This is a genomic window from Brevibacillus panacihumi, assembly GCF_003710985.1.
Lineage (GTDB): Bacteria > Bacillota > Bacilli > Brevibacillales > Brevibacillaceae > Brevibacillus > Brevibacillus panacihumi.
Genome location: NZ_RHHT01000032.1, coordinates 1 through 114060 on the forward strand (window position 1 = coordinate 1; position 114060 = coordinate 114060).

111 protein-coding genes, 14 tRNA genes, 1 pseudogene and 2 riboswitches are annotated in these 114060 nt (G+C 51.8%); of the genes and pseudogenes, 23 read left to right on the top strand and 103 right to left on the bottom strand.

The features are described from left to right. The coding region (locus tag EDM58_RS26030) for a hypothetical protein (protein WP_221175418.1) at positions 1-303 on the top strand (303 nt) is incomplete at its 5' end. A gap of 90 nt (positions 304-393) precedes the next feature. Here the strand turns inward: EDM58_RS26030 and EDM58_RS15920 are convergent. The 8 genes from EDM58_RS15920 to EDM58_RS15955 form a co-directional block, all read right to left on the bottom strand. Further along, positions 394-1458 (bottom strand): CamS family sex pheromone protein, encoded by a 1065-nt coding sequence (locus tag EDM58_RS15920; RefSeq protein WP_122914220.1) that lies wholly within the window; start codon positions 1456-1458, stop codon positions 394-396. Between the two features lie 28 nt (positions 1459-1486). Then, the gene (locus EDM58_RS15925) at positions 1487-2365 is read right to left on the bottom strand and encodes a WD40/YVTN/BNR-like repeat-containing protein (protein WP_122914221.1); all 879 of its coding nucleotides are present in this window, start codon (positions 2363-2365) and stop codon (positions 1487-1489) included. 49 nt (positions 2366-2414) lie between these two features. Then, a complete protein-coding gene (gene ligA / locus EDM58_RS15930; RefSeq protein ID WP_122914222.1) occupies positions 2415-4430 on the bottom strand; it encodes an NAD-dependent DNA ligase LigA in 2016 nt (671 codons plus the stop codon). A gap of 35 nt (positions 4431-4465) precedes the next feature. Continuing rightward, positions 4466-6790, bottom strand: coding sequence for a DNA helicase PcrA (gene pcrA / locus EDM58_RS15935; RefSeq protein WP_122914223.1), 2325 nt, complete (start codon positions 6788-6790; stop codon positions 4466-4468). A 106-nt stretch (positions 6791-6896) separates the two neighbouring features. Then, complete coding sequence (locus EDM58_RS15940; protein ID WP_122914224.1) at positions 6897-7706, bottom strand: VanW family protein; 810 nt, start codon at positions 7704-7706, stop codon at positions 6897-6899. A 190-nt stretch (positions 7707-7896) separates the two neighbouring features. Further along, positions 7897-8586, bottom strand: coding sequence for a heptaprenylglyceryl phosphate synthase (pcrB, locus tag EDM58_RS15945; protein WP_122914225.1), 690 nt, complete (start codon positions 8584-8586; stop codon positions 7897-7899). A gap of 14 nt (positions 8587-8600) precedes the next feature. After that, on the bottom strand, positions 8601-8891 hold the full coding sequence (locus EDM58_RS15950) for a YerC/YecD family TrpR-related protein (protein WP_023556537.1): 291 nt from the start codon (positions 8889-8891) through the stop codon (positions 8601-8603). 106 nt (positions 8892-8997) lie between these two features. Further along, positions 8998-10047, bottom strand: a complete 1050-nt coding sequence (locus tag EDM58_RS15955; RefSeq protein ID WP_122914226.1) for a DUF3048 domain-containing protein — start codon at positions 10045-10047, stop codon at positions 8998-9000. 161 nt (positions 10048-10208) lie between these two features. On the opposite strand from EDM58_RS15955, the gene EDM58_RS15960 reads away from it, so the two are divergent. Beyond that, positions 10209-10910 (top strand): response regulator transcription factor, encoded by a 702-nt coding sequence (locus tag EDM58_RS15960; RefSeq protein ID WP_122914310.1) that lies wholly within the window; start codon positions 10209-10211, stop codon positions 10908-10910. Further along, the gene (locus tag EDM58_RS15965; protein WP_122914227.1) at positions 10907-12307 is read left to right on the top strand and encodes a HAMP domain-containing sensor histidine kinase; all 1401 of its coding nucleotides are present in this window, start codon (positions 10907-10909) and stop codon (positions 12305-12307) included. The genes EDM58_RS15960 and EDM58_RS15965 overlap by 4 nt, the downstream gene beginning before the upstream one ends. A gap of 106 nt (positions 12308-12413) precedes the next feature. Here EDM58_RS15965 and EDM58_RS15970 read toward each other — a convergent pair whose 3' ends face one another. Further along, positions 12414-13142, bottom strand: a complete 729-nt coding sequence (locus EDM58_RS15970; protein ID WP_122914228.1) for a MerR family transcriptional regulator — start codon at positions 13140-13142, stop codon at positions 12414-12416. Between the two features lie 152 nt (positions 13143-13294). Here EDM58_RS15970 and EDM58_RS15975 point away from each other — a divergent pair, with 152 nt between their 5' ends. Genes EDM58_RS15975 through EDM58_RS15985 form a run of 3 tightly spaced genes read left to right on the top strand, consistent with a single transcriptional unit; the run spans position 13295 to position 15230 of the window. Then, entirely contained in the window at positions 13295-13795 is a 501-nt protein-coding gene (locus tag EDM58_RS15975) for a DUF6022 family protein (RefSeq protein WP_122914229.1), read from the top strand. A gap of 59 nt (positions 13796-13854) precedes the next feature. Beyond that, positions 13855-14790 (top strand): Vgb family protein, encoded by a 936-nt coding sequence (locus EDM58_RS15980; RefSeq protein WP_122914230.1) that lies wholly within the window; start codon positions 13855-13857, stop codon positions 14788-14790. A 2-nt stretch (positions 14791-14792) separates the two neighbouring features. Then, positions 14793-15230: a DoxX family protein gene (locus EDM58_RS15985; RefSeq protein WP_122914231.1), complete on the top strand. Its 438-nt coding sequence runs from the start codon at positions 14793-14795 to the stop codon at positions 15228-15230. 391 nt (positions 15231-15621) lie between these two features. Here EDM58_RS15985 and EDM58_RS15995 read toward each other — a convergent pair whose 3' ends face one another. Next, complete coding sequence (locus EDM58_RS15995; RefSeq protein ID WP_183187533.1) at positions 15622-16413, bottom strand: GNAT family N-acetyltransferase; 792 nt, start codon at positions 16411-16413, stop codon at positions 15622-15624. A 155-nt stretch (positions 16414-16568) separates the two neighbouring features. Between EDM58_RS15995 and EDM58_RS16000 the strand changes: the two genes are divergently transcribed. Further along, the gene (locus EDM58_RS16000; protein ID WP_122914234.1) at positions 16569-18068 is read left to right on the top strand and encodes an IMP dehydrogenase; all 1500 of its coding nucleotides are present in this window, start codon (positions 16569-16571) and stop codon (positions 18066-18068) included. A gap of 90 nt (positions 18069-18158) precedes the next feature. Here EDM58_RS16000 and EDM58_RS16005 read toward each other — a convergent pair whose 3' ends face one another. Further along, positions 18159-19133 carry an aldo/keto reductase gene (locus EDM58_RS16005; RefSeq protein WP_122914235.1) on the bottom strand — a complete coding sequence of 325 codons (975 nt, stop codon included), beginning with the start codon at positions 19131-19133 and terminating at the stop codon, positions 18159-18161. Between the two features lie 75 nt (positions 19134-19208). Between EDM58_RS16005 and EDM58_RS16010 the strand changes: the two genes are divergently transcribed. After that, positions 19209-19499, top strand: a complete 291-nt coding sequence (locus EDM58_RS16010; protein WP_122914236.1) for a hypothetical protein — start codon at positions 19209-19211, stop codon at positions 19497-19499. Here the strand turns inward: EDM58_RS16010 and ant(6) are convergent. The 8 genes from ant(6) to EDM58_RS16050 form a co-directional block, all read right to left on the bottom strand. Then, positions 19484-20335, bottom strand: coding sequence for an aminoglycoside 6-adenylyltransferase (gene ant(6), locus EDM58_RS16015; RefSeq protein WP_122914237.1), 852 nt, complete (start codon positions 20333-20335; stop codon positions 19484-19486). The genes EDM58_RS16010 and ant(6) overlap by 16 nt on opposite strands. Before the next feature lie 45 nt (positions 20336-20380). Further along, complete coding sequence (locus EDM58_RS16020) at positions 20381-21145, bottom strand: HAAS domain-containing protein (protein ID WP_122914238.1); 765 nt, start codon at positions 21143-21145, stop codon at positions 20381-20383. After that, positions 21138-21551 (bottom strand): PadR family transcriptional regulator, encoded by a 414-nt coding sequence (locus EDM58_RS16025; RefSeq protein WP_122914239.1) that lies wholly within the window; start codon positions 21549-21551, stop codon positions 21138-21140. The genes EDM58_RS16020 and EDM58_RS16025 overlap by 8 nt, the downstream gene beginning before the upstream one ends. A gap of 175 nt (positions 21552-21726) precedes the next feature. Then, a complete protein-coding gene (locus EDM58_RS16030; protein WP_122914240.1) occupies positions 21727-22863 on the bottom strand; it encodes a M20 family metallopeptidase in 1137 nt (378 codons plus the stop codon). 12 nt (positions 22864-22875) lie between these two features. Continuing rightward, on the bottom strand, positions 22876-23676 hold the full coding sequence (locus tag EDM58_RS16035; protein WP_023556551.1) for an ABC transporter permease: 801 nt from the start codon (positions 23674-23676) through the stop codon (positions 22876-22878). Further along, positions 23673-24515 carry an ABC transporter permease gene (locus EDM58_RS16040; protein WP_023556552.1) on the bottom strand — a complete coding sequence of 281 codons (843 nt, stop codon included), beginning with the start codon at positions 24513-24515 and terminating at the stop codon, positions 23673-23675. The genes EDM58_RS16035 and EDM58_RS16040 overlap by 4 nt, the downstream gene beginning before the upstream one ends. Positions 24516-24518: 3 nt before the next feature. After that, positions 24519-25616 carry an ABC transporter ATP-binding protein gene (locus EDM58_RS16045; protein ID WP_031305678.1) on the bottom strand — a complete coding sequence of 366 codons (1098 nt, stop codon included), beginning with the start codon at positions 25614-25616 and terminating at the stop codon, positions 24519-24521. A 9-nt stretch (positions 25617-25625) separates the two neighbouring features. Continuing rightward, a complete protein-coding gene (locus tag EDM58_RS16050; protein WP_122914241.1) occupies positions 25626-26756 on the bottom strand; it encodes an ABC transporter substrate-binding protein in 1131 nt (376 codons plus the stop codon). A gap of 186 nt (positions 26757-26942) precedes the next feature. Between EDM58_RS16050 and EDM58_RS16055 the strand changes: the two genes are divergently transcribed. Next, a complete protein-coding gene (locus tag EDM58_RS16055; RefSeq protein WP_122914242.1) occupies positions 26943-27698 on the top strand; it encodes an IclR family transcriptional regulator in 756 nt (251 codons plus the stop codon). 66 nt (positions 27699-27764) lie between these two features. Here EDM58_RS16055 and EDM58_RS16060 read toward each other — a convergent pair whose 3' ends face one another. From EDM58_RS16060 to EDM58_RS16105, 10 genes are all read right to left on the bottom strand, one after another. Next, positions 27765-28307 carry a phosphotransferase-like protein gene (locus EDM58_RS16060; RefSeq protein ID WP_122914243.1) on the bottom strand — a complete coding sequence of 181 codons (543 nt, stop codon included), beginning with the start codon at positions 28305-28307 and terminating at the stop codon, positions 27765-27767. Positions 28308-28343: 36 nt separating this feature from the next. Beyond that, complete coding sequence (locus EDM58_RS16065) at positions 28344-28667, bottom strand: AzlD domain-containing protein (protein ID WP_122914244.1); 324 nt, start codon at positions 28665-28667, stop codon at positions 28344-28346. Continuing rightward, positions 28657-29349, bottom strand: coding sequence for an AzlC family ABC transporter permease (locus EDM58_RS16070; protein ID WP_122914245.1), 693 nt, complete (start codon positions 29347-29349; stop codon positions 28657-28659). The genes EDM58_RS16065 and EDM58_RS16070 overlap by 11 nt, the downstream gene beginning before the upstream one ends. Further along, the gene (gene pdxR, locus EDM58_RS16075) at positions 29346-30785 is read right to left on the bottom strand and encodes a MocR-like pyridoxine biosynthesis transcription factor PdxR (protein WP_122914246.1); all 1440 of its coding nucleotides are present in this window, start codon (positions 30783-30785) and stop codon (positions 29346-29348) included. Before pdxR ends, EDM58_RS16070 begins: the two co-directional genes overlap by 4 nt. Before the next feature lie 513 nt (positions 30786-31298). Beyond that, positions 31299-31919 carry a hypothetical protein gene (locus EDM58_RS16080; protein ID WP_023556561.1) on the bottom strand — a complete coding sequence of 207 codons (621 nt, stop codon included), beginning with the start codon at positions 31917-31919 and terminating at the stop codon, positions 31299-31301. A 232-nt stretch (positions 31920-32151) separates the two neighbouring features. After that, complete coding sequence (locus EDM58_RS16085) at positions 32152-32859, bottom strand: ABC transporter ATP-binding protein (RefSeq protein WP_122914247.1); 708 nt, start codon at positions 32857-32859, stop codon at positions 32152-32154. A gap of 14 nt (positions 32860-32873) precedes the next feature. Then, positions 32874-33650, bottom strand: coding sequence for an ABC transporter ATP-binding protein (locus EDM58_RS16090; protein WP_122914248.1), 777 nt, complete (start codon positions 33648-33650; stop codon positions 32874-32876). Positions 33651-33670: 20 nt separating this feature from the next. Further along, positions 33671-34954 (bottom strand): branched-chain amino acid ABC transporter permease, encoded by a 1284-nt coding sequence (locus EDM58_RS16095; protein ID WP_122914311.1) that lies wholly within the window; start codon positions 34952-34954, stop codon positions 33671-33673. 9 nt (positions 34955-34963) lie between these two features. Beyond that, positions 34964-35917: a branched-chain amino acid ABC transporter permease gene (locus tag EDM58_RS16100; protein WP_122914249.1), complete on the bottom strand. Its 954-nt coding sequence runs from the start codon at positions 35915-35917 to the stop codon at positions 34964-34966. Between the two features lie 513 nt (positions 35918-36430). Further along, positions 36431-38185, bottom strand: a complete 1755-nt coding sequence (locus tag EDM58_RS16105) for an adenine deaminase C-terminal domain-containing protein (protein WP_122914250.1) — start codon at positions 38183-38185, stop codon at positions 36431-36433. A 186-nt stretch (positions 38186-38371) separates the two neighbouring features. On the opposite strand from EDM58_RS16105, the gene EDM58_RS16110 reads away from it, so the two are divergent. From EDM58_RS16110 to EDM58_RS16120, 4 genes are all read left to right on the top strand, one after another. Further along, positions 38372-38869 carry a YgaP family membrane protein gene (locus EDM58_RS16110; protein ID WP_122914251.1) on the top strand — a complete coding sequence of 166 codons (498 nt, stop codon included), beginning with the start codon at positions 38372-38374 and terminating at the stop codon, positions 38867-38869. Positions 38870-38881: 12 nt separating this feature from the next. Continuing rightward, on the top strand, positions 38882-39016 hold the full coding sequence (locus EDM58_RS26410; RefSeq protein WP_281275092.1) for an EYxxD motif small membrane protein: 135 nt from the start codon (positions 38882-38884) through the stop codon (positions 39014-39016). An 89-nt stretch (positions 39017-39105) separates the two neighbouring features. Beyond that, positions 39106-39549: a MarR family winged helix-turn-helix transcriptional regulator gene (locus EDM58_RS16115; RefSeq protein WP_246000786.1), complete on the top strand. Its 444-nt coding sequence runs from the start codon at positions 39106-39108 to the stop codon at positions 39547-39549. A gap of 11 nt (positions 39550-39560) precedes the next feature. Continuing rightward, positions 39561-40757: an MFS transporter gene (locus EDM58_RS16120; RefSeq protein ID WP_246000788.1), complete on the top strand. Its 1197-nt coding sequence runs from the start codon at positions 39561-39563 to the stop codon at positions 40755-40757. 54 nt (positions 40758-40811) lie between these two features. On the opposite strand, the gene EDM58_RS16125 is transcribed toward EDM58_RS16120, so the two are convergent. The 6 genes from EDM58_RS16125 to EDM58_RS16150 form a co-directional block, all read right to left on the bottom strand. Further along, the gene (locus EDM58_RS16125; RefSeq protein ID WP_122914253.1) at positions 40812-41276 is read right to left on the bottom strand and encodes a hypothetical protein; all 465 of its coding nucleotides are present in this window, start codon (positions 41274-41276) and stop codon (positions 40812-40814) included. Positions 41277-41371: 95 nt separating this feature from the next. Next, a complete protein-coding gene (locus EDM58_RS16130; RefSeq protein WP_122914254.1) occupies positions 41372-41941 on the bottom strand; it encodes a TetR/AcrR family transcriptional regulator in 570 nt (189 codons plus the stop codon). Between the two features lie 132 nt (positions 41942-42073). Further along, entirely contained in the window at positions 42074-43345 is a 1272-nt protein-coding gene (purD, locus tag EDM58_RS16135) for a phosphoribosylamine--glycine ligase (RefSeq protein WP_122914255.1), read from the bottom strand. 37 nt (positions 43346-43382) lie between these two features. Beyond that, positions 43383-44933 carry a bifunctional phosphoribosylaminoimidazolecarboxamide formyltransferase/IMP cyclohydrolase gene (gene purH / locus EDM58_RS16140; RefSeq protein WP_122914256.1) on the bottom strand — a complete coding sequence of 517 codons (1551 nt, stop codon included), beginning with the start codon at positions 44931-44933 and terminating at the stop codon, positions 43383-43385. A 192-nt stretch (positions 44934-45125) separates the two neighbouring features. Beyond that, positions 45126-45494 carry a hypothetical protein gene (locus EDM58_RS16145; RefSeq protein WP_023556575.1) on the bottom strand — a complete coding sequence of 123 codons (369 nt, stop codon included), beginning with the start codon at positions 45492-45494 and terminating at the stop codon, positions 45126-45128. Between the two features lie 96 nt (positions 45495-45590). Continuing rightward, on the bottom strand, positions 45591-46541 hold the full coding sequence (locus tag EDM58_RS16150) for a helix-turn-helix transcriptional regulator (RefSeq protein ID WP_122914313.1): 951 nt from the start codon (positions 46539-46541) through the stop codon (positions 45591-45593). Positions 46542-46650: 109 nt separating this feature from the next. Here EDM58_RS16150 and EDM58_RS26230 point away from each other — a divergent pair, with 109 nt between their 5' ends. The 4 genes from EDM58_RS26230 (at position 46651) to EDM58_RS26550 (ending at position 49139) form a co-directional block, all read left to right on the top strand. Then, positions 46651-46944: a hypothetical protein gene (locus tag EDM58_RS26230; protein ID WP_246000790.1), complete on the top strand. Its 294-nt coding sequence runs from the start codon at positions 46651-46653 to the stop codon at positions 46942-46944. A gap of 8 nt (positions 46945-46952) precedes the next feature. Continuing rightward, entirely contained in the window at positions 46953-47138 is a 186-nt protein-coding gene (locus tag EDM58_RS26235; RefSeq protein ID WP_246000792.1) for a DinB family protein, read from the top strand. 20 nt (positions 47139-47158) lie between these two features. After that, positions 47159-47632, top strand: a complete 474-nt coding sequence (locus tag EDM58_RS16160) for a helix-hairpin-helix domain-containing protein (RefSeq protein ID WP_122914257.1) — start codon at positions 47159-47161, stop codon at positions 47630-47632. Positions 47633-48920: 1288 nt separating this feature from the next. Then, the gene (locus tag EDM58_RS26550; protein ID WP_425455625.1) at positions 48921-49139 is read left to right on the top strand and encodes a hypothetical protein; all 219 of its coding nucleotides are present in this window, start codon (positions 48921-48923) and stop codon (positions 49137-49139) included. A 192-nt stretch (positions 49140-49331) separates the two neighbouring features. Here EDM58_RS26550 and purN read toward each other — a convergent pair whose 3' ends face one another. From purN to purC, 7 genes are read right to left on the bottom strand one after another with little or no spacing between them, the layout of a single operon-like run. Next, positions 49332-49943 carry a phosphoribosylglycinamide formyltransferase gene (purN, locus tag EDM58_RS16175; RefSeq protein ID WP_122914260.1) on the bottom strand — a complete coding sequence of 204 codons (612 nt, stop codon included), beginning with the start codon at positions 49941-49943 and terminating at the stop codon, positions 49332-49334. Further along, positions 49937-50977, bottom strand: coding sequence for a phosphoribosylformylglycinamidine cyclo-ligase (gene purM, locus EDM58_RS16180; protein ID WP_122914261.1), 1041 nt, complete (start codon positions 50975-50977; stop codon positions 49937-49939). Before purM ends, purN begins: the two co-directional genes overlap by 7 nt. Before the next feature lie 45 nt (positions 50978-51022). Continuing rightward, positions 51023-52441 carry an amidophosphoribosyltransferase gene (gene purF, locus EDM58_RS16185; protein WP_023556585.1) on the bottom strand — a complete coding sequence of 473 codons (1419 nt, stop codon included), beginning with the start codon at positions 52439-52441 and terminating at the stop codon, positions 51023-51025. Next, positions 52426-54669 (bottom strand): phosphoribosylformylglycinamidine synthase subunit PurL, encoded by a 2244-nt coding sequence (gene purL, locus EDM58_RS16190; RefSeq protein ID WP_122914262.1) that lies wholly within the window; start codon positions 54667-54669, stop codon positions 52426-52428. The genes purF and purL overlap by 16 nt, the downstream gene beginning before the upstream one ends. Further along, the gene (gene purQ, locus EDM58_RS16195; protein WP_122914263.1) at positions 54650-55342 is read right to left on the bottom strand and encodes a phosphoribosylformylglycinamidine synthase subunit PurQ; all 693 of its coding nucleotides are present in this window, start codon (positions 55340-55342) and stop codon (positions 54650-54652) included. The genes purL and purQ overlap by 20 nt, the downstream gene beginning before the upstream one ends. A gap of 3 nt (positions 55343-55345) precedes the next feature. Beyond that, positions 55346-55594: a phosphoribosylformylglycinamidine synthase subunit PurS gene (gene purS / locus EDM58_RS16200; protein ID WP_122914264.1), complete on the bottom strand. Its 249-nt coding sequence runs from the start codon at positions 55592-55594 to the stop codon at positions 55346-55348. Continuing rightward, the gene (purC, locus tag EDM58_RS16205) at positions 55587-56306 is read right to left on the bottom strand and encodes a phosphoribosylaminoimidazolesuccinocarboxamide synthase (protein WP_122914265.1); all 720 of its coding nucleotides are present in this window, start codon (positions 56304-56306) and stop codon (positions 55587-55589) included. Before purC ends, purS begins: the two co-directional genes overlap by 8 nt. A 274-nt stretch (positions 56307-56580) precedes the next feature. On the opposite strand from purC, the gene EDM58_RS16210 reads away from it, so the two are divergent. After that, positions 56581-57786, top strand: a complete 1206-nt coding sequence (locus EDM58_RS16210; RefSeq protein ID WP_122914266.1) for an iron-containing alcohol dehydrogenase — start codon at positions 56581-56583, stop codon at positions 57784-57786. 91 nt (positions 57787-57877) lie between these two features. Continuing rightward, complete coding sequence (locus EDM58_RS16215; RefSeq protein WP_122914267.1) at positions 57878-58993, top strand: aminopeptidase; 1116 nt, start codon at positions 57878-57880, stop codon at positions 58991-58993. Between the two features lie 67 nt (positions 58994-59060). Here the strand turns inward: EDM58_RS16215 and EDM58_RS16220 are convergent, their stop codons facing one another. Next, a complete protein-coding gene (locus tag EDM58_RS16220; protein ID WP_122914268.1) occupies positions 59061-59540 on the bottom strand; it encodes a hypothetical protein in 480 nt (159 codons plus the stop codon). Positions 59541-60021: 481 nt separating this feature from the next. Here EDM58_RS16220 and EDM58_RS16225 point away from each other — a divergent pair, with 481 nt between their 5' ends. After that, positions 60022-60432, top strand: coding sequence for a DoxX family protein (locus tag EDM58_RS16225; protein ID WP_122914269.1), 411 nt, complete (start codon positions 60022-60024; stop codon positions 60430-60432). Positions 60433-60645: 213 nt separating this feature from the next. Here EDM58_RS16225 and EDM58_RS16230 read toward each other — a convergent pair whose 3' ends face one another. From EDM58_RS16230 to EDM58_RS16310, 17 genes are all read right to left on the bottom strand, one after another. Further along, positions 60646-61539, bottom strand: coding sequence for an NAD-dependent epimerase/dehydratase family protein (locus tag EDM58_RS16230; RefSeq protein ID WP_122914270.1), 894 nt, complete (start codon positions 61537-61539; stop codon positions 60646-60648). Between the two features lie 105 nt (positions 61540-61644). Next, entirely contained in the window at positions 61645-62430 is a 786-nt protein-coding gene (locus EDM58_RS16235) for a DUF169 domain-containing protein (RefSeq protein WP_122914271.1), read from the bottom strand. A gap of 78 nt (positions 62431-62508) precedes the next feature. Further along, positions 62509-63024, bottom strand: a complete 516-nt coding sequence (locus tag EDM58_RS16240; RefSeq protein WP_122914272.1) for a hypothetical protein — start codon at positions 63022-63024, stop codon at positions 62509-62511. A gap of 146 nt (positions 63025-63170) precedes the next feature. Beyond that, positions 63171-64478, bottom strand: coding sequence for a VWA domain-containing protein (locus EDM58_RS16245; RefSeq protein ID WP_122914273.1), 1308 nt, complete (start codon positions 64476-64478; stop codon positions 63171-63173). A 39-nt stretch (positions 64479-64517) separates the two neighbouring features. Beyond that, a complete protein-coding gene (locus tag EDM58_RS16250) occupies positions 64518-65177 on the bottom strand; it encodes a Tad domain-containing protein (protein WP_122914274.1) in 660 nt (219 codons plus the stop codon). Next, complete coding sequence (locus EDM58_RS16255) at positions 65178-65594, bottom strand: TadE/TadG family type IV pilus assembly protein (protein ID WP_122914275.1); 417 nt, start codon at positions 65592-65594, stop codon at positions 65178-65180. A 31-nt stretch (positions 65595-65625) separates the two neighbouring features. Beyond that, positions 65626-66369 carry a YciC family protein gene (locus tag EDM58_RS16260; RefSeq protein WP_246000794.1) on the bottom strand — a complete coding sequence of 248 codons (744 nt, stop codon included), beginning with the start codon at positions 66367-66369 and terminating at the stop codon, positions 65626-65628. Positions 66370-66402: 33 nt separating this feature from the next. Continuing rightward, positions 66403-67257, bottom strand: a complete 855-nt coding sequence (locus EDM58_RS16265) for a hypothetical protein (protein WP_122914276.1) — start codon at positions 67255-67257, stop codon at positions 66403-66405. A 76-nt stretch (positions 67258-67333) separates the two neighbouring features. Continuing rightward, entirely contained in the window at positions 67334-68545 is a 1212-nt protein-coding gene (locus tag EDM58_RS16270; protein ID WP_122914277.1) for a hypothetical protein, read from the bottom strand. A gap of 22 nt (positions 68546-68567) precedes the next feature. After that, positions 68568-70001 (bottom strand): vWA domain-containing protein, encoded by a 1434-nt coding sequence (locus EDM58_RS16275; RefSeq protein ID WP_122914278.1) that lies wholly within the window; start codon positions 69999-70001, stop codon positions 68568-68570. Positions 70002-70088: 87 nt separating this feature from the next. Further along, positions 70089-70304, bottom strand: a complete 216-nt coding sequence (locus EDM58_RS16280) for a hypothetical protein (RefSeq protein ID WP_122914279.1) — start codon at positions 70302-70304, stop codon at positions 70089-70091. 97 nt (positions 70305-70401) lie between these two features. After that, entirely contained in the window at positions 70402-71340 is a 939-nt protein-coding gene (locus EDM58_RS16285; RefSeq protein ID WP_122914280.1) for a type II secretion system F family protein, read from the bottom strand. Positions 71341-71344: 4 nt separating this feature from the next. Beyond that, positions 71345-72271, bottom strand: a complete 927-nt coding sequence (locus EDM58_RS16290) for a type II secretion system F family protein (protein ID WP_122914281.1) — start codon at positions 72269-72271, stop codon at positions 71345-71347. After that, a complete protein-coding gene (locus EDM58_RS16295; protein WP_122914282.1) occupies positions 72249-73625 on the bottom strand; it encodes a TadA family conjugal transfer-associated ATPase in 1377 nt (458 codons plus the stop codon). Before EDM58_RS16295 ends, EDM58_RS16290 begins: the two co-directional genes overlap by 23 nt. A gap of 12 nt (positions 73626-73637) precedes the next feature. Next, on the bottom strand, positions 73638-74792 hold the full coding sequence (locus EDM58_RS16300) for a CpaE/TadZ family protein (protein WP_122914283.1): 1155 nt from the start codon (positions 74790-74792) through the stop codon (positions 73638-73640). Positions 74793-74795: 3 nt separating this feature from the next. Beyond that, positions 74796-75647, bottom strand: coding sequence for a Flp pilus assembly protein CpaB (cpaB, locus tag EDM58_RS16305; protein WP_122914284.1), 852 nt, complete (start codon positions 75645-75647; stop codon positions 74796-74798). A 191-nt stretch (positions 75648-75838) separates the two neighbouring features. Next, positions 75839-76288 carry a prepilin peptidase gene (locus EDM58_RS16310; protein ID WP_246000796.1) on the bottom strand — a complete coding sequence of 150 codons (450 nt, stop codon included), beginning with the start codon at positions 76286-76288 and terminating at the stop codon, positions 75839-75841. A 267-nt stretch (positions 76289-76555) separates the two neighbouring features. Between EDM58_RS16310 and EDM58_RS16315 the strand changes: the two genes are divergently transcribed. Both EDM58_RS16315 and EDM58_RS16320 read left to right on the top strand, forming a co-directional pair. Then, a complete protein-coding gene (locus EDM58_RS16315) occupies positions 76556-77041 on the top strand; it encodes a hypothetical protein (protein WP_122914314.1) in 486 nt (161 codons plus the stop codon). A 55-nt stretch (positions 77042-77096) separates the two neighbouring features. After that, a complete protein-coding gene (locus EDM58_RS16320; RefSeq protein WP_122914286.1) occupies positions 77097-77423 on the top strand; it encodes a thioredoxin family protein in 327 nt (108 codons plus the stop codon). A gap of 50 nt (positions 77424-77473) precedes the next feature. On the opposite strand, the gene ggt is transcribed toward EDM58_RS16320, so the two are convergent. The 30 genes and pseudogenes from ggt to EDM58_RS16470 all read right to left on the bottom strand — a co-directional run bounded on the left by ggt (position 77474) and on the right by EDM58_RS16470 (position 112134). Beyond that, complete coding sequence (gene ggt, locus EDM58_RS16325) at positions 77474-79084, bottom strand: gamma-glutamyltransferase (protein ID WP_122914287.1); 1611 nt, start codon at positions 79082-79084, stop codon at positions 77474-77476. 33 nt (positions 79085-79117) lie between these two features. Then, a complete protein-coding gene (locus EDM58_RS16330) occupies positions 79118-79648 on the bottom strand; it encodes a chromate transporter (protein WP_122914288.1) in 531 nt (176 codons plus the stop codon). After that, entirely contained in the window at positions 79645-80226 is a 582-nt protein-coding gene (locus tag EDM58_RS16335; RefSeq protein ID WP_023556617.1) for a chromate transporter, read from the bottom strand. The genes EDM58_RS16330 and EDM58_RS16335 overlap by 4 nt, the downstream gene beginning before the upstream one ends. A 20-nt stretch (positions 80227-80246) precedes the next feature. Next, positions 80247-81236 carry an ABC transporter ATP-binding protein gene (locus EDM58_RS16340; protein ID WP_122914289.1) on the bottom strand — a complete coding sequence of 330 codons (990 nt, stop codon included), beginning with the start codon at positions 81234-81236 and terminating at the stop codon, positions 80247-80249. Next, on the bottom strand, positions 81233-82207 hold the full coding sequence (locus EDM58_RS16345) for an ABC transporter ATP-binding protein (protein ID WP_122914290.1): 975 nt from the start codon (positions 82205-82207) through the stop codon (positions 81233-81235). Before EDM58_RS16345 ends, EDM58_RS16340 begins: the two co-directional genes overlap by 4 nt. Positions 82208-82225: 18 nt before the next feature. Next, positions 82226-83056 (bottom strand): ABC transporter permease, encoded by an 831-nt coding sequence (locus tag EDM58_RS16350; RefSeq protein WP_023556620.1) that lies wholly within the window; start codon positions 83054-83056, stop codon positions 82226-82228. Then, positions 83056-84012, bottom strand: coding sequence for an ABC transporter permease (locus EDM58_RS16355; protein ID WP_122914291.1), 957 nt, complete (start codon positions 84010-84012; stop codon positions 83056-83058). Before EDM58_RS16355 ends, EDM58_RS16350 begins: the two co-directional genes overlap by 1 nt. Before the next feature lie 40 nt (positions 84013-84052). Then, positions 84053-85627, bottom strand: a complete 1575-nt coding sequence (locus EDM58_RS16360) for an ABC transporter substrate-binding protein (RefSeq protein ID WP_122914292.1) — start codon at positions 85625-85627, stop codon at positions 84053-84055. 110 nt (positions 85628-85737) lie between these two features. Then, a complete protein-coding gene (locus tag EDM58_RS16365) occupies positions 85738-86214 on the bottom strand; it encodes an Lrp/AsnC family transcriptional regulator (RefSeq protein WP_122914293.1) in 477 nt (158 codons plus the stop codon). A 245-nt stretch (positions 86215-86459) separates the two neighbouring features. Next, a complete protein-coding gene (locus tag EDM58_RS16370; RefSeq protein WP_122914294.1) occupies positions 86460-86930 on the bottom strand; it encodes a nucleoside deaminase in 471 nt (156 codons plus the stop codon). A 113-nt stretch (positions 86931-87043) separates the two neighbouring features. Beyond that, a complete protein-coding gene (locus EDM58_RS16375; RefSeq protein WP_122914295.1) occupies positions 87044-88936 on the bottom strand; it encodes an FtsX-like permease family protein in 1893 nt (630 codons plus the stop codon). Beyond that, entirely contained in the window at positions 88911-89681 is a 771-nt protein-coding gene (locus EDM58_RS16380; RefSeq protein WP_023556626.1) for an ABC transporter ATP-binding protein, read from the bottom strand. Before EDM58_RS16380 ends, EDM58_RS16375 begins: the two co-directional genes overlap by 26 nt. Positions 89682-89746: 65 nt before the next feature. After that, a pseudogene (locus EDM58_RS16385) lies at positions 89747-90764 on the bottom strand (sensor histidine kinase). Next, complete coding sequence (locus EDM58_RS16390; protein ID WP_122914296.1) at positions 90761-91459, bottom strand: response regulator transcription factor; 699 nt, start codon at positions 91457-91459, stop codon at positions 90761-90763. Before EDM58_RS16390 ends, EDM58_RS16385 begins: the two are co-directional and overlap by 4 nt. A 116-nt stretch (positions 91460-91575) precedes the next feature. Beyond that, complete coding sequence (locus tag EDM58_RS16395; RefSeq protein WP_122914315.1) at positions 91576-92097, bottom strand: RNA polymerase sigma factor; 522 nt, start codon at positions 92095-92097, stop codon at positions 91576-91578. A gap of 710 nt (positions 92098-92807) precedes the next feature. Then, positions 92808-93419 (bottom strand): exopolysaccharide biosynthesis protein, encoded by a 612-nt coding sequence (locus EDM58_RS16400; RefSeq protein ID WP_122914297.1) that lies wholly within the window; start codon positions 93417-93419, stop codon positions 92808-92810. A 101-nt stretch (positions 93420-93520) separates the two neighbouring features. Continuing rightward, entirely contained in the window at positions 93521-93958 is a 438-nt protein-coding gene (locus EDM58_RS16405) for a DUF6376 family protein (RefSeq protein ID WP_122914298.1), read from the bottom strand. Between the two features lie 689 nt (positions 93959-94647). After that, positions 94648-95949, bottom strand: coding sequence for an adenylosuccinate lyase (gene purB / locus EDM58_RS16410; RefSeq protein WP_122914299.1), 1302 nt, complete (start codon positions 95947-95949; stop codon positions 94648-94650). Next, the gene (gene purK / locus EDM58_RS16415; RefSeq protein ID WP_122914300.1) at positions 95946-97109 is read right to left on the bottom strand and encodes a 5-(carboxyamino)imidazole ribonucleotide synthase; all 1164 of its coding nucleotides are present in this window, start codon (positions 97107-97109) and stop codon (positions 95946-95948) included. The genes purB and purK overlap by 4 nt, the downstream gene beginning before the upstream one ends. Beyond that, on the bottom strand, positions 97106-97594 hold the full coding sequence (purE, locus tag EDM58_RS16420) for a 5-(carboxyamino)imidazole ribonucleotide mutase (protein WP_122914301.1): 489 nt from the start codon (positions 97592-97594) through the stop codon (positions 97106-97108). Before purE ends, purK begins: the two co-directional genes overlap by 4 nt. 173 nt (positions 97595-97767) lie before the next feature. Further along, complete coding sequence (locus tag EDM58_RS16425) at positions 97768-99315, bottom strand: M1 family metallopeptidase (RefSeq protein ID WP_122914302.1); 1548 nt, start codon at positions 99313-99315, stop codon at positions 97768-97770. Between the two features lie 124 nt (positions 99316-99439). Further along, positions 99440-100813 carry an NCS2 family permease gene (locus EDM58_RS16430; protein WP_122914303.1) on the bottom strand — a complete coding sequence of 458 codons (1374 nt, stop codon included), beginning with the start codon at positions 100811-100813 and terminating at the stop codon, positions 99440-99442. Positions 100814-100938: 125 nt separating this feature from the next. Further along, positions 100939-101040, bottom strand: a riboswitch (purine riboswitch). Between the two features lie 153 nt (positions 101041-101193). Next, complete coding sequence (gene guaA / locus EDM58_RS16435) at positions 101194-102732, bottom strand: glutamine-hydrolyzing GMP synthase (RefSeq protein ID WP_122914316.1); 1539 nt, start codon at positions 102730-102732, stop codon at positions 101194-101196. A 206-nt stretch (positions 102733-102938) separates the two neighbouring features. Beyond that, positions 102939-103041: riboswitch (purine riboswitch) on the bottom strand. Positions 103042-103061: 20 nt separating this feature from the next. Then, on the bottom strand, positions 103062-105299 hold the full coding sequence (locus EDM58_RS16440; protein WP_122914304.1) for a DUF4129 domain-containing transglutaminase family protein: 2238 nt from the start codon (positions 105297-105299) through the stop codon (positions 103062-103064). Between the two features lie 4 nt (positions 105300-105303). Continuing rightward, positions 105304-106506: a DUF58 domain-containing protein gene (locus tag EDM58_RS16445; protein ID WP_122914305.1), complete on the bottom strand. Its 1203-nt coding sequence runs from the start codon at positions 106504-106506 to the stop codon at positions 105304-105306. Positions 106507-106520: 14 nt separating this feature from the next. After that, the gene (locus EDM58_RS16450) at positions 106521-107474 is read right to left on the bottom strand and encodes an AAA family ATPase (RefSeq protein WP_122914306.1); all 954 of its coding nucleotides are present in this window, start codon (positions 107472-107474) and stop codon (positions 106521-106523) included. A gap of 246 nt (positions 107475-107720) precedes the next feature. After that, positions 107721-107796: transfer RNA gene (locus tag EDM58_RS16455), tRNA-Gly, on the bottom strand. Positions 107797-107936: 140 nt separating this feature from the next. After that, positions 107937-109352: a Na+/H+ antiporter NhaC family protein gene (locus EDM58_RS16460; protein WP_122914307.1), complete on the bottom strand. Its 1416-nt coding sequence runs from the start codon at positions 109350-109352 to the stop codon at positions 107937-107939. A gap of 31 nt (positions 109353-109383) precedes the next feature. Further along, positions 109384-110484, bottom strand: coding sequence for an alanine dehydrogenase (locus EDM58_RS16465; RefSeq protein ID WP_122914308.1), 1101 nt, complete (start codon positions 110482-110484; stop codon positions 109384-109386). A gap of 231 nt (positions 110485-110715) precedes the next feature. After that, positions 110716-112134 carry a sigma-54 interaction domain-containing protein gene (locus EDM58_RS16470; protein WP_122914309.1) on the bottom strand — a complete coding sequence of 473 codons (1419 nt, stop codon included), beginning with the start codon at positions 112132-112134 and terminating at the stop codon, positions 110716-110718. 146 nt (positions 112135-112280) lie between these two features. Here EDM58_RS16470 and EDM58_RS25765 point away from each other — a divergent pair, with 146 nt between their 5' ends. Beyond that, a complete protein-coding gene (locus EDM58_RS25765) occupies positions 112281-112445 on the top strand; it encodes a hypothetical protein (RefSeq protein WP_183187535.1) in 165 nt (54 codons plus the stop codon). Between the two features lie 144 nt (positions 112446-112589). On the opposite strand, the gene EDM58_RS16475 is transcribed toward EDM58_RS25765, so the two are convergent. The 13 genes from EDM58_RS16475 to EDM58_RS16535 all read right to left on the bottom strand — a co-directional run bounded on the left by EDM58_RS16475 (position 112590) and on the right by EDM58_RS16535 (position 113928). Further along, positions 112590-112671: transfer RNA gene (locus EDM58_RS16475), tRNA-Leu, on the bottom strand. A 17-nt stretch (positions 112672-112688) separates the two neighbouring features. After that, positions 112689-112764: transfer RNA gene (locus EDM58_RS16480), tRNA-Lys, on the bottom strand. 7 nt (positions 112765-112771) lie between these two features. Further along, positions 112772-112846 (bottom strand) — tRNA-Gln (locus EDM58_RS16485). A 7-nt stretch (positions 112847-112853) separates the two neighbouring features. Next, positions 112854-112929 (bottom strand) — tRNA-Thr (locus EDM58_RS16490). Positions 112930-112950: 21 nt separating this feature from the next. Then, positions 112951-113026, bottom strand: a tRNA-Phe gene (locus tag EDM58_RS16495). A gap of 29 nt (positions 113027-113055) precedes the next feature. Beyond that, positions 113056-113132 (bottom strand) — tRNA-Asp (locus EDM58_RS16500). A gap of 85 nt (positions 113133-113217) precedes the next feature. After that, positions 113218-113294: transfer RNA gene (locus tag EDM58_RS16505), tRNA-Met, on the bottom strand. 46 nt (positions 113295-113340) lie between these two features. After that, positions 113341-113416 (bottom strand) — tRNA-Val (locus EDM58_RS16510). A 51-nt stretch (positions 113417-113467) separates the two neighbouring features. Beyond that, positions 113468-113544: transfer RNA gene (locus tag EDM58_RS16515), tRNA-Glu, on the bottom strand. Between the two features lie 12 nt (positions 113545-113556). Next, positions 113557-113641, bottom strand: a tRNA-Leu gene (locus EDM58_RS16520). A 9-nt stretch (positions 113642-113650) separates the two neighbouring features. Continuing rightward, a tRNA-Met gene (locus EDM58_RS16525) sits at positions 113651-113727 on the bottom strand. A 27-nt stretch (positions 113728-113754) separates the two neighbouring features. Then, positions 113755-113845 (bottom strand) — tRNA-Ser (locus EDM58_RS16530). A gap of 7 nt (positions 113846-113852) precedes the next feature. After that, positions 113853-113928, bottom strand: a tRNA-Asn gene (locus tag EDM58_RS16535). Between the last annotated feature and the right edge of the window lie 132 nt (positions 113929-114060).

A 114060-nucleotide genomic window follows, 5' to 3' on the forward strand; every position in this document is an offset into this window, starting at 1 on the left:
CCATCCACTGATGGTCCCTTTAACGAAGCGGCAGGATTCACTTTATGTTACGGTCCGCTGATTTGCTCGCTCCCTTACGGGATACTTTGTCACAGGGCTTCAACCTTAGGATCTCTCCACCAGTTGCCTGTCAGCTACGAGGCGACTTGGCTCTTACCTCGGTTGGACTTTCACCAACTAGCAATTAACGGCTTGCTGGGCGCGCTGGCCGCTAAAAGCGGGTTCCGCCTTTTCCGTTCCGGCTTGGTCAAGATCCCAAATGCCTTCGCTTTTTCGCCTTTTTCCTCGACCAGCCTTGGTTGACCCCTAGCTTTATGTGGGCTGCTCTAAGATGAAAAAACAAAAATCCGTCCCCATCGCCACTCATGTGGACGAAGGAACGGATTTTGTATCCTACCGGTAGATATGCATGTACGGCTCGCCTTTTACTGGGCGGATGTAGATCGCAAGCGGCTTGTTCATGGCTTGGACATACAGGTTTACATGCACACTTTTATCAAAAAGCTGATTGATGTTATTCGCTGCAAACTGGGTGAACTGCAATACCTCCGTCCGGGAGTCATACTCCGCCGTCGCCGTGATGGTCAGCTCGGTCAGATTGCCGCCCATGAAGCGGCCGACGCCCGTCATGCCGATAAAGTCCCGGAAGAACGTCTGGGATTCGCGCATGAACTTGTCGTATTGCAGGGACTGCTGGGCGTATTTTTTCCCCACCTCTGTACTTGGAAAGAGGAAAAACTCCTCGTCGATCGGCTGCCATTTGGAGATTGCCGACTCATTGGCATTGACCGTTCCCGACATGATAAAGTTCCCTGGCACCAGAGAAGAGTTCATTTCCGGCACCTGATAGAGCATGATCAGGATGGGTACCTGCAGATCGTTGGACCGCACAGACTGGACCATTTTGGCCGCCAATTGTTTGCCGCGCTCCTGAAGCTCTGCAATGGTATAGCGTTTATCCTGTCCGGTAGCGTCCTTGTATACAGGTGAGAGCGAGAGGCCCAGAGCCATCCCAGCCAGCTGCTGCGTTTCCTTGTTGAGATAATCATGCTCCAGGACATGAACGAGCAGCCCGCTTTTTCGCTGTCCGGTCTGCTCTCCAGCCTTCTCTTCCGCGATCCATGCCCGCACCTGCTCCTTCTTGATATACTGCCCTTCCTGGAAGAAGAAGGAGGAAGTCGGAAACGTGTCTCTGGCAAATTCCATCATCCCAAGCTCCAGGTGACTAAAATCAATGCGGAATTTGTTTTCCAGGAGCATGCCCCGTGTCTGATTGGGCTTGTAAGGCATGATACTGCCGTAATAATCCTCCGAGACCTCAATGACCGGAGACAGGGATGGGGTACTTGGTTCGACGACCCGTTCCTGGCCTGTCGGGAGGAACGAACATCCTGTCGCTGCGACCGTTAGCAGCCCAGCCGCTACTAGCTTGCATCGTGCCCAAAACTTCGCTTTCATACGTTACTCCTTATCCGAAATGAGCGTGTCAATTCCATTTTTTCCACCTGTCATTGGTGAGCGAGTAGATCAAGGCGGATTCACCGATGCCGACCCACTTCGTCTTCCCTTCCCCAGGGGCGACCACGATCAGTTTCTCCGGCGCCTTGGCATTCAGCATGCGCCACTCGCCACTCTCTTTTTCAAAAACGCCCTGCTCCGTCGCTACGGCCAACACGCCTGTGCGCCGATCAACAGCGAGCGAATACGTCTGCTCCGCCTGCGGCAGCAGCTCAGACTTCCATTGACCGTCTTCATGGTAAAACAAGCTGAACTGCGCTGCGACATATAGACGGTTCTCTACGGGATTGAAGTCCATCGCATAGACCTCCTGATCCATCGGCAGCCACATCTGCCATGTCTCGCCCCCGTCCAGCGATTGGTAGATTCCTTCGCCGGAGACGAAAGCGCACAGCCGGATTTGATCGTCTTCCTCAATCCCGACGAAGCTGCGGATGTTGGCTGGCGTCGGCAATCCCGTACCGATTGTGCTCCAGTTCTCTCCGCCATCCAGTGAATGCATGACGCCTGCATCCCCTGCGATCAGGATGTGATTGGGATCACCCGGATACACATACCAACCGACGATGTCTCTATACTCCAATTGAGAGGAAACCAGTCCCCATTTGCCTTGGTCGACCGAATGGTAGAGGCCGGCATTGGTGCCGACCCATACCTGCTTCTCGTCGCGCATCGACAGGTTGTGGACGGCTCCCCCTTTTTCCAATACTTCCTGATAGGTGAACTCCCCTGGCAGTGCTGCTGCTGTTACGGGTGAAGAAGGTGGCTTTTTCTGTCCGCTATCGCTGCAGCCCGACATGCTTGCCAGCACGATCATGACTACTCCCCATCGCCAGAATTTTCTCAAGCTCCATCACCGTTCCTTCCGTTTGCTGTAGCGCAGCCCCCTGCGAGGATTACTTGCTACTTTCCAATATTTGCAGAAAACCAGCCTCGTCCATCACTGCTACACCCAATTTCTCCGCCTTTTCCAGCTTGGAGCCCGCCTTTTCACCTGCGATCACCAGATCCGTCTTTTTGCTCACGCTGCCGGTCACCTTGCCTCCGAGGCGCGCAATCGTCTCCTCCGCTTCCTGGCGAGACATAGCCGACAAGGTCCCTGTCACCACGATGGTTTTGCCGCTGAACGGGAGGTTTTCTCCAGCTTCTACACGGACACCCTTGTAGGCCATGTTCACCCCTGCCGCCTTCAGCCGCTCGATCACGGCCTCTGCCTGTGGCAGGCGGAAGTATTGATACAGGCTGGCAGCCATTTTCGGACCGATCTCATCGATGAGGGTGAACTCCTCTTCCTGCGCCTGCGAGATGGCATCCATATGTCCAAAATGCTCGGCCAGCACCTTGGCTGCCTTGGCTCCGACCAGGCGGATTCCGAGACCAAACAGGAGGCGCTCCAGGGAGTTTTCCTTGCTCGCCTCGATCGCAGCCAGCAGATTGTCTACCGATTTTTCGCCCATACGCTCCATCCCGAGCAGAACATCGCGCTGCTGATGCAGGTAGTAGAGGTCAGCGACACTGTGAATGATCCCGTCGTTGTACAGTTGCGCCACTACTTTTTCCCCTAGGCCATCGATATTCATCGCCGTGCGCGAGACGAAATGGATGATCCCTTCGCGAATCAATGCCGGACACATCGGATTGATGCAGCGCAGAGCCACCTCATCCTCCAAGCGCACCAGCTCGCTGCCGCATTCCGGGCAGTGCGTCGGCATGGAAAAGGGCGTCTCGTCTCCCGTCCGCCGCTCCGGCAGAACCGCGACGATCTCCGGTATGATGTCGCCTGCCTTTTTGACCACGACATGGTCGCCGATCAACAGGCCTTTTTCACGGATGATGTCTTCATTATGCAGGGAGGCGCGCTTCACGGTCGTTCCCGCCAGGCTGACAGGCTTGAGCAGCGCAGTCGGCGTTACCGTTCCTGTGCGCCCGACAGACACCTCGATTCCCTCCAGGATCGTCACAGCTTCCTCGGCGGGGAATTTGTATGCAATCGCCCATCGCGGGCTCTTGGCAGTGAAGCCCAGCTCCTCTTGCTGCGCATAACTGTCTACCTTGATCACCATGCCGTCGATTTCATACGGCAGGGTGGGACGTTTTTGCGTCCAGCTGTGAATGAACGAAATCACTTCGTCGATGTCCGAGTACGTGCGCCGCTCCGGATTGACCTTGAAGCCCAGCGACTCCAGCAAATCAAGTCCTTCGCTGTGCGACTCGACACTCTCCCCCTGCAAATCACCGATTGCATAGATGAACGTATCCAACTGCCTGGATGCAGCGATTTTGGGGTCGAGCTGGCGCAGTGAGCCTGCAGCCGAATTCCGTGGATTCGCAAACAGCGGCTCGCCGCGCTCTTCCCTTTCTTTATTCAGCTTTTCAAAAGCTGGCTTGGGCATGTAGGCTTCCCCGCGAACCTCCAGCGTCAACGGCCGGCTAAGCCGCAGCGGGATCGAACGAATGGTCCTCAGGTTTTGGGTGATATCCTCCCCTGTGGTCCCGTCTCCACGCGTCGCTCCCTTGACGAACAAACCGTTCTCGTAATGCAGCGATACGGCAAGCCCGTCAATTTTCAGCTCGCAAACATAGCGCACTGCCTGATTGCCCACCGCCTGGCGAACTCGTCTGTCAAAATCCCGCAGATCTTCCTCGCTAAATGCATTGCCCAGGCTGAGCATCGGGGTCTTGTGCACCACCTTTTCAAAGAAAGGCAGCGGCGCCCCGCCCACTCGTTTCGTCGGAGAATCAGGCTGGGCCAGGTCCGGGAAATTCTCTTCGAGCGCAAGGAGCTCCCGAACCAATTGGTCGTACTCCTGATCGCTGATTTCCGGTCGATCCTCTTCATGATACAGACGGTTATGCCGCTCGATTAGTTTCGTTAATTCTTCTATACGCTTTTCCGCTGTCAATCGATCCATATCATCCGTTCATCCTTTACTCGACAGTATCCTGCTTATCCGCGTTCAATCGGAGCAAACTTGGCCAACAGCTTTTTAATCCCGACCGGGCTGGCAAACGCGATGTCCAACTCCATATTGTCGCCTTCTCCCTTTACCTTCACTACGGTTCCCACGCCCCACTTGCCATGCTTCACCTTTTCGCCGACCTTCCAGTTAATCCCTGCTCCGCCGCCATGTCCAGGCAATTTATCCCCCGCCTGAAAGGCTGCAGACCGCGAAAAGGGAGATTGCGCCGTTCCCGCAGGCCTTGTCGGGGCTGTGTTCCTCGATAGTCCGCCTGCCGGTGTGGCAAAGCTGGAGGAGCGGAAGGCAGACTCGCGCTGGCTGGAGAAGCCTCCTTGCCCGTATCCGCGCTCTGACACCAGATTGCTTTCCATCAGCTCTGACGGGATCTCCTGGAGGAATCGGGACGGAGCGCTCGCATTCGTGCGCCCGAACAACGTCCGCATGCGGGCACAGCTCAGATATAACTGCTCCTCTGCACGGGTAATCCCGACGTAGGCCAGACGCCGCTCTTCCTCCATCTCTGTCTCGTCGAACAGGGAACGGCTGTGCGGGAAGACTCCCTCCTCCATTCCGATGAGAAAGACGACCGGAAACTCCAGCCCTTTGGCGCTGTGCAAGGTCATCAGCACCACCTGTCCCTCAGCAGAGACTTCTTCTGGAGCATCCTCTTCGCCGAGGGAATCGATATCCGCCACCAGAGCCAGATCCGTCAGGAAAGCCAAGAGGCTCTTGTCTTCGTTTTTGCGCTCAAACTCCTGGGTGACGGAGAGAAACTCGTCGATGTTCTCCAGGCGGGCCTGCGCTTCCAGCGTCTTTTCCACCTGTAGGGATTCGCGGTAGCCGGTACGCTTCAACACTTCCTCCACCAGCTCTGTCACGCTCAAATAGTCCGTCATCTGCATCAGATTCGTGATCAGGTCGTTAAAGGCGAGAATCGCATTGGTCGTGCGCGCAGGCAGCCCCATGAAGCCAGCCTCCTGAATCGCCTGGTAGAGCGACTGTCCGTGCGCGTTGGCATACGCCTGCAGCTTCTCTACCGTCGTATCGCCGATATTGCGCTTCGGCACATTGATGATCCGCGTCAGGCTGATATCGTCATCCGGATTGGAGATCAGGCGCAGATAAGCGAGGATGTCCTTGATCTCTTTGCGATCGTAGAACTTCGTGCCGCCGACGATGGTGTACGGAATGTTCGACTTCATGAACACATCCTCCACCACGCGGGACTGCGCATTCGTCCGGTACAAGACCGCAAACTTGTCATAGCGCTTGTAATCCGCCATCAGCTTGCGGATCGTATCGACGATAAAATAGGCTTCCTCATGCTCAGAATCGCCCTGATAGCAGGTGATTTTATTCCCTTCCTGCTTCTGTGTCCAGAGTTTTTTCTCTTTGCGCAGCTTGTTGTTGGCAATGACCTGGTTGGCTGCTTGCAGGATCGTTTTGGTGGAGCGGTAATTTTGCTCCAGTTTGATCATTTTTGCTTCCGGATAGTCCTTTTCAAAGTTCAGGATGATGGAAATATCCGCACCGCGCCATTTGTAAATGCTCTGGTCGGCATCCCCCACGCAGCAGAGATTGCGGTATTTGTCCGCCAGCATGGAGATCAGTAGGTACTGCGCGCGGTTCGTATCCTGGTACTCATCCACGTGGATGTAGCGGAATTTTTTCTGATAAAACTCCAGCACTTCCGGCACTTCTTTAAAAAGACGCACCGTCGTCATGATCAGATCGTCGAAATCAAGCGACTGGTTGTTTTTCAGCTTCTTTTGATACAGTTCGTACACCTTGGCGGCCACCTGTGAAAACGGGTCTCCGGCCAGGCGTGCAAAAGTTGCAACGTCCGTCAGCTCGTTCTTCGCCGTGCTGATTGCGGACAAGATCCCGCGCGGTTCGTACTGCTTCGGATCGATGTTCAGCTCCTTCAAGCACTGTTTGACCACGGACAACTGATCTCCGGCATCCAGAATTGAAAAATTGCGGTTGATGCCCAATCGGTCGATGTCCCGGCGCAAAATCCGCACGCATAGGGAGTGGAACGTAGAAATCCACGTCTCTTGTGCTGCCACCCCGCCAATGATCGACGCGACACGGTTCTGCATCTCCCGGGCCGCTTTATTGGTAAAGGTAATCGCCAGTATGCTCCACGGCGCTACCTGTTTGGCACTGATAAGGTAAGCAATCCGCTGCGTAAGGACTTTGGTCTTGCCACTGCCCGCTCCGGCCAGGATCAGAACTGGCCCTTCTGTGGTAAGAACAGCCTCCTTTTGCTCCGGATTTAAACCTGCTGTGATTCGGTCCACGTACGACATATGTATGAATCCACCTTTCCCGTCCATCAACGAAAGCATATGTTCCTATTTTCGCACAGATCGAGGTTCAGTTCCAGTTGGGATATGGGAAATGGAAAAATCCACCTTACCCCTCTTTGCCATTCGGCAACAAGGGCTCATACATCAGCAACGCGTGGTTGTCCGTCACCCACTCCTCCTGCTGCCATTCTCCATCGATGCTGTACACGTTCCGGTACAGGCGGTTCTTGCGTTCGTATCCACCCCACAGGGACGGTTGGATGGCATGATCCTTTTCCACAATTTCATAGCGGCGTGTAGCGGGCATCGATGCGCGCCACTCCCCGACCAGATGCGTTTGCGTCAGGTACAGATGGAGCTGGTAGGGCTGTTTGGTCTCATTTTTGATCTGCAGGTCCATGTAGTTGTAAAAGCAGGTCGCGCCGCTGCCAAAAGGCTGTGTGCGATTGGCGTCGGGAAAGACGTCGTAGCTGTGCCGGTGCCGCTCCGTAACGGTCATCGGCGTGTGGATCGTCATCCAGAACAGCAGATTGGAAAGCTGGCAAAGCCCCCCGCCGACGCCAGCCGTCACACGTCCGTGCGACAAGAGCATGCCGGGGAGATACCCCTTGCTCCTTGTCGGTTTTCCGATCAGCTTCCAGTAGGAGAAGGTCTCTCCCGGCTGGACAACGATTCCGTCCAGTCTTTGCACAGCGAGCCGCAGATTGGTTACTTTATTGTGCTGCATCCACATCTCTACATTTTTTAATTTTCGCAAGAGCGGTGTCTGATGGCGAAAATGGACATGCGCAAAAAGCTCCTTCTCCCGTTTCCGGGCGTACTTTTTTTGCCCAAACAGCCATTCCCCATAACGCTTGAGACGGTAGTAGCAGATTCCTGCGGCAAGGCGCCATCTGCTCCGTTGAATCGGTTTCATTCCGTGGCACCCCGTTCTTTTGTCGTACTTTGCTCTACCTATTAAAACGAAAAAAGACGGTGATTGTTGCACCGCGCATGCGAAAGACAAGCTGGCGGAACGGCAAGAGGATGTGAAAACGTAAGAAAGCCGAGCGATCAGGTGATCTACTCGGCTTTTGGTGTACGTATTCTTTTTCGTCAAAAACGGCTTACGATCCCTTCACCGCAGCGACGGTAGCCAATGCCGCTGCCACATCCTCATAGACCAGGTTGCCGACGACGACGGTGTCGGCAATATCTGCCATCTCGGCAGCCTGCTGCGGCGTACGGATGCCCCCGCCGTAAAAGAAATGGGCCTCATGCACGCCTGCCTTGCAGCCCCTGACTACCTCAGGATCGCCGTACTGTCCGCTGTATTCCAGATAGACAATAGGCAAACGGCATATCTGCGTCGCTACCTGCGCGTACGCTTTGGCCGTCGCACTGTCGGCGATCGGACGAGCCTGGGTCCGCTTCGCCGCTCCCGCTTCCGGGTTGGCGATCAGATAGCCCTCGGTTATGATCTCATCCCAGTGTATATAGGACCCGTATGCCAGCAGACCCGATACATGCGGCGCAAAGATCATGTCCGGATCCCCGGCGTTTATGACAAGTGGAACAAAATACGAATCAAAGCCAGGCACGACCGCCTCCAGCGAGGAAATCTCCAGGATGGTCGGCACGGCGTAGCGGCGGATTCGCGACATCAGCTCGAGCGTGTTGTCATACGTCACGCCGTACGTGCCGCCAACGATGATTGCGTCTGTCCCTGATTCGCAAATGGCTTCCAGCTCCGCGTCCCCGATCGTCTTGTCCGGGTCCAGCTTAAACGTATGGCGCCAGCCACGATAATCAATCACCCGTTGTTGCCTCCCTATTTGCCGATCCGCTCCAGCGCCATCTGATAGCCGTCATTGCCGTAGTTCAGGCAGCGTTTGACACGCGATATGGTCGCGGTGCTCGCACCGGTCTCTGCTTCGATCTGATTGTACGTAAATCCTTTGCGCAGCATGCGCGCTACTTCCAGGCGTTGTGCCAGGGATTGCATTTCGTTTACTGTGCACAGATCATCAAAGAATTGATAGCATTCCTCGATGGTTTCCAATGACAGGACGGCTTCAAAAAGCTGCTCGATGCCTTTTCCCTTCAATTTCTCCAGTTGCATGCCATTCACCCCGTTTATGGTTACGCTTCTGATTTCCCACTGTGAAATTTTTAAGCGCTAAAGTCCCATACATATCATAAAAGAAACGGGGGTAGGCTGCAAGCACTTACTGAAATTTGAGGTGCTGGGCAAGCCCTGGTGCATTCGGCACGATTTCGACCCAGGTCTGGCCAGGCAACAAAGGCATTTCCTGTGTCATCGCGTCATCTGCATACGCCTTGATTACCCCGTTGCTGCGCTTCCATTTCACCTTTTTGGCCTTGCCTTGCTGGAACAGGTAGCCGTCTCCCGGACCTACCACGTCGACTTCCCGTCTGCCCTCATTATCCAGGACCCGGTGGCGGGCAGAGATGACCAGCACATTGGTCGCCGACAACTGCTTGTTGTCGCTAAGGTCGATATGCTCCTTGCCGTCTGTGAAGCGCAGATACTTTTTCTGCTCGGCATCGTATTGAAAGCTTGCCTTGTTCAGCGAATGAAACTCGATCTCGATCGTCGAAGCAGGCTCTCCGTCGGCGATGACGGCATCTTCGGGCAGGAAGGAGAAATGGATCGGTTCTGCCGTCGTCCGCATTCCCTTGTCGATCATCGCTTGCTCGAGCAATTCTGTGTTGGTGTACAGATTATGCGGCGCTTTGCGGAATTGCTCCCGCCAGAAATACCTGCCGTTGGGGATTTCGTCGAGGTGGCTGTAATCCGATCTGGACAAGGTTTTCAAGGCATCCGGACTGCCTCCCGCATGGACCAGCATGGCATCGAAGCCGACACCCAGCTGGATAAAATACGGGCGGATACTGCGTACAGGACCGATGACATCCGGTTTTTGGCTTTGGAAGACGCTTAGGAAACGGGTCATCTCTCCCTCTGCCAATACCTCGTAAATGATGTCCGCCTGGTTCAAGCCCGTCTGCGGCCGGGCAGGAGGTGCATTGTTGATCATCACCATGATCGGGCGCTGTTCCGGCGGCTGATTGGTGCCGAGCCCGGTCAATGGGGACGTATAGGGATAAGTCGGTTCTTGCGTGGCAGGTGCCTCTACAATGGGAGCGGGCGGCTGCTCGGGTGCCGGCTTCGGTTCTACAACGGGCTGTGAGTTGCAAGCCGAGAGCAGCAGCAGCGAAAGTAGTACGAGTGAGGTTTTGATGTTTCGTTGCATGGAATCGCTCCTTCCTGAGTTCTCTTTTCTTTTCGCTTTTTGCAAAAGCGAATCCTGCCTTCCACATGTTTTCCATGATTCTCATACGGCTCTTTCACACATCGCATTTTTTGCTATGCTACAATGGAAGAAAAAGAGTGATGCAAAGCGAGGGATACACCATGGAAACTCCCTACCTCGTCTATCTCGTGGACGATGAGACCAACCTCCTGGAGCTCTTGCAATCCTACCTGGAGAGCGCGGGGTTGCAGGTGAGGGCTTTCGCAAACGGGACTGAAGTCGTCTCTGTATTAGAAGACGAACAGCAGCCGCATCTCTGGATTCTGGACATCATGATGCCTGACATCGACGGCTACGAGCTGCTGCGGCTGATCCGTCAAAAATCGGACGTCCCGATCATTTTTATTTCGGCACGCGATCAAGATGTAGATAAAATCATTGGCTTGGAGCTGGGCAGCGATGACTACCTGGCGAAGCCTTTTCTCCCTCGGGAGTTGGTGATCCGGGCGAAGAAGCTGCTGCAGCGCACCTATGAAAAGGCCGTTCATGTCCCCGCTCCGACACAGACGTTCCAGGATTGGGTGCAGATCGGTCCTTATCTGATTTCCGAAAAAGGGCGGCAGGTGAAGGAAGGCGAGGAACTGATCGATTTGACTACGAAGGAGTTTGAGCTGATCATCTACTTTTTGCACAATCTGGGCTTGGCCCTTAACCGCGAGCAGATTCTCACCTCCATCTGGGGGGATGACTATATCGGTTCGGATCGGGCGGTCGATGATCTGGTCAAACGAATCCGCAAGAAAATGAGCAAGTTCCCGCTGGAGACCGTCTACGGCTTCGGCTATCGCCTGACCCGCGTATGAGCAAATTCCGCCTGAAAAACCTGCCGATCTCCCGGCAAATCCTGATCCTGTTCATGGCGCTGACCTCGATTTTGGGGCTGGGGCTGGGTTTTGGCTATCCCTTGGCCGTCAAGCAATACCTGGTGAACAACACCTACGCGCTCCTGGAGGATGAACTGTATACCTTGTCCGAGCATATTACGTTCAATGAAAAGAACGAACTGCTTACTGTGCCCGCGACGGCTCCCTACTTTTTGCAGCTTTTGCTTTCGCGATACGAGTATTCGTTCGATATGATCGTGTATTCTACGGACGGCCGTCATCTCGGCAGTCGGACCAGCGGCCGCATCACCTATGAGGACAGCATGGATCTGTTTCGAGAGGCCGCATCCCATCCATCCGGCAAGATACGGCACGGGTCGTTGGAACGCCGCGACGAAAGCTACCTCTTCGTCAGCAAAAAAATGGACTACCACGGTTTTCCTTATTATATAGTGCTTTTCTCCAAAGAGCAGGAGCTCAACCAGATCAACGCCATCCTGACCCGCCAGTTCCTGCTGGTATTCAGCCTGCTGCTGGTGTTTAGCTGGGTCTTGGCCATCTGGTTCAGCGGGTATTTGAGCAAGCCGCTGCGCAGTCTGGAAGAGCTGTGCAAAAAGATCGCCCGCCGCCAGTTTGATATTCCGCTGACGATGGACCGCGGCGACGAGATCGGACAATTGGCCCGTTCCTTCGATTCGATGAAAAACCAGTTGAAGGAGTATGACGAATCGCAGCGCCACTTTATCCAGAACATCTCGCATGAGCTGAAGACGCCGATCATGGCGATCCAGGGCTATACCCAAGGTCTGATCGAAGGCGTCTTCCAGGGACCTCAGGCGGAAAAAGGGCTGACGATCATCATGGAAGAGAGCAAGCGCTTGGAAAAGGTAGTCGGGCAGCTTCTCTACCTGACCAAGATCGAGTCCGTCGCCCAGATGATGCAGATGGGGCGCGTCGATCTCAGCGAGATGTTCCAGCTATTGAAGGTGCGCTTGTCCGTCCTGAACCCGCAGATCGAATGGAAGCTGGACCTCCCCGCCTCCCTGGTCATCGAGGGAGACGGCGAGCAGTTGAGCACCGCTTTCGTCAACCTCCTGGAAAATCAGCTTCGCTACGCCAAGAGCCGATTGGTCATTACCGGCAAGCAAGAAGGCCAGCAGGTGATCATCTCCATCTGCAATGACGGGCCGCCGATCGAAGAAGCGCTGCTGCCGCAGTTGTTCCAGCGGTTCCGCAAAGGCAAATCGGGCAAGCACGGCCTGGGCCTTGCCATTGCCAGAGCGGTCTTCGAGGCGCATGACGGCACGATTGTTGCCGCAAATGCGGCGGAGGGGCCTTGCTTTACGATGACGATTCCGGTCAAGCCGGGTGAATAAGTGGAATATGTTATATCATTGCAGAAGCCCCTTCTTCCAGACGGAAAATGAGGGCTTCTTGTGTTACTGGAAAACCACTTCGTCGTAGCCGGCGAGCGTCCTTCATTTACGTAACCCTAGCTTCGGGTGTTTCCGAAAAACCCAACTCTTGAATCAAGCGATACAGAAAGTAGAGACCTCGCATTTGGAGTTTGATCGTTTTATGCATGTAAGTTCGGATACTTTCAGCAAGATTTATCGTATACTCGCTGTTTTGTAAATCAAAAAGGGCAATGGATTGCTTTAAGTTTACAGTCTCCTCGGAATATACAGCGTTCTGCAGCACCTGAATCATCCTGATTTTCATAAGATGTTCTTCGTGATAGAGACGGTATTCGTTATCAGGGTCCCGCTCAACCGTAAACAAACCCATTTTCTCCCAGTATCGGATTGCTGATTTCGAAGCCCCCGTTAGTCTGGAGACCTCGTCGATGCGGAGGCGTTGGCTAACCTCGTAAGTTTGACGACCTTCAACATATGATTTCAACTCCTTTTCCAGTTGATCGAAACTTTCCTTCTCCCGATGAAGCTCAACCTCCCTTTCCCTAACGATCCACAGTGCGTCTTCCAACTCATTTCTTTGCAGACCATGCAGGACTGCGGTTGTCACTTCCATTCCAAATGCCGGAGCCATGGCTTGAATACAGGCCAGATAGGCTTCATGCCGTTCCGAATACATCCGGTAACCATTTGCGGATCGCTCCGCAGGGGGGATTAACCCCTTCGCTTCGTAGTTCCGCAATGTGTTGGTGCTCAAGTTATATTTCGCTGCCAGTTTTTTGGGTCGATACTTCATGCAATCCCACCTTTAGAAAAATAGGTGAACATTAAAGTACTTGTAACGTTTTTCTATTCTTTTCACCGATTTCCTTCATGTATTTCCCCAAACCTTCCAATTCGCTTACATGTTGTATGATAGAGTTAAAGCAATTGCGAGGAGGAGTCAGCATGATCATGAAACCAGTATTCCGTTCTGACATGACCATCGAGGAGATTGGCGAAGTAGGCAATCAGTATATCGAATCGACATGGAAGCCATTGTACAATTCGTTGTATGACCGGTTGACGATCGCTTTTTCTGAAATCGGGGATGCTGCCTACGGTCAGTATTTGGACCAGTTGATGCCTGCCATTTCTGATGGACTTGAGGACGCAGGGTTCGAGGCCACAGAACCAATCAAGGAACATGATTTCGTAATCGGGAAATGTCTGCTATTTCGTAACTCACTTGAAAAATGGGGCACCGAAGAAAATAGATCCAGAATTTTCTGGAATGTGATACGCAGGAAAGAAAGTCAACAACCTATTGGAACCTTACTGACGGAAATCCCTCATTCTCATCTGAAGTTCGAGCTTCCTTCGGCACCTGTACTCTATTCGCTAAAAGAGCATGAGAGGAAACAGATTGCACAAGGGATTCGACAGATCAAGCAAAGAGAGTCATGGTAAGGAGAACTGCTATATGACAGTATGAAACAGCATCATATTTATTTTCTGGAGGGTAGCGCATGAGACACAAGATTATGGAATATGTGGTCAACAACCAAGACTCGGGGCCGTACGGAATCACTGCTGGGAGAGACTGTGTTATTTGGTTTACACAACAAAAGGGAAATCAGATCGGGAGGATAGACGCTGGAGGAGCAATCCATTCTTTCCCCATTCCGACAGCAAACGCTGGAGCAATGTCTATCATTATGGATCGGACGGGAAACCTGTGGTTCACAGAATATAACGCAAATAAGATCGGACGAATGTCGATGAACGGGCAATTTACAGAATATGAGCTGTCGTCTGAGGGCTCTGCGCCCTTCGGTATAACAGAAGGCCCTGACGGTGGGATCTGGTTTACCGAGATGAATAACGGGAGGATCGGAAGGATAACTGCGGAAGGAGAGATTACTGAGTTTGATCTGCCTGCCCCGGGTACGTTCCCCTCTTTTATTACTTCAGGTCCTGACAGCGCGTTATGGTTTACGCAGAATCAAAACAATACGATCGGAAGAATAACCATCGATGGTGAAATAACGGAATTTCCCATTCCCACACCGAATTCCGGGCCTGTTGGCATTACGAGCGGGCCAGATGGGGCCTTATGGTTTGTGCAAATTATGTGTAATCGGATCGGAAGAATTACTATTTCAGGCGAGATCAAGGAATTTGAAATTCCCACACCAAACGCTCGCCCCCATGCTATTGTATCCGGAACGAATGGAGATCTTTGGTTTACGGAATGGGGAGGCAACAAAATTGGCCGAATAACCATCGATGGAAAAATTACGGAATATCCGATACCTACGAAGAATGCAGAGCCGCATGGCATTACGATAGGTGCAGACGGGGATATTTGGTTTGCTGAAGAGTGCAATCAAATTGGTCGTCTGATCCTCCTACCCTCGTTGGAGAAAAAAAAAACACAAATTGATCTTGGAAGGGGAGAGTAAGAATGCTTCCATTTTACGTGTTAATCGTTTCATTTTTGCTCTTTAAAGTTATTGGTCTGGTTGGCTTTCCGTATTTTGATGACTGGCAAACATCACTTCAAGGAGCGGTGGCTATCATGCTGCTTTTCTCCGCTTCCGCTCACTGGGGAAAGAGACGACCCGATCTGATACGAATGGTTCCACCCGTTTTCCCACAGCCCGGTTGGATCGTGAGTGTCACTGGTTGGTTGGAAATTGCAGGGGCTATCGGTATCCTGATTCCCGCCACTTCTAAGGCAGCCTCTATAGGCTTGGCAGTGCTGCTGATTGCAATGTTTCCTGCGAATGTGCGAGCGGCCAAGGAAAGACTTACTATCGGAGGGCGTCCAGTACCTAATCTGTTTCTGCGAACGGCGCTTCAGCTTGTCTTTCTGACGGCGGTTTTTTTAGCAGGTGCATAAAGCACCAGCACTTCCTCTCCCTGCTAACCAGAACTTTGGCGACAGAATCGAAACTACCGAGAGCGGACGGGGCTTCATCTCCAGATCACGGTCAAGACACAGCAGTCCACGCACGCGTTGGTCCGACATCCTGGAGTAGATGGCACAAAAAAGCTGCCGGCATGAACCGGCAGCTTGCATGACTTTGAACCTATTGTTGTAATATCCATTTTTTGGTATTCTTTATCCAAGCCTTATCGATACTAAGGTCAGGGAGGACCAGGCAATGGATCGAGATTTTGAAAAACTTCTTTTGCTCATCGGATATGGATTTATCTTTTTCCTCGGACTTCTTGTATGTATCGGAATAGCCAATTTCGTCCTTTCTTCCGGCTAGGCTCAAATCCTTCTCTTAAAAGAGAAAATCGACAAACGTATACCGCTCGACAGTCTGAAAGCCAAGCTTTTCATAGATTCGTCTCGCCGGCAGATTGTCTTCAAACACACATAAGTAGACATCGGCAGATTTCGCAGCTGCGATCCGGCAAATATCAGAGGTAATCTGCGCTCCCAGGCCCGTTCCTTGACAGGCTGGAGCAACGCCGATGTTTCCAATCTCCACGTAATCTTGCGAATAGATATGAAATCCCGCCAGCGCAATCGGCTCCGCGCCATCGAAAATCCCGATATGCGGCAGGTCGAGCAGCTCATCAGGGCGAAAACTGACCATCCCGATTTGCCTCGCCAGGCTTGTCATCGCATCGAGGTCGTTTCTCGTCACCAGACGAGAGCTTCCTTGTGGGAGAAGTCGTTCCTTCTGCGTCCATTTTTTCAAAAGCATCGTCCGCTTCGACTGAACATGCGGGATAAGCAGCTTTGGCAGATGGCGCTCGGCTACTGTGAAGATCGCTGTGATCGATTGCGGAGGCGAAGTAATGCCCAGCTCGTCACGTACTCGCTCCAGCATCTCCTGAACGTCATAGCTTTCTACCTCCTCATCTGCATGAATGGTAAACGCATGAAACGGCATCCCTGTCAGATAGGAACCGATGACCGCTCCTCTCTCGCCTTCTTTGCGATCATCTACAAAGGTCAACGAACGCTCGGGTCGAATACATAGATTCCCATGCAAAATGTAAGCTTCTTCCCTGGAAAACCTGCCAAGCCATTGATCCTGCCCGGCCCCTTTTTTCCAAACGATCATGAAAATCACTCCATTCCTCATTTCCCTATTGACGTCTCTCTCCATCAACGTTACCATGATTAGAACACTTGGCTGAGCCAAGCTTTTTGGCGTAGCTTTGACAACCCGATTCGTAGAGAAAATGGTACCTTGATACCTATAAGGAGGAGAGAATTTTGGCAACGTATTACAACGAACCATCCCGCACTTTTAATGAGTACTTGCTGCTTCCTAATCTGACCACGAAGGAATGCACTCCCGCCAATGTAGATTTATCCACCCCGATTACTAAGTTTAAAAAAGGGGAAAAACCGGCGATCTCCCTCAACATACCGTTCTCATCAGCAGTCATGCAAGCAGTATCCGACCATCATATGGCGGTAGCTCTGGCTCGATGTGGCGGTATTTCCTTTATTTTTGGTTCCCAATCCGTAGAGAGCCAGGCAACCATGGTGCGCAAGGTCAAAGCGTACAAAGCAGGCTTCGTCGTCAGCAAATCCAATCTGACCCCGGACCAAACTCTCAAAGATATTCTGGCATTGAAAGAACAGACCGGCCACTCCACCTGTGCAGTCACTGAAGACGGCACCGCCAAGGGCAAGCTGCTCGGCATCGTGACAGGGCGCGACTACCGCATCAGCCGCGACTCGCTGGATAAAAAAGTGAGCGACATCATGACACCATTCTCCTCCCTGATCTATGCCAAGTCCGGCACGACTCTGTCGGAAGCCAACGACCTCATCTGGGAACACAAATTGAATTGTCTGCCGATCGTTGACGAAAATCAAAATCTCGAGTTCCTGGTCTTCCGCAAAGACTATGACTCTCGCAAAAACAATCCGCTCTCTCTTTTGGACGCCAACAAGAGCTACATCGTTGGAGCAGGGATCAACACCAAGGACTACAAGGAACGCGTTCCTGCGCTGGTTGAAGCAGGTGTCGACATCCTCGTCATCGACTCTTCGGACGGCTTCAGCGAGTGGCAAAAAGAAACGGTTGAATACGTAAAAGCCAATTTCAATGTGCCGATCGGTGCCGGAAACGTAGTAGACAAGGAAGGCTTCCGCTACCTCGTCGATGCTGGCGCAGATTTCATCAAAGTAGGGATCGGCGGCGGTTCGATTTGCATCACGCGCGAGCAAAAAGGAATCGGACGCGGACAAGCCTCTGCTGTCATCGAGGTGGCGCAAGCCCGCGACGAGTATTTCAAAGAGACTGGCATCTACATCCCGATCTGCTCCGACGGCGGAATCGTGCATGATTATCACGTGACGCTCGCTCTGGCGATGGGCGCGGATTTCGTCATGCTGGGCCGTTACTTCGCCCGCTTCGATGAGAGCCCGACCAAAAAAGTGAAGATCGGAAACAACTTCGTGAAAGAATACTGGGGTGAAGGCTCCAACCGCGCGCGCAACTGGCAGCGTTATGACACCGGCGGCAAGCAAAGCCTCGTCTTTGAAGAAGGGGTCGACTCCTACGTGCCTTACGCAGGTTCTCTGCGCGAAAACCTGGATCGTACGCTGAACAAGGTGAAATCGACCATGTGCAACTGCGGCTCGCTCTCCATTCCGGAATTGCAGCAAAAAGCGAGAATTACGGTCATCTCCGCGACCAGCCTTGTCGAAGGCGGCGCGCATGACGTCATCCTCAAAGAAAGCAGCATGGCTGCTGAATAAGGCTTGAAAAAAAGGACCCTCCCGACGGAACAGTGACCGGCAAGTTAGTCATCGTTTCCGTGCAGGTGAGGGTCCTTTTTCGTGCAAAAATCAGCTCAGGCGGAAAAACCCGAACGGTTCACCCAGACGATACGGCTCGCTCAACTCGTCCAAGCGATTCATGGTAGCGCTGTCCAGCTCCACAGATGCACTCTCCAAATTGGCGGCGAGCTGCTCAACGCGCGAAGCACCGACGATGACGGTGGAGACGGCAGGCTTGTTCATCAGCCAGGCGATGGAAAGCACGCTCGGCGCCATCCCCAGCTCTTTTGCCAGATCGGCAACCTGTTGACCCAGCTGAATCTTGTCCTGGCCCAGGAATCTCGCGAAGCGCGGCTCTTTTTCCAGCCTGGAGCCTGCCGGGCCTTGATCCGCAGAGGTGTACTTGCCAGTCAAAATGCCTCCTGCCAACGGATAGTAAGGGATGATGCCCAGCCCTTGATCGAGGCAGAGCGGAATCATCTCCCGCTCCGGCGTACGGTCGGCCAAAGAATAGCTGACCTGCAGGGAGACGAAGCGGTTCAGGCCTTTCAGCTCGCTGATTCCGAGCGCCTTCATCACTTCCCAGGCGAAGTAGTTGGATGCCCCGATATAGCGTACTTTCCCCGAGCGTACCATGTCATCCAACGCTCGCAATGTCTCTTCCAGCGGGGTGTTGGGATCAAAGGTATGGATCTGGTAGAGGTCGACATAGTCGGTCCGCAGACGTTTCAGGCTTCCTTCCAGTTCCTTTTGCAGATGATAGCGAGAGGAGCCGCGCTCATTGACTCCCTCTCCCTTTACCAGGCCAGCTTTGGTAGCCAGCACGACGTCATGTCTGCGTCCTTCCAGCGCTTTACCGATGATGCGCTCGGATTCTGTGCCTGTATAAATATTGGCGGTGTCGATAAAGTTGATGCCGCCGTCCAATGCTGCGTCAATGATTGCCGTCGAGGTGGCCTCATCCGCACGTCCTCCGAATGAGTTGGTCCCGATTCCCAAAGCGGACACATGCAGGCCGCTGTTTCCCAAACGATGATATTTCATGTCGTCTCCGTCCTTTCCTGTTTCTTGGTTTTGTCCACATAGGAATTGTAGCATTTTCCATCGGAGTTTCCGATTGTGAAACTGTCTGCTTTTTGGATGGGTGTGGTTCAGGCTGCAGTGGTGGGGAGGAAAAAGGAGAAAACGCTCCGGCGGGTTGGGATCTTTGCTGGGGGGTCATCCCTGGCCGCCTCCCACTTCAAAGGCGGAACCGCGGCCAAAAGCAGCCGCTTCGAAGAAGTTATTCAAGGTTGGCCGCTAAGAGAGTGTTCCGCCTTTTCCGTTCCCGGCTTGGTGAAGATCCCAAATGCCCTCGCTTTTTTCTCCTTTTTCCTCGACCAGCTCTGGTCGTTTCACAATGAGCTGTAAATATTTTGTGTATACTTCGTAATGGCTTCATCGTAATCCGGGTACTTATATCCGAGACTTGTTGACACAGCTTTAGAGTATTTTCTAAATAACTCATAACAGGTGAATAAAGACTGCCACATTTCCTCATACCCACTCTCAGAATACGTTGAGAGGAGTTTCTCCCAATCTTCCTTTGGTAGGTACCGATCGATAAATTTATAGTTTTTCCCCACACTAAAAGTGAAGCCTTGCTCGGATCCAATTTGCCAAGTCATCATTCTCAATACATTCGGTCTCGCAATCTCGTGCAGATGATCAATCGCAAAAAGGATTTCTTTTCTGGCTAGCCCTTTTACTACGTACGTGGAAACCATCCAGAATTCATTGCAGCAATCATCGAATTCTCTAACAGTTGGCTTTTTGATCCAATATTGGCGATCATCTGCGATCACTTCCTCTTTCATGAGCGCATCCTTATCGAGCAAGACCTTAACTAAACCGTCGCTCTTGGTAAAGTAATCCCCCACTTCGCCAATTGGAATCAGGGTTAGATCTACTTTACTTCCATCCTCAAATAGCATTAAATAGGAAAACCAATTCCCCAGTTCTGACGGAAAAAGCTCCATATCCTCAGGTTTTTGCATCATCACACGATTTCCAAAGATGTCAAGCCATTGATCATTCTCCTTGAAAGAATCCATATCTGTTACAAAGTATGAAATATCGTAGTCTTGGAAGGTATCTGGACGAATATTTTTGTTTGTACGCGACCCTTCCAACGTTGCCAATCGAATTCTATCGTCATTCCTAGCAACATCAATCAGGATATTCATCATCTCTTGTTCACTTCTCAATACGGTAGTCCTCCGCTTCCAATCTATTTCTTTTACAGCCTTCGCTTATTTCCCGTTTTTCCTCGACCAGCTTAGCGATAACCAAAGGTAAAGGCCAATTCCCCCGAAGGTAATCCACGGACTTATCATCAGCTGTGCTTCGTGTGTCAATGGAGTCAGACCCAGGAGAAAATCGGGCAGTGTCAACAATGCTACAACAATGAGGAGAATCCATGTTTTTGCCCAAAAGGACGCGCCGATGATAAAGAGTGCTGTAATCCCTCCGATGATCAGGCTTGCCGTACTGCCAAAATGAATCACGGGAGTATCGATGGTTCGATTGGCGTAGATCAGCCCTACAAACAATGCGATGGGCAGGACCATGATCGCTGTTACGAGCAATCCTTGTTTTTTTATCGATGGATTTGCTGCAGATATATATTTGAACCCCGTTGCAATAGCAGCAATAAATACAGCGCCGATAAAAAGATGTCCGACGATTTCCAGGACAGAATAGGAGAGATCTCCCTTCATTAAGTCCGAGAAAATCGTAAACGAAAATGACCCGAAAACGATGAGGCTAATCGTTTTGATCCATGATCGATAGTCGGTGGCCATTTCATTAGAGACCATCTCCATATATTCCTTCGGTGATTTTCCAATGATTTTTTCAATCCGCTTTCCGTTTTTTTCTGCTTCGAATAAATGAACTTCCAATTCCTCCACGATTTCTTCGATTTCATCCGAATGTTTTCCGCTGGAGAATAAGTATACGCGTAAATGGTCCAGGAATTCCCTGCTTTTATCAGACAGCTTCAATTCACTATTCATCCGTCTCATCTCCTTTTGGGTGTTCTGAATTCGATTCATGGCGCAACACCCTGTTTACATTGGTTTGCAAATAGTTCCATCTCTCGATAAACATTTCTAACTCTGCCTCGCCCTTCGGTGTAAGGGAATAGTACTTCCTTCTTGGGCCCGCCGTTGATTTTTTCAGAGTTGTCGTAACCAATTCTTCTTTTTGCATTCGCATCAGCAATGGATAAATCGTCCCCTCGCTGAAGGAATGAAAACCGTAGCTTTCCAGTTTTTCTGCCAACTCGTAACCGTATACTTCTTTATCCTTAATAATCGCCAGTAAACAACCATCGAGAATTCCTTTCAGCATCTGTGTTGTCGACAAATTCTCTTTCACCTCCCCAATACCTTGCAATACAAGAGTAATGATGACAAGCATTCCCTTGCATTACATGATACTTCATCCAGTATAGCGTCATTAGTCTTGCAATGCAAGGTATAGCTCTTGCCCATTTTGCAGGTTCTTGGCCTTACCCCATAAAAAAGCACCCGCCCGATGTGACTGCTCAGCATCAGACAGGTGCGGTTCTCGTATTTCGATGTACTGCTAACTCCTATACTTCCTCGATCAATCGCGCCAGCAGGGCTGTGCGGATCGGCACTTCCGACAGCTCCACGAACTCGTCCGGGGAGTGGGCGAAGCCGCCTCTCGCTCCCAATCCGTCCAGCGTCGGGCTGCCGCACGCAGCGGCAAAATTCCCGTCGCTTACACCGCCGGTCCCCGACTCTTGCAGGGGAAAGCCCAGCTCGTCGCGGCTGATGGTCTGTGCGAGTGAAAACAGTCTGTCGGTCTCCTCTGTCCGCTCCATCGGCGGACGGCGAATGCCGCCTGATACCTGGATGCTCGCTCCGGCAAGCTGCGGTTGAAGCGCACGGACAACTTGCTCGATTCGGTTAGCCTCTGCCATGGTCATGAAGCGCACATCCACCTCTGCCTCTGCAAAATCCGCCACCACATTGGAGCCGATCCCGCCTTTGACCAGACCCACGTTGAGCGTCGTTCCCTTGTCGTAATCCGTCAAGGAATGCACGAATTGGATCTGACGAGACAGCTCTTCGATGGCAGAGACGCCATTTTGGTGGTCTACACCGGCATGGGACGAGATCCCATGTGCGCGCAGGGTAAAATGTCCGCTCCCTTTGCGCCAGGTCTTCAGGGCGCCAAGCGGTTCACTCGGCGGCTCCAATACGAAGCTGGCAACCGAACGCCTCGCTTCCTGCTCTACCAACTCACGTGATGTCGGGCTGCCGATCTCCTCATCACTGCTGAGGATCAAGACGATTTTCTTGTCTGCAGGCAAACGGTTGAGCTGCACCAATCCCCGCAGCGCAAACATCGCCTGCAAGACACCCGCCTTCATATCGTACACACCAGGACCGTACGCCTTGCCATCTTGCACGCTGAATGGGCGGCGAGCAGCTTCTCCTTCCGGCCACACCGTATCGTAATGACCGATGATGAGAATCTGCTTGTCGCCGTCTCCCACGGTGCAGCGAACCTGATCGCCATAGGTGGGATTGGCCACCAATTCTGCCTTGCCCCCGGTCAGTGCTTCGAACTGCTGTGCAAACCACTGCGCCATCACATCTCCCAGTCGCTTGTTCTTGGACGGGGAATCCATGTTCACCGAGGTTTCAAGTAGTTGGAGAAAGTGTTGCATGTTTGTTTCCATATACGTGTGCATTGACATATTGCCTCTTCCTTAATGTGATTGAGAATTAAGTCCGAACAGGCGCTCCAGTCCGTACACTTTTTCCAACAAGATGATGAACACGAGACTTAGCAGAATAACGACCGATGAGATCGATGCAACCAGCGGGTCAAGTGTCTCCTGCATGTAACTAAAGATCGCCAATGGCAATGTCGTCGTATCCGGTGCCACCAGGAACAACGAAACGGTCACATTGTCAAACGAAGTCAGGAAGGAGAAGATCATCCCCGAGGCAATCGCCGGACGCACGAGCGGCAGCGTAATGTCCCAGAACACGCGGAACGGATGGGCACCGAGCATATACCCGGCCTTCTCCAGCGTGTAGTCAAACGAGCTGAGACCGGTCAAGACCAGACGAACCACGTACGGAATCGAAATCAGGATATGTGCGAGCAAAAGACCCGTGAACGTCCCGGCTATCCCGATGCGCGTAAAGAACAGCAATGCGGAAATCCCGATAATCAGCGAGGGGACGGTCAACGGCGACAGCATCAGCGCGTTGATAAACCCGCTCCCGCGAAACTTGTATTTGGACAAGGCGAACGCTGCCAAGGTACCCAATACGGTCGCCAATATGGCAGACAAGGTCGCCAGCTTGATACTTGTCCAGAAGGAATCAATAAATTCCGGTCTGTCCAGAATCATTGAATACCATTTCCAGGAAAATCCTTCCGGAGGAAAAGCCAGATACCCGGCGGCTGTAAACGAGCTTGGAATAATGACCAAAAACGGCAGGTTGACCAAAATGATGATAATGAAGGTGATGAGCCCGAGCACATTGATCTTTTTCATGACGCAAACACCTCTTTGTACCTCTTGTTTTCGATCAGCTTCGTATACAGGCTCACCAAGACAATGGTGCTTCCCAAAAGCAGGAAGGCCAAGGCTGCACCCAGCGGCCAGTTCAGGGTCGACATGATTTGCTCATACGCCAGGACCGGAATCACTTTGACAGAGGTTCCCCCCATCAGGGCAGGCGTCACAAACGCACTCATCGACAAGCTGAACACCAAGGTCGTCCCTGCCACGATGCCAGGAAGACTAAGCGGCAGCGTCACCGAGAAGAACGTGCGGGCACGCGAAGCACCCAGAATCGATGCTGCTTTGTTCAAAGAAGGATCGATCGAGTACAGGCTGGTAGCCAAAGCCAGTACCATGTAGGCGATAAACGAGTCTGTAAGACCGATGACTACTCCCAATTCGTTGTACAACAGGCGCAAAGGCGTCTCGATCATTCCCAGCGCGATCAGCGTTTCGTTGATCCAGCCCTTCTCCCCGAGAACGACCACCCAGCCGAAGTTGCGGATGACTACACTGATCAGGTGCGGTGCCAAGATGCACATCGTGACAATCCCGCGCATTTTGCCAGTCGCCTGCGCCATGAACATCGCTACCGGATATCCCAGCAGCAAGGTGGCGAGTACAGTCCACAGACTCACGCGAATCGTCCGCCAGAGAATTTCCAGATAAAAGGTATCCTGGAAAAAGAGCGCGTAATTCTCCAGCGAAAAGGCTTGCTGCGCATCCTGAAAGCTAAGCAGCAGCATCAACAGCATGGGAATCACAAACACTCCCAGAAGTACGATCAAAGCAGGTGCCGTCAACAGCGTAACGGAAAGACGTCTGCTCATACGTCATCCCCTCTCCGTCGGCATGATCAGCACATCTTCTGCTTTCCAATAGCAGACAATGCCTTTTGCTGCTTCTTGCTCTGTAGCTTTGTCGATCAGCTTTTGCACTTTCACGGACAAGGTGTTTCCGCCCACTTTTACCTCGCATTCGGTATAAGAGCCCAGGAAGGACGCGATTTGCAGCTCGCCCTTCACATTGTTTTCTGCTTCGTTGGACTCCGTCGCGGACAATTGGATTTTCTCCGGCCGCACGAATGCGATGACTTTTTGATTCGGTGCAAATTTGCGAGTTTGCTTCGCTGCGTGAATCAGCAGCCCTTCATTTGTCCGTACAGTCAGGCGATCGCCGTTCACCTCGACGACCTCCCCTTCCAGACGGTTCGTTTTGCCGATGAAGGTATGCACGAATTCAGATGCAGGCTCATTGTAGATTTCCAGCGGTGTCCCGATCTGCTCGACAAAACCGTGGTTCAGCACGACGATGCGATCAGACAAAGACAACGCTTCTTCCTGGTCATGCGTGACGAAGATGGTCGTGACCCCGATCTCATGGTGGAGACGCTTCAGCTCATCACGCAGCTCTTCGCGCAATTTGGCATCCAGGTTGCTCAGCGGCTCATCCAAAAGCAGGAGGGAAGGCTCGATCACCAGAGCGCGGGCGATCGCGATCCGCTGGCGTTGTCCGCCGGAGAGCTGCTTCGGATAGCGGTCGGCTACATTCGGCAGCTTGACGAGAGAGAGGACGCGGTCGACCCGCTCCTTCATCTCCGCTTTGTTTACTTTTCTCAGCTTCAAGCCGTACGCGATGTTTTCCGCGACAGTCATGTGAGGGAACAGGGAGTAGGTCTGGAAAACCATTCCCAACTCCCGTTTGTAAGGGGGGACACCGTTCATCCGCTGTCCCTTGATCAACAAATCACCGCCGTCCGGTTCCAGAAAACCAGCGATCATGTTTAGCGTCGTTGTTTTTCCACAGCCAGACGGGCCGAGAAAAGAGACGAACTCACCTTGCTCTACCTGCAGGTTGAAGTCCTGAACCACGACATTGTTTTGGAATTTTTTCATGATGTTGCGTAGTTCGACGTCATATACCTTTGCCAAAAAGGACACCTACTTTCCTGTTTTTGGTGCGATTTCCCGGTTAAAGCGATCCAGCCATGCTGCCATTTGGTCGCTGATCACTTGATAGTCAAAGGCAACGACTTTGGAGCGGTCAAATTCCAGGGATTTCGCTACTTCTTCAGGCAATGCAACGTTTGTGGACGGATTGTAGTAGAGCTTGGTCGCATACATGGTTTGCACTTCGTCAGTCAGCAGGAAGTCGATGAAAGCTTTTGCTGCTTCTGGATGCTTCGCGTTTTTCACCAGGGAAGCGATGGTCGGTACCAGGTTTCCGCCTTCTTGCGGGAATACGAATTCGATCGGCAGACCTGCGTCTTTTTGCGTCAAGCTGCGCGCCATGGTCCATGTGGTGTATGCAGCTGTTTTATTTTGCAGGTTTTGCTGCAGCTGTGCCGCACTCTTGGCAAATGTCGGCATGTAGCCCGCGATGGTGCCCATTTTTTCAAATCCTGCTTCGATATCCTTCTCGGAACCGCCGTTGGCATACGCCATCATGATCATCGCAGAGCGGCCGAAATTGCTCGCTACGTCTGTCATGGTGATGTTGCCTTTCATCTCTGGTTTCGCCAGGTCATTCCAGGAAGTTGGCACCGGCAGATTTTTCTCTTTCACGATTTCGGTATTATAGGAGATTCCCATCGGAGTGAAGTTGACGGTCGCACCGCTGTTGTCTTTCACTGCCAGGTCCTGGGAAATGTTTTTCATGTTCGGGATCTCTTCTTCTTTGAGCGGCTCCCACAGTCCTTCGAGGCGTCCTTTTTCTTGCTCTCCGCCCTCAATGATAGCGATATCAATTTGTGGTGCGTTTTGTTGCGCTTTCACTTTTGCTACGATTTCAGTAGAAACACCGGATACATAAGTCAATTTTACATTCGGGTACTTCTCGTTAAACTTCTTGAAGATTTCGTCTTTCATCAGCTTTTCTACCGTTGCGCCATTCCCGGACACAATCAGGCTGTCTTCCAATTCCACCTGTTTTTCAGCTGCAGGCGTCTCGGCCGACGCTGGTGTCGGAGCAGGCTCGGAAGTTTGCGGCTGTGTCGAGGACGATCCACATCCCGCCAATAAGGAACCTGTCAAAGCAAAAATTGATAGTACGGTTAAAGCCTTTTTCTTCATCTGAGTTCAACCCCCGATATTCTAGAGTTGTTCACGAATAGAGAACGGTGTTTGCTATTCGAGAACGATAGTGTTACACTACCATAAGTAAACTGACAATTCAAGATTGTTTAGAAAAAAACGTAAAGTACGACTTCCCTGAATGTGATACGATGAGGTCAATGTACTTAAGAAGGAGACGTGTGCATGGATCAAGTTCTCTCCTCTGTCCGAAATGGATGCAAACTATTGAAAATCTTTCTGGATTCCCCCAAGGAGCTGGGTGTGACCGAATTAAGCAAAAAACTCGAACTGTCCAAAGGAGCCGTGCACAAGCTGCTCACTACCCTGGAGTCAGAGGGATTCATCCGGAAAAATGAAAAAACCAAGCAGTACACGCTTGGCTACACCCTCCTGGAACTTGGCACAAAAGTGCTGAAAAATCATGATATTGTTGATTTTTCCATGCCGTATATCAATCGGCTTTTATCGCGGACCAGCGAGCTGGTGGTGCTCTGTGTGCGGGACGGCAGAGATGCAATCTACGTGGCAAAAGTAGATTCTCCTCATCCCATCCGCTTTACCGTCGAGTCATTCCGTCGTTTTCCCCTCTACTCGACATCGGCAGCACGTGTCTTGCTCGCTTATCAACCAGAGCCGTTTCAGGATGAGATTTTGTCTGAGAGGTTGAAAACATATACGCCGCATTCCTATCAATCAGCAGAAGAGCTCAAGCAAAATCTGCAGATGATCCGGGAGCGCGGCTACGAAATCAGTTCCAATCGCCGCAATGTCGGGGTAACCGGCGTGGCCGCGCCGATCTTCGACTCATCTGATCAGGTCGCCGCCTCGATCAGTGTCGTCGGACCGTCTGACCGCGTCGAGCCCCAGCTCGATAACATCCTGCAAGAGGTGCTGGAAACAGTGCGGGAGATGTCTATGGAGTTGGGACATCGAACTTAATTGGACGCCAAAACGGAAGGAGGGGTTGCTCGCATCCGCGAGAACACCCCTCCTTTTCCTGCTGGCTCAGTACGATATGCGTGCTTCCGCATCCGCCCTTCGCAAGATTTCTTCCACCGTCTCCTCTGGAGTAAGCTCCGATGTATCCAGCCACATGCCGATTCGTGGCGTCTCATTATGCAAAACCGCTTCGAGCATCGCAATATCAATCGCGCCGTACCCTTTTTTCTGTCTGGCAGCCTCCCTTTTGGCCACCACGTCGGCTCGAGGACAAAGAACAACGACGTAAAGCGGGCGATGTTCAATCATCTCTATTACATCCTGCAGCATCGGGCCGATGATGACATCCTGCAGCACTACCTGAAAGCCCTGTTTTGTGTACGCATCTGACGCTTGGGCAGCCAGTTTGTATCGCAGCCGAAGTTGTTGGATAGCTTCTTCGGTAGGGTTGGCTGACATGGCTTCCTCGCCATGGACAATCATCTTGCGGAAAACATCACCGCGAACATGGACGCTCTTCTCCATGCGTTCGGCAAGCAGCTGGGCAATCGTTGACTTTCCTGAAGCCATAATACCCGTGATGAGAAAGATGCTCGACATCATCCTCATGTCTCCTCTCGAATAGAAAATGCGCAACCGCATCCATCATAACATTCCGACGGCCTGCCGATACAAGGCGATGACGACAACCCCGGCCACCAATGCCCATACGATCTGCTTTCTCCACAGACCGACCGCAAGCGACACCGTACCTGCGACGATGTATTCCGGGCTCCATGCTCCCTCGCGCATGTGAAAGAGAATCGGCGGAATCGTCATGGAGCTGAAGACGCCTACCGGCACCATCGCCAAGCCCCTCCGCAACCAGTCCGGAATCTCCCAGCGCGAGCTGATCAAGAGCATCGGGAACCGCGTCAGGTACGTGATCAGCGCCATTAGCAAAATAATCCAAATGATCTTATCGTTCATCGCTCACCGCTCCCATCACAATCGCCGTCAAGGTCCCGACAATCACAGCTGCGGTACCTCCGCCCAGCGCATATCCGATGCACGCCACGGCAGCCGTGCAAGCAGCCACCTTCACATGGAAGGAGGTGAGCAAATTGACGGCGAGAAAGCCCAAAAACGTCGCGATAAAAGCAAAATCAAGCCCGTATGCTTCCGTCTGTGTAAACGCCGCACCGAACCATGCCCCTGCAAACGTGCTCGCATTCCAGATGACATAGTCCACGACGCTTGCCCCTGCGAAAAAAGACAAGCTGGGCTTTCCGCCCGCATCCAAATACGTAGCTTTCAAGGCAAATGTCTCATCATTCAGCGTCCCTGCCATAAGCGACAGCTTCCATGCAGGCGTTCCCTGAAAACGCGGTCCGAGCGACAGTCCGTATAATAGCTGGCGCGCGTTTAACAAAGCGGTCGAAAGCAGGATCGGCCAGCCGACGATCCCCTGCGAGATCAAACCGACCGCTGCGAACTGGGAGGAGCCCGCATTGACCAGCAAGGAAAAGAGGACCGCTTCCGTCACCCCCAGTCCCGCCTGCCTCGCCAATAGTCCGAATACAATCCCATCAATGATGCCGGCCGCAGCTACCGGAATAATCTGACGCATGCCTGAAACAAACAATGCAAAAGACCCACTCATGTTGCTCATCTCTGTCTTCCTTTCCCCTTATCCGCTGATAACAAAGTGGGACGCCACACCTCACCCAGCAATCGAATTCCCGCCTCCATCTCTTCGATCGTCTGCCCGCCGAAGCCGAACTGAAAGCTGGGAAAGTCATGATCTATTAGCCTCATCCATTTGTGATCGGTAGGATAAACGCGGATCCCCGCCGCGGCAGCCAGCTCCGTCAAGGTTTGCGCATCACAGCGGCTGCGCACCTCTACCATAACGGAGATGCCTGCGTCCTGTCCCGTGATGCGGATCGCCTCTCCCATCTCCTCCCGCAGCAGGTGAAGAAGGGCGTCGTGCTTTTTCTTGTACAACGTCCTCATTTTGCGGATATGCCGCTCCCAATCTCCCGTTTTCATAAATAAGGCCAGCGTCTGCTGATGAATACGCGATGCCGTCTGGTCGTATTCCGCCAAATGCTCGTGGTAGAGAGCCAACAGGCTGGGAGGCAGAACCATGTAGCTGATCCGTATCGCAGGAAGCAATGATTTTGAGAATGTCCCCATATAAATCACCCGCCCCGCAGCATCCAGCCCTTGAAGAGATGGAATGGGTCTGCCGTGATAGCGAAACTCCCCGTCGTAATCGTCCTCGATGATGTAGCTCTCCGTCTGTGCCGCCCATTGCAGCAGCCTGAGCCGCTTGGCGTAAGGCATCACGATGCCGGTCGGATCCTGATGGGATGGCGTGATGTAGACCAGTCCGGCCCCGCTTTCCCGCAGCTTTTCTATGTGAATGCCATCGGCTTCCAATGGAATCGGCTTCACGTCAAACCCCAGGTTGAGAAATACCTTTCGGACTCCCTGGTAGCCAGGCTCCTCCATCGCGACAGCCTGTCCCCGCAGACCAAACAGATACCCCAGCAAGGTGATCATCACCTGCGTACCCGCACCGATCACAATTTGCTCCGGGGATGCCTGTACCCCCCGCGCCTGACGCAAGTACCGGGCCAGCTCCAGGCGCAATTCGGGCTCGCCTTGCCTGTCCCCGTATCGCAGCAGCTCCTTGTTTTCCTCCCGCATGCACTGATTGCTATACTTTTTCCACAAGGCAAACGGAAAATGGTCGGGATCAATGCTCGCCTGATGAAAATTGTACTGGACCGGGACAGCGGCAGGAAGAGAAGACTCCGGCTCTCTTCTTTTTTTCTGAAGAACCGGCCCATACCAGGTGGCGTCAACGACAAAAAAACCGCTTCGCTCCCTGCTCTCGATGTAACCTTCCGCAAGCAGCTGATGATAAGCGCTCTCCACCGTCGTTTTGCTTACCTGCAAAAAGCCGCTCAACGTACGTACAGACGGAAGCCGCGTCCCCGAAGGCAATCGCTGTTCCCGGATCTCCAGGCAAAAATAACGATACAATTGCAAATAAAGCGGCTCGCTCCCGTCCACCAGATGGGGGCTAATGTCCGGCATCCTCTCTCCTCCCCTCCGACTCGTCTTTTTATGATTCCTATGATAGCAGAAGAAGGCTTGCACGACTGCAATTAGAAAATGCGGGAACCCCCGTCCTTTTTTACGGTAGTCCACCAGCTGCAGTGGAGGAGAGGAAAAGAGGAAAACGCTACAGGTGGGTTGGAATCTTCGCTGGGGGCTGGCGCTGGCCGTCTCCATTCCAAAGGCGGAACCGCGGCCAAAAGCAGCCGTCTTCAAGAAGTGATTCAGGGTTGTCCGCTAAATGCGGGTTCCGCCTTTTCCATTGCGACTGGGTCAAGATCCCAAATACCTTTCGCTTTTTTCCCCTTTTCCTCGGCTAGAAACTGTTCTCGGTGAATTCGAGTTGGTAACAAACATTGGATACCACATTGATACTAATTAGTATATGCCCTCCAGAAAGTGGAGAGCCCTGTAAAAGAAAAACGAGCCTCTAGCATCGCTTTTAAGGCTCGTTTCGCGTTTAGGGAGCATAACACTCAATCACATTTTATATTATTTTCCTTCTCCAACATGAAACACACCAATTACGGTTTCACCATCAACGTCATATAGCGGAATATCACGACCTCCTGGTGATCTACTGTTCTGTATCGCAATGGCTTCCTCGGGTGATTTTGGACGCTCACCGTCTAAGTCTTTTTTCAGCACGTATCCTGTAGTACCATCCACACCTATTGCACGGATTAATTCAGGTTCCGTATCCGGAGAAGGAGCATCTGTGGCAGAACCGTATGTCTGTCCGTTTTTATTTTTAGGATAGCTCATATTCTTAGCGCCAATATGAAAAGAACCAATTATGGTTTTCCCATTAACATCATACAGTGGTGCGTCATGTACAAGTTCACTAAGATAATCTTTTTTCAGCAAATATCCTGCAATGCCATTCACACTTCCTACATGGATTAAGTCAGGTAGCATTTCAACAGAAGTTGTTTCTTCAGCAGAACCGTAAGTCTGTCCAATTTCATTTTCTGGATAATGAGGAGGATTCTTGGGGCTTTGATTATTCGAGCTTTTAGCAAATGTGCTTTGGAATGCCAGTGTACCTCCCACTACACAAACGATAAAAATCACACCAATCATCATTTTAATCCCTTTAGAATACAACCTCACAATTGTGCACTCCTTAAAAGTTTCTCACTCTTCACTCTAACCGTCCTTTACTTCTTATACACCACCATGTAATGGAAAGTTGCGCAAATCTGCCCCGTTTCCTGAATCATTGAAAATTACCTTGAATCCGTGTTTTAGTCCGGATTGAGCGTAGATCGGAAACATGCTTCTCCCCACTACAGTTACATTCCGACACGACAAAACCCAGTACCTAAGGGCACTGGGTTTAGCGTTACGCCAGATACGCTTCCCGCACCTGCGGGTTGGCGAGCAAGGTTTTCGCATCGTCCTTGAGAATGATCTCCCCCGTCTGGATGACGTACCCGCGATGGGCTACGGACAGGGCCTGGTTGGCGTTTTGCTCCACCAGGAGGATGGTCGTTCCTTCACGATTCAGCTCCGTGACAATTTCAAAGATTTGCTCCACCAGAATCGGAGCCAGCCCCATCGACGGTTCATCCAGCATGAGAATCTTGGGCTTCATCATCAGGCCGCGGGCGATGGCCAGCATCTGCTGCTCCCCGCCCGACATAGTGCCGCCTTTTTGGTGGATCCGCTCTTTGAGCCTCGGGAAGTATTGGAAGGCCCGCTCGATCCCTTCCTGAATGACGTTCTTGTCTTTCGTAAAGAAAGCGCCCATCTCGAGATTTTCCTGCACCGTCAGCTTGGGAAAAATGCGGCGTCCTTCTGGAACATGGGCGATCCCCAGCAATGCGATGTCGTGCGTTTTCATCTGGGTGATGTCTTTTCCATCAAACATGATCTTTCCTTCACGCGCCCGCGTCTGTCCGCAGATGGTCTTCAGCGTGGTAGACTTGCCTGCTCCATTCGAACCGATCAGGGTGACGACCTCGCCTGGGTTGACGCTGATCGACATGCCCTTGAGCGCGTGGATACCGCCGTAAAAGGTATGAACGTCTTGCAGTTCCAACAATGCCATATCCTTGCCTCCTCCTAGGACACTTCCGACGCGCTTTTTCCGAGGTACGCCTCGATGACGCTGGGGTTGTTGCGGATTTGCTCCGGTGTCCCCTCGGCGATCTTGCGTCCGTAGTCCAGCACGTGAATGTATTCGCTCAAGCCCATGACCAGCTTCATGTCATGCTCGATCAGGATGATGGTCAGATCCAGTTCTTTTTTCAGGAGGCGGATAAATTCGGTCATCTCTACCGTTTCCCGCGGGTTCATCCCCGCTGCCGGCTCATCGAGCAGGATAATCTGCGGATTGGTCGCCAGGGCACGAGCGATTTCCAGCCTGCGCTGCAATCCGTAGGGCAGGCTCCCCGCCGCTTCGTTGGCGATATGCTCAATCCCTACATACTCCAGCAGCTGATAAGCCTCGACCCGTGCCTTCTCCTCCTCTTCGCGAACGCGCTTGGTGTGGAACAGAATCCCGAGAAGCCCCGCCGACAGACGGCTATGGGTCCCGACCATGACGTTTTCCAAAGCCGTCATTTGTTTGAACAGACGAATGTTTTGAAAGGTTCTGGTAATCCCTCTCGTAGCGATCTGGTCAGGGCGAAGTCCTTTAATGTTCTTGCCCCCCAGCAGAATTTCTCCTTCGTCCGGCTCGTAAAAACCCGTAATCATATTAAAAAAGGTGGTCTTGCCCGCCCCGTTCGGACCGATCACGGCGGTAATGCTTCCTTTTTCGATCTTGATCGACACGTCCTGATTGGCGACGAGACCGCCAAAGCGCTTGGTCAATCCTACCGCTTCCAATATTGCCATTTTGACTCCCTCCCTCTTCGCTACGATTGTTTAGTAGATGACGATTGAGAAAGCTTGCTCAAAATTCCCAATTTGCCACTGCTAAACGGGCTTGATTTGATCGCACCGAGATCGTTGGTTTTCCTTTTTGCCGGAATCAAGCCATTCGGACGATACAAGGCCACGAAGATCAGCATGATCCCGAACACCAGTCGTTGAAACTTGGAAGGGTCCAACTGGTTGGGCAGGTTGATAATGCCGGATTGCTGCAAGGAATGCAGGAAGTTGGAGAATTCCTTCAAAAGCTGTACCTGCAAGAGGGTGACAAAAGCCGCCCCGAGGATTACCCCTGGTATGCTTCCGCTTCCACCGAGAATGACCATGACGAGAATCCCGATCGATTCCATCAGCGTAAACGAAGTAGGGTCAATAAAGGTTTGCTTTGCTGCGAAAATAACTCCGACTACTCCTGCGAAGGATGCCCCTGTCGCGAAAGCAGCCAGCTTGGTGTTCAAAAGCGAAATTCCCATCGACTGGGCCGCCAGCTCGTCTTCGCGGACCGCGATCCAGGCCCTTCCCAGTCGGGAATGTTCAAAGCGGATGTTCGCCAGCACGATGAAAGCGATGACAAACAACACGATAAAATAGAAGTAAAACGGCGTCCCCATCTTGAGGCCAAACAGCTCTGGCGCCGGGATCGGCGTGATGCCCTGCGGCCCGTTGGTAATGTTGATCGGCTTATCCAGGTTGTTGAAGACGATGCGAATGATTTCACCGAACCCAAGTGTTACGATCGCCAGGTAGTCACCCTTTACCCGCAAGACCGGAAGCCCCAATAAAATGCCGAATATGGCGGCGACGATCAGTCCCACAATGAGGAACGGCCAGAACCAGTCACCAGTCAAGGGAAACAGATTGCCGGCGATAAACTCGTTCGCCTGCGAGGTCGAGAAAATCGCGTACGCATACGCCCCAGCCGCGAAGAAGGCCACGTAGCCCAGGTCCAGCAATCCCGCGAACCCGACGACGATGTTGAGTCCGAGCGCCATCGCGACGTAAATTCCAACCTGTGATGCCACTTCCATATAATAGCGGTTTTCCCCTGCCACCAGCGGGATGATGACGATCAGCACCAAGGCCCCGATGGCAAGTTTGATCTTGTTGCTCGTATTCGTGAAATAAAGCAGGACGATCGATGAAAGAATACCGAGAAACGAAAGGACTGACTTATCCAAAAAGTGCAGCAGCAAGGAAAATACGGCGATCCAAATCAACGTAACATAGAGCGGAATTCCTTTGAATGATTTCCAGACCAGGTTTGCCATGAGTTTCACCTACACTTTCTCTTTCACAGCTTCGCCAAACAGCCCTTCCGGCTTGAAGAGAAGCACGAGGATTAGAATACTGAACGCAAACACGTCTTTGTACTCGGCGCCAAACGCCTGGTTGGTCAAAGGACCCATATACGCTCCTGCGAGGGACTCCAGCATCCCGAGCAGGACGCCGCCTACCATCGCGCCGCGCAGGTTGCCGATTCCGCCCAATACTGCAGCAGTGAATGCTTTCATCCCAAGAATAAAGCCGATGTACGGATCAATGGTTCCGTAATTCTGGGCAAACAGTACCCCGGTAGCTCCGCCGAGGCTGGAACCGATCAAAAATGTAAGCATGATTACCTTGTCGACATTTATGGTCATTAGCGATGCCGTACTTGGATCCTGGGCGACGGCACGCATGGCGATTCCCCATTTTGTCTTGCCAATAAACAGCGTCAATGCAATCATCAAAACAATGGCCAGAACGATGACTACCAATCCTTTAATCGGAATCGTCGCGATGCCGAACACAGAGACCGTTCCCGTAAACAACACGGGCGTATTCAGGTAGAATTCATTGCGCGCAATCGCTTCGGCAAAACGAACAATGTCCTGCAGCAAAAAGGAGACGCCAATGGCCGAAATCAAAGGAACCAATCGCGGGGCCCCTCGCAGCGGCCGATAAGCAAGCCGTTCTATCCCCACGCCCAATGCTCCGGTCAATATCATCGTGATGACAAGCGTCATCAAAAGGGCTACGTATGGATTCATGCCCTCAAGCCCGCCGATCGCGTCTGTAATCAGCAGCACCTCCGTCCCAACGAAGGCACCCACCATGAAAATTTCTCCATGAGCGAAGTTGATAAATTCCAAAATCCCGTACACCATCGTATAGCCTAGCGCGACGACGGCGTACATAAATCCGAGTGTCAATCCGTCCACCAATACTTGAGGCAAAATGCTAAGCAGCATGCTTTCCCATCCCTCATTCCTTTGTAAACTTGTCGTTCGATTCCGCTGCTCCGACGGCCGCATTTCAGAACGGCCCGACAATTTCCGGCCCAGATTCTGAAGCTCCATGAAGGAGGGGCGAACACTCTCGTGCCGCCCCTAGCTGGATGAGGCCTGTTCGGCTTTTCCCTCTGCGCAATCCAAGAGTGCAAGACTCGCTTCCAATACCGCCGCAGCTAAATGACTGAGGCATGAGAGTTTTTTCAAGCAGAATTGAATCCCCCTTTTCTTTTCCCAAAAACTCTCAATCAACGACCTTGCAAATCAAATTGCGGCTTTTTTTCTATCTTCTTTAATAGGACTTAAGGTAGATATAGCTTGTTTATTCTTTATTGTAAAATAAATTAGAAAATTTACAAGAGAAAAAATATATTTTCCAATCACATATTCGTTCGATACATCAACACTCCCAAAAGGATCAATTGAACTCAAATGAATATATCATCGCTTTACAATACTAAAGCGTCACAATCCCTATTCAAGAGGAAGAGAGGGATGTACGATTCTGCCTGTCTTTACTTCTACGATCCCCTCTGCCGTCAATCTGGCGTAGGGAAGATGCGTGGATGAGAAGAACAGCATCGAATAGATCGGATCTAGATGTTCATGCCCCTTTTCGCGCATCAGCTCGATCAGCTCCTCCGCCCGGCAGATGATTTCCTCCATTGGAGCCGGTGAAAATTTGCCTGCCAGTGGCAAGGCGCATTCCCAGACGATTTTTCCCTTGTCGATGAAGACGACGCCCCCGCCCATTTCCCGGACCCGATCCACTGCTTGGGCCATCGCCTGAGGATCGCGCCCGATGGCGAGCCACTCACCGGAGGCCGTATACGTGCTGGCCAAGCCCTCCAGATGATTGCCGAAGCCCGACAGTACCGCCTGTGTCTTCCGTTTCCCGACAGGATCGATCGCTACGATCGCAGCGAGCTTCGGATCATGTGCAAGCGAGATCATCCCTTTTTCATCGGTCGGAAACGACTGCATCCGCAATCGGGTAATCACTGCGCTCGGCATCTCGATGACAGGCGTCTCTTCCGCTTCCTGCCGGATCGAAAACCACTCTGCCCTCGTTGGCTGATCAAGGATGTCCACTGGCGGAAAGGTATACAATTCCCAGTCGGGCTTTACTGTCGGGATCAGCAATTTGCCGTTCATTGCTGCGCGTTGACCGTTGGCAATCACCAGCTCTGGTGTCGGCTCATCCTCTGCCGATAGCAGCAGCAGGTCGGCGATCCTGCCCGGGGCTATCCCGCCTACTTCCCCATCGACTCCGTAGTAAACAGCAGGATTCAGCGTCGCCATCACATAGGCTTCGATCGGGGGCATCCCTGCCTCTATGGCTAGACGAATGGTATAATCCATCAGCCCGTGGCGATACAGCGGCGGTGTGCTTCCGTCCGAGGTCAGCATCATCCGCGGCGACCACGGGAGTCCCAGATCCTTCCACCCGCGAACCAACTCCGGCAAATCCGGGCGGATCGAGGAGTGGCGCAGCGTCGCATACATGCCCAAGCGCAAGCGATGCAGCAGGTCTTGAGCCCGTATCCCTTCATGGCATGCAGTAACCCCGGCGGCAGCAGCCGTATTCAACGTCTCGACCGACGCTCCAGGATGGTGGCCTTCCATTCGTTTGCCCAGGTCACCGGCATGCTTCAAACCAAACAGGATTTCTTCCGATTCAGCCAGCACGCCATGCCAGTCCGTCAGCTCTCCGCCCTGAATCACCAGGGGATGCTCCAGCATGCGCGCCAAGCCTTGCTTTGTATAATGCGGGTGAGCTTTTCCCGTCTGCGGGTCCAGCCTTGCCCAGAAAAAGGATTTTACCGGGTGGGCGGCGAGGGAAGCCAGCATGTGATCTACCTGCCCCATCGGCAAATTCATCAGCATCATCGTGTCTGAGACCAGCATCGTCGTTCCGCGCTGCAAGGCAAAATCAGCCAAGCTGTACGGGTTGTACCACTGAAAAGGATGCGCATGCGGTTCGATATAGCCGGGAACCAGGAATTTTCCTTGCGCCTCGATTATGACGGTATGTTCATCAGCAAGCGGCTCCTGCTCCCCGACGTAGGCGATCCGCTCCCCTGCGAGACAGACATGCAAGGTCTGCCATTCCTTCGTATATACGTTCAGGACTTGCGCTCCCCTGATCCACATAGTGGCCGGCGCTTTCCTTCGCGATACTCGTATCAATTGAAGATGCGCCTCTTCTGTTATCTTTCTTACACGCATGCTGAATCACTCCTTCGCTGTCATCTGTATCTTCTGAATAGTCGTTCATTATTTATGCTTTCGCCACGAATGGGAACAATCCCTCTCCACAACTTATTTCCCTTGAAACAATTACCATGTCTGCATCCCATGCTCCCAACAAAGACTAGGCTATATAACAGGCATATTACAGGAGGCAGACCAAACATGCGCAGAAACGTGGGTACTACAGACGCGATGATTCGGATAACGGCTGGATTACTGGGTCTTGCATATGGCGTTGGCAGAATGAGCAGGCGACCTCATCGCACTCCTTGGCTCTTGATGTCCCTATCCGCGATGAAGGTGGCAGAAGGTGTGACCCGCTTTTGCCCCATGTACGCAGCCATTGGGATGAACTCCACGGGGGAAAAAAGCGAAACCGGCAACTTGATGGACAGAATCAAGAAATCGAGCATTCAGGCTGTCATGAATCAGGTGACGGGCGGCTCGGACCTTACAGAGAGCAAAGAAAAAGAACCGGCGGCTGCACATATGGAGCATCGCAAACCGGTACTCACTGCAGAAGACCGAAAAATAGAAGAAGCGGTTCGCGAAGCCGTCAGCGAATCGGCGGAAGCGAAGTCGGCCGTCGCCGGGACCGATCGAAAAAACCGCTCTGACCATTACAGCCATGATGAACACCGATACCCTACCTACTCTTAGGGGGAGATACCTTTGTTAGTTGGACCAGCTCTGTATGAATGGTTGTCACACAATCTTTTTGTCATCGCGATGATTGCAGCCGTCATTATTGCCTTGATCTATGCTGGTTTTACCATAAGCCGCAAAAAAGGCAGATACCGCCAGTAAAAATACTGGTGGTTTTTTTCTTTTCAGAGTTACTTGTTTCACATATAATTGTCATAGCAAGCAAATATGAAGGCAAAGGAGTACTTGAATTGACGGATAGAACCCGTGACGAGTCCATGGGCTTTTACATTGGCAACATGTACCGCAGAATGGTGCAGCACACCTCTGTCCAGCTTCGTCCTTTTGACATCACGATCGAGCAATATGCCATTCTGTTTCAATTGTGCAAAAGCGACGGCATCAACCAAAAAGAGCTCGCCCTGCGCACCTCCAAGGATCAGCCTACCATTACCCGCATTCTAGACGTCCTCGGCCGCAAGGGATTGGTCGAAAAAAAGATGTGCCAAAATGACCGCCGGGCCTTTTTGATCAGCGTTACAGCCAAAGGACGCGAGTTGATGGAGCAGGCCATCCCCGTAGAAAATAAAGCCCTTGAGCAGGTATTCGAGGGAATCGAGCCCGAGCAGCTGGAATGGCTGAAGCAAATTGCGATGCACTGTATCGCCAACATCGAAAGACATACAATCGAATAGGAGTGACCATTTTGAATGAAGAAAAACAAGAACAGCTGTGGACGAAGGATTTTATCCTGATCACCATAAGCAATCTGCTCCTGTTCTCGACAGTGCAAATGCAGGCGACCACCTTGCCTGCCTACGTAAAAGAGGCTTATCATGCCAATGATTTCGTAGCCTCTCTCGTGATTACCCTGTTTAATATTTGCGCCATTCTGTCCCGCATGTACACCGGGGAGGCGATCAAGACCAAGAGCAGCAAGCTGCTTGCCGCAGTAGGGCTCCTCATCGCCAGCCTCGCGATGCTCGGCTACTATTTCAGCGCCACCATCGCCCTGTTGATCTTCCTGCGAGCATTGTTCGGTATCGGTTTTGGATTGGGCAGCACGACCTTTGCCACTTTGGTATCCAATGCAGTACCCCCCAAACGAATCGGCGAAGGCATGGGGTATTTTGGATTGTCTGTCAGTCTTGCTTTGGCGCTTGGGCCCATCGCAGGAATTACGCTGCTCGGCGAATTTGGCTTTGCCACCATGGTATTTGCTGCGATCGGGATGGTGGTCATCTCCCTTCCGCTGCTGTTTGGCACCAAAACCCAGCCGAAGCCTGCTCCCTCCAGTCCGGATCAGCAGATACGTGGGATGAGACGGTATTTTGACCGCAAGATTTTGCTTCCAACGGTTTTGAACACCATCGTAGCCATTACGTATGGCGGATTGATGAGCTTTTTGGTCTTATATGGAAGAGAGGCAAATCTCGCCAACGTCAGCTGGTACTTTTTCTGCAACGCAATCGCCATCGTCCTGGTTCGTCCGCTGTCCGGCAAGCTGTTCGACCGGAAGGGGCATATTGCCGTCCTGCCGCTGGGAGCCTTGTTTGTGTTCATCGGCCTGATGATTCTCTCCTTCACGAACAATAACTATCTTCTTTTCACCTCAGCCGCTTTTTATGGGATGGGATACGGATTTCTCCAACCCGCGATCCAGGCCTGGATGGTGAAGGTCGTGGAGCCCGAACAACGCGGTATGGCCAATGCTGTCTTTTTGAGTACGATCGACCTCGGAATCGGAATCGGTTCCCTGCTGCTCGGAGCAATCGTAACCTACTCCAGCTACAGCGTCATGTATCGCTGGTCAGCCGTCTTCATGCTGTTATTTTTGGTCATTTACTTCATTTCGTATGTAAAAGGAAAAAAAGCCGCCAAAGAACAGCAAGTGGCAGCTTGACGAAGAGAAGCCTTCACCTGAAAACTCAGTCAGGTGCAAGGCTTCTCTGTGTTTTTAAGGCATGTGAGTGGCGAACAGAGCAGAAAGAGCGAGCAGCAGGATGATTTTGGTGAGCCATTCAACCTCCCGATGGCCGGCACGCTGTTCTGCACTCTCGACTGCTGCCTCCGCCCCGCTTTGCAGGCGCTTGGTCAATTGCCGATCCATGATCAATTTTCTGGTGAAGGCCAGAATCAGGAGAAGGCTCGCGGCGAAATGCCAGTAGGAGAGGGGCAAGCCTGCCAGGAGGCGAACCATATCCAGCAGAAAGAGACCGACGCTTCCTCCCATCCCGTAGAGATTGTAGCGATTCCAGGACTGTATCGACAGATGTTCGACGGAGGTGATCAGCTCCGGGTTGCCGCTTGCCGACGAGATCCGCAGCAAGAAAGGGCGAACACACGCCGCCAAGATGATCCCGCCCCCTAATATGAGTGCCAGACATAGCGTGTCAAGCGCAAGTACGATGATCGAAAGCATTCATTTTCCTCCTTTCATTTAAGTTGGTCAACCAACCAATATACATTGAAAAAACAGCCTTCCCTTTTCTTCCTTGGAAGGACCATTTTTCCGTGTCATTCTTCTTCTTGAAGGGACATGGCCATCTTTTCCAAAACGAGGTATGCCCGATCCAGATCAAAGTCTGGATTCAACATCTTTTGCAAGGCCAACCCGTCGAAGCAAGCGAGCAGAATGGCAGCGACGGCAGCGACATCCTTCTCCTCGGCATTCGGCATCATCGGCTTCAGTAAGTTGGAAATGCCGCTTTGTCCGTTGTCGATAATCTGATTTACTTTCTCAGCAAAATGAGGGTTGCGCAGGCCGATGGCAAATAGCTCATAGCGAAGCCGATACCAGTCTGGATGCTTCTGTACCCGATCTTTCGTCGCTTGCATAGCAGACTCGGCGAGCTGTCCCTCGGGAACGGCTTGCTTCAGGGCTTGCATATCGCGGGTGTATTGATGAGAGGCTTCCAGCACCACATCGGACAAAACCTCCTCCTTGTTTTGGAAGTAATAATGGACCAGTCCTGATGTAATGCCGGCCTCTTTGGCGATCTCCTTGATCGAGGCTTTTTCATATCCCTTCTCGGCAAATAGCTTGGAGGCGGCTTCGACGATTTTTTGCTTTTTATCCTGCTTCACGGTGATCCCTTCTTTTTGGTTGGTTGACCAATTTATTTTTGAATATACTCCATCCGCAGGCCGTTTGCAAGGGAGAAAGGCATGCAAAAAACCCTGACAACCAACGATCGGCTGTCAGGGCTGTCATGCAGGCTATTCCCCGCTGCGTACGGCACGGGCTGCGATGTCCGTACGATAGTGGGCTCCCTCGAATGAAATCGTGCGTGCAGCCTCGTATGCTGCTTCACGCGCTTTTTCCAGATTCTCTCCGGTACTGGTGACGCCAAGTACGCGGCCGCCGCTGGTGACAACGCCCTCAGGCACAGCCTTGGTGCCTGCGTGGAACACCGTGACGGGCTCCTTGACTTGCTCCAGACCATGGATCGGCGCACCCTTCGGATATTCGCCAGGATAGCCGGGAGCAGCCATGACGACGCAGACTGCGCTTTCCTTTTTCCAGGTGACATCGAGCGAAGCCAGCTCCCCGCTGACCGTCGCAAGGAAAATCTCCAGCAGGTCGGTCTCCAGCAAAGGCAGGATGACCTGTGTTTCCGGATCGCCAAAACGGGCGTTGAACTCGACGACTTTCGGTCCCTCGGAAGTAATCATCAGGCCGGTATACAGAACTCCCTTGAACGGAATGCCGTCTGCCGCCATCCCTTTCGCCATCGGCTTCACAATGGTCTCCACGATCTCGTTCACAAGCTCGGCAGACATCTGCGGGACAGGGGCATACGTCCCCATGCCACCCGTATTGGGTCCCTGATCATCATTGAAGACTCGCTTGTGATCCTGGGAGGTGATCATTGGTTTGACAGTCTCCCCATCCACGAAAGACAGCAGAGACAATTCCTCGCCGCGCATGCATTCCTCGATGACTACGCGGGCTCCGGCGTGGCCGAAGATGTTCTCCTGCATGATCTGGTGCAGAGCCTCTTCCGCTTCTTCCAACGTCTCGGCTACGACGACGCCTTTTCCTGCTGCCAAGCCATCCGCCTTGACGACAATCGGAGCACCTTGCTCGCGTACATAGGCAATGGCCGATTCGTAGTCGAGGAAGGATTCATAAGCAGCCGTCGGGATGTTGTAGCGTTTCATCAGGCTTTTGGCAAAGGATTTGCTGCCTTCAATCTTGGCCGCATGGGAGTTTGGTCCGAAGATGGGCAGATTGCGCTCTTGGAAAAAATCGACGATGCCGCCAAGCAGAGGATCTTCCGGACCGACAACAGTCAGATCGATGCCTTCGTCCTTGACAAACTGGGCCAAAGCGGCAAAGTCATGGACGTCGATGGGTGCATTGGTTGCAATTTGGGCCGTTCCTCCATTCCCCGGTGCGCAATACACCTTTTCCACCCGAGGGCTTTGCAGCAGCTTCCAGGCAATGGTGTGCTCGCGTCCTCCACTGCCGACGATCAAAACATTCATGTTCTTTCCTCCTGTGTTAGAGGTTCCGCGCTCTCTTCTAGTGTTTGAAATGGCGTGTGCCGGTAAAAATCATGGTAATGCCGAAACGATTGCAGGCATCGATGGATTCCTGGTCACGAACCGATCCGCCCGGCTGGATGATGGCTTTTACTCCTGCCTGTGCGGCTGCTTCTACTGTATCCGGCATCGGGAAGAATGCATCCGATGCGAGAACGGCTCCCTGAGCGTTCTCTCCTGCCTGCTCAATGGCGATTTTGGCGGCCCCGACGCGGTTCATTTGACCCGCACCTACGCCGATGGTCATGTTTCCTTTTGCCAGCACGATCGCATTGGACTTCACGTGCTTGACGACCTTCCAGGCGAATTTCAACTGGGCCAATTCCTCCGCAGTCGGCTGACGCTCCGTGACTACACGAATTTCCTCATCCTGCAATTGCTTCAGATCGTAATCCTGCACCAGAGCACCTCCTGCCACTGGAGCGATGCGGAACAGGTTGTCTGTGTTTGCTTCCGGCTGGTTCAGAGTCGGAATGCGCAACAGACGTAAGTTCTTCTTCTCCATCAGTACCGCCAAAGCCTCTTCGGTAAAATCAGGAGCGAGAATAATTTCGAGGAAGGTCTCTTTCAACATCAGGGCTGTATCGCGGTCAATGCTGCGGTTCGCCGCGACGATGCCGCCGAAAATAGAGACAGGATCGGCTTCGTACGCCTTTTGATAGGCTTCCCGAATATCCGCGCCAATCCCGACACCGCATGGATTGGAGTGTTTGATGGCGACGACGGCCGGCTGATCGAATTCACGCACGATGGCCAGAGCAGCGTCGGCATCATTGATATTGTTGTAGGAAAGCTCTTTTCCGTGCAGTTGCTCGGCATAAGCGATGCTAGCTCCTGCAGCCAGAGGCGTGCGGTAAAAAGCGGCGCGCTGATGCGGATTTTCGCCATAACGAAGATCCTGCGCTTTTTCATAGGTGACGGTATAGCTTTCGGGGAGCAGTTCTCCCACTTGCTCGCTCAAATAGCGGGAGATCAGGGCGTCATAAGCTGCGGTATGACGGAATACCTTGGCTGCCAAACGACGGCGCGTCTCCAGCGCAGTATCCTGCCCGGCTTCAATCTCTGCCATAACCTGCTCGTAATCTTCGGAATCGACAACAACGGTCACAAAGGCGTGGTTTTTCGCCGCAGAGCGTAGCATCGTCGGTCCGCCGATATCAATATTTTCAATAGCTTCTGCGAAGGTAACATCCGGCTTGGCAATCGTCTGTTTGAATGGGTAGAGATTGACGACGACCAGATCGATGGTTTCGATGTTCAGCTCTTGCAGTTGTTTCTGATGGGCTTCGTTGTCGCGTACGGCCAGAAGACCGCTGTGGATGTTAGGATGAAGCGTTTTGACGCGTCCGTCCAAGATTTCCGGAAAGCCGGTCACTTCGGATATTCCGATTACGGGCACACCCGCTTCTTTCAGGAGTGCAGCTGTACCTCCCGTGGAGATGATCTCCACTCCGGCAGCAGCCAGGCGACGGGCGAATGGAATCAATCCAGTTTTGTCCGATACGCTGATTAACGCTTTTTTGACACTCACAGTTAGGACCTCCTGACATTTATAAAAAGAAATGGTGAACCGAATAAAACACGAACATTCATCTATTATTAAATCATAATTGTACGCTTTTATCAAGAATCTCCTCAGAAACGTCAAGGAGGCAAAAACAGACAAAGCCGCGATTGCCGGGCAGCAAATCGCGACTGAATCCATGCCTATCGAAATCAGGTTTTACCGTTTTTTCTTTCTTCCACTCGAGAGCTTTTTCACCCTCTGGGCCAGCGACAAATGGCTGCTTTTCCCGTTCGCTCGCGATACACTGCTTTTTTTGCCGCTCTTTCCTTTTACGTCTCTTGGAAGCATTTTGCCCAGTTCATCCAGTGAGAGTTTCTTGCCGCTTTGCATTTGGTTCTTTACTCTTTCCTTGGTTTCCTCCGGTACATCCAGCCCCATATTTGACAATTCGCTGAGAACCGAATCGATATTTTTTCCGTCCTTCGGCATCTTTTCGGCAAGCTTCATGATGTCGGAAAGCGTCCATTCCCGCCCGGTCCGCTGGCTTAGCTTGCCCAGCAGATCACCAATAATATCCCCGCTCATTGGGCCCCTCCTCTTCATTGGCTTCCCTCTACTCTATGTCGGAAGGGGCTGTTTGGTTTTCCCGCTGTCCACCCAATTCTGCGCTACGGGATTCGATTATTCGTATTTAGCCAAGACCTCCCGGAGGATCTGCTTCATCTCGTCTATCAGCGCCTGCGGCTTTATTACAGTCGCTTCTTTTCCCAAGCTGAGAAAAAAGTGGGCAAAATACGAGATCTCACTTTCCGGAACTTCCTGCTCCATCCAGCCGCTGCCATCAGGATGAAGATGAAGACGGGGGGCGTGGGCGGGCCATAGTTCGGCTTCGCAGCGCTGGACGCCGATTTTGGTCAGCTCCACGTAAAAGAGGACATCCTTTCGCTGCCGTTTGCTAAACGATTCCCAGTTCCCCAAATGAATATGCCGATGGTCCAATGGACTCGCGTCTTCTGCGATCTCGACCGCATCCATGCGATCACAGCGAAACAAGCGAAAATCCTCGCGCAAAAAGCAATAGGCGGGACAGTACCAAAACCCGTTGCTGGCGTAGATGCCGACCGGCTGGATCAGGCGGCAGGACTCCCCATCGCGGGAATCGTACTGCATACGGATTACTTGCTGGAAAATAGCCGCTTCGAGAAGCAGGGACAGGTGCTGTGATTCCTTCTGTCGGGTCGGGGCGAAAAAGTCCACGCGGTTCTTCATCTGATCGATGCGGTCTCTGACGTCGCCCGGCATGTAGTAGAAAAATTTATTCAGCGCAGAGCTGGATTCTGTCTCAAATGGAAGCGATGGGTAGTGGCGCAAGGAATGGCTGGCAAAAAACATGGCGACTGCCTCTTCCTCTGTGAACGCGATAGGGGGAAGAATTCTTTCCTTCAGTACCTGATAGCCCCCGTGAGGACCCACCTCCGAATACAACGGGACCCCCAGTTCGCTCAGCTCCTGCAAATCCCGCAGGATCGTCCGGGATGAGACGCCGAATTGGTTGGCAAGCTCATTGACCGTAAATTTGCGCATCCGGTTGACGGTCATCATCAGCTCCATCAGTCGTTTGGACTTGGACATGGCAAGCATCCGCACCTTTTTTATCATAATTATGACAAAACCTGTCACTATTATACGCTAGAGTTAAGACAGGCAAAGCCCCTAATCAAACGAAATGGAGTGATTGTTCATGGAAGCAACGAAGGAATTGAAGGATTTTCTGTTTGAAGAACTGGAGCTAATTGTCCGTACTACCGCAGGTTTGGTTCGGAAGATTTCTCCGCAGGATTGGGAATTCAAGCCGCGTGAAAACATGCGCACGATACGCGAGCTCGTTTCCCACCTCGTCGCCATTCCGGCTGTAGATCTGCTGATCCTTCAAGAGAACAGTCAGGACGACGTTCGGGCTCTGGAAGCGACTTTTGACCAGGAGCATGATCCGGAGTTTTGCTCGATCGCATGCAGCAGGGATTGCGGGCTTTGAAGGCGTATATGGAAAACTTGAGCGAGGAAGATTTTTTGCACAAGAAAACAACACCCTATTACCTTCCTGACCACGGCGTTGCCCAGGCGAAGTGGCTGATCGAGATCACCACCCATGCCCAGCATCATCGCGGACAGCTTTTTACCTATCTGAAAACGCTTGGATATGAGATCAATATGTTTGACTTGTACTAAATGCAAAGGGGAATTCCTTCATGGCAACGACTTCACCCAAACTCCCATTGACCCCCGAAGAAAGAAAGCAATTGCGGGCGGCCAAGCTTACCTTGAGACAGATTCCTGCACTAGAAGCAGAGGAGCTTGCGAAAGCCCTGCAGGTATCGCAAGAAAGAGCGAGATACTTGCGGGCGCTGGCGGAATTTCAAACCATTCCCTCGATTGGTCCCAGAGTGGCTGAAGGGGTAGTCTCCCTCGGTTTCTATTCGCTGGAGGAAATTAAAAATGAGGATGGCGCCGATTTGATCAATCGCTATGAGTTGATGCTGGGCTATTGGGAGGACCCTTGTCTGGAGGACTGCTTTCGCTGTATCGTTCATCACGCGAATCATCCGGACTCTGAGAGGAATTGGTTTGACTTTACTGCGGAGCGCAAGCGGTATCGGGCTGAGCACGGGTATCCTGCTTCTAGGCCCGGTATTGCTTGGTATGAGCTTAAAAAGATGCCGTAAGGTGCCTTTTCATTTTGCTGTCATCGATCTGTAGTGGAGATGAGGAAAAAGGAGAAAACGCTCAGGCGGGTTGGGATCTTTGCTGGGGGCCATCCCTGGCCGCCTCCCACTCCAAAGGCGGAACCGCGGCCAAAAGCAGCCGTCTCGGGGATGAAAAATCAGGGTTGTCCGCTAAATACGTGTTCCGCCTTTTCCGTTCCCGGCTTGGTTGAGATCCCAAATGCCTTCGCTTTTTTCTCCTTTTTCCTCTACCAGCTTTGATCGGTCGGAAAGCCGTTTTTTTGTAGGCTTCTCCGTGAAATTTATCGTGTGTTTACAAATCATATTGGAAGACAAATGGCAGTTTGGAACAGGGAAATATCGTTCCATTCTGCCACTTCATGTTGCCTTTCCGTAATTGCCGCTTGAGAAAGAAGACAAGTTGATCTTGCCTTCTTTTCTGTCCAACTGGACTTATGGCGAGGATCGATTTATTAAACCATTTAAACTCTTAAAATGTGATTTAGGGTTACAGACAGTATATGTAGAAACAACATAACTACTGTGTTAAATGCAAAATTTCCCAATTTAACCCATTTTTTGATATCATGATCTATAGGCTGCAAATTTTAACTACTTGCGGTCAACTCTAATCAATTAGAGGTGATTCTTGGAATGGGTCCAATCATAGGATTTGCAATATTACTACTTATTGCAGTTATTTGTTATCTCGCGGTAGAACGATTAATTGAACGCAGTCTAAAAATCAAGAGTTTCCTTGTAACTGCAGTACTTAAAACGATCGTACTTGTAATAATTAGTATGTTGTTCTTTCAGTACTTGCCGATATTTGGCAATATGTTTCCTTAGTACACAACACATTTAATAAAAAGCAACTGAAGAATTTGACGTACTTGTTAAATGTTCGATGATTTAGAAAATGGAAATTAGGTGGTTCATTGCGTAAATACTTCCTCTTAACAGTCGGTGTTCTATGGACAATCAATGCTTTTTGGAAAATATTCAGCGGTAACTCCTCCAGTATTGAACTTGTAGCATGGTTCATCGGAGCTATCGGTTTTTCTCTTTCCGGTATTACTATGTTCAAACGAGCGAGAGATAAATCTTGTTGACCCACTGAACATACTAAGCACTGTGGTAAATTTCCATAATAGTTTGGTATTATCAGGAAATACATATGTTAACTTCTGAAAATGAGGTGCTTTAATTGAGGTGGTTCTTTTCGCCTGAGAAGAAAAAATATAAGTATGTTGTAAAAGCTGTTGCCTTTTCCTCCCTCATAAATCTTGTGTGTTTCTTTATCGTCCCAGTGTTGTCGGGACTACTTCTTACCTACTTCTATACACCTGATGTCATTGATGCGTATAACGACGTTGAATATTTGCAAAACGAAGTAAGTTTTGGTTTCGTTCAGAGACCGGGTAATGCCGAAATGTTAGTTCCTTTTTTTCTTGGTTTCGTTGCATATTTTATTCTACTTTTTGTGGTTCAAAAGATTAAAAGATAATTGGTACCGGAAATTTCTAAGCTCTCCTTTACATAATTGAGCTTGTGTTAAAAAAGTTCATTTCTCAACATTTTGCCCGTTGGCTTAAAACCGGATCAATTATTTACTTTTTCAGTCTAAAACAATATTTTCAATGAACATTTGGATCATAAAAAAAGAGGGTACGGCACTTATGCCTCCCTCTGTTCCGTCTTACTGTGTAATTTGTACAAAACGACCATCCCGTCTTACTCTATCAGCCAAAAGCCAGCCGATGACCTCAACCAAAAGTCCATGCTCGACCTGATGAATGCGGGCTGCAAGCGTATCTGGCGTATCGCCTTCCTCCACTGGTACCGGAAGCTGGGCGATGATCGGTCCGGTGTCGAGTCCGGCATCTACGAAATGAACCGTTACCCCTGTTACCTTTACCCCGCAGGCAAGTGCCTGACCGACGGCGTCCTTGCCTGGGAAAGCGGGCAAAAGCGACGGGTGCAGATTGATGATGCTGCCTTCGTATTCCTTGAGCAGCGTCTCGCCGATCAATCGCATGTAGCCGGCCAAAACAACCAGGGTGATGTCGCGTTTTTGCAGTTCTGCCACGATTTCGGCTTCAAAAGCGGCTTTTCCCGCATAGGCTTTGGGGTCAAACACGAAGGTTTCTACACCCAGACGTGCCGCACGCTCCAATACTTTGGCACCCGGCTTGTCGCAGACGAGGAGGGCAATTTCTGCCCCGCTCAGCTTGCCTGACTGCACGGCCTGCACGATGGCTTCAAAATTTGAGCCGCTTCCAGAGGCAAAAATGGCTACTCTTCTCACCATTCCACCCCGTTGTACACGACTTTCCGCTCCCCTGCGGCGATATGTCCGATCCGGTATGGCTGCTCACCCAATTGCTGCAGGTGCGCCATCACGTCGTCCGCATCCTCCGCCTTGACCACGAGCATCATGCCGATTCCCATGTTGAAGGTTTTGTACATATCGGGATAAGAGATGTTGCCCGCCTCCTGAACCAGTTGGAAAATCGGCAGGACAGGCCAGGAGCCGACTTCGATCACCGCTTGCATACCTTCGGGAAGGACGCGCGGAATGTTTTCAGTAAAGCCACCGCCAGTGATGTGGGCCAAAGCCTTGACCGGATGCTTTTCCAGAACGGAGAGAACCTGCTTCACATAGATACGGGTAGGAGTCAGCAGCTCTTCGCCCAGCTTTTTGCCGAGAGCCTCAACATGCTCATGCAAAGACATGCCTTTATCGGCGAGCAGGACTTTGCGCACGAGCGAGAAGCCGTTGCTGTGCACGCCGCTGGAAGCAAGCCCGATCAGCACATCCCCGGCCGCGACGCCAGCTCCGGTAATCATCTTGGGTTCATCGACGACACCGACCGTAAAGCCTGCGATATCATATTCGCCCTCCGCGTACATGCCAGGCATCTCGGCTGTCTCCCCGCCGATCAGGGAGCAGCCTGCCTGGGAGCAGCCTTCGGCGATTCCTTTGACGATCGCTTCGATTTTTTCTGGAATGACTTTGTCTACCGCCAGATAATCGAGGAAAAAGAGCGGCTCCGCACCTTGCACGACGACGTCATTGACACACATCGCGACAGCGTCGATCCCGATGGTATCATGCTTTTCCATCGCGAAAGCAAGCTTGAGCTTGGTTCCAACTCCATCGGTCCCCGATACAAGCACCGGCTTATCATATTTCTTCGTATCCAGGCGAAATAATGCGCCGAATCCCCCCAGATCGGTCATCACTTCCGGGCGAAACGTCCGCTTGACGTGTTTTTTCATTCGTTCGACCGCTTCATTCCCGGCGTCGATGTCTACCCCTGCTTGCTTGTATGCTTCACTCATCGTTTCTCCCCCTAAGAGGTGTTTCTTTCGGATCACAATTCCTGTCTAGCACTTGAGAGCAGGCAAAGCCTCTTCGAAATGGATCTCCGTCGGATACTGACCGGTAAAGCAGGCGAGACAATGTCCGTTGTTGGGCGCTGTATCCTTGCGTCCGATCGCAGCCAGCATTCCCTCTACCGACAAGAAAGAGAGACTGTCGGCTTCGATGATCTGACGGATTTCTTCCACCGATTTGGTCGCCGCGATCAGCTCGTCGCGGGTCGAGGTATCGATTCCATAAAAGCAAGGATTCATAACGGGCGGCGAACTGATCTGCACATGCACTTCCCTGGCCCCTGCCTCGCGCAGCATGCGCACGATTCGGTTGCTGGTCGTGCCGCGCACGATGGAATCGTCGATCATGACCACACGCTTGCCTTCCACCACTTTGCGCACGGCAGACAGCTTCAGGTAGACCGCTCGCTCACGCAGTTCCTGGCTCGGCTGGATAAAGGTGCGGCCGACGTAGCGGTTTTTGATCAAGCCGATCTCGTAGGGGATCCCAGTCGCTTCCGCGTATCCGATCGCTGCGGAGATGCTGGAGTCCGGCACCCCTGTCACGACATCCGCTTCTATGGGCGATTCCAGCGCAAGCTGCTTGCCCAGGCGTTTGCGGGCCATGTGGACGTTGATTCCGTCGATGTCGCTGTCTGGACGCGCGAAGTAAATGTATTCGAACGTGCAGATTGAACGTTGTGTATGCGGGGTAAACTTGGTCTCGGTCAAGCCATTCTCATCAATGATGATCAGCTCGCCCGGCTGCACATCCCGCCAGTACTCCGCTCCGATGATATCAAAAGCGCATGTCTCCGAAGCGACGCAGATCGCATCTCCAAGGCGGCCCAGCGACAAGGGGCGCAGTCCATTGGGATCGAGCGCGATGATGAGCTGGTGATTGTTCATCACGACGAGGGCATAAGCCCCCTTGATATGCTGCAGGGCATCCTTCACCGCTCCGGGCAGATCGCTGCTCTCGGAACGAGCGATCAGATGCGCGATGACTTCGGTATCGCTTGTCGTTTGAAAAATAGAGCCTTTTGCCTCCAACTCCTTGCGCAGAACAGCTGCATTCACCAGGTTCCCGTTGTGGGCAACTGCCATACTGCCCTGTGCATAGCGGAAAAAGAGCGGCTGGGCATTCTCAATCTTGCTGGAACCTGCTGTCGTATAGCGGGTGTGTCCGATGGCGATATGACCGCGGAATTTTTCCAGATCTCCTTTGCCAAACGCTTCCGAGACGAGCCCCATTCCGCGATGCTTATACCACTTCTCGCCGTCGGAGGCGCAGATCCCTGCGCTCTCCTGACCGCGATGCTGCAGGGCGTGAAGCCCCAGATAAGTCAATTGAGACGCTTCCTCGTGGTTGTAGATGCCAAATACGCCGCATTCTTCATTCAATTTGTCCCAGATCAACTTATCAAACATGGAATCGCATCCTTCCAGGCTGCTTTCACCTCTTGAATCGAAGCGCGAATCGCTTCTGTTCCGTTCACGTTTACCACGAGGCTGTCGCCTCCGGTTTTTCCGATCACTTGTGCAGGCACACCGTGTTCCTGAGCCAGAGCCAATACTGCCGCTGCCTGCTCCTGCGAAGTGCTGAGCAGAATGCGGGACTGTGATTCGCTGAACAGCAGAACATCTGGACGCAAGGAAGATTCAAGCTCTACCTGCGCACCGAATTCTTTGCCGAAGCAGGACTCTGCCAGAGCAGCAGCCAGACCGCCCTCGGACAGGTCATGCGCGGATTTTACCAAGCCTTTGCGGATCGCCGAGAGAACCAGCTTTTGTACAGCCGCTTCTTTGGCCAGATCGATTTGCGGAGGACGACCGGAGATGGAGCCGGTAACCAGCTTCTGATACTCGCTTCCGCCCAGCTCGGCGAATGTCTCGCCCAGCAAGATGATGGCGTCGCCTTCGTGCTTGAAGTCTTGTGTTGTAATATGGTCTACATCGGTGATCAGACCTACCATGCCGACAGTCGGAGTCGGATAGATCGGCTCGCCGCTGCGTTCATTGTAGAAAGAGACGTTTCCGCCGATAACCGGCGAGTCCAGCGCCACACATGCCTCGCTCATGCCCTCGCAGGCCTTTTCGAACTGCCAGAACACTTCAGGCTTCTCCGGGCTGCCGAAGTTGAGGCAGTCGGTGATCGCCAATGGCTCTGCGCCGGAGCAGACGACGTTGCGGGCCGACTCGGCTACGGCAATTGCGCCGCCTACTTTTGGATCGAGGTAGACGTAGCGTCCGTTGCAATCGGTGCTCATCGCCAAAGCCTTGCGAGTGCCGCGCACCATGACGACGGCTGCGTCAGAGCCAGGCTTTACAGCGGTGTTGGCGCGGACGATATGGTCGTATTGTTCGTATACCCACGCTTTGCTGGCGACAGTCGGCTGTGCCAGGATGCTTTTCAGCGTTTCATTCAGGTCAGCAGGCTCGGGAATCGCGGCCAGCACATCCACCTTTGCATTCGCTTCATAATAAGCAGGGACAGCGGATGGACGATGGTAGACGGGCGCATCTTCCGCCAAGCTGTCTACAGGCACTTCCGCTACGACTTCCCCTTTGTGCAGCAGACGCAGCATGCTGTCATCGGTTACTTTCCCGACGACCGCAGAAGCCAAGCCCCATTTGTCAAAAATCGCGATGGCCTCGGCTTCTTTGCCGCTTTCTACTACTACGAGCATGCGCTCCTGGGACTCGGAGAGCATCATTTCGTAGGCGGACATGCCGGCTTCACGCTGCGGCACCAGGTCGAGGTTCATCTCGATCCCGTTCCCTGCTTTGGACGCCATCTCGGAGCTGGAGCTGGTCAAGCCAGCCGCGCCCATGTCCTGAATCCCGACGACAATCCCTGTATCAATCAGCTCCAGGCATGCTTCCAGGAGCAGCTTTTCCATGAACGGATCTCCCACCTGTACGGCAGGACGTTTTTTCTCGGAGTCTTCATTCAGCTCCTCCGACGCGAAAGTAGCGCCGTGAATGCCGTCGCGGCCCGTGCTGGCTCCCACGTAGATGACCGGGTTGCCGATGCCGGAGGCGACGCCTTTTTGGATTTTTTCGTGATCGATCAGACCGACGCACATGGCGTTGACCAATGGATTTCCTTCATACGTCGGATCGAAGTTGACCTCTCCCCCGACGGTCGGAATCCCGATGCAGTTGCCGTAGCCCGCGATTCCTTCTACGACATGCTCGAACAGATACTTCACGCGCGGGTTGGTCAATTCGCCAAAACGAAGGGAATTGAGAACCGCGATCGGACGGGCACCCATCGAAAATACATCGCGGATGATCCCGCCGACACCCGTTGCCGCTCCTTGATACGGTTCAATGGCGGATGGATGGTTATGGCTTTCGATCTTAAAGACGACAGCTTGCTGGTCGCCGATGTCTACAATTCCCGCTCCTTCGCCGGGACCTTGCAGGACGCGAGGGCCCTTCGTCGGAAAACGGCGCAGGACAGGCTTGGAGTTTTTATAGGAGCAATGCTCGGACCACATGACGCTGTAGAGTCCGGTCTCTGTCCAGTTCGGTTTGCGTCCGATGATGTCGACCACACGCTGGTACTCGTCATCGGTCAGGCCGATTTCGCGATACAGCTTCTGCTCGGAAATTTGTTCAGCTGTCGGTTCATTATGCGTGAGTTGTGGCACGGTTCCGTTCCCTCCAGGTCTTCAGGATTGAAGTAAACATGCGGCGTCCGTCATCGGATGTCATCCAGGCATGGACAGCGCGCTCCGGGTGAGGCATCATGCCCAGTACGTTGCCTTTTTCATTGACAATCCCGGCAATATCCTCAAGCGAGCCGTTGGGGTTTTCCCCATGATAGCGGAATACGATCTGATTGCCCCTTTTCAATTGGGCCAGCGTTTCTTCGTCACAGTAGTAGTTGCCTTCTCCATGCGCGATCGGGATGTGGATGACCTCGCCCTGGTCGTAATCCTTAGTAAAGGCCGTATCGTTGTTCTCTACGCGCAAAGCGGACAGCTTGCAGCGGAATTTGAGGGAGCGGTTGCGCAGCAGGACGCCTGGGAGCAGTCCAGCTTCCGTGAGGATCTGAAACCCGTTGCAAATCCCCATGACCAGCTTGCCTTCCTCGGCCGCCTTCACCACTTGCTCCATGACGGGCGAGAATTGGGCGACAGCACCGCAGCGCAAGTAATCTCCGTAGGAGAAGCCGCCTGGCAAAAGAATCACGTCATACGCGGTAAGATCGGTGTCAGAGTGCCAGACGTAATCCACCGGCACGCCCATGACGTCTTCCACCGCGTTGTACAAATCGATGTCGGCATTGGAGCCGGGAAAGACAATAACGGCTACTCGCATCACTCAGCCCTCCACGATCTCAAAGCGATAGTCTTCAACCACCGTATTGGCCAGCAGCTTTTCACACATTTCACGGACGCGCTCTTCCGCCTGGGCACGATCATTCGTTCCAAGCTCCAGCTCCATGTACTTGCCGATGCGCACGTTCGCCACCTCGTCAAAGCCCAAGGTGTTCAACGCTCCCTTTACTGCATTCCCCTGCGGGTCCAATACACTCTCACGCAATGTAACATACACAACTGCCTTAAACATGGACATCTCCTCCCAATCTTCTCAGCATTTCCTGATACGCTTCCTCCACATTTCCCAGATCGCGGCGAAAACGGTCTTTATCCAACTTTTCATTCGTTTCCGAATCCCAGAACCGGCATGTATCCGGCGATATTTCATCGGCGAGGAGAATGTCTCCCTCCGGCGTTCTTCCAAATTCCAGTTTAAAGTCAACCAGTGTAATCTTGCGTTCGCGCAAATAAGGACGCAACACTTCATTCACTGCGAGGCCCATGCGTTCCAATGCCGCCTGATCCTCTTCGCTCGCAATCCCCAAGACCTTGATATGGGAAGCATTGACCAACGGATCTCCCAAGGCGTCATCCTTGTAGTAGAACTCGACGACAGGCTCAGGCAAGACGGTCCCTTCTGCCATGCCCAATCTCTTCGCCAGCGAACCGGCAGCGATATTGCGAACGACAACCTCCAACGGGATAATCTCAACCTGACGAACCACTTGCTCGGTCGCGGACAGGAGGCGGACAAAATGATTGTCGATGCCACGTTCTTTGAGCATCGTGAAAAAGATGGCGGTAATCCGGTTGTTCAGCTCACCTTTTCCCGTGATTTGAGCGCGTTTTTCTCCGTTGAATGCCGTAGCATCATCCTTGTACTCCACCCAGTACTGCCCGGGAACAGAAGTCCGATAAATCCGTTTTGCCTTTCCTTCGTAAAGTTGTTCTTGTTTTTCCACCGTAGAAGTCACCTTCCCAGATAAAAGGGTTGTATTGCGATTAATTTACGAACGATTCAAATACATTAAAACATAAACATACGCATTTATCAACGAAAATCCCCAGAAACAACTTCGACAAACGTTCGGTTTTTACTGGATATTCCCCAATATCACCAGCTTATCATTCGTTAATTTAACGGATTTCGTTCCGCTCTCCCCTTCACTTCTGCGCTCCTTTCCTGTCTTGTGATACACTAAAGAAGTAAACCTACTAGGGAAAGAAGGAATCCAGATGTTGTCTTTCGAGGTCTCCTTTCCAACGCAGATTTTTTTCGGCATGGGAGAAATCAATCTGTTGGGGGAAAGGGCGAAAACGCTTGGCAAAAAGGCCTTGCTTGTCACCGGAGGCAAATCTGCAAAGCGTACCGGTCTTTTGGCCCGAGTCCAGACTCTCCTGGAAGAGGCGAATATCGAGGCTGTTCTTTTTGATAAAGTGGAACCCAATCCCCGTACCACAACCGTTGATACTGGGGCTGCACTGGCGCGTGAGCAAGGCTGTGACTTTGTTCTGGCGGTAGGGGGCGGCTCCGTCATGGACGCCTCCAAGGCGATCGCTGCCGCAGCACATTCCGGCCGCCCGATCTACGACTACATGCGCGGCAATCCGAGCGGTTCCGCCAAAACACTCGTTCCGGTAGTCGAGGCCTTGCCGATTTTGACCATTCCTACTGTGGCTGCGACGGGTTCGGAAGCCAACTCCGTGACCGTGCTGACACATTGGGAAACGCATGAAAAGTCGTCATTCAACGGCCCGGCCCTCTTTCCGAAAATCGCCATACTGGACCCGTCGCTCACCTTTACCGTTCCGGCACGGGTAACGGCAGAAGCAAGTGCGGATATTTTCTCCCATATCTTTGAAAGCTACCTGATCAGCGCCCCTGGAACTCATGTGCAGGACGGCATCTCCGAAAATCTGATTCGCCTGGTCGTGGAGCATTCCGTAAGAGCGATCCAGCAGCCTGATGACGCGGAAGCTCGCGGGACACTGCTGTGGGCCAGCACGCTCGGGATCAGTCCGTTCGCCCTCGCCGGACGCGGGCTTCGGGTCGGCATGCCTTTGCACGGCATTGAACACCCGTTGAGCGGCTTCTATGACATGGCGCATGGGCGCGGACTCGCGATTTTGTCCCTGCCTTATTTTGAACAAGTGATCCTGCCCGATCGTCCGGAGCGGCTTGCTCGCATGGGACGCAACTGCTTCGGCATTGTGGCAGGGGACGATCATGCTTGCGCCCGGGCCACGATTGAGGCCGTACGCCAATGGTACGAGCGGATGGGAATCACCGAACGGCTGTCTGATTTTGGCGTGACTCGCGACGCCCTCCCTCGCTTGGCAGAGGATGCGGTACACATCGGCGGACGCGGATTCGGATACCTGCCCAGCTCCCGCAATCTGAATGCAGAAGAGATTGTGTCGATCTACGAGGCTTGCCTGTAACAGACTCTCATCTTGACTCTGGCATCATTTGGGCGAGTTGTGCCATAATAGAAATTAGTAAAAAATTTTTTATCTAAGGGGTTGTCTAGCTATGGCAGATCCACGGATTAACGAACTGGCGAGCCGGCTTATTCGTTACTCGCTGAACCTGCAAAAAGGGGAAAAGCTGCTGATCGAAAACACAGGACTTCAGCCGGAGATGGTGCGTGCGCTGGTTCGCGAGGCTTTTGCAGTCGGAGCACTCCCGCTGGTAACACTCAAGGATCAGGAAGTGCTGCGCGCACTATATGAAGGAACAAGCGAAGAACATATGGCCTTGATGGCGAAGTACGAATACGAGCGGATGAAAGATATGGACGCCTACATCGCCATCCGCGCCTACGAAAATATCAACGAGCTGTCGGATGTACCCGAAGACAAGATGGGCATTTACGCCCGCGTTCTCTACCAAAAGGTACATACGAACGAACGCGTTGCCAACAAACGCTGGGTGGTCCTGCGCTACCCGAACAAATCGATGGCGCAGCTGTCCAACATGAGCCTGGAGCGCTTTGAAAACTTCTACTTCGATGTCTGCAATCTGGACTACGCCAAAATGTCCCGCGCCATGACACCGCTCAAGGAACTGATGGACCGCACCGACCGCGTTCGCATCGTCGGACCGAAAACGGATTTGCGCTTTTCCATCAAAGGCATTGGCGCGATCAAGTGCGACGGCAAGCGCAACATCCCGGACGGCGAAGTGTACACGGCTCCTGTACGTGATTCGGTCGAGGGAACGATCTACTATAACGCCGCGACCAACTACAACGGCACGACCTTCACCGACGTGCAGTTTACTTTTAAAGAAGGAAAAATCGTCGAAGCGACCAGTTCCAACACCAAGGCCTTGAACGACATCCTGGATACGGACGAAGGCTCCCGCTATATCGGCGAGTTTGCGATTGGCTTCAATCCGCATATCCTCCACCCGATGCTGGATATCTTGTTCGACGAGAAGATTGCCGGCAGCTTCCACTTCACACCGGGCAACGCGTACAATGTAGCGGACAACGGCAACCGCTCCTCCGTCCACTGGGATCTGGTGCAAATCCAGCGGCCTGAGTACGGCGGCGGAGAGATCTGGTTCGATGATGTGCTGATCCGCAAAGACGGACGTTTTGTCCTGCCGGAGCTGGAAGATTTGAATCCGGAGAATCTGGTTTAATTCCAGGGATGATTAGGACATACAAAACAGCCGCCTCTTCTCAGAGTGCGGCTGTATGTTTTCTACCCTATTTCTTGATTATGCTTTCTTTCACCGTACCATCTTGCATCAGGCGGGATTCCACAAGCTCTCCTTTTTCATTCTTGCTGTAAAAAGAAAAGCTTTGCACTTTCTCCTCTTTATCAAACTCGACAAATAACTGTGATTTCAGAGAGCCGTCCTCCAATCCCTGTATGTCGACTTCATCCATGTTGTCCGGTGCTGAATACGTGTAGCCTTCCTTTTTTCCAAAATCATATCGCCACATCTTGGTATCGTTCATGGAGCTCGTTACCTCGGCATCAGAGTCAACTTCTAGCAGGCTTTTTACTTCCTCCTTGGACATTCCCAGCTTTAATTTTTCTTTAACAACTGCAGCAGTCAGGTCAACGTTTATCACTTGCTTTTCTGTCGGGGCCGGAGCAGACGCAGGGTCATTGCTGCAGCCGGTAAGGTACAACCCTCCACATAAAAGCAGCATAGTGGTAATGGTTCTGAATTTCAGCATTCATCATTTCTCCTTTCTTCTGTTAACCCCCGTTTGTAAAGACGCCTCCATTTGGAAATATGTTACATCCCCCACTTGGCAATGCAGTACAAAGTGACGGACAATGGTAACTGTTCCTCCGTCCACTGGGAGCTGGTGATAATCCAACGCCCTGAATCATCTGGTAAAGAAAACGTAAAAAGAGCCGCCTCTCCTCAGAGTGCGGCTCTATGTTTTCTGCTTGATCATTTTACTCTGCATGTCGACTTCATTACATTTGATGGCTGGCATGAGGATGAAGGACGCCGCGGCTCTCTCGATCTTTCGTATCCTTGTTGTATACATACATATTTGCGCAATTCATAAGAAATCTGAACCGCGAAGCTATGCTATTCTGCAAATACACCTTTTCCTGAGAAGAACACCAAGCTGCAGGCACGAGCATTGTATCAAGCACACAGAATCGTGGAAAACAAAAGAAAATGTAAGGGGAGAATGTATCATGAGAAAAATCCGTATCGCATTCTGGATTTTCACCATTCTATTCTCGCTGGCAATGTTATTCCCAACTATTTCTGCTATTCTGGGAGAGAAGGAAACAGTGAAGTTCATAACGGAGCACTTCGGGTACCCGGCCTATTTCGTCTTTTACAGCGGAATCGTGAAAGTACTCGGCATTGCGGCGATCCTGATACCCGGCTACCCTCGAGTGAAAGAATGGGCTTACGCGGGATTGGCGTTTGACTTGATCAGCGTCGTTTATTCGAGTATTGCCGTCGGCGATTCAATTATTGCAGGCTGGCCGATGCTCATATACTTCCTTCTGTTGGCCGGATCGTATGTGTATTATCACAAAATGAATGCTTCCGTCAGTACAGCTGCCACTGACACCATCTCACCAAAGCTGCAATAAGTGCCTCCCCCTCATCATATGAAAACACCTGAGCTGGTAGAGGCTTAAAAGGAAACAAAATAAAAGTGCCCGAGCCCTGCCTAAATCCGGTAGGGCTCGACTTTTTTATCGCAAGCACACCTGCAGCAGCTGGTGGCTATTGACTCGTAATATGATTTCTGCCATACCTTCGATGGTTCCCGGGACATCCGTTATGATTTGGAGCAAAGATCTCTACTCCGCATGCAAATAATAGTGAATCAGCCCGTCTATCAGATCATCCAGCTTGCGGAACTCAAAACCCGTCGCCGCCGCCTTGCTCACATCAGGAGACAGGGATGCCCCGAAGTTATACGGGGAGGTCGATTCCTTCTCCGTCGATGGAACAATGATTGCTTCTGTTTTTGCGGTCTGTGCGATGCGATCGAGCAATTCCTGCAGCGAGAGATCCCCGGCTGAGCCGGGATTGTAGGGACCCTGAAGCTTTTGTTCAGCGGCGAACTGGATAAATCGGGCCGCATCCTCGGAGTCGATGTAGCCAAGTCTGCTTTCGGGATTGTCGATTCCGATCGGTTGCCCCGCTTTCACCCGATCCACATGGAATTGCAAACGCCCAGTATAATCGTCTTCCCCGATCACCAGTGGAAAGCGAAATGCCGTGGCCGGCACATTTCCTGCCTGGAACAGGACTGCTTCAGCCTGTCTTTTCGCCTCTTTGTACCCCGGTATTCCTATGTATTCTCTGCGGGATTTCAACTCGATCGGGTAGGTATAAGGGTCGTATTCCGATTCTTGTTTGGATGCGCCCCAATCATAGACGGACATGGTAGACGTAAACAAATAATGGCCGATTCTGCCTTCCAGAACCTCAAGGGCGTCCTTTACTTCAAGAGGAGAATAGCACGATTGATCGAATACACAGTCGTAAAAGATGTCTGTGCTGCCAAAAGCATCCTCCAGCGTCTTCCTGTCCTCCCTGTCAATAATCAGGCGCTGCACGCTGTCGCCGAACGGATCTGGCGTTCTTCCCCTCGTCGCTATCGTCACATCCCAGCCGCTGTCCACAAGATTGCGAACCAAACGCTTGCCAAAAAACTGAGTCCCGCCAATCACCAATGCTTTTTTCATGATGATCCCTCTTTCGATAAGAATTTTTTTATCGATCTTTGATCATCATAGCTGATATTGTCGTGCAATTCAATCTATTTAATTAAAAACCTGACGCACAAAGCGTCAGGCATTTTCCCCTTTCTCGGCAAAGAGTTGATTCAGCTTTTGATAAGTTGGAGGGAACTCGGCTTGATAGCGCAAGAAGGAAGGGATCGGGTAACGCACGCCGCCTTTTTGCGTGCCAGCCAGACCCTCTACCAGTTCTTCGGCATCCCGATAGTGAAAGCTGAAGGCCATTTCATGGTCCTGTGTCTGGGCGAACAGCCGGTCTCCATAACAAGGCACGATCACCTGAGGCTCGCCTGTCTGCAACGGCTTTATCGCAATATCCGCACAGTCTGCACGGCTGGAGAACGTCGAAGGAATAGAACCGCCCCGCTTGTACAGCATGCCCGCCACCAGACGCATCACCTGCGCCGAGTTGCCGTAGATTACGACTACATCCGGCTCGACGGTTGCACGATCCAGCGGATAGGAGACGTAATACCCGCTCTCTTCCGCTGACAGCTTCGGCACATCCTGCTCGCTTGCTGCCCCAGCTTCCAGACTGTCGGTGTACATGCCGCAAGCCAGATTACCTTCTGTGTAAAAGGGCAACTGCGGCTCGTAGCCAAACGCCACCTGCGCGATGGGACAGGAGAGGTCTGATCCGTTCATAGCGATGCTCCAGCCATAGCGTCGCGAAAATCCGACCGCCTGACAAATCGTGATCTGATAGCCGAAGTCGCGCATGGGCCGCTTTGTTCTCTCCGGCAGGTCATTTTCCGCTTTCACGATCTTGATTCCGACCGGGAACGAATCCGTCCTGACGTATGTTTGAATCGCTTGGTTCAACTCTTTTACGTTCATCTTCCATCCCCCATTCACTCAAGTGTTCTCTCTTCAAGTATCCCAAATATTCTGCCATTAAGCAAAATTTTATGACTTTCAAAAGTGGCTTCTCCAATTTTCGCTGCCGTAATTCAAGGTGACCTCTCCATTTGGAAAACCATTTTGTTTTTTGCTTTCAAAATAGATGCCGACCCATTTCTGATCCAGACCATCCGAAACATGAAATTGAAGCCCATTTTCTTCCGGGGTCAACCCTTCCGAATGTATGACGCGAATATTTTTTGCCTCCTCCCTATCAAAACCGATCCGTAATCCTTGATCTTCCTTGCTTTCATCCGAAAATTCAAAGTGGATGTAGCTGTACGTATCGTTTCTAAAGAGGGAATAGTCGAAGCTCGTGTCGTCATCTAATTTGTTCACATCTGATTGGAAGGCAACCAGTCCTTGCTCATGAAGCGTTTTTTTGAATTCATCCAAGCTATTGGCTTTCATTCGCGAATCCTTTATTGCTTGTTCAACCGTTATTGGTGGTGCAGAATTTTCTTCTGCGGATTGACAGCCCACTGTGAAGAGAAATGCGAACACCACCGAAACGACCACTTTATTCCACAAGGACAATCCCCTCCTTCCTTCTCCCATTTGGACGGTGTGTAAAGCTTGATGCTATGCTGCCTACATGGAGAATTGTAAAGTCTTCCATATAATCGAATCAACTAACATTCGTCGTAAAAGAATAAAAAACGGGTTATCCCCGTTTTCTACCCCCCACTGTACTTCTCCTCAATCTCCGAGCGCATCTCGCTGTACGTCTGCGTCGTCAAGCCGACCAAATAGGCGATCAGCTCCTCCTTGGATTGCGTGACCAGCGCCTCTCTTTCACGCCGCTTCTGCAACAGATATTCCCGCGGCTGGTTGCCCAGCTTGCCTGTCGCGGTCAGATAATCGATAGCAGCGCCGACATTGAGGCTTTCCCGCCAGTTTTTCTCGTACCAATCCCGGTCGTAGGCGTCGATCCATTTTTTGCGGTCGATCAATACGGCATCCACTTCGGACAAGGCATCGCGCTTCCACTGCTCCCATTTTTGTGCAATTTCTTTGGCTCGCTCCAGCTCTTGCTTGAACTGCTCTCGATTGGTGACGTTGGCGTACAGCCCTTCCGATGCGGCCGCGATCTCTTTCAGTTGCTTCTGGCCCTCGGCATTTACGTCGAAGCCGATCACATTCAGGAGCGGCATGATGTCGGACTGGGAAAGCTCTCTGGCGACCGCTACCGGGTCGCCGTCACAGGTCTCGATCCCGTCACTCACCAGGTAGATGACGTTGGTATTCTTGTCTGCCGAAAACTGTGCCATGTCCTGCTGCGCCATTTGCAGAGAATGCGCAATCGAGGTCCAGCCGTTCGGCTCAAATTGCTTCAAGGCATCGTCCAGCTTCTTCGCATCATACGATTGGAGCTGATAGACGAGATCGCTGCTGGAGCAGGAAAGCTGTTTGTCCGCATCCGAACCGCTCCCCTTATGCCCGTAAACCCTTAGTGAAATTTTTGCTTCCTCAGGCAGAGACTCCGCGAACTCCTTGATCGCCTCTTTGGCCAGCTCCATCTTGGTCTTGTCGCCGATTTTTTCTTTCATACTGCCGCTCGCATCGAGAATAATCTGCACGTTGAAATTTTCGCGAAACAAAAAACGGGCATCTCCCACATCCGGACTCCCAAATGAAGCCATCCGCCAACGATCTACGACCATTTGCGGACTGAGGTAATCCTCCGTAAACAATGTGAGCAGTTGGCCCCAGTAAACATCGATCAGCGATTGATCCATCCCGTCGATCAAGGGCGGCAGACGGTCCAGAACTTTGACAATCTGTGCCCGATGCGGATAATTCGCCAGATAAAATTGAGTGCCAGCCAGCGGACCCGGCTGGGAGCCAATCAATTCTTGGGTCGTCTCAGGCATGCGTGGTATACCTGCAGTTCCGGTTACGGCTGACCCGAAAGAACAGCCGACAAGCGACAAGGTCAACACCAAGCCGCTTACGATATGACGCCATCTGGATGTACATGCCATCTCACTCATCGCCTCCTTGCTGCTAATCTGCCTGTTTCTCTATAAGGAAAGATGGACGTCTGTCCATTGGAGCACCTCTGCGAAGCGAATGCGTCTGCCTTCCGCTGTCTGCTCGATCTCATCGCGATGATTGGACAAGAAATCAAGGCCAAAATTTTCACTCTCATACCGGACGGACGTCCTTACTTCGATCCGCTGCTCGCTGTTGAACATCTTCACTCGCGACCCGCTTCTGATTGCGCCGTTTCTAGACAGGATTTTCCCAACTGTACTTCGAATTTCTTCTTCCGCAATCCCCATGTATTGCCTTACATACCCTTGCAGTAAAGAATTGCTCGGTAGATTGACTAAGAGCACCTGGTCAATCGCACTATACTGGATCTCACTATCCGACCAGCTCGGATGGGCACTGCGCAAGGAGATTTCGGCCATCTTTACCTGCGGCGAGATCGGGACCATGTTGAACGGAAGGTTTGCATCATAGACATGGATCGCCCTCTCAGCTTCTTCGTAGACAATCTGCGTAGCCCCAAGGCTGGCTTGCTGCGCACTATTCGCCGCCACTTCCTTGTCGACAAAGACGGTCGACATGTTGAACAGCAGCGTAAACATAACGAGCGAAAAGAAGAAAAAGATCGTCAGGACAAACACCGTCATATTGCCGCGTTGATCGCGCAATCGTTCCTTTACCAGTCTCATCTAATTGACCACCCGCCCCCGCAGCTCGCGGCTAAGCGAGATGACCTTGTCTTCTGGCTCCATGTTTTTCTTAATAAATTCCGGAATGAAGAATAGATCCAGATTCACGCCAATGCGTGCAACAAACAAGTTATCCCCTTCACGAGAAATCCTTGATTTAGAATCGTTGTAAGAAATGCCTCCTCCGGCAGAGTTGACGATTTCGCGGGCAGCTCTTTCCGCCTCCGAGGAATTACCGGTGATCGAGTAGACCTTCGCTGCTTCGTTGGCTGCCGACTGGGCGATGATGACGGCATAAACACCTGTCAAAAATTGCCATAAAATCAAGAGTATCAAAAAAACAAATGGCAGAATCCCGATAAACTCCACAGTCACAGAGCCTTTCTCATTTTGCAACGCCCGACTCCATCTTTTCATAAGCACAGTCACCTCCGCAGAAAAACCCTGCTTACCCCTCTAATATCAATCTTTCTGCTTCAACTCTCTCTGCTTCCAATTTTTCTGCCTCGATCGCCTGCATCAGTTCTGTGCGCCACTTGATTGTGTACATCGTAAACATCACCGCGACAAAGGGGAAGATCAGCACCGTTAAAATCATTTGCGTAAAAAAGACAGCCCCGAAGCTGGTCGTGATAAACGTCACTGATGCCAGCCCGACCAGACCAATCACCCACTCGATCGCACTCGTCAGCAATATCAAGCCCAGAATTGGAACAAAGTGTTTTTTCCCCATCTCAAAGGCAGACCGCAAGCATTTCCAGGGAGATGCTTGTTTCATGACAGTGAGATAAGGAGTCAGATAAAACAGGACCAGCAGGATGACCCCCGGCACGACGAACAGAAGCAAGCCAATACACACCGCCAGTACGTAGACGATCCCAAACAGGAAAACGGAGAAGCCAGACTCCCAAAATGTGCGGAAGGCCTTGCGCAGCGGTTTTTCTTCTCCCTCCATCTCGCTGATGACGAATTGCGCAAACACGATCTGAACTAATGTCAGGAACAGCAGCAGCAAAAACAGATTATAAAAACTGGCGACGACAGGTGCCCCTGTCAAGGCAGCCAGAAAATTTACGTAGTTCATCGCCACATTGTGCACCAGCAGCAACGGCAGCACAATAACGGCCGAAATCAACAGCAAGGACTCGATATGACGCGCGTAAAAGTGAATGCTCTCTTTCAATGGATTCACAAAGACAGCCTCCCTGTATTCGTTCTCTTACTGCTAGGGATTCCGCAGAATGGAGATGATGTCATCGCGAAAAATTTGCTCATTTTTTTCACTTACCGCCTGTCTCATATCCTCGAAATCTCTGTAGGGGACTCCCCTTACTTCCATGTCTCGGACGGATTGCTTCATAATCCGCCTGATTTCTGCCCGTTTGTAGTCGCGCAGCAGCGCAACCAGCTTCTTCGCCATCTCACCTGACTCCCGAGCCAACTCGAGTCGGGAGGAGGCAAAAAAATCGTACAAGCGATCGACTGCATCCTGCAGCTCCACTTGCCTGCGCAAGCGCCGGTACAAGATGTAATCCGACTCAAGCAGGGCATCCCGCATATTCTTCTCGTCGTCGACAGACGTATAATTGCGTGCAAGCATGTCGTTGTGGCAACGCATCCCCCGTTCATAGATCGCCTGCAAGGCATCCACGCTTTTGACCATCGTGTCGCACATCTCGATCACATCATCTGCATCCTGGCGCGTCTGCGCATCCATCGCATGTTCACAGACTGGAAGGAGCGCCCGCAGATAATCCCGTTTTTGCTGATACATCCATACAGGCTTCTCCTTATCCGCTGCGAAATCTTGCGTAAAATTAATTGCAGCATTGTTATGGGACATAAAAAGGCGAACGACAGGCGCGGCCTCGGCACGAGGCGGCACACTCCCGTCACTGCGCAGGATCAGATACCCGCTCGCCTCGTTTTTCCCCCATCTCCAGTACTGGACATTGTAATAGACTTGATCTTCAAAGATTGCCGCATGATTAAACAAGTCCGGCTTTTCCAGGAAGCGTTTGTACTTATTGATTTGCTCTCGTACCTGTGCAGTTTCTCTTACGATCATGCGTTCAACCATGCGTGTATTCCCTCCAGCTCCAAAATGACATTCATGCTGATTGTATACGATGCAGAGCGGCTAGGTTCCTACACACCTAGGAGAAAATGGATTTTACCCACCCGATCGCATCACCGGCTTTCTCCTTGGCCCAATCGATCCCGGCCATGGTTTTTTCCTTGAGCCACTTGCCCATTTTTCCTCCTGCCAGCTTGTCGAGCCACTTGATCGCTTTGCTTCCAACCCACAGAACTCCCCCTACGGTGACAAGCACGACACCTGCCGTCTGTCCACCCGGTATGACAGAAGCGATCACTCCTGCGTCCATCAGGGTGCTGCCCAGGTTGCTGACACCATCGAGGAACTTCTCTCCTTGCTGTTCTGGGGAAAGGCTGGGATCATCAATCTGGCTGAATGCCGTGTACGTATTGAACGCATCAAATGGCAAACTGATCGCTGCAACGCCCACGTTCAAGCCGGTGACTAGACCCGGCACCCGAACTGCATTATTGGCTGCCTGAGCCCCATTTGTGATCGACCGCTGGGCATTTGCCGCATTGGCTACGGCGTTGGCCTTCTGCTGAAGAACGAACTTGTAGTTGTCGTATGCGCCTTTCGCTCCCATGAGGTCGAGTGCGCCACTGGTATAATTCTGGTAATCCGAACCCTGCAGGCTGATGTCCATCCCTTTCAGCCCAAGGGTAAGAAGAACTTTGGCGTAACCTCCAGCCCCCGCTCCGGCAGAAACCTGCCCCTGCTCCAGCAAGTCTGCACTGTAGCTGAGGGTGTCACCGATCACGTCTTTGAAGGATAGCTCCAATGCCTTGTAGCCCAACGTCTCTCCAAAAGGTTCCGGACGTTTCGTGTTTGGATCCAGACCAGGAGGGGTAAGCTGTGGAACCCCACCGCCATTGCTTCCCGATGTAGATCCGCTGCCGCCCGGTGCCTGCAAATCAGGCCTGCTGCCATTTGGTGCTGACAACGCTGGAGCCTGACCGTCCGGAGCCTGCAGTTGAGGCGTATTCCCGTTTGGAGCCTGAAGTTGAGGTGTATCCCATTCCGGGGATTCCAACTGCGGAATACTTCCCGGAGGCGGCTCTAACTGAGGCATATCCCACTGAACGCCTTCGAGCTGCGGAACTTCCCATTCCGGCGCCTGGAGATCAGGCGTCTGGTAGTCCGGTACCTGCATCGTCGGTGGCTGTAAGGTAGCTCCTTCCGCCAGCGCAATCACTGGGAAAGCATTCATCAAAAGAATAAAAAAGGCGAAGATACCAGTTATCCAGCGTCTTCCTCGTCTTTTACCCACTAGCCAACCCTCCTGTGTCACGCTAGTTTTTTCTCATCTTGTATGTCTGTTCGATAGCCGCGACAGCTTCCTTGTATGATTTTTCATTGAGGTCTCTCAGAAAAGCTTCCATTTCCCTGCCGTGCTTCACGATGATCTCGTCTTGCTGCTTCTCGATCTTTTCCAGTGCCGAGAGGGTTCCTTGATCCAGGATGTTCAGCCTGTTCAGATCAGTAAAGACAGAAAGAAAATTATAGCTTTCCCTTACAGAGTTGCTGTGCCACTTCGATCCATAGGCATGGATGGATACAGCTTGGGACAGATTCGCCGACAAGGCATCATAGGACGCGCCGCTTCTCCATTTCGTCCACTTCTGTGCGATTTCGCTCGCTTGCTGAAATTCGCTCAGCAGCTCTTTTTGATCCTGAATCAACACGTAACGTCCGCCTGCCGCTTCTGCTACCTGCTTGAGCTGCCTCTGTCCTTCACCATCGACTCCAAAACCGACCACATTGACGATTGGCGTAATATCGGAGCTGCCCAACTGTTGCGCCACCGCTACAGGATCGCCTCCGCAAGTCTCAATCCCGTCGCTGACGAGGTAGATGATATTCGTGCTGTTTTCACCCTTGTAGGCACTCAAATCCTCTTGTGCCTTTTGCAGGGCCAAGGCGATTGGTGTCCAGCCTGCCGGTTTGAATTGCGCGAGGGCTGCATCCATCTTTTGCGAATCATAGGCTTGCAGCGGGTACATCACATCGCTTTTGCTGCAAGAAAGCTCCTTCGCAGATTCCGCCCCGCTCCCTTCGTGACCATAGACCCGCAAGCCCACGTTAGCCTCCGGCGGAAGTGATTCGGCAAAAGTACGAATTGCCTCTTTGGCAGCTTCCATCCGCGTTTTTTTCCCTGCCATATGACCCATGCTGCCGCTTGCATCCAGGACGATCATGACGTTGTACTGCTTCTTGAACTGAAAGCGCGGATCATCTACTTCCGGATTGCCGAAAGAGTTCAACTTGATCTGGTTGATAATCTCCTGCGGTTCCGGATAATCCTCTGCGAACAGCCCAAGCAAAGCCAGATAGTACCATTCAATGATTTCTTGGTCGGGATCCTTGATGTTAGGGATTTGGGAAATGACCTTTTCGATTTCTTCATTTTGCTCGCCATATTGCACACCTGAAAAGCGGCCAGGCGGGATATTGTAAAAATCCTCGGCCGTCTGAGGCAGCTTGCTCAGCTCTGCAGGGATCATCGCTTTGAGTGCCTGCAGCTGCTCTTCTCGATCCGGTACGTCCGGATCAGGCGCAGACGTCCCGTTCTCTCCCTGTTCGTTTTGATTCGGTTGGGGTTCTGCCTGCCCAGGGGGCTCGACTGGCGTTGTATCCACTGGCTCAGCCTCTGGCGCTGAACAGGCGAATAGGCCAACCAAAGTAGCCAAGAGGATGGCGATAAAGAATGATTTCGTTGTATTCATGACAGTATCCGTACCTCCCCCTCTTATCAGCTCTCATTATGTAAAGAAGCTGGCATAACAGATGCCTGCATGCCAGCGCACCTAAGCTTATTCTCCCTTGCTGATGCCTTTGATGATGTTGGACAGTGTGCTGGAGACAGCGTTACCGACGTTTTTATCGTCTTGAAATACTACCTGAATGGCTGCGAAAATGGCCAGGATAACCCCCGCCAGAGCGATCCACTCGATCGCTTGCGCTCCTCGTTGGTTGTTCAAGGAAACCAGTGTTTTTGCGTAGAGTTTTTGAATGGCATTAGTCATCATTTTTCATTACTCCCCTCATAGTTAAAAAATAGTAAAATACCGGCATGCTTTGTTGCTCTTCCTGATGAGGGGCATCACCTCCTCTCCAGCTAAAATCTTATTTGGAGATCATGTCAGACAGCATCGTCGTGTTCTCCATAATATTTAGAACCATCAGCCCGCCAATCAAGGCAATGGCTGTCGGCGCTACAACAAACGTCGTGATCAGCGTTACTTTAGGAGAAGCCTTTGCCGCCTTTTCCTTGATCAGCTCTTTGCGAATGCGGCGCATGTTTTCGGACTGGATTTTGAACGTGACGGCAATCGGAACTCCCAAACGCATGCCCTGAATCAATGCCTTGATCAGCATCTGAAACTCAGGGTTGTCATTGCGGCGCAGCAACTGCTCATACGCCTTTTCGCGGGGGACTCCCAAATCCAGCTCTTGATTGAACCGAGAGAATTCCTCTTGAATAGGCCCCTGGAAAAACTGCATGACCGCGCGCAGTGATTGGTCCAGGCTGACCCCAGCCTGCAAGGTAACACTCACGGTATCCAGAAATTCCGGCAGATCGTAGCGGATCTGGTTTTGCCGTTCCTTCGCCCGATTTTTCAACAGGACAATCGGCAGGAAATAGCCGACCAATGGCCAGACAATCAGCCCGTAGGTGGCAAAGGGGAAGCCCAGGATAAACAAGACAATCCCGACAATCCCTCCAAGCAAAGCGAGAAAGATCTTCGTGCCCTGAAACCGCTCGACACTCAAATCGTACGGGCGCCCTGCCTTCAGCAGCCATTCCTCCACCTCATGCGACTCACTGAAAAAATTGATGCGTTGACCGAGCGCGGAGTAGTCGTCGCTGTAGGCAAGCAGCTTTTTGATCCACTTCTCGGATGCAGTCTCCCGCTTGCGTACTTTATAGCCTCGCGTGCCCGTTGTTTCATGCACGTGGTTGATCAGTTTTTCCTTCTCGATTGAATAGCGATAGAATTCCTTCAGGAAAATGATAAAAAATAACAGGAACAAAAACAGACAGGTAAGGATCCAAGCGTCCATCTTCTCACACCTTTATGTTGGTCACTTTTTTGACCAGGACGTAGGACAGGATCGTCCCGACGATAAATACCCCCAGCAAAACCAGGCCAAAACCGGAGAATAACGGGTCGATAAAACCCTTGTTGATTGTGTTCATCATCAGCACCAAAGCGATCGGCATGATCGGCACCAGGATGGAAACGTAGCGCTGCTCGGCCGTCATTGTCTTGATCTCCTGATTGACGATGCGCCGATCCTCCAGCGTCTCAGCCATTTCCTGCAAGACCTCGCTGAGATTTCCTCCTGCACGCCGCTGAATGTACAGGGTCGCTGCAAATATGCGAAAATCTCTCGTCGGAATGCGCTTTTCCATATCCATCAGCGCTTTGTCAAAACCGACGCCCAATTGCAGCTCGCGCGCCATGCGCTTGAACTCCATGCCGGCCGGTTGCGGGATTTCTCGCGCCACCAGCTCAATCCCCTGTGTGAGGGTAAGTCCGGCACGCAGCGAGTTGGCGAGCAGTCGGCACACATCTGAGAGCTGATCGTTCATCCGTTCCTGATATTTGTTGCGACGGATGATGAACAGCAGGTTTTGGATCAAGTACATACTGGCTGCACCAATGAGCAGGTTGTAAGGAAATTTCAATCCCACGACATTGTTTAGGAAGAATGCCAATCCAAACGACCCAATCAGCATGATTCCGTAATACTCCGAGGGAGCCAGAGAAATATTGGCCTTAATCAGCTTGCCTTGAATCTCTTGGGCATGAGGCGTGCGGTCGAAGCGATCCCCCCAGTCGGACAGAAAGCTTCGGCGCTGCGCTTTGACGTCATACCATTCCTCCGCACGCTTCTTCCACTCCGTCTTCTTCGCCCGGTACCCCAGGTATTCATAGATGCCCCAGATTCCGAGCAGGACGGATAGACTAAATAGGATGGAGATGCTCACGCCTTTTCACCTCCGCAGACTTGAACAGGGATTCGTCGATTTCGATGCCGAAGGTCCGCAATCGTTCCAGACAGCGCGGGATCATGCCTGTCGGCGTAAAATAGCCGAGCACCTCCCCGGTCTTGCCCATTCCAACGCGCTGAAAACGGAAAATCTCATTGACCTCAATCAGTTTGTCAGGCCCTGTGTAAACCTCCGAGATCGAGACCATCTTCCGCGTCCCGTCTGAGAGGCGCGTTACTTGAACGATAATATCGAGGGCGCTGACGATGTATTCGCGAATGACCGAGGAGGGCAATTCCATCCCGGCCATGATCACCATCCCCTCCAAGCGGTTGAATGCGTCTTGCGGGGTATTGGCATGCACCGTGGTCAAGGACCCTTCGTGACCTGTGTTCATGGCCTGCAGCATGTCGAAGGCCTCAGCGCCACGAACCTCCCCGACGATAATGCGGTCGGGACGCATCCGCAGAGAGTTGCGGACCAGGTGGCGAATGGTGATCTCCCCCTTGCCCTCCATGTTGGGGGGACGCGCTTCCAGTCCCACGCAATTGGGTCGGTCCAGCTTCAGCTCCGCCGAGTCCTCAATGGTGATGACACGTTCAAACAACGGGATGGCTTTCGAGGCGGCGTTGAGCAGGGTGGTCTTCCCGCTTCCCGTCCCTCCCGAGATCAGCACGTTCATCTTCGCTTTGACGACTGATTCGAGAAAAAATGCCATCCTGCTGTCAAAAGCATTAAAATTCATCAAATCCTGCATCGAGTAAGGTTCTTTGCGGAATTTCCGGATCGAGACGAGCGTTCCATTCAGGCTGACCGGAGGAATCACGGCGTTTACACGGCTGCCGTCCTTGAGGCGGGCATCCACCATCGGCGAGCTTTCGTCGATTCTTCGTCCGAGCGGGGCCACGATCCGGTCGACGATATGGCGAAGATGCTCCTCGTCCCGGAATTTCAAATCCGTCAGCTCCAATCGACCCTTTTTCTCGATATACACTTCCTTGTGCCCGTTGATGGAGATCTCCGTAATCTCGGGATCTGCCAACAAGGGCTCCAAAGGTCCCAAGCCTACGGATTCGTTGATCAGTCTGGTCAGCAGCAGTTCCTTTTCCGTGCGGGGAATGACGACCTTCTCTTCTGACATGTACTGGGACACCATGCGTTCAATTGCCAGCCGCATTTCTCCCGGAGACAAGCTGGTCAGGCGATCCAGATTGGTCTCGCGCAGCAGTCTCGCTTTATAGTGATCCGCCAGCTCGTCGATGTACGGATTGTGATAAGCAGGAGCTGCGAGCGGACGGGCGTCGTTGTCAGTCTTTGCGGGCTGTTCTTCTTTGCGTCGAAATAATGCCATGTCCTTCGCCTCCTATGACAGCTTGGAAAGTACCCATTTGCGTATATCTTTGGCAGCGGCGGAGAGCTTTTTTTCATTGGCTTCACGTTGCAACGGCTGTCCTTGATTGACCGCTGCCTGCACACCGCGATGGTCGCGGCAAATTTCGGCTGTGATCGGGGTTTGAATCAGTCCCTTCAGATCGGAGACGTTCAGTTCATTGTCCCTGCCGACCTTGTTGACGACGATTTCAAGCCTTCCTTGCGTATCGATTCGCAATCTTCTGAACAGATCTTCCACCAGCCGGTACGCCTGCACCGACGGCGTATCCAGATTCATAACGTAATAGATGATGTCCGACTCTTCCAATGCCGAATACGTAAGTTCGTTCATGTAGGAAGGCAGATCCAGAATGACAAAATCATAGCTGCGTCGACTGGCGCGGATCAGCCGCGTAATGAATTCCTCAGATATGTTTTCTGCCGTCTCCGCATCGCGCGGGCTGACCAGCACTTCCAGCTTGGAATGGGTCTCGCGCTGCGACACATTGCGTATGTGGTTTTCATTCATCTCGTTAATCACTGGGACCAGATCCGCCAAAGTCCTTGTGGTGTCAAGCGAGAAGAAGGTCTCTACTCCTCCGTATTGCAGGTTCAGATCGATCAGCAGTACGCGTGCGGTCGATTCCAGCTTGAGCGCTTGGGCAAAACCGGTGGCCATCTGGGTACGTCCGCTTCCTCCCTTGCCGCTGTAAAAGGAATAGACCTTGCCCCGCCCTCTGACGAATGCCTTTCCGGTAGCCACTGCCCCTTTTTTGCGCTGCTGATGCTGTTCCAGCTCTGCGATTTTCTCCAGGCGATCGGTCAACAGCGTCAGTTCGTCCGGCATCAGGATGTATTCGATGGCCCCTGCGCGGATGACGTCCCGCACCAAAGCAAAATCCTGCTTCTCTGTCAAAAAGATGATGATGCCTTCCGGGAGCTCTCCCTGGATGTACTGAACCAGCTCCACTCCTGTGCCATCCTCGGGTTGGACGAGCAGCACGACATCAGGTGCGATCCTGTCGATCTCCTTTTTTACTTCACGCGATGTCGTATAGTGGACGTTTCGCTGCGCAAGCGATTCGCGCAGTAGATTCTGAATGGAATCATAATCGGCGACCACGAGTATCTTCATATCGGTGTTCATACATTAGCCTCCTGGATTCGAAACTGGTGGTGATGAAGTCCCTGCCGCAGGTGTTTGTTGTGCAGGCTGTGTCGGTTGCTGACCAGGGACAGGCGCTGTAGGAGGTGTCTGTGTTTCAGGTGTTGCCGGTGTTGCCGGTGCAGCAGGCGGCGTCGCAGGCTGCTGGCCCTCAGGAGACCCTTCTGTCGGTGCTGCCCCTTCCTCGGACGGCTTCTCGGAGAATGGCTCGGGTATGCCCAGCTCTCCCTTCCCGACGTTCGATTTCAGAATTCTCATGACCTGTGCATAATGCTGTTGATGGATAAAGATCGGCACTTGCTCAAATGGCATCTCCAACGCGACGCCGCGAAACTGATCATCCGATTTGGCGACCATAGCGACTGGCACATCCTTCATGAATACCTCTGTGGTCGGTTTGCCATTCTCATTATGAGAAACGATGATATCCACGCGGTCCAAGGCCTCCAACTGCTGGTCGAAGACGATTTTCCCCGAGGCGTATACCGTGACGAGACGATTGTTCTGATCGCGCACCGTTGTCGCCGGCTTGATGATGTTTTTCGTAATGATGTTGCCCTTTGACAAAGGGACGACGGTAACCTGGTTTTTCAAGCTTGCTTTATCCGTAATGTACGAATCATCTGCAAACTTCTTCGGAATTTCTCTCGTGGTGATCTGGTCCGGCTGGATCAAGGAGCGTGAGGCAATATCCGTATTCGCTACGTAGATTTCCACCATTTCACCCAGTTGCGCATTCAGATCCTTGATTTTCTTTAAGAACAAAAAGCCTGCTCCTGCCGCCAGCAATATGGACAGCGCCAGGAAAATAATGGCCCTACGCTTGGATTCAAGCATATGATGATTCCCTCTCCTTAGGTAAACGCTTTTGTTTATAGGGTGGAGCCACATGAAATTTTACATGATCAACCTGCAAAAATCGCCACATTTACCGTAAATTTTTAGTTAATATGTCAAAATAAGGTAAAAGTCCCAAACGAAAACCCGACAACTCCTCCAGTAATCCCACTGGATGCCGTTCTTTTTGCTTAGTAATAGAAGGAAACCATCATCAAAAACATTGTTCCTGCAGCTATATACGGAGCCATGGGGATCTCCTTTTTGTTGCTCCTCTTCATGACTTTTGCCGCAATCATAATCGGGATTACGCAGAGTCCCGCGAGGAGGTACGTTAGTCCCATGACCAGCAGTCCTGCCTGCCATCCCAGTGCCGCTCCCACGACAGCAAACAGCTTGATGTCTCCTCCGCCTAATTGTCCTCTGCTGATGACAGCCATGACGAGCGTGATTCCTCCAAGTACGACGACGCCCAGCGCATACGAAAACCATCGGTCGGTATGGACAAACGCATGGTAAAGCAAAAAATAAGCGATCCCAGGCAATGTCACCCAGTCATAAATCATCTTGCTGCGCAAATCGGTGTAGACGGCAACACCCATGATGATCAGCATGGGAATGAAGACGTAGGCTGTCAGCAAGCACATCCTCCTTCCTACATTTGGGTTATGACGTCAAACTCACAGACGGACATTTGGCATAATTTGTTGCAATGGGACATAAAAATATTGGATTTTTTTCTCAGGAACAAGGACTTTTCACAGGCAGCCTGTCCGTCTGGCTGGGTGTAACGCCTTATCCGAGCACTTTGCGCTATATGGTCCGTCCCCAGACGGATCACCTGAACTCCGGACTGTGTTAGACTGGAGAATATGGAATGGAAGATTGAGGTAAAGGGGTTCTTTTGGATGAAGGATATGATGGGTTATGTTTTGATTGGAATAGGCACACTCTTTGTATTGGCGACCTACAGTGGCCTGGAAATGAAGATGGACGTCCTCTGGCCCGCGTTTCTGTTGATTCCGGGGATTGGTTTTCATCTGGTGTTCTTCATGAATCCGCAGCCCAAGCGAGCAGGCCTTCTCGTTCCCGGCGGCATCCTGCTGGTCTACGCGCCGCTGTTCTTCTTCAGCGCTCTATTGCTTGACGGCGACATGAGCAAGACCTGGCCTGTATTCCTTTTGGGCCCTGCCGTAGGTCTTTTTGAGCTGTACATCTTCGGCGGACGCAAACACGCCTTGTTGATTCCCATCTCCATATTGACCGTTGTCGCGTTCATCTTTCTGGCGTCAAACCTCTTGTCGACCCAGATCGGCGGAATCCTGGGGATGATTCTCATCGTTTGCGGAGGATTTATCTTGATTCGCAAAAAGCAAAGCGACACCCGCTTCTAGCAGCCACACCCGACTTCCCACTGCGAAGAAGCTCATCAGGAGGCATTCGCACAAAATGAACGAGCTAACACTGTTGTCCGAAGTCAAAGATCATGTCGCAACGAATCCAGTCAGCCTTTTGTTCATAAAAATGGCAAACTGCGGGGTATGCGACGCAACCTTGGAGAAAACGGTTGATCTGCTGCAAGCCTATCCGGAAATAGCGGCCGGCATGGTCTCCATCGAACAGATGCCTTCTTTGTCGGGTGAATGGCTTGTTTTCACGGCCCCCACCATCCTGCTGTTCGTGGACGGAAAAGAGGTGCATCGCCAATCACGGATTGTGGTGTTCGGCGAGTTGGAGAATGCCTTGAGAAGGGCAAAGAGGGTGCCCCCCAAGTAGGAAAACCTGCTTAGGCGGACACCCTCTTTTTTATCTTTGAATGAAGGAAGTTACCAGGCTGCGATACAACTGTCAGTACGCATATCTGTTCCTCCGACCAGTACCCCATGCTCATTTCGCCAGATGATCTGACCGCGGCCAAAGTAATTGCCCGGCTGCGCCCATTTAATCTCATGGCCTTTGCGCTCCAGCGCCAGGGCCAGATGCTCAGGGAAATGGCGCTCCAGTTCTACCGTTTTGCCTTCGAGCCACTGCCAGCGCGGCGCGTCGAGAGAGGCTTGCGGATTGAGATGGAAATCGACCGTGTTCATGACAACCTGCATATGTCCTTGCGGCTGCATGAACCCGCCCATGACTCCGAATGGTCCTACGGCTTTTCCATCCTTGGTCAGGAAGCCCGGGATGATCGTATGATACGTCCGTTTGCCCGGCTCCAGACGGTTATAGTGCTCAGGATTGAGCGAAAAGTTGTGACCGCGGTTCTGCATCGCGATGCCTGTATCCGGAATCACGACACCGGAACCGAAGCCCATGTAGTTGCTTTGGATGAAGGATACCATGTTGCCTTCATTGTCAGCCGTACACAGGTAGACGGTACCGCTTCCGTTCGGTTTGCCCACTTCTGGTGTCAACGCCTCGTCCCCAATCAGGGAACGTCTGGCAGCAGCATACTCGTCGGAGAGCAGCTGTTCAACCGTTACACCCATCTGTTTCGGCTCGGTAATGTAGTGCATGCCATCCGTAAAGGCTAGCTTCATCGCTTCAATCTGCTTGTGATACGTTTCCGTCAAATCCTTCGCTCCAACGTCGAACCCTTTCATGATGTTCAACGCCATCAGCGCGACCATCCCTTGACCGTTCGGCGGGATTTCCCACACGTCATAGCCGCGGTAGTTGACGCTGATCGGCTTCACCCACTCCGGCTCATAAGCCGCCAAATCCTCTTTGGTCAGGAAGCCGCCGCACTCGCGGGAGAACGCGTCGATTTTTTCCGCCAACTCGCCGCGATAGAAGCTCTCTGCATTCGTCTCGGCGATGAGGCGCAAGGTTTGGGCATGTGCAGGCGATTTCCAGATCTCGCCCGCTTTCGGGACACGTCCGTCCGGGGCAAAGGTCTTGAACCAATGCTCAAATTCTGCACCGGTGCATGATTTTTTAAATTTTTTGTAGGCCTGGTTCCAGTAGAAAGCCAGCGTCGGGGAGAGTGGATAGCCATTCTCCGCGTATTCAATAGCTGGTTTGAGCACTTCTGTCAAAGGCAGGCGGCCAAAACGCTTCGACAATGCCGCCCAAGCGCTCGGCGCACCCGGTACAGTAACCGGAGTCCATCCCAGCACTGGCATTTCTTCATGCCCTTTGGCTTTCACGGCGTCGATGGAAATGCTTTGCGGCGAAGGACCGCTGGCATTGAGTCCGTACAACTCGTCTTTTACCCAGACCAGAGCAAAAGCATCTCCGCCAATGCCGTTCGATGTCGGCTCTACGACCGTCAGGCAAGCCGCGGTCGCGATAGCTGCATCAACGGCATTGCCGCCTTTCTTCAATATATCCAAACCCGCCTGTGCAGCCAGCGGTTGAGAAGTGGCAACCATGCCATTTTTCGCGAAAGTCGTCATACGCCGGGATGCGTACGGGTATTCATGTGCATCGAATTGCGTCATCTTGTGTACCCCCAGTTTTTTCTAGTAAAACTCCTATCCGATAAAAAAGAAGCCGTAAGCCATCGCAACGATGATGACCAGCGCAGGATGCACCTTCCACGTCTCCAAAAGTAAAAAAGAAGCTACGCTCAAAATCCCTGTCTGCATCCAGCCGATGCCTTCGACGGCTCCCAGCAGGAATTGATACGTCAGGGTTCCCAACAACACGGTTACTACCGGACGAACGGATTGGGTCATCGCTTTTACTTGTGGCGCCTTGCGGAAAAGATGAATAAATTGAAGCAGCAAAATCATCGCAATAGCCGTTGGAGCGACCGTAGCGATCAAAGCGACCGCAGCGCCCGGCACTCCCGCTACTTGATAGCCGATATAGCCAGCCAGCTTCGTTCCGATCGGACTCGGCAACGCGTTGGCAACAGCCAGCACTTCCCCGAATTCCTGAACGGACATCCACCCGTATACATCGACTACTTCATTCTGAATAAGCGGAATACTCGGAGGGCCACCGCCGTACCCGAGTGTATTGGCGATAAAGAAGGCCCAAAACAATTGCAGATAAATCATGCCGCCCCCTCCTCGCTGTCCTTTTTCTTCCGTTTCCGGATGGACCAGGTTGTGTAAGCAAACGAGAAGAGGAGCGCGATTCCGACGACGAGTCCCGGATGCAGATCAAGGATGATCAACGCCAGGACAGACAGGGCAAGACTGATGCTGGCACCAGTTTTCGTAGATGCTCCCTGCCAGCCCTTTTGCAGGAATTCCCAGGTCATCACACCAGTCATGACTGCAATGACTGGCCCGATCGCCTGAATCATGCCGTACACACCTGGGGCGTCTTTATAGCGATAGATGACCTGCAGAAGCCCGATCATCAGCAACACCACAGGCATGACCACTGCGATATTCGCTACGAGCGCGCCCTTCCAGCCTTTTACCCGGTAACCGATATAGGCGGCAAGCTTGGTCGCAATCGGACCGGGCAAGGCATTCCCCAGAGCCAGATTGTCCGCAAAATCGTCATCCGTTACCCATTTGTACTTCTTCACACATTCTGTATGAAACAAAGGAACCATCGTCGGTCCCCCGCCAAAGCCAAAAATTCCGATTCGAAAAAAAGCGACAAACAACTGCCAATAAACCATACTGTACCTCCATCCTGACCCTACTTGCTAAGCAGCTCTCCCGATTGAACCAGGTGACAAGAGACCAACTGGCCAGCTCCGATGTCAGACAGGCTCGGTACCTTCGATTTGCAAATATCCGTTGCGTATGGACAACGCGGGTGAAAGGTACAACCACTGGGCGGGTTAGCAGGGCTTGGCAAATCGCCCGTCAGTAGGATCCGCTCCCGCTTTTGTCTTGGTTTGGCCACCGGTACCGCAGACAGCAATGCCCGTGTGTACGGATGGCTCGGATTTTCAAACAAAGTGCGCTTGTCGGCAATTTCGACAATCCGTCCCAAATACATGACCGCGATGCGATCGCAGAGATGTTTGACAACGGACAGATCATGCGAAATAAACATGAGAGTCAGATTAAACTCTTTTCGCAAATCTTTGAGCAAATTCAGCACTTGCGATTGAATCGATACGTCAAGCGCAGACACAGGTTCATCCGCGATGATCAGCTTAGGCTTGACGACCAGCGCGCGGGCAATCCCGATCCGCTGGCGTTGTCCCCCGGAGAAATCATGCGGGTGACGGTTCAAATGCTCTTTTCTGAGTCCTACAATCTCGATGATTTCCTCGATCGTTTTCAATCGTTCCGCAGGTGTGCCGATATTGTGGACCATCAGCGATTCCATCAAAATCTGCTTGATCGTCATTCGTGGATTCAGTGACGCGTAAGGATCTTGGAAGATCATTTGCAAGTCCTTGCGCATACGGCGCATTTCTTCTTTTGGCAGCTTCGCCAAGTCTTTGCCGTCAAACCAGACTTCCCCCGACGTTGGCTCCAGCAAACGGAGAATGGTTCGGCCAGTCGTCGATTTTCCGCAACCGGACTCCCCTACGATCCCCAGCGTTTCGCCCGGAAACACCTGCAAGTCAATGCCGTCCACCGCTTTTACATACCCGGTCGTCTTCTTCATGAAGCCGCCTTTGATCGGAAAATGCTGCTGCAGCCCTTTTACTTCCAATAGAGGTGTTGTCATGCCTGTCCTCCCTCCTCTGCGTACAGCCAGCAGCGGCATTTATGCCCCTCCAGCTGCAACAGCTCCGGTGCTTTTTCCTCACAAATCGGCATCGCCTTGGAGCAGCGGGGAGCAAAGCGGCAGCCTTTGGGCATCTGGTAAGCCAATGGCACGGAACCAGGGATCGTCTCCAGATACTCGCGTTCCTCCTCCAGATCCGGGATCGAATTCATCAGCCCGATCGTGTAAGGATGCTTGGGATTTTCAAACAAGGTCTCGACATCGGTCTCTTCCACTACCTGTCCTGCGTACATGACAATGACCCGGTCGCACATCTCCGCTACTACACCCAAGTCATGCGTGATCAGCATAATGGAAGTACCTGTTTTTTCTTTCAGATTACGCATCAGATCAAGAATTTGCGCCTGAATCGTTACATCCAGCGCTGTAGTAGGCTCATCCGCGATGATCAGCTTGGGATCACAGGACATCGCCATGGCAATCATCACGCGCTGACGCATGCCGCCTGACAACTGATGCGGGTATTCTCCGTAAATTTCCTCTGCTCGCGGCATTCCTACTGCTTTCAACATGGCAATCGCGCGTTCTTTCGCCTGTGCGCGGCTTACCTTGGTATGCAGAATGACCGCTTCCTCGATTTGTTTGCCAACCGTATGCAGTGGATTGAGCGATGTCATCGGTTCCTGAAAAATCATCGCGATTTCATTTCCACGCACGGTTTGCATCTCTTTTTCCGACAGCTCCAACACATTCTTGCCGTTGAAACGAATGCTGCCTCCCGAACTTCCGTTGGGGGGCAAAAGTCGCATGATCGAAAGGCTGGTGACACTTTTTCCGCAGCCTGATTCGCCCACGACGCCTAGCGTTTCGCCGGCCCGGATGGAGAAGTCGACGCCGTCAACAACACTGACGACACCATTGTCCGTGCGAAACCGGGTTCTCAGTTGTTCAACTTCCAAGATCGTCGTCATCTGCTCCACTCCCTTATTCTATTTACGCGACCGCGGGTCCAATACCTGCTGAAGTCCATCACCTAATAAGTTGAAGCCCAAAACCACCAGGAAAATGGCGATTCCTGGGTAAAATGTCGCATAAGGCGCAATTGACATCAAGCTTTGCGCATGGTTCAGCATACTGCCCCAAGAAGGCGTCGGCGGCTGTACCCCCAGACCCAGATAAGAAAGAGAAGCTTCCGCGATAATCCCCGATGCCATCGCCAACGTCGCCTGAATCATGATCGGATTCATCGCGTTCGGCAGGATGTGGCGGAAGATAATCCGCGCGTCTTTCACCCCGACGGAGCGCGCTGCCTGAATGTACTCCATGTTGCGCAAGGACAATACTTGACCGCGTGTGATGCGGACAAACGCCGGTGAAAAGCCGATCCCGATCGCCAGCATCGCATTCCCGAAGCCGGAGCCCAGTACGGCGGAAATGGCCAAAGCCAGGATCAAAAACGGAAACGCCTGCATCGCATCCACCGAACGCATGACGATCCACTCGTCCCAGAATCCTCGATAGTAGCCGGATAATAGGCCGATCGGCACACCGATCAGCATGGCGATACCGACAGAAATGAGTGCCGCCTGAATCGAAATGCGTGCACCGTATACAACGCGCGAGAAAATATCCCGCCCAAGATCATCCGTACCAAACCAGTGCTCATCGCCAGGAGGTAGTAAAATCTTGCTGTAATCTTGTTCATTCGGATCGAACGGGGCGATTTGTGGAGCAAAGATGGCGACAACAATCAGTGTCAAAATAATCAAAGCCCCGATCAGACCCAATCCGTTCCGAAGAAATTTGCGAAAGGTTTTCATTATTCGCCCGCTCCTTTCCCGGACTTGATCCGTGGGTCGATGACGGCGTACAGGATGTCGACGACCAGATTGACAAGCACGACCAGGATCGCCGAGACGAGAATGGCTCCCTGCACGGTGACGTAGTCACGTTTGAAAACAGACTCGACGATCAAGCGTCCGAAGCCTGGAATGGAGAAAATCGACTCCGTGATGACCAGGCCGCCCAGGAGACCTGCAATCATCAGACCGGAAGTAGTGATGACGGGAACCATTGCATTGCGCAGTGCGTGTCCCAGAATCGTGCGGGCCTCGTTCAAGCCTTTTGCTTTCGCGGTACGAATAAAGTCCATATTGACGACATCCAGCAGGGAGGAACGCAGCATCCGCATCAATACAGCGGACTCGCGAAGGCCAGTTGCCACACAAGGCAGGATCATCGCCATCAGGTTTTGCGCCGGATTTTCCGAAAATGGCACATAACCGGAAGACGGCAGCCATTGGTTTTCTACAGCAAAGAAAATAATCATCATCATCGCCAGCCAGAAGCTGGGGATACTCATCCCGCCCAAAGCGGCAAAGGTGCTCGTATAATCAACCCAGGTTCCGCGTCGAACCGCTGCCAGAATTCCCGCCGGAAAGGCGATCAGGATCGCTACGAGAAAGGTCCCAATCGTCAATTCTACAGTTGCGGGCAGCCGCTGTATGATCAAATCGATGACCGGTACTCTGTCCGTGATCGACATCCCCAAATCTCCCGTCACTACTTTTCCCAGCCAGGAAAAGTACTGCTCCACGATCGGCTTGTCCAGTCCAAGTTCTGTACGCAGTGCCTGATACGCTTCCGGTGTCGCTTCTTGGCCTAAAATGACCCGGGCAGGGTCGCCCGGGATCATGTGGATCAAGGAAAATGTCAAGATCGACACCAGCAGGAGAATCGGGATTGTCAACAACAGACGTCTAAGTATGAACATCATGACAATTCCCCCTCGCTCTAGCTGTTAACTTTGTTCTTGCTTATTGCTTGTCCAGTGTTGCAGTGCGGATCAGACCATCCGGTACAAACGTAAAGCCTGTCACCTTCTTGTTCATGCCGATCAATACATATTGGTGGTACAGATATGCATAGACAGCCTCGTCCTGCGATACTTTGATTGCTTCATCGTAGAGAGCTTTGCGCTTGCTTTCATCCTGCTCTGCACGAGCTTTCAGAATCAGTTCATCCAGCTGCGGTACGCTGATGCGTCCATAGTTGTTGCCATTGCCGGTTACGACGAAATCATGAACGTTGCCATCCGGGTCTTGACGGCCGGACCAGCCCAGTTGCATCGCCTGGAAGTCGCCCTTGCTGCCTGCTTCCAGCATTTGACCGTACTCTACTTTTTCCAGCACGACATTGATGTTGTGTTGTTTCAGCATGTTTTGAATCACAGCACCCAATTGTTCGTTTTCCGGAGAAGTGGAGATCAGCAACTTGAACTCAAAACCGTTCGGCTTTCCGCCTTTTGCCAACAGGTCTTTGATTTCATCCGCATTTGGGGCTACAGGCTTGTTCAGCTCTTCGTTGTACGCCAGGTTGCCTTTGGCAAAAGCAGTGCGGGCTGGAGCTGCGTAGCCGTTGAACAGAACCTTTACCAGCGCTTCGCGATCGATGGCACGATCCACAGCAGCACGCAGGTATTTATTGTCGAATGGAGCTGCCGAGTTGTTCAGATGCAAGCCTTGGTGTCCCATACCGGATTCTGCGATCAGCTGCAGGTTGGAATCGCCTTCGACCGCCGGGATTTCCTTCGTTGGCGTGTCATCAATGATGTCCAGCATGCCGGAACGCAGGTTTTGCACTTTCGCTGTTCCGTTTGTAAACACCTTGTAGTTCACTTCATCCAGCTTCACTTCGCCGTTCCAGTAGTTTTCGTTCTTTTTCAGGCTGACGCTGTCGCCTTTTACCTGTTTGACGAAAACGAATGGGCCTGTCCCTACTGGCGCGTTGAGGAAGTCGTCTCCTTTTTCTTTTGCTGCTGTAGGAGAGACCATCATTCCCGCGCGGTCTGTCAGAACGGAGAGGAATGGCGCGAACGGCTCTGTCAACTGAACAGTCACGGTGTCATTGTCCACCACGCTGACTGATTCCACGAATTTCAGATCGCCTTTGCGCTTGGATTTCTCCGTAGTCATGTTGCGATCGAAGTTGAATTTGACGGCTTCTGCATTGAAATCAGTGCCATCGTGGAACTTGATGCCTGTTTTCAGCTTGAATGTATAAGTCTTGCCGTCTGGAGATACTTCATAGGTATCGACCAGCATCGGCACGATTTTTCCATCTGGAGAAATATCGAACAGCTTGTCATACAAGCTCGCATACACCTGGCGATCATAGAGCGACGTGGAGATCGTCGGGTCCATCGAAGGCGGGTCTGCCTTCAGTCCGATATTCAGTACTTTCTTCTCATTGGATGGCGCCGGAGCAGCTGTGCCTCCATTGTTGCTGTCGCCAGGAGCGCTGCTGCCGCTGCCGCCGCCGCAACCGGTAACTAACAGAACCGTCCCCAGAACGGCACTTAATAATGTTTTGTTCATCTTCTTGGAAAACATAGTAATCCCCTTCTCTCTTTTTCTCTATAATCCGACAATTTTGAACAATAAAAATTGCTTGACTCCTCACCTCTCGAAAGGCATTCCCCCCTCCATTCGCACCTATCCGGTCATCGGATAAATTTGTACTTTGATTTAATAATTTTAAGCTCATTGATCACATTGACGCGGGTGACACCCGGTACCTTGTTCAGCTTGTTCATGAGAAACTGTGCCAGTTCTTCGTAATTTCTGACAAGGATCTGAATAATGAGCTGATAATCACCTGTCGTCAAGACGATCAGTCTGACCTCTACGATGTCATTCAGGGCCGCAACCACATCGTCCAGCTTGTTTGCCTCCACAGCGATCTGAATGAATGACTGGACATTCAGCCCTGCTTTGACAGGATTTACGATGCCTACCAGACTCAGGACACCCTCATCCTGCATTTGCTGAACGCGCATGCGGACGGTCTTCTCCGTCACGCCCAGCTCCTTCGCGATCGTCGTAAACGGAAGACGTGCGTTTTCCTGCAAGGCTCGGACAATGCCGTAATCAATATCATCCAATTCCGAATAAAGCGATCTGCGAAACAATTCTTCCATCTACGCACCTTCCCCAGTTCGTCTTTAAATGCCATTAAAAATGCGCGAGATCAGTCTCAAAAAACAAATTTGAGTCGAATTACGTTATTTGTTAGATACTATAATACGAATTTCGACAAACATCAACCCTTATTCTGAAAATTTGAGTTTGAAAGCATTTTCAATTTTATGCTGACAGTATAAAAATGTAAGGTTCCCTGCAAGCAACTCACTCTGCTCGCAAGGAACCTTCTCGTGTGACCCATCTAGTATTCGATTCGTTCTCGTGATGCTGCCCACGCTTCGAACGGCGTTTTTCCTTTTAAAGGCTGCAGCTGTTCAAACGGAATCGAGCGATTTTCATAGGGCAGCTCGATCTCTCGATAGATGAAATGGTCGTCGAATCCAACCTGTGCTGCGTCTTCCTTCGTGCCTGAAAAGTAGACCTTGCTCGGCCTCGCCCAGTAGATGGCCCCCAGGCACATCGGGCAGGGCTCGCAGCTCGTATACAGCTCGCAGCCTGTCAGTTGAAAGCTGCCCAGATTCTTGCAGGCATCGCGGATCGCCTGTACCTCCGCATGGGCTGTCGGATCATTGGTGGCCGTTACCTCGTTGCGCCCTGTGCCGACGATTTGTCCATCCCGCACGACAACCGCTCCAAAAGGCCCGCCATGACTGCTTAATACGTTCTCCAAGGCAAGCGCAATCGCCTTGTCCATCCATGCATGCTGCGACATCTGATCTCCTCCTCGCAGATTCCTCTATCATCTTATGTTTCTCCATCCGGATAAAAGAACAAACCTGCGAGGGCAAGAATCAGTCCGTCACCTGTCAGCGCTCAAACTTCGCATCAGGACAAAGCCCGCTTGATATGGAACAGATAACGGTTGCGGATAATCCAGAAATAGATCGTCTGGACAACGACGAAACTGATCAGCACGATGGCAGTCGGCTTGACGACAGACGCGATCAGCATGAGCTTCAACAAGCTTTGCAGCGAGACGAACGCCACGATGCTATGCGCGATCGCGACCAGAATCGGCACGAAGAACAACATCGCGATCTGAATGGTCACGATTCGGGTCAGCTCACCCTCGGTCATGCCGATTTTGGATATCGCGCTGTACCGGCGCTTGTCATTTTCCAGATCCGTATACAAGCGAAAATAGAGGAAGCTGGCTGCTGCGACAAAAAATAGAACACCGACGAACAACCCGATGAACAGCGCGGTATTCGCCATCTGTTTTAAGGAATGGTAGGCAGGGGCCCGCGTAGTGAAGTAGTATTGTTCTTCTTCACCCAATCGGCCGATCTCTTCCTCCAGGCTGATGCTGATCGCCTTCGTTTCCTTCCAATTCGGCACATTGTAGCCAAAAAGCGTTTCTTCCTCCAGGCCCTGAAGACTGTCGTATACCGCATCCGGCACCACTGCCAATCGCTCAAAGCTCAAGCCTCTCGTCAGCGGAACGACGGAAGGATCTGTCTTCACGGTCAAGCTGCTGTCCCCTACCTGAATGGTTGGACTATCCACGCTATCTCCAACCCAGCGTACGAACAGGAAGATTTCCCGCTCACCCAGTGAAATCTTGTCCGCGGAATCTGCTTCATCCGCAAATGTGTTGTAGTCTGTCAGCCTCACGACACCGATATGCTCGCCGTTTACCTTTTTCGGCAAAACCCTCATGTGCAATGAGTGCTTTTCATAAGAAAAACCCGCCTTCTGCAGTTCGCTCTCCAGCATGGACAAATGCTTTTGCTTATCCGGATTGTCCCGTTTGGTCTGGTATTCAAAAGCAAACGGATTCGTCCGCACTACGGTTTCCTGGATCGAGCCGGCAAGTGCCGCCAGGGTCCCGACCGCACAAAAAGCGACAGTAGAGACGATGCAAACCAGGAAGAACATGCGCGCATTGTCTTTCATCCGGTATCCCATGTCAGACAGCGTCAGCAAATTGGTCTTTTTCCAGAAAAAGGAACGCCTTTTCTTCATCGTACCAATCAAAAAGACGCTCAACTGGGTAAACAACAGGTACGTTCCGCCGATGGTCATTGCTGTGACAGGCAGAAGCAAGAGCGGTACATACATGCCGTCTGCCAACAGCGCCAACAGATAACTGACGCCCAATAAACCTGCCGACAATACCGATAGTGTGATCGACGCTTTCGGCTCTGTTTTCGGACGCTGGCTGCCTTGCAGCAATTCCAGCAAGCTGCGTTTGCGCAAAAACAGGACTGTAAAGATCGAGATCGCCGCAAACAGGACCAAAAAGGCGACAGCCGTCAGCACGATCGCTTTCCATGGCCAATAAAAGGGCAGAGCCTGCACGTCGAGTAAAAACCCGGCGAATTGAAAGAAAAGCTTCCCCAGCACCATCCCCAGGATGATTCCAAACAGGATGGAAACCACGCCGATGAGCATATTTTCCATGAAGATGAGCAGGTTGCGCTGCAAGGGTGTCATCCCGTGCATGAACAAAATCCCGAACTCCTTCTCCCGCTTCTTTAAAAAAGCCCCGACACAGTAAAGCAGGAAGAAAAAGGCGAACAGGAAGATGACGTATTCGGCGACCATCATTCCGGTCGCTACGGATGCGTTAATCTCCTCGTCCACAATACCCGGGTGAAAAATAAACATCGCATAGACGAAGAAAATCATCACAGAAAACACGCTGCTCAAGAAAAACGCGGCATAGGTGCGCTTGTTGCGGGTGACGTTGTTAAACGCGAATTGTCGAAAGGTCATAGGTGTTCCCTCCCAAAAACGACAACGCGTCAATGATCTTCTGGAAAAAGGCCTGCCTGCTCTCTCCGCGATACAATTCATTGTGGAACTGTCCGTCCTTGATAAAGATCACGCGGTGACAGTAGCTGGCAGCCATGGCATCATGCGTCACCATCATGGTCGTCACCTGATCCGCTTTGTTGATCGCCTCCAGCGTCTCCATCACCTTGCGCGAGGATTTGGAGTCGAGGTTTCCAGTCGGCTCATCCGCCAGCAGCAGGGAGGGCGAGTGGATAATCGCCCGAGCGATGGCTGCACGCTGCCGCTGTCCCCCTGACACCTCGTACGTGAATTTTTCCAAAATGTCCTGAATTCCAAGCTTCGTCGCCACCGCATGCAGCTTTTCCTCCATCACATGCACGCTCTCGCCGTCCAGAGTCAAGGGGAGAACAATATTTTCACCCAGCGTCAGCGTATCCAGAAGGTTGAAGTCCTGAAAGACAAAACCCAGCTCTCTGCGCCGAAACAAAGCCAGCTTCGCTTTTTTCAAGAGATGGGGATTGGTGCCGTTGAGCAGCACTTCACCCGAGGTAGGAATATCAATCGTCGAGATCATATTTAACAACGTGGTTTTTCCGCTGCCCGAAGGCCCCATGATTCCCACGAACTCGCCTTTATTGATCGAAAACTCTATATCTGTCAAAGCGCGGTAGGTTACTTTCCCGCCGTATATTTTGCTCAAGCTTTTTACTTGCAGCATCTCCATCCGATTTTGCCTCCTTCGTCATCCTGCCTCTACTATAAGAAGGCAATGCCTTTCAAGCCATCGAATTAACTTTCAACCAGCTTACGATCTTGTAAGGTTCGGCACAACGGCTGACAGGACAATCCGGACGGTCGTCCCCATGTCGACGGTCGATTCCAGCTCGACCCCATGATTGAGCCGATTGCAGATTTCCTTGACCAGATAGAGCCCCATCCCGGTAGACTCGGCATATTTGCGCCCATTTTCCCCCGTGAAATACGGCTGGAAGACACGGCGGATGTCTTCGCGCGGAATGCCGATGCCGTAATCCTGGACCTCCAGCACCACCTGCGAGCCCCGCTCATAGGCGCGGATGGTGACCTTGCTGCTTTTTCCTGCAGAATAGCGGACGGCATTCACCAGCAATTGATTCAGTACAAAGGAGAGCCACTTCTCATCGGATTCCGCTCGCCACTTCTCGTCTACTTGCAATTCCGGATATACCTGATTACGGATAAATAGCCGCTTGTTTTCTCCCACAGCCTGCGATACCAAGGTGCGCAGCGTCACCGGCTCAATCAAAAAGTCCTGCTCGAACCGATCCAGGCGGGCGAGATACAGGACGGTTTCCAAACCGCGCTTGAGCCGATCCAGCTCTTCTCGTACGCTCTCCGCCTTGGCGCTGTCGTCATCCTGCATCAGCAGATGAATGACGGACAAGGGCGTTTTCATCTGGTGCACCCACTGCTGAATGAAGGTGATATGGTCTCTTTGCTTGTTCTCATAGGCGTGCAGCTCCGCTTTGTACAGCCGGTACTGCCCGAGGCAATTCTCGTCCATTGCCCGGCACAAAGGGGCGTTCCCATTCGTCTGGGTCAGCTCCTCAAGCGAGAGGACCGGGTTGCTGAGGCGCTGGTAGATCGCCCGATGCGTCAAATACCGGCTCAGCAAAAATCCTCCTGCAAAAAAGATAGACAGGAACATCGCATAAATCATCAAGGAGGGATTCCAGTATCCGTCCAGCGCAAATATCAGCAACAGCAATATTAGCTGAACGAGGAAGAAGACGGCAAATGCCCATTGATCCCGTAAAAACAATTTCATGCCTGGTCCTCCCAAGTCGCCTTCAAGCGATAGCCGGAACCACGCACGGTCTCGACCGCTCCTTCCAGCCCCATATCCTTCAATTTGGCCCGCACGCGGGTGATATAGACGTTAAGCGTATTTTCATCTACAAATTGCTCGTCCCACAGCTTTTCCAGCAAACGCTCCCGGCTGACGACACGCGGATGCTGCTTCATCAGCGCCTCCAGCAAGAGCGCTTCCTTTTTGCTGAGCTCGATCCGCTGGTCATGGATTGCAAGCTCCATCCGCTCGATGTACAGCTTGAGTCCGGCGACCTCCACCGTCCGCTCCCCTTCCTGCGGCGCGTACATTCCATAAGCGCGGCGCAATTGGCTGCGGATCTTCGCCAGGACCACATCATAGTCAAACGGTTTGGTGATGTAGTCATCCGCTCCATTCTCCAGTGCCATCACCTGGTCCATTTTGCTTTCCCGAGCAGAGATGAACAGGATCGGGCAGTTGGAGATCTGACGCATTTGCCTGCACCAGTAGAAACCGTCGAACTTGGGCAGGTTGACGTCCAGCAGGACCAGGTCGGGCCGCTCAGCAGTAAATAGCTCCATAACGCGATCGAATTGTTCGATGTTCACGATGCGATAGCCGTACTTCTCCAATTGACTTTGCAGCAGCTGATTGATTTTTGGATCATCTTCCACAATCATGATCGTTGACATTGCAGCGTCTTCTCTCCCCTCAACTATCCTCATCCCTTAATGATACTGCGAATCCCGGTAGACGCCAACCTGTCCCAAGTCTCGGGCAAATCAAATAGGATGGAGCATCCTCCATCCTACGCTTCTGCTTTCATGATTTGCTGCAGCTTCCGAATGCCGCGGAAGTGCAAAATTTTTACAGATGCCTCCGTCTTGCCCAGAATCTCTGCGATCTCATTCATCCGCAGGTCAGCCAGATACCGCAGGCTGATGACATTGCGCTGGTCCACTGTCAGGTTATGTACCTGCTTCCAGAGACCTTCTGTCGTCTCCTGGGTCAGCAGACTTGCTTCCGGCAGTTCGTCTTCATCCGTCGCCTTGATGGAGCTGAACATCTCCTGATCCACCGGGCACTCCCGCTTCTTGCGCAAGTAATCGATCAACGTGTTGTGCGCAATCCGAAAAATCCAGGCGCCAAATGGATGACGGCGATCATACTGCTCCAGCTTGGAATAAACCTTGATAAACACGGTCGTGGTCAAATCCTCCACGTCCCATACATTTTTCACGCGGTAACGAAAATAGCGATGTATTTTTTCAGCGTACTCTTCGTAGATTTGCTGATGATCTAATTGCGGATATACTCTTGCTGTACTCATGGCATTCATGGTTTTCACCCTCGATCTCCTGTTTCCTCATTCTTGACTTCATTCTAAAAGAGAATGGGTCAGGGAACCATCGAGTTAACTTTCAGGAACCTTACACTTTTGTAAGGAATCCTTTTGCTTAACGTAAGCTAACGGTTTGGACGTTGCTTTGTCGTGGATGTTGATTCACTCAGGAACTCGACGATTTGCTGTTTATGAAGACTGTCGTGTTCGATAAATTCTTTGATGATGTATGCCAGCGAATAGAGGGTTCCGGTATGAGGTTAAAGGGTGACCAGGCAAAGCTGGTCGAGGAAAAAGGGAAAAAGAACGAAAGGCATTTGGGGTCTTAACCCAGGCGGAATGGAAAAGGCGGAACACGGTTTCAGCGGCCAACCCTGATACACTTCCTAGAATCGGCTGCTTTTGGCCGCGGTTCCGCCTTTGGAGTGGAGCCGTCCCTGTCCAACCCTCAGCAAAGATCCCAACCCGCCTGGAGTGTTTTTCCCTTTTTCCTCCGCTCCACGAAAGCCGGTGGACCACCAAACTAAAAAATACGGGTGATTTTCCAACGGCTTGGGTTGCAGTAAATATTAGATGAAAAAAGGACGCTCCCGATTACTTAGATTGGGGGCGTTTTGCTGTTATATTACTCAGGCCAGTCAAGGAAATGACAGGCACCTGTCTCCCTAACCGGGATGAAAGGGATTCAATCTTTCACGTTAAAATATAGATGCCCAGAGCGTTGTTATCCCCTCAGTTCCGACCCATCCAATGAGCCCAAAGTAGAGAATACTGATAACAAAAAACGTATGACCTGCGAGCACGAGCAAACCGTCCCGTTCCAAAGTCCCAAGGCTTAAAAAAAGGACCGCATATGCGGGGAACGAATTGGTTAATGGCACTGGGACCGGAGCTGTTAATAATACACCACTAACCATCATGATTCCTATATGACATTGACGAAGAAAGGATGATGTAAAGACGAACTCCCAGCGCGGCTTTATTTTTCTTTCCATCCTCATAATCCAAGGAAGGATTTTATTCTTCACTTTCTCGATTGCAGCTGGTGCCAATTGAATGTTCCCAAACCTTCTTGGAATCGAGACAGGCCGCTGAAGAAGGAGCTGCCATGAGACAAGCGCAATTAGAATGCCAAAGGGTGTGCTGGTTCCTGGAATGGACACCCCAAACAAAAAAGGGACGGTTAGGAACGCGAGTCCAACCAGAATCCCGCGTTGCCCTAATTCATGAAGAAAATTATTCAAGGTAATGCCATTGGATGGGATCGAAAGGTTTTTGAGCATCGTCGAAAAAGAAGTTATTTCTTTCATTGGTCAAATCCCCATTTCCACACATTGTCGTTTCCACAAAACGGAAAAGAAAAATAGAAGGGAGCCGTGTTAACCGGAAAAAGGCTGGTTCACATTTTCTTTTACAACCCTAAATTTTCAATTCGATTTAACAGACTAATAACATCGTTTATGGTTTTTAAAATTTGCGTATTCTCGATATTATCCAAAACGATATTCCCGTTATCCACCAAAGCGTTTATTTCATCCAGCAGAGTTTGGTTTTTCATTACCAATTGTTCATGGATGCTTTCAGCAATAGCAGGGACTTCGGTCTTATTGAAGTCAGATATGTTTGTTTTTAAATCGTTCAATTGACTCTCCAGCTCTTTCATGGACTCTGGACTAAGAGCTGCATCTTTGAACATTTGCGGTGCCTCTTCCGCAAAATTACTCAGCATATCTACCTGTTCCTTGACTTCCTTTGCATACTCCAGTGAATGATTGACTTCCTCTGAAAGAGAGCATGCACTTAACATGAATGCTGATAGAAGAACAACGATTAGCATTACCTTCTTCATATGCTCCACTCCTTTTTTCATTTGATAGAGAACCCTCAGACAGTCTTCGTTCACCAACTTTCATTCAAAAATAAAAATGACCTTCACCCTGTTCATCAGGTAAAGGTCATTGAAATATTATTAACCTTTACCAAATCCGTATGGTAAAGGTCTCGCTAACAACATAATGTTGCCAACAAAGCCGAGGTATAAACCTGAATTGACGACTTTGCTGTACCAGCTACTCCCCTTTAGAGGAATATTCATTTACAAGGTCATCATACATCCCCTCAAGGTTTTAGTCAATGATTTTCTTGAGACTGGAGAAACATCGGCAGTTTCGCGACCACACTTACGCAAACGCTTGTTCGGTTTTTAAATGGCAAAATGCCCCCAACGGAATTGGGGGAGTCTTGTCCAAAGATAGATATTGATTCGTTTTGAAGGTACAGGGAGACCCGGCAAAGCTGGTAGAGGAAAAAGGGAAAAAGAACGGAAGGCATTTGGGATCTTAACCCAGGCGGAATGGAAAAGGCGGAACACGGTTTCAGCGGCCACCCCTGATTCACTTCCTGGAATCGGCTGCTTATGGCCGCGGTTCCGCCTTTGGAGTGGAGCCGGCCCTGGCCAACCCTCAGCAAAGATCCCAACCCGCCTGGAGTGTTTTTCCCTTTTTCCTCCGCACCACGAAAGCCGGTGGACCACCAATACTACAAAAGCCCAAGCCGCTGGAATATCGTATCCACGTGCTTGAGGTGATAACGGTAGTCGAAGCAGGAATCCAGCTCTTCCTTGGTCAGTGTGGAAGCAACTGTCGCATCCTCCTCCACAATCGCGCGGAAGGAGCGTTGCTCTTCCCATGCCTGCATCGCGCGCGGCTGGACGATGTCGTAAGCCTGCTCGCGGGTCAGGCCTTTTTCGATCAGCTTCAGCATGACCTGCTGCGAGTAGATCAGGCCAAAGGTGCGATCCATGTTGCGCTTCATGTTTTCCGGGAACACCGTCAGGTTCTTCACGATGTTCATGAAGCGGCGCAGCATGTAGTTGAGAAGCTGTGTCGCGTCAGGCAGAATCACGCGCTCCACCGACGAATGGGAGATGTCGCGTTCATGCCAGAGCGGAACGTTCTCGTAAGCGGACAGCATGTGCCCGCGGATGACGCGGGACAGACCGCAGATATTCTCGCTGCCGATCGGGTTGCGCTTGTGGGGCATGGCCGAAGAGCCTTTTTGTCCCTTGGCAAACGCCTCTTCCACTTCGCGCAATTCGCTTTTTTGCAGACCGCGGATCTCTGTCGCGAATTTCTCCAAGGATGTCGCGATCAGCGCCAGTGTCGCCATGTACTCCGCATGGCGGTCACGCTGCAGCGTCTGAGTGGAGATCGGCGCCGGAGACAGGCCCAGCTTTTCACATACATACGCTTCTACAAATGGATCGATGTTGGCGTAGGTTCCCACCGCACCGGAAATTTTGCCGAAGGCCACTTCTTTTTTGGCTGCGCGGAAACGGGTCAGGTTGCGCTTCATTTCTTCATGCCAAAGGGCTAGCTTCAGGCCGAAGGTGGTCGGCTCCGCATGCACGCCGTGCGTTCTGCCCATGCAGACCGTATCTTTGTGCTCACGCGCTTTGTCGGCCAGGATGGCGATGAAGTCCTCGATGTCCTTTTCCAGGATTTCATTGGCTTGCAGCAGCAGGTAAGAGAGCGCAGTGTCGACAACGTCTGTGGACGTCAGTCCGTAATGCACCCACTTTTTCTCCTCGCCCAGCGCTGGCGTCTCCGATACCGCACGGGTAAAAGCAACCACGTCATGGCGAGTCTCCTGCTCGATTTCATAGATCCGGTCAATGTTGAAGCTCGCATGCTCCCAAAGCTTTTTTACGTCTTCCTCCGGGATGACACCCAGCTTGGACCATGCTTCACACGCGAGAATCTCCACTTTCAGCCATGCCTGAAACTTGTTTTCCTCTGTCCAGATGGCACGCATTTCCGGGCGCGAGTAACGTTCGATCATGATTGTACCTCCGTTTTTGTACTCCAGATTTCCAGCTTCTCGATCAAGCCGAGTGCTTCCTCTACTGTAGGGGCCAGTACGTTGAGATGACCCATTTTCCGTTTTTCCTTGCTTTCTGCCTTGCCGTAGAGATGAAGCTTGGCTCTCCTGGGCAAAGCATCGATCCGATCCAGGACGGGCTGCAGATGCTCACCCAAAATATTAACCATCACGACGGGCGTAAGCAACTCCGTAGAACCCAGCGGCAGGTTGCAGACAGCCCGTACATGCTGTTCGAACTGCGAAGTCGCACAGGCTTCCATCGTATAGTGACCGGAATTATGCGGACGTGGAGCCAATTCATTGACGTACAGCTTGCCATCACGGGTAAGGAACATCTCGATGGCGAGCAGACCGACCACATCCAGCTTCTCGACGATGGTCAAGGCGATGCGCTCTGCCCGCTCCCTGATATCATCGGATACCCGTGCAGGCACAATCGACAAATGAAGGATATTGTCCTGATGAACGTTTTCTGCCGTCGGAAAAACAGCCAGATCTCCATCCGGATTGCGTGCTGCGATGACGGACAGTTCCAGCTCGAAAGGAACAAATTGCTCGACGATCAGTTCGGTTCCCGCTTTTGCCAGCGTTTCGTACGCTTCCGCAAGCTCCTCTTCACTCTTCAATACCCACTGGCCCTTGCCGTCATACCCTCCGGTCGCCGTCTTCATGACGGCTGGCAGCCCCAGCTCGCGCACAGCCTGCTGCAAATCAGCGAGACTGGCTACTACGCGAAAAGGTGCGACGGGTATCCCCATCTCCTGAATCGCCGTTTTTTCACGGATCCGGTTCTGCGTAATGCGAAGCAACCGGCTTCCCTGCGGCACATAGGACTTGCTCTCCAGCACTTCTGCCACCTGTGCATCTACATTTTCGAACTCATAGGAAATGACATCGCTTGCGGCAGCCAGGCGCATGGCCGCCTCTACATCATCGTAACGGGCGACGATTTGCTCGTCTGCCGTCTGTCCGCATGGCGCATCCGGTGTCGGGTCCATGGTGACAAAACGGTAGCCCATGGCTCGTCCTGCGAGTGCAATCATCCGTCCCAGCTGACCGCCGCCCAGTATGCCAATCGTGGCTCCCGGTTTGATTTGCTTGCTTTCTGCATGTCTCATACCAGTTCACTGCCCTCCAGCACGTTAAGACGTACAGCATCCCGTCTTTCCATAAAACGTTGTTGAACCTCCGGATATTTGATCCCGAGGATTTGAGCGGCTAGCAGTCCTGCGTTGGTCGCGCCGGCCTTGCCAATTGCCACAGTGGCGACCGGAACTCCGCCTGGCATTTGCACGATCGACAGGAGAGAGTCTAGCCCATTCAGATTGGAGGATTTGACTGGCACGCCGATGACCGGCAGTTCCGTCTTGGAAGCAACCATCCCGGGCAGATGCGCTGCTCCGCCAGCTCCCGCAATAATGACTTCCAGTCCGCGGCTTTTTGCCGTTTGCGCATACTCGAACATCAGGTCTGGCGTGCGATGTGCGGATACTACCTTCTTTTCGTAGGGAACCTGCAGCTCATCCAGTATAGCGCATGCTTCCTTCATCGTCTCCCAGTCTGATGTGCTTCCCATGATGACGCCTACCAATGCTTTGGTCATGATCGATCGCCCCTTGTCCTATCATCAGAAGAAAACCCAACCGACTAACGGCGTCTATGCCGTACTCATCGCCTGGGCTATACGTACTTTTTGCTTTCGACATCTTCAGTTTAGCAGGGACAAAGGAAGCCTGTCAACCGTATTCCCGAACATTCATGTTGGTAGTTTCTCTATCATTCGTGTTTACTCTTTTCCACCCAGGCAGCTGCCTCTTCTTGCTTCTCGAGTTTCAGATGCAGCCAATAATCAATGAACGGCGCAGCGTCAGTTCCGGCTTCCCGGCTCAGCATCGACACAAACCTCTCCCCCGTAGCCTGATCGTACTGATGCTCCTTGACGTATTGGCGCAAGAGAGCGTGAAGCCTTTCCTCTCCCCATGCTTGGCGAAGCTCCCAAAGCATCGTAGAACCCCGACCGTATACGAGATTCACATAGCTGTTCCAGTCTGGGAACTGTTCGACACTCTGCCAGACCGTCAATCCCCTCACCGCATAGGAACGCGACTCTTGTGACCCGGCCTTGCGCATCTGGATATAAAAGGTGGCACTGGGCCGTTTGGCTGCAGTCAGGTAGGCCATCGTGGCATAATCGCTCAGACTCTCGTCCAGCCAAGCCTCCCGCACCTCGTCATTGCCGACCAAAGCGTAAAACCACTGGTGAGCCGTCTCGTGCGCCACCACCGCTTCGCCGCTCGGATCAGACCGCTCGAACAGATCCTCCTGGACAAACACGATGCCCGGATACTCCATTCCGCCAAAAAAGCCTCCTGTTTTTACAACATCGTACTCCTTGTACGGATAGGCTCCAAATTGCTCGCTGAAGTACCGCAGCGATTCTTGCGCCACCTCGTGCAGGCGTTCTGCCATACCTGGATCGTCACCCTCCTGCGACCAGGTATGCACCACGGTATCTCCTACCTTTCCAGACTTTTTGCGATAGCTGTCATCCATCACGACCATGGCGAGGTCCCGAACATTCCAGGCATCGATTTCATAGGTGGTTACCCGCTGCGGCCGGGACTGTGTGACCACCGCCACGCTCTCGACACCGCTGGTCGCAAGCTGATATTTTTCCTCCAGCTTGACCCGCAGATGGTAGTTGGCCATTTCGCTGTAAAAAGGATCGCCGATGGACGCATAGGGATCGAGCCGCCAACCGTCCTTCTCCTTTACCGCCAGAATCGGGAGCCAGTTGCCCAGCCACATGGCGTGATCGTTATACGACAACCTTCCTTTATTATAGGGAACCTGCAGCTCAAAACGCATTTCCACCTCCGCATGGGGCGGCTTGGCGCTTTTCCCTGCCGGAATGGGAACGTGCAAAAGTGTATTCGACTTGCCCTCCACCTGCACAGGAGCTTCTTTTCCGTTTACCCGCACCTGCTTGATTTCAATTCCGCCAGGCTCTCTTTGCTTTCCCAGGATTCTCTCCCAGTTCGGATCCTCCATATCCGCTTGCGGCTGGAAGACGTTGGGATACAAATGAAAATACGCCCGGTCATCTTGTGGCTGAAAACGGACGGTCAGGGTGCCTGTCACACGGTGTACGGCAGGATCGATTTGCAAATCGGCGAAGTAGCTTGTCTCATGCTTTGGCTCGGAAAGCGCAATCTGAGCCCCTTCAATAGCGACTGGAGCACTCCAAGCTTCTGCCCAATGATAGACACCAAAAGCGATGCCTGCTATCAAGAAGAGAGCCAAAGCCCCTCTTTTTTTCCCCATGGCGATCCCCTGCCTTCATCTGCTTGTCTTCCTTGTATCCAGTCTATGCCTGATTCTTTTCATTTTATCCCCATAAAAAAAGCTCCTCTCCAATGATAGAGAGAAGCCTTTGATTGTATGATGTTTATTCCCGCAGCCAGATGAAGTACGCCAGGAAGACGAAGAACAGGACGTACATCGCAGGATGAACCTCGCGAGCCTTGCCTTTCATCACTTTCAGGACAGGGTACACGATGAAGCCGGAAGCCAAACCTGTCGCGATGCTGTACGTGAGCGGCATCATCAGGATGGTCAGGAAGGCAGGGAATGCTTCCTCCAGATCGTCCCAGGCAATCTTCACGATGCTGGACGCCATCAGTACACCTACAATGATCAAGGCAGGTGCGGTAACAGCCGAAGTAACGACAGACATCAGCGGATAGAAGAACAGGGCCAAAATGAACAGCAAGCCTGTTACCACAGCGGTAAAACCGGAACGGCCGCCCGCAGCCACACCCGCTGTAGATTCGATGTAAGCTGTCGTCGTGGAGGTTCCCAGCACAGCACCAGCCATGCCTGCGATTGCGTCAGAAGAAAACGCGCGTCCAGAGCGAGGCAGCTTGCCGTCTTTGAGCAAGCCAGCTTGGTTCGCTACGCCCAAGAGTGTACCTGTTGCATCAAAAAAGTCTACGAACAAAAAGGTCAAAACCACAATCAGCATGTTTACCGTGAACAGGGAAGATGCATCACCCAGGTATTGAAAAGCTGCACCAAACGTGGGAGCCAGACTTGGTGGAGGAGAAAATACATCCGTTGGTACATTGACCAAACCGACGATCATCCCCGCAATGGAAGTGATTAACATACCAATGAAGATTGCCGCATTTACCTTGCGTGTCATCAAAATCACGGTTACGATCAATCCAAAAATAGCGAGCACGGCATTCTTCGCTGACAGCACCTGTTCTGGAGTCATGTTTTCATGGAACCAGGTGAGATGGCCCAGAGCGACGAAGGTAGCTTCATTTGCTACAACGATTCCTGCATTTTTCAATCCGATAAAGGCGATAAACAGGCCAATCCCCGCAGATACGGCAAACTTCAAGCTTTGCGGAATCGCATTGATGATCGCTTCACGAACCCCGGTCAGCGACAAGATCAGGAAGATCGTACAAGAAAGGAAAACGCCTGCCAGTGCTTGTTGCCAAGGAATTTGCATGGTCAATACGACCGTATACGTGAAAAACGCATTCAAGCCCATCCCCGGAGCTTGTCCGATCGGCAGTCGACCGATGAACGCCATCAGCAGGGTCCCGATCGCCGCAGCCAATGCGGTTGCTGTGAACACGGCACCGATCTCCGGATAGTTGGCCTTCAGCTCAGGCGGCAAATCTGCGCCGCTTAGAACATACGGGTTAACTGCCAAAATGTAAGCCATCGCTAAAAAGGTAGTGATACCCGCGATAATCTCGCGGCGGTAATTGGTGCCTAGTTTGTCAAACTCGAAATACTTGCGCACCGAAGTGTCCCCCCAGAGTTTTGTAGATTGGCGGTAAACAAAAAAGTCGAGACGCATGAATTAACGCCTCGACTGCAAACAAAACGATGCGGGACCAATCACGAAAAAATAATAACAAAAACCCATCCCGTCGACATTTTGTTCGTAGTCTGGTCGTTAACGGCGACCTGGTAGAAACTCCTAAGCCATATCCTCAGGAATATACGAACTTTCTTATTTACCTGTGTACATCGAACAGTGTATCAGGTAGATTTTGTGCTGTCAACGAAAAATACGAACGTTATTATTCTGTCGCGAATAATCATCCGGTTTTACAAAATTGATCTCGCAGCTTTGTTTACTTTTCGTCTTTTGCCCCCACTGGGTGGTACGCGACGAGATTATTCCCACTCAATGGTGGCTGGCGGTTTGGAAGTTACATCGTAGACGATGCGGTTTACATGATCGACTTCATTGACGATACGCGTGGAAATTTTTTCGAGAACATCCCACGGAATACGCGCCCAGTCAGCCGTCATTCCATCGATGGACGTCACGGCGCGAATCCCCACGGTATACGAATACGTACGAACATCTCCCATAACGCCGACTGTACTCATGTTCGGCAATGCCGTGAAGTACTGCCAAATGTCGCGGTCCAAACCTGCCTTGGCAATCTCTTCGCGCAGAATCGCATCAGATTCCCGAACGATGTGCAGCTTCTCTTCTGTCACTTCGCCCAAAACGCGAATGCCCAAGCCTGGTCCCGGGAACGGCTGGCGCCATACGATTTCGTCCGGCAAGCCCAATTCCGAACCCAGCTTGCGAACCTCGTCCTTGAACAAGGTTTTCAACGGCTCGATCAGCTCGAATTTCATATCTTCCGGCAGGCCGCCTACGTTATGGTGAGATTTGATAGTGTGAGCAGTCGCTGTTCCGCTCTCCACGATATCGGTATATAGTGTGCCCTGTGCCAGAAAATCCATGTCGGTCAATTTCGCCGCTTCTTCATCAAATACGTAAATGAACTCGTTTCCGATAATTTTCCGTTTTTGCTCTGGGTCGCTGACCCCTTTCAGCTTGTTCAGGAAGCGTTCACGAGCATCGATTTTAATTACTTTCATGGAAAACTTTTCTCCAAATGTTTCCATGACGCTTTCGGCTTCTCCTTTGCGCAGAAGACCGTGATCGACGAACATGCAGGTAAGCTGATCGCCAATTGCTTTGTGAATCAGGGCAGCTACAACCGAGGAATCAACGCCGCCGCTCAGCGCGCACAGTACCTGCTTGTCCCCTACCGTTTGACGGATGCGGACGATTTCGTCTTCGATGAAAGAGGTCATGCTCCAGTTTCCTTCACAGCCGCAGATGTTGAACAGGAAGTTGGAGATAAACTCCGAGCCTTTTACCGTATGGCGCACTTCCGGGTGGAATTGCACGCCGTAGAGATTGCGCTCCGGATGGCTGATTGCGGCTACCGGACAGCTGTCGCTGATTGCATCGATGCGGAAGCCTTCCGGAAGCTCCACGACTTTATCCGAGTGGCTCATCCAAACGATTTCATTCGGCTCCCATTTATCGTACAAGCCGTGCTTTTCTTGCAGCCGCAATTCCGCTTTTCCGTATTCGCGTTTGCCTGCCCGTTCCACTTTTCCTTTCAGCATATGGCTCATCAGCTGCATGCCATAGCAAATCCCCAGTACCGGCAGACCCAGTTCAAAGATGGCAGGGTCAACTGTCGGTGCCCCTTCTTCATAGACACTGGCAGGACCGCCGGAGAAAATAATCCCCTTTGGATTCATTTCCTTGATTTTTTCCACGGGAGTATTGTAAGGCAGCAGTTCGCTGTATACCCCCAGATCGCGTACCCGACGTGCGATCAATTGATTGTATTGCCCTCCGAAATCCAGTACGACGACCATTTCCATCGATTTGTCCATGATTTCTCCTTTCTCCTGTACATACAGGACGCACCAGAGCCTGAGAACGATCCATTCCGACTCCATCCGTTTTGTTGATTCCCTCGAGCAGGATGTAACCCGTACAAGCACTGTACCCGAAAAAAACCGGGACTGTCGCCTCCGAAAATTTGCAATACGGCGGCAGAGTCCCAGCTTGTGTACACTTGTGCAGTTGCATGTACAAAAATCCGATGTGCTCTCCTCGTAGTCACCCGATTTACGGTCAGGTGGTAGAAACTTTCAGGCCTTATTCCTGAGGATTATACGAGACTCATTGATCGTCATTCTAGCAGATGAAAAGTCATTGTTCAAGGCTTCAATTGACGGGTCAATCTTTCCATTAATTCTTCAACGATCGAGCGAGCCTTTTGTTCGATTCCTTTCATGCCATAAATCATTCGTTCGTAAATTTCGGTCAGAAAACGCAGATCTTGCCGTTTGTCTCCCGATATATGCAATCGGTTGACATATTCGCGCATCGTTTCACCCGCTTGTCGCCGTGAATGGACACTCTCCATCATCCGCATCAGCAAATGATAGCGATCTGCGTACTGTTCCTTCTCCAGTTGGCTCCACTTACGCCGCAGCCACCAGATCGTAATCTCCTGTCTGAGCCGCCAAGCCACGAAACCCGCTGCTGCCAGAGCCCCCAGGAGCAGCGCGTTTACCTGCCAAGGAATTTGGAATCCACGATTGGAGATTGCATCAGCGCCCTCCAATTCATCAAAGCGCCCATCTCCGCGATTCAATGCACCCTGATTCCCCAGATCTGGCAGAGGAATGGGAGACTGCGCCTCCTCGGTATGCAAATCGTATTTAATCCGAACTGGAGAGGTAAAGGAGCTGGTGGCCTCAAAAGGTACCCATCCCATGTTCGGGAAGTAAACCTCAACCCAGGAATGGGCGTCCTTGCTTCGTACTTCCATGATGTCGTTGCCTGCATCATCCGCTCCTACTCGTTGTCCAGGCGCGAAGCCTTTTACCCAGCGAGTGGGAATGTCCAGTGTTCGCAGCATAACGGCCATGGAAGTGGAAAAGTGATCGCAGTACCCCCGGAAGCTCTCGAACAAGAATTGATCGACAAAATCTTGACCTTGTTCAGGAACTGGGACGTCTGTTGTTTCATACTTATATTTTCCGCTGGAGCGCAGGTAATTCTCGATCGCCCTTACTTTTTGATACGGTGTCGGAGCATCTTTTGTAATTTCCTCAGCCAGTTCTTTGACACGAGGCGGCAGTTGTTCAGGCAACTGAAGATAATGGGTCCTTATCTCGATCGGGTACTGCGTCCCGGCTTGCGTGATGGCCTTTTCACTGATGATCGGGACCTCCGCCTCAACATTGTATTGCTTCAGCTTCATCAGCAGCGTATTGGGTCCTACGACGGGCTGTGAATTAGCCGCACCAGATGGCGGGATGAGATTGATCTTTCCTGCCCGGATTTCCAACTGTTGGTTCCAGGTGTCATACACGACTGTAGCATTTTCGGGTGTATAGTCCGTCACTTTTTTCAGCTGTCCCGGATAAAAGACAGTCGCATACTGCAGGGGCCCGCTAAAATAAAGCGAAGCTTTCACTTCTTTGGTTTCGGTCCCATGAAACAAAGCGTTTTTCCACTCGTAGTTTTTCAAGTCCAGGATTGACTCATAATCTCGCTTGCCCTTTTCCCAGCCTGCTCCCGTATAGATGTCCTTGGAGTCTCCACGCCAGTAGCTTCGTTCATTGGTGAGACCGGTAAACACCAGCGTATTGTCGGAAACAAAAGGGCCGCCTAGCTGGCTATCGTTATTGTCATAGCCTACTTTTTTCATGCCGACAGCAGTTGTCGCCTGATCGCTCCCCATCAGATACGAGATGGGATCTGGCCAGTTCGCCTCTTTTTTGGGCGCCGTGTAGGCAATCCCGATGCTCACCCCAAGAACCAGCAATGGGGCTATGATGGCATTGGCAAGCATCCATCCCCGTTTCCCGTTCAGTGTTGCGATGCTGGTCACCTTCGTCAGATGCGAAATCGCCAGCAGCAGGAACCCATAGAGAAGCGAACGTACAATGCCCCCATCCGCTTCATATGGCATGAATGTATCCAACAGGGCCAAATACGCCTCGGTCATCACGACAAACCACAGCACTTGCCGCTGTTCCAGCACGAGGTACGTAATCATCGAAATCATGACGAGCAGCATCAGATCAAACATGCCATTGCGGGAGATCACTGACATCGCTCCCCAATCCTGCGATAAGACAAGCGGCATGTCCCGTACGATTTGCGTGTATAAATCGATCAGCCATTCCTTTTCCCAGAACGAGGTATCAAAAAAAGCAGCATGGAGCAGCCACAGAACCCCGAGCAGCTTGAACGGAAACGTAAGCCACCGATACGGCAGGAACAGATCCATGAGAATCACTGCACCTGCGATGGTGTAAAAAGGCCATAGCGCTCCCGTATCCGTCAATTCCTGTAAAGGGAGAAGCCATTCTCGAAGAAGCAAAAAAAGGAACAGCGCTGAGATCATATCCAATATGGTCGGGCGTTTCCATTCGTACATCCGCCTAAGCACCCCCCATCCGTTTCCACTGGTGGTAGTCCTGCGTATGGATCGACGTGCAAACTACCTTATTGGCTGCCAAGAGCCGCAACACTTGCTTTTGTTCTGCGGTATAAGCTCCGGTTCGGCTGATATGGAACAGCTGCACCCGCCTTCCCCTTTGTACGAGAGAGACCAAACGGGCTACCAATTCCTTGTCCAGCCTAGGTGTCACCATCATGAGCGTCACGCCTTGCGATTGCTCCAGCGCCTCACGCCCGATCAAACGGGAAAACGAGTCGCTTCCCTCTGGCATGACTCTCGCCAGCTGATCAAAGACCCGCAGAAAATGGGCATGAGACAGGCCGGGATCGATCGACATGCGCTCCTTTTGCTTGAAAACCAAACCGTAATGATACTGATTGCGGTTGGCGTAGGCGATGAGGCTTGCCGTTACTTTTACGGCCAATTCAAACAGATCGGATGCAGGATAACTATTTTTCTCCACATCTAGGAAAAAGACTGCCTGGTTCATCGCCTGATGCTCGAATTCCTTCGTCTTCAAGCCAGTGCCTCGCGCAGAAGCCCGCCAGTGGATCTGACTGAGGCGGTCGCCGCGCTGGTACTCCCGCACACCGCGAACAGCCGCCACATCATCCGAGCGGCGATGTGAGACGTGGATGGTGCCGCTGAAGCTGCCGTCTCCGAGGGGCCAATGGTTCACGTGCTGGTAGGATGGATACACCAGTATGTCATCTGCAAGAGAGATTACCTTTCTTCTCTCAATAAAGCCGAAGAAATCTCCTCCGCAAATGACCGATTCCTGCAGACGATAGTATCCACGGGGCAGTTGCGGAATGACGTAGCGAAACTCTACCTCCCGCTTAAACCAGGGAAAAATCAATTGCTTATGTGGTTCGTAGAAGCCGACCAGCCTCTCCGGGAGCGCTTCAATCACCATGTTCCACCCTAATGGAAACCAGATCCGCCGGCGCAGACGAATCGTGACGACGACGTCTTCCCCTTCCTGCAGGCGATTTCGGTCCAGATGGCGGACGACCTCCAACGTGGCAAACATCAAGTAGTAAGCCAGACACTCATAGACGAAAAAGACGAGGCTGCTGTAGAACAAAAACCAACTGGCGAATCCCCCCTGGAACATGGCGAAAACATAAGTCACCAGCACCAGTGCGATTACATTGAATTTGCCCCATTTTTGTTGTCTCATGATCTGTGGTCACCTCATCCCATCGGAACGCGGGTCTCTGCCAAGATTACCGTCAGAATCCGATCGACATTCGCCCCTTCCAAACGCGCTTCCGGCTTCACGATGATTCGATGCGAGAACGTAACCGGGACGAGCTCTTTGACATCATCCGGAATGACATAATCACGGCCGCGTACGAATGCCAATGCTTGTGCCGCCCGATACAAGGCCAGGGAGCCGCGCGGACTCACGCCTAGATAGACATGGTGATGGTCGCGGGTTTTGTGGCAAAGCCGGACGATGTATTCCTTGATGCCCTCTGACACCTTCACCTCTGCGCTTTGGTCCTGCAATCGCCCCAGCTCCTCTGCCGTCATGACAGGCTCCAAACTGTCCAATGGATTGCTATCGGAAAAACGGGTGAGCATGCGCGTCTCTTCCTCCATGCTCGGGTATCCCAAGCGCAATTGCATCAGGAAGCGGTCCAACTGCGCTTCCGGCAGCGGGAACGTCCCTTCATACTCCAGCGGATTTTGCGTCGCCATGACGAAAAATGGTTTCGCCAGAGGATACGTCGTTCCATCTACCGTAATGGACCTCTCCTCCAATGCCTCCAGCAAAGCCGACTGGGTTTTCGGGGACGTCCGATTGATTTCATCTGCGAGTACAACATGGGCAAACAAAGGACCCTGGCGAAACTCAAACTCCAGGCTCTTTTGGTTAAAAATCGCAACCCCCGTTACATCGGTCGGCAGCAGGTCAGGGGTGAATTGAATCCTTTTAAAGTCCCCGCCAATCGACTTGGCCAGCGCGCGAACGAGCATGGTTTTTCCCACGCCCGGTACGTCTTCCAGCAAGACATGTCCCTTCGCGAGAATCGCAGCAACCGTCAATTCAATGACGGAACGTTTGCCAATCAATACTTTTTCTATATTTGCAATCAAGTTAGCCACTGCAGGATGTACCTGTTCCACTTTGATCGGGTTCATATCGACAACAACTCCTGTTCCATTTCGTCTTCTATCATGCCTGTGATAACGCATCAGACCCAAGAGCTAAGAGCAGAATCCTATACCTAAGGTACTGGATGAAATAAGGAGATACAAGGAAAAATTAATGAAGATTACAAAATTTGTATAAAGAGAACAAACATTTTTATAGAGCTACGTACAAAAACATGCCCTATAGTACAAAAAAGAGTAGGACTATCTCCTACTCTTCCGCTGTTATAAAAATGGAGCGGACGACGGGTCTCGAACCCGCGACCTTCGCCTTGGCAAGGCGACGCTCTACCAATTGAGCTACATCCGCATATAAGGAGTATGTATGTCCTACTCGTTTTGAACACGTTTATTTTAGCATGTTGTTTTCTCAGGAGTCAAGCTTTTCACTTCCATTCAAAAAAAGCCGGAGATACTCCTCCGGCTTTCCATTCTCCTGATTCGCTACATCTAGACAAACACCATGCCGATCAATAGATACAGAGCAGCAGAAATGCCTGCTACCGTCAGCGCATAAGGAAGCTGCGTTTTGACGTGGTCGATGTGGTCTGACGCTGCCCCTGTGGAAGCGAGTACTGTCGTATCGGACAGAGGCGAACAATGGTCCCCCATCACTCCACCCCCGGCAACAGCAGCAATTGTCGCTACGACCAGGAGAGAGACTTCTCCTCCCGAAAAGGTAAACGCTAATGGTGCTGCCAATGGCATGACGATCGCAAACGTTCCCCATGAGGTGCCTGTAGCAAAGGAAATGACCCCACAGACGGTAAAGATCAAAAACGGCAGCAACTGCGGAGTCAACCAGCTCTCCGTGATGGAAATAATGTAGTGAGCGGTTCCCATGTCTTTGCTTAGCTGGTTAAGCGAAAACGCAAAAGCCAATACAAGGATCGCTGGCATGACCCCCTTCATCCCCGCAGTGGCCGTCTTCATGATGTCGGAAAACGGAATTCCCTGAAAACGCATGATGATTCCGAGAATGACCGCTGCGGCCAAAAAGGCTTCCATGGTTTTCGCGGATTTCAACGTCATGAAGGTGCCAACCGCGATCGCAACCACAATCATCACCGGCAGGAAAAAGTTGAGAAAGACGTTGGTCTTGATCCCCTCGTACGGCGGTGTATCCGTCAGCTCAGATCCCATCAGAGGATCTGCACCGTCTCGCAGCACTTTCCCCTCTTCGATGGCTCGACGCTCCGCTTTTTTCATCGGACCGAAATCAGGTATGACGCGCATCGCCAGCAAGCCTACAAACAAAACAGACAAGATCGCGTAGAAATTGAAAGGAATCGTTTTCAGGAACAAGGACATCGCTTCTGCTTCATTCGTAATCGTTCCAACCCCGATTAACAAGCCCGTAAAATAAGCTGCCCAGCCCGTAATGGGAACCAGCACGCTCACCGGAGCAGAAGTGGAGTCCGCGATATAGGCGAGCTTTTCACGTGAGATTCGTGCTTTGTCCGCTAGATTGCGCATGGTCGAGCCTACAAACAGCGGGCTGAAATAATCGCTGAAGAACACGAACATTCCGAGAAACCATGCCATAAGCTGCGTTTTGACGCGAGTAAACTTACGGCGTTCCAGCATCAGCGTTACATTCTGAATCGCACCTGTTCGTTGAAAGAAGGCAATCATGACGCCAATGAATAATTCCAGAAGCAGAAGTCCCGAAAAGCTCGTTGTACCGAGCGCCGTTTTCATCAAGGTGGGAAAGCCGAGCAAGCCCCCGCCAGATAATAGAATTCCCAGGAAACAAGCCACTGCTAATGAGAAGACCGTATTCCGTGTCCAAAATGCCAGAATCACGGAGACCACTGCAGGAACCAGTGAGATGATTCCCATATGAACTGCTTCTGTTGCTTCCATCTTTTTACCCCCTTCTCCGCTCTTCTCTCTTCTATACTCCCAGGAGCTTCTCTGCGCTGACTCGCTCCCGCTGCTGAATCAATGATGTTTCTTCGTGGGTAAGAATCCCCTTGTACGCTGTCAATCCACGGCGCAAATACGGATTGCGGCGTGCCGCTTCTTCCGGTCCATGGTCTGCAATCGCTTGAATGTGAGCAAAGACAGAAGCTGCATAGGCAATCGAGGTTGTATGCGGGGCAGCGCCCGGGATGTTGTCAACACCAAAATGAATAATTCCGTCCACTTCATAGACAGGATCCTCATAGGTTGTCGGTCTGTAAGTCTCGATTGCTCCTCCCACATCCGCGCTAATATCGATGATGACGGCTTTTTTCCGCATCAGCTTCAGCATGTCGCGAGTAATCAGGTGATCCTTCCTCTGTTTGGGCCACTTGACGCAGTTGATCACCAGGTCGACGTGGGGCAGCAATTGCCGGATGTTGCTCTGATTGGAGAACATCGTGTCGATCCCTTTTGGCAAAAGGTACTGCGCATCCCGCAATACACCGATGTTGACATCCATCATTGTCACTCTTGCTCCCAGCGAGGAAAGCACGTTGGCTGCGCTGCGCCCGACGATTCCTGCCCCAATCACGAGAGCCTGGATTCCTGGCGCGCCTCCGATGCCGCCCACGAGCTTGCCCATGCCGCCATTCACACTAAGCAGGTAGTGCGCTCCCCAAAGCGCTCCAAGCTTCCCTGCTACTTCTCCATTTGGAGAGCCGTATTGATGAGTATCCTCTGCTGTGAAGGCGACCACCTTCTTGTCCAACAGCACATCTACCTCTTCGCGATTGGCAGCCGGGTGAAGGCAGGTGAAAATGATTTGTCCCTCTCGCAGCAAATCGTACTCTTCCGGCAAAATTTCTTTTACTTTTACAATCAACTCGGCATTGGCATAGATTTCCTCCATGCTTTCCTTCAATACGGCTCCTGCTTCCACATAAAACTCATCGGGAAATCCTGCATTTTCTCCCGTTCCTTTTCCGACAAGAACGGTATGTCCCCCCGCTGTAAGCTCGGACACCTCATTGGGTGTTAAAACGACGCGAGATTCACCCTGTTTACATTCTTTAAACGTTCCGATGATCATGTTGGACATCCTCCTTATACGTATGTTCCGGATACTCACCTTCTTAGCAAGGAGCATGCCAACGAGTTGATAAAAAAATCAGTAAAAAAAGACGGCCATCTTCCTGTTTCTTGGAAGATTCACCATCTTTTCCGTGCTTTTTTCTCCCGTAATCCCTCTTGCTTGTTCGTTTTCGGGCAATGGTTGGTGATTTTTAGGCAGTCATTCATAATGGGGGCATGCTTCTGCCCGCTACCTGATCCCGTATTCTTTCATCTTATTTTGCAGCGACTGCCGCGGAATACTCAGTAATTGTGCTGCTCGAGAGACATTTCCCTTTGTTTTTTCGATTGCCCTATGAATCATTTTTCTTTCGAGCGCAGCTACCGCTTCCTTGAGCGGGATGAATGCTTCTTCCGCCCCTTCCCCTGACTCCTCGCTGCTCTCCACGCCTTCGTCTACCAGGTGACGAATGACTCTCTCCAAATCGCTTCGCTGCAGGGTCTCCTCATTTTCTTCCTTGAGCAGGAGCGCGAATTCTACCACACTCTCGAATTCGCGAATATTGCCGGGCCAATGATGCGACAGCAAGTATTCATGTACCCCTTTGACGATATGGCGGACGTTTTTTTGCAATAGCTTGTTATACTTCGTAATAAAGTAAGGCAACAGCAGTTCAATGTCCTCTCTTCTCTCGCGCAAGGGCGGCAGATGCAAGGCCATTACACAAATGCGGTAGTACAGATCAGGGCGCAGCTCTGCGTCTTTCACACATAGGCGCGGATGCTTGTTCAATGCTGCAATCACGCGTACATTGACCTTGCGAGTATGCTTGTCCCCCAATCGGCGAATCATGCCGTCCTCGAGTACCCTCAGCAATTTTGCCTGAAGATGATGGGGCATGGAGTTGAGTTCATCCAGAAATACCGTCCCGCCATCTGCCAGCTCAAACAGACCCGGGCGATCCTCCGCACCCGTGAAGCTGCCTTTTTTCGTACCGAACAGAATACTCTCCATCAAGCTTTCCGGTATCGCCGCACAGTTTTGCGCGATGAATGGCTTTTCGGCTCTTTCACTGGCATTGTGGAGCGCCTGCGCAAACAGCTCCTTCCCTGTTCCGGTCTCTCCAAACAAGCAGACAGGTGAACGTCCCCGGGCCATTTTTTCTGCTTGTCTCTTCAACTCCAGCATCTGTTCGTTGGCTGTCACAATATCATCCAAGGTGTATCTGGCTGCCTCGGGCTGAATATTTCCCTCACCCTGCCTGTCTGGCAAAAACAAGCTTGCGTCCAGTTCAATAAACTCATCTACTCCCTGCTTGTTCTCGCTAATGTCTTTTGACAGCTCGATGGCCCCAATCACTTTTCCGTTTGTCTTAATCGGTAGGGTCACATTGGTCGTCTCTATTTTTTTACCGGAAAAATCGATGATCTCCTGACGATTGCGAAAAATAGGGCGCCCCGTCTTCAACGCGTGATAGAGTGTGCTAGTTTGTTCATTTAGCATCGGAAAGGACGTAAACAGATTTTCCCCGACTATTTCATCCGTCTTCTCATCGGCAGAGGCAAAACGCGGGTTGAATTTCACCGAAAAGAGGATCGTTCCGGAAGTATCGATAATGGTAATGCCGTCAATGTATGTAATCTTTTGAAGCAATCCGTCTCGTTCCAAGCCGTTTCCTCCATTTTCCCTTTGGTTTCTCTCTTATCGTAACGACTTTGCAAGGTGGACAACATAAAAAAACCTGGTAGCTAGCCATGGCTGGATAAGGAATGACTTCCTTGAACACATTAATCTGTTAAGGAGGTGAGACATACATGAGAAATCAGGATGTACAGCAGGAACATACTGCTAGTCAAGAGGACGAAACGTTTTTAAATTCTCTAGATGAAAGCGAGATTGAAAAACGCCATCAATTTCAGATGTTTCCTACCCCAGATGAAAAATTCGCTTCAAAGGTCATAACCGAACTGGAGGATTAATTCCCATTGGCACCTTCACTTGAAGCGGTGGAGGTGTTCATTTTATCCCCAATGGCTTCCCTACTTAGCCATGGCGAGCTTGTGCAAATCATCTTGGTACAAATAAAATAAAAAAACCCTTGATATCACAAGGGTTTTTACCTATGGTGCGGGTGAAGGGACTTGAACCCCCACGGTCTCCCGCCAGAACCTAAATCTGGTGCGTCTGCCATTCCGCCACACCCGCATTGTATTCGTGAAAACTGGTGAGCCATGAAGGACTCGAACCTTCGACCCTCTGATTAAAAGTCAGATGCTCTACCAACTGAGCTAATGGCTCGTGCAAATGGCTGGGGTACTAGGATTTGAACCTAGGAATGACGGAGTCAAAGTCCGTTGCCTTACCGCTTGGCTATACCCCAATAAAAATGGTGCCGGCGATAGGAATCGAACCCACAACCCCCTGATTACAAGTCAGGTGCTCTACCAATTGAGCTACACCGGCACATTCAAGCTATTCATATTATGGTGGCTCGGGACGGAATCGAACCGCCGACACGAGGATTTTCAGTCCTCTGCTCTACCGACTGAGCTACCGAGCCATAACTTTTTCATCGCCATTTGATAAGAATGGCGGAGCTGACGGGACTCGAACCCGCGACCTCCGGTGTGACAGACCGGCGTGAACTCCAACTTCACCACAGCTCCATGTTTACAATATTTGGTTGCACCCAGGTGCACTACCCTCTCACTTGAGCAAGAAGAAAATTCGACATAGTTCAAGTGAAGAAATTGGTTGCGGGAGCAGGATTTGAACCTGCGACCTTCGGGTTATGAGCCCGACGAGCTACCGAGCTGCTCCATCCCGCGACGACTAGGACATTGTCCTGATACATATTCTATCCACTTGTAAAAGTGGTGGAGGCTGACGGGATCGAACCGCCGACCCTCTGCTTGTAAGGCAGATGCTCTCCCAGCTGAGCTAAGCCTCCCCATCACTCTCTGTTTCCGAGAGGATTTCCCAACTTGGTAAGAAGTATGTATGGTGACCCGTAGGGGATTCGAACCCCTGTATGACAGCGTGAAAGGCTGCTGTGTTAAACCGCTTCACCAACGGGCCAAGTATTCAATATGGTGCGGTCGGCGAGACTCGAACTCGCACGGGTCGCCCCGCCACCCCCTCAAGATGGTGTGTCTGCCAATTCCACCACGACCGCAGCTTAGGATGGTAGCGGCGGAGGGAATCGAACCCCCGACCTTTCGGGTATGAACCGAACGCTCTAACCAGCTGAGCTACACCGCCACAATACACTATAAGATTGAAAAAATATGGCGGAGAGTGAGGGATTCGAACCCTCGCTACGCTTGCGCATACTAACGGTTTAGCAAACCGTCCCCTTCGGCCTCTTGGGTAACTCTCCGTATATATGGCTCCTCGGGACGGACTCGAACCGCCGACCGATCGGTTAACAGCCGATTGCTCTACCGACTGAGCTACCGAGGAACAAGGAAGGATTTTATTCCTTCAAAACTGAATCTGCATGAATGCTTTATGGATGTGTGTGGATAAGTCCTCGACCGATTAGTATTCGTCAGCTCCACGTGTTGCCACGCTTCCACACCGAACCTATCAACC

Bases quoted from the DNA above. Each gene is read 5' to 3' on its own strand.
- purK (WP_122914300.1), bottom strand. From the start codon at position 97,109: ATGAGACATGCAGAAAGCAAGCAAATCAAACCGGGAGCCACGATTGGC.
- EDM58_RS25765 (WP_183187535.1), top strand. From the start codon at position 112,281: ATGAGAAATCAGGATGTACAGCAGGAACATACTGCTAGTCAAGAGGAC.
- purB (WP_122914299.1), bottom strand. From the start codon at position 95,949: ATGATCGAACGTTACTCGCGCCCGGAAATGCGTGCCATCTGGACAGAG.
- EDM58_RS16355 (WP_122914291.1), bottom strand. From the start codon at position 84,012: ATGATGTTCATACTTAGACGTCTGTTGTTGACAATCCCGATTCTCCTG.
- EDM58_RS16405 (WP_122914298.1), bottom strand. From the start codon at position 93,958: ATGAAGAAGGTAATGCTAATCGTTGTTCTTCTATCAGCATTCATGTTA.
- EDM58_RS16020 (WP_122914238.1), bottom strand. From the start codon at position 21,145: ATGAATAGTGAATTGAAGCTGTCTGATAAAAGCAGGGAATTCCTGGAC.
- EDM58_RS16230 (WP_122914270.1), bottom strand. From the start codon at position 61,539: ATGAAAAAAGCATTGGTGATTGGCGGGACTCAGTTTTTTGGCAAGCGT.
- ggt (WP_122914287.1), bottom strand. From the start codon at position 79,084: ATGACGCAATTCGATGCACATGAATACCCGTACGCATCCCGGCGTATG.
- EDM58_RS16110 (WP_122914251.1), top strand. From the start codon at position 38,372: ATGCGCAGAAACGTGGGTACTACAGACGCGATGATTCGGATAACGGCT.
- EDM58_RS16360 (WP_122914292.1), bottom strand. From the start codon at position 85,627: ATGTTTTCCAAGAAGATGAACAAAACATTATTAAGTGCCGTTCTGGGG.
- EDM58_RS16440 (WP_122914304.1), bottom strand. From the start codon at position 105,299: ATGTACGAATGGAAACGCCCGACCATATTGGATATGATCTCAGCGCTG.
- EDM58_RS16225 (WP_122914269.1), top strand. From the start codon at position 60,022: ATGAGAAAAATCCGTATCGCATTCTGGATTTTCACCATTCTATTCTCG.
- EDM58_RS15960 (WP_122914310.1), top strand. From the start codon at position 10,209: ATGGAAACTCCCTACCTCGTCTATCTCGTGGACGATGAGACCAACCTC.
- EDM58_RS16220 (WP_122914268.1), bottom strand. From the start codon at position 59,540: ATGCTGAAATTCAGAACCATTACCACTATGCTGCTTTTATGTGGAGGG.
- EDM58_RS26235 (WP_246000792.1), top strand. From the start codon at position 46,953: ATGGAAAACTTGAGCGAGGAAGATTTTTTGCACAAGAAAACAACACCC.
- EDM58_RS16055 (WP_122914242.1), top strand. From the start codon at position 26,943: ATGGATCAAGTTCTCTCCTCTGTCCGAAATGGATGCAAACTATTGAAA.
- EDM58_RS15970 (WP_122914228.1), bottom strand. From the start codon at position 13,142: ATGAAGTATCGACCCAAAAAACTGGCAGCGAAATATAACTTGAGCACC.
- ligA (WP_122914222.1), bottom strand. From the start codon at position 4,430: ATGGATCGATTGACAGCGGAAAAGCGTATAGAAGAATTAACGAAACTA.
- EDM58_RS16320 (WP_122914286.1), top strand. From the start codon at position 77,097: ATGAACGAGCTAACACTGTTGTCCGAAGTCAAAGATCATGTCGCAACG.
- EDM58_RS15965 (WP_122914227.1), top strand. From the start codon at position 10,907: ATGAGCAAATTCCGCCTGAAAAACCTGCCGATCTCCCGGCAAATCCTG.
- EDM58_RS16255 (WP_122914275.1), bottom strand. From the start codon at position 65,594: ATGAAAAGATGGAGTCGGGCGTTGCAAAATGAGAAAGGCTCTGTGACT.
- EDM58_RS26230 (WP_246000790.1), top strand. From the start codon at position 46,651: ATGGAAGCAACGAAGGAATTGAAGGATTTTCTGTTTGAAGAACTGGAG.
- EDM58_RS16370 (WP_122914294.1), bottom strand. From the start codon at position 86,930: ATGTCGCAGCATGCATGGATGGACAAGGCGATTGCGCTTGCCTTGGAG.
- EDM58_RS16380 (WP_023556626.1), bottom strand. From the start codon at position 89,681: ATGGAGATGCTGCAAGTAAAAAGCTTGAGCAAAATATACGGCGGGAAA.
- purF (WP_023556585.1), bottom strand. From the start codon at position 52,441: ATGTTTGATAAGTTGATCTGGGACAAATTGAATGAAGAATGCGGCGTA.
- guaA (WP_122914316.1), bottom strand. From the start codon at position 102,732: ATGGACAAATCGATGGAAATGGTCGTCGTACTGGATTTCGGAGGGCAA.
- EDM58_RS16235 (WP_122914271.1), bottom strand. From the start codon at position 62,430: ATGAACGTAAAAGAGTTGAACCAAGCGATTCAAACATACGTCAGGACG.
- EDM58_RS16345 (WP_122914290.1), bottom strand. From the start codon at position 82,207: ATGACGACGATCTTGGAAGTTGAACAACTGAGAACCCGGTTTCGCACG.
- EDM58_RS16030 (WP_122914240.1), bottom strand. From the start codon at position 22,863: ATGTCAATGCACACGTATATGGAAACAAACATGCAACACTTTCTCCAA.
- EDM58_RS16285 (WP_122914280.1), bottom strand. From the start codon at position 71,340: ATGGACGCTTGGATCCTTACCTGTCTGTTTTTGTTCCTGTTATTTTTT.
- EDM58_RS16465 (WP_122914308.1), bottom strand. From the start codon at position 110,484: ATGATCATCGGAACGTTTAAAGAATGTAAACAGGGTGAATCTCGCGTC.
- EDM58_RS16395 (WP_122914315.1), bottom strand. From the start codon at position 92,097: ATGAGTACAGCAAGAGTATATCCGCAATTAGATCATCAGCAAATCTAC.
- EDM58_RS16315 (WP_122914314.1), top strand. From the start codon at position 76,556: ATGAAGGATATGATGGGTTATGTTTTGATTGGAATAGGCACACTCTTT.
- EDM58_RS16330 (WP_122914288.1), bottom strand. From the start codon at position 79,648: ATGATTTATCTGCAATTGTTTTGGGCCTTCTTTATCGCCAATACACTC.
- EDM58_RS16215 (WP_122914267.1), top strand. From the start codon at position 57,878: ATGGCAGATCCACGGATTAACGAACTGGCGAGCCGGCTTATTCGTTAC.
- EDM58_RS16085 (WP_122914247.1), bottom strand. From the start codon at position 32,859: ATGGCATTGTTGGAACTGCAAGACGTTCATACCTTTTACGGCGGTATC.
- EDM58_RS15995 (WP_183187533.1), bottom strand. From the start codon at position 16,413: ATGATCGTTTGGAAAAAAGGGGCCGGGCAGGATCAATGGCTTGGCAGG.
- EDM58_RS16090 (WP_122914248.1), bottom strand. From the start codon at position 33,650: ATGGCAATATTGGAAGCGGTAGGATTGACCAAGCGCTTTGGCGGTCTC.
- purD (WP_122914255.1), bottom strand. From the start codon at position 43,345: ATGAATGTTTTGATCGTCGGCAGTGGAGGACGCGAGCACACCATTGCC.
- purQ (WP_122914263.1), bottom strand. From the start codon at position 55,342: ATGCGAGTAGCCGTTATTGTCTTTCCCGGCTCCAATGCCGACATCGAT.
- EDM58_RS16035 (WP_023556551.1), bottom strand. From the start codon at position 23,676: ATGAAAAAGATCAATGTGCTCGGGCTCATCACCTTCATTATCATCATT.
- EDM58_RS16425 (WP_122914302.1), bottom strand. From the start codon at position 99,315: ATGGGGAAAAAAAGAGGGGCTTTGGCTCTCTTCTTGATAGCAGGCATC.
- EDM58_RS15920 (WP_122914220.1), bottom strand. From the start codon at position 1,458: ATGAAAGCGAAGTTTTGGGCACGATGCAAGCTAGTAGCGGCTGGGCTG.
- EDM58_RS16070 (WP_122914245.1), bottom strand. From the start codon at position 29,349: ATGAGCAACATGAGTGGGTCTTTTGCATTGTTTGTTTCAGGCATGCGT.
- EDM58_RS16100 (WP_122914249.1), bottom strand. From the start codon at position 35,917: ATGCTGCTTAGCATTTTGCCTCAAGTATTGGTGGACGGATTGACACTC.
- EDM58_RS15940 (WP_122914224.1), bottom strand. From the start codon at position 7,706: ATGAAACCGATTCAACGGAGCAGATGGCGCCTTGCCGCAGGAATCTGC.
- EDM58_RS16350 (WP_023556620.1), bottom strand. From the start codon at position 83,056: ATGAAAACCTTTCGCAAATTTCTTCGGAACGGATTGGGTCTGATCGGG.
- EDM58_RS16450 (WP_122914306.1), bottom strand. From the start codon at position 107,474: ATGAACCCGATCAAAGTGGAACAGGTACATCCTGCAGTGGCTAACTTG.
- cpaB (WP_122914284.1), bottom strand. From the start codon at position 75,647: ATGCTTGAATCCAAGCGTAGGGCCATTATTTTCCTGGCGCTGTCCATA.
- EDM58_RS16005 (WP_122914235.1), bottom strand. From the start codon at position 19,133: ATGAAATATCATCGTTTGGGAAACAGCGGCCTGCATGTGTCCGCTTTG.
- purN (WP_122914260.1), bottom strand. From the start codon at position 49,943: ATGGTGAGAAGAGTAGCCATTTTTGCCTCTGGAAGCGGCTCAAATTTT.
- pcrA (WP_122914223.1), bottom strand. From the start codon at position 6,790: ATGTCGTACGTGGACCGAATCACAGCAGGTTTAAATCCGGAGCAAAAG.
- EDM58_RS16050 (WP_122914241.1), bottom strand. From the start codon at position 26,756: ATGAAGAAAAAGGCTTTAACCGTACTATCAATTTTTGCTTTGACAGGT.
- EDM58_RS16210 (WP_122914266.1), top strand. From the start codon at position 56,581: ATGTTGTCTTTCGAGGTCTCCTTTCCAACGCAGATTTTTTTCGGCATG.
- EDM58_RS16125 (WP_122914253.1), bottom strand. From the start codon at position 41,276: ATGCTTTCGATCATCGTACTTGCGCTTGACACGCTATGTCTGGCACTC.
- EDM58_RS16060 (WP_122914243.1), bottom strand. From the start codon at position 28,307: ATGAGGATGATGTCGAGCATCTTTCTCATCACGGGTATTATGGCTTCA.
- EDM58_RS16365 (WP_122914293.1), bottom strand. From the start codon at position 86,214: ATGGAAGAATTGTTTCGCAGATCGCTTTATTCGGAATTGGATGATATT.
- EDM58_RS16300 (WP_122914283.1), bottom strand. From the start codon at position 74,792: ATGAACACCGATATGAAGATACTCGTGGTCGCCGATTATGATTCCATT.
- EDM58_RS16025 (WP_122914239.1), bottom strand. From the start codon at position 21,551: ATGCTTGTCATCATTACTCTTGTATTGCAAGGTATTGGGGAGGTGAAA.
- EDM58_RS16390 (WP_122914296.1), bottom strand. From the start codon at position 91,459: ATGTCAACGATCATGATTGTGGAAGATGATCCAAAAATCAATCAGCTG.
- EDM58_RS16400 (WP_122914297.1), bottom strand. From the start codon at position 93,419: ATGAAAGAAATAACTTCTTTTTCGACGATGCTCAAAAACCTTTCGATC.
- EDM58_RS15985 (WP_122914231.1), top strand. From the start codon at position 14,793: ATGCTTCCATTTTACGTGTTAATCGTTTCATTTTTGCTCTTTAAAGTT.
- EDM58_RS16250 (WP_122914274.1), bottom strand. From the start codon at position 65,177: ATGAGACTGGTAAAGGAACGATTGCGCGATCAACGCGGCAATATGACG.
- EDM58_RS16150 (WP_122914313.1), bottom strand. From the start codon at position 46,541: ATGTCCAAGTCCAAACGACTGATGGAGCTGATGATGACCGTCAACCGG.
- EDM58_RS15955 (WP_122914226.1), bottom strand. From the start codon at position 10,047: ATGCAACGAAACATCAAAACCTCACTCGTACTACTTTCGCTGCTGCTG.
- EDM58_RS16095 (WP_122914311.1), bottom strand. From the start codon at position 34,954: ATGGCAAACCTGGTCTGGAAATCATTCAAAGGAATTCCGCTCTATGTT.
- EDM58_RS16275 (WP_122914278.1), bottom strand. From the start codon at position 70,001: ATGAATACAACGAAATCATTCTTTATCGCCATCCTCTTGGCTACTTTG.
- EDM58_RS15950 (WP_023556537.1), bottom strand. From the start codon at position 8,891: ATGCAACTGGAGAAATTGAAGGGAAAAGGCATCGAGCAGCTTTTTGAA.
- EDM58_RS16145 (WP_023556575.1), bottom strand. From the start codon at position 45,494: ATGAGCGGGGATATTATTGGTGATCTGCTGGGCAAGCTAAGCCAGCGG.
- EDM58_RS16040 (WP_023556552.1), bottom strand. From the start codon at position 24,515: ATGAGCAGACGTCTTTCCGTTACGCTGTTGACGGCACCTGCTTTGATC.
- purM (WP_122914261.1), bottom strand. From the start codon at position 50,977: ATGAGTGAAGCATACAAGCAAGCAGGGGTAGACATCGACGCCGGGAAT.
- EDM58_RS16295 (WP_122914282.1), bottom strand. From the start codon at position 73,625: ATGGCATTATTTCGACGCAAAGAAGAACAGCCCGCAAAGACTGACAAC.
- EDM58_RS16105 (WP_122914250.1), bottom strand. From the start codon at position 38,185: ATGCGTGTAAGAAAGATAACAGAAGAGGCGCATCTTCAATTGATACGA.
- EDM58_RS16280 (WP_122914279.1), bottom strand. From the start codon at position 70,304: ATGATGACTAATGCCATTCAAAAACTCTACGCAAAAACACTGGTTTCC.
- EDM58_RS16445 (WP_122914305.1), bottom strand. From the start codon at position 106,506: ATGAGACAACAAAAATGGGGCAAATTCAATGTAATCGCACTGGTGCTG.
- EDM58_RS16245 (WP_122914273.1), bottom strand. From the start codon at position 64,478: ATGGCATGTACATCCAGATGGCGTCATATCGTAAGCGGCTTGGTGTTG.
- EDM58_RS16335 (WP_023556617.1), bottom strand. From the start codon at position 80,226: ATGGTTTATTGGCAGTTGTTTGTCGCTTTTTTTCGAATCGGAATTTTT.
- EDM58_RS16160 (WP_122914257.1), top strand. From the start codon at position 47,159: ATGGCAACGACTTCACCCAAACTCCCATTGACCCCCGAAGAAAGAAAG.
- EDM58_RS15975 (WP_122914229.1), top strand. From the start codon at position 13,295: ATGATCATGAAACCAGTATTCCGTTCTGACATGACCATCGAGGAGATT.
- EDM58_RS16065 (WP_122914244.1), bottom strand. From the start codon at position 28,667: ATGAACGATAAGATCATTTGGATTATTTTGCTAATGGCGCTGATCACG.
- EDM58_RS16375 (WP_122914295.1), bottom strand. From the start codon at position 88,936: ATGACCTTTCGACAATTCGCGTTTAACAACGTCACCCGCAACAAGCGC.
- EDM58_RS16265 (WP_122914276.1), bottom strand. From the start codon at position 67,257: ATGGTTGAACGCATGATCGTAAGAGAAACTGCACAGGTACGAGAGCAA.
- EDM58_RS15980 (WP_122914230.1), top strand. From the start codon at position 13,855: ATGAGACACAAGATTATGGAATATGTGGTCAACAACCAAGACTCGGGG.
- purS (WP_122914264.1), bottom strand. From the start codon at position 55,594: ATGTTTAAGGCAGTTGTGTATGTTACATTGCGTGAGAGTGTATTGGAC.
- EDM58_RS16340 (WP_122914289.1), bottom strand. From the start codon at position 81,236: ATGACAACACCTCTATTGGAAGTAAAAGGGCTGCAGCAGCATTTTCCG.
- purE (WP_122914301.1), bottom strand. From the start codon at position 97,594: ATGACCAAAGCATTGGTAGGCGTCATCATGGGAAGCACATCAGACTGG.
- EDM58_RS16460 (WP_122914307.1), bottom strand. From the start codon at position 109,352: ATGGAAGCAACAGAAGCAGTTCATATGGGAATCATCTCACTGGTTCCT.
- pdxR (WP_122914246.1), bottom strand. From the start codon at position 30,785: ATGCCGGACATTAGCCCCCATCTGGTGGACGGGAGCGAGCCGCTTTAT.